70 protein-coding genes and 13 pseudogenes (2 of these 83 cut by a window edge) are annotated in these 115,343 nt (G+C 60.6%); 38 read left to right on the forward strand and 45 right to left on the reverse strand.

Annotation, left to right across the window (positions count from 1 at the left end):
• A protein-coding gene (locus ACXPVS_RS14370) for a shikimate 5-dehydrogenase (protein ID WP_458510529.1) crosses the window boundary here: on the reverse strand, positions 1–239 show its 5' end (the start). Its footprint begins 640 nt before the window's first position; the window shows 239 of its 879 coding nt (coding positions 1–239); the start codon lies at positions 237–239; the stop codon falls past the left edge of the window.
• 245 nt (positions 240–484) lie between these two features.
• Here ACXPVS_RS14370 and ACXPVS_RS14375 point away from each other — a divergent pair, with 245 nt between their 5' ends.
• The 3 genes from ACXPVS_RS14375 (at position 485) to ACXPVS_RS14385 (ending at position 1,547) form a co-directional block, all read left to right on the forward strand.
• Positions 485–835: a hypothetical protein gene (locus ACXPVS_RS14375; protein ID WP_458510530.1), complete on the forward strand. Its 351-nt coding sequence runs from the start codon at positions 485–487 to the stop codon at positions 833–835.
• 234 nt (positions 836–1,069) lie between these two features.
• Positions 1,070–1,264, forward strand: a complete 195-nt coding sequence (locus ACXPVS_RS14380) for a hypothetical protein (protein WP_458510531.1) — start codon at positions 1,070–1,072, stop codon at positions 1,262–1,264.
• Positions 1,265–1,364: 100 nt separating this feature from the next.
• The gene (locus ACXPVS_RS14385) at positions 1,365–1,547 is read left to right on the forward strand and encodes a hypothetical protein (RefSeq protein WP_458510532.1); all 183 of its coding nucleotides are present in this window, start codon (positions 1,365–1,367) and stop codon (positions 1,545–1,547) included.
• Here ACXPVS_RS14385 and ACXPVS_RS14390 read toward each other — a convergent pair.
• Positions 1,544–2,606: pseudogene (locus tag ACXPVS_RS14390) on the reverse strand (AI-2E family transporter). The gene ACXPVS_RS14385 and the pseudogene ACXPVS_RS14390 sit on opposite strands and share 4 nt — an antisense overlap.
• Before the next feature lie 163 nt (positions 2,607–2,769).
• Here ACXPVS_RS14390 and trhP point away from each other — a divergent pair.
• Positions 2,770–4,095 (forward strand): prephenate-dependent tRNA uridine(34) hydroxylase TrhP, encoded by a 1,326-nt coding sequence (trhP, locus tag ACXPVS_RS14395; protein WP_458510533.1) that lies wholly within the window; start codon positions 2,770–2,772, stop codon positions 4,093–4,095.
• A gap of 87 nt (positions 4,096–4,182) precedes the next feature.
• On the opposite strand, the pseudogene ACXPVS_RS14400 reads toward trhP, so the two are convergent.
• Together ACXPVS_RS14400 and ACXPVS_RS14405 are read right to left on the reverse strand one after the other, a co-directional pair.
• Positions 4,183–4,385: pseudogene (locus ACXPVS_RS14400) on the reverse strand (GntR family transcriptional regulator); the annotation flags it as partial.
• A 253-nt stretch (positions 4,386–4,638) separates the two neighbouring features.
• A pseudogene (locus tag ACXPVS_RS14405) lies at positions 4,639–5,505 on the reverse strand (LysR family transcriptional regulator); the annotation flags it as partial.
• A gap of 142 nt (positions 5,506–5,647) precedes the next feature.
• Between ACXPVS_RS14405 and ampC the strand changes: the two are divergent.
• On the forward strand, positions 5,648–6,808 hold the full coding sequence (gene ampC, locus ACXPVS_RS14410; protein WP_458510534.1) for a class C beta-lactamase: 1,161 nt from the start codon (positions 5,648–5,650) through the stop codon (positions 6,806–6,808).
• Between the two features lie 61 nt (positions 6,809–6,869).
• Here the strand turns inward: ampC and ACXPVS_RS14415 are convergent, their stop codons facing one another.
• The 6 genes and pseudogenes from ACXPVS_RS14415 to ACXPVS_RS14440 all read right to left on the reverse strand — a co-directional run bounded on the left by ACXPVS_RS14415 (position 6,870) and on the right by ACXPVS_RS14440 (position 12,265).
• Positions 6,870–7,418: a DUF4174 domain-containing protein gene (locus tag ACXPVS_RS14415; protein ID WP_458510535.1), complete on the reverse strand. Its 549-nt coding sequence runs from the start codon at positions 7,416–7,418 to the stop codon at positions 6,870–6,872.
• 221 nt (positions 7,419–7,639) lie between these two features.
• Positions 7,640–8,335: pseudogene (locus ACXPVS_RS14420) on the reverse strand (sensor histidine kinase); the annotation flags it as partial.
• A gap of 33 nt (positions 8,336–8,368) precedes the next feature.
• Positions 8,369–9,850: pseudogene (locus ACXPVS_RS14425) on the reverse strand (GAF domain-containing protein); the annotation flags it as partial.
• On the reverse strand, positions 9,847–10,446 hold the full coding sequence (locus tag ACXPVS_RS14430) for a biliverdin-producing heme oxygenase (protein WP_458510536.1): 600 nt from the start codon (positions 10,444–10,446) through the stop codon (positions 9,847–9,849). The pseudogene ACXPVS_RS14425 and the gene ACXPVS_RS14430, both read right to left, overlap by 4 nt.
• A 181-nt stretch (positions 10,447–10,627) precedes the next feature.
• Entirely contained in the window at positions 10,628–11,413 is a 786-nt protein-coding gene (locus ACXPVS_RS14435; RefSeq protein WP_458510537.1) for a sulfite exporter TauE/SafE family protein, read from the reverse strand.
• Between the two features lie 102 nt (positions 11,414–11,515).
• Positions 11,516–12,265 (reverse strand): hypothetical protein, encoded by a 750-nt coding sequence (locus ACXPVS_RS14440; RefSeq protein WP_458510538.1) that lies wholly within the window; start codon positions 12,263–12,265, stop codon positions 11,516–11,518.
• 269 nt (positions 12,266–12,534) lie between these two features.
• Between ACXPVS_RS14440 and ACXPVS_RS14445 the strand changes: the two genes are divergently transcribed.
• On the forward strand, positions 12,535–13,356 hold the full coding sequence (locus ACXPVS_RS14445) for an aldo/keto reductase (RefSeq protein ID WP_458510539.1): 822 nt from the start codon (positions 12,535–12,537) through the stop codon (positions 13,354–13,356).
• 29 nt (positions 13,357–13,385) lie between these two features.
• Positions 13,386–13,856 (forward strand): DUF1810 domain-containing protein, encoded by a 471-nt coding sequence (locus ACXPVS_RS14450; RefSeq protein ID WP_458510540.1) that lies wholly within the window; start codon positions 13,386–13,388, stop codon positions 13,854–13,856.
• Here ACXPVS_RS14450 and ACXPVS_RS14455 read toward each other — a convergent pair.
• Positions 13,821–16,181: a DNA polymerase II gene (locus ACXPVS_RS14455; RefSeq protein WP_458510611.1), complete on the reverse strand. Its 2,361-nt coding sequence runs from the start codon at positions 16,179–16,181 to the stop codon at positions 13,821–13,823. The two genes, ACXPVS_RS14450 and ACXPVS_RS14455, sit on opposite strands and share 36 nt — an antisense overlap.
• Positions 16,182–16,433: 252 nt before the next feature.
• Here ACXPVS_RS14455 and ACXPVS_RS14460 point away from each other — a divergent pair, with 252 nt between their 5' ends.
• Entirely contained in the window at positions 16,434–16,874 is a 441-nt protein-coding gene (locus tag ACXPVS_RS14460; RefSeq protein WP_458510541.1) for a CBS domain-containing protein, read from the forward strand.
• Between the two features lies 1 nt (position 16,875).
• Here ACXPVS_RS14460 and ACXPVS_RS14465 read toward each other — a convergent pair whose 3' ends face one another.
• On the reverse strand, positions 16,876–17,499 hold the full coding sequence (locus ACXPVS_RS14465) for a glutathione S-transferase (RefSeq protein ID WP_458510542.1): 624 nt from the start codon (positions 17,497–17,499) through the stop codon (positions 16,876–16,878).
• Positions 17,500–17,662: 163 nt separating this feature from the next.
• Between ACXPVS_RS14465 and ACXPVS_RS14470 the strand changes: the two genes are divergently transcribed.
• Positions 17,663–17,815: a hypothetical protein gene (locus ACXPVS_RS14470; RefSeq protein WP_458510543.1), complete on the forward strand. Its 153-nt coding sequence runs from the start codon at positions 17,663–17,665 to the stop codon at positions 17,813–17,815.
• 362 nt (positions 17,816–18,177) lie between these two features.
• Here ACXPVS_RS14470 and ACXPVS_RS14475 read toward each other — a convergent pair whose 3' ends face one another.
• Positions 18,178–19,278, reverse strand: a complete 1,101-nt coding sequence (locus tag ACXPVS_RS14475) for a DUF1615 domain-containing protein (RefSeq protein WP_458510544.1) — start codon at positions 19,276–19,278, stop codon at positions 18,178–18,180.
• Between the two features lie 174 nt (positions 19,279–19,452).
• Between ACXPVS_RS14475 and ACXPVS_RS14480 the strand changes: the two are divergent.
• Positions 19,453–20,406 (forward strand): annotated as a pseudogene (locus tag ACXPVS_RS14480) (FAD-dependent monooxygenase); the annotation flags it as partial.
• A 47-nt stretch (positions 20,407–20,453) separates the two neighbouring features.
• Here the strand turns inward: ACXPVS_RS14480 and hemB are convergent.
• On the reverse strand, positions 20,454–21,428 hold the full coding sequence (gene hemB, locus ACXPVS_RS14485) for a porphobilinogen synthase (protein ID WP_458510545.1): 975 nt from the start codon (positions 21,426–21,428) through the stop codon (positions 20,454–20,456).
• 138 nt (positions 21,429–21,566) lie between these two features.
• On the reverse strand, positions 21,567–22,409 hold the full coding sequence (locus ACXPVS_RS14490; RefSeq protein WP_458510546.1) for a PhzF family phenazine biosynthesis protein: 843 nt from the start codon (positions 22,407–22,409) through the stop codon (positions 21,567–21,569).
• A 449-nt stretch (positions 22,410–22,858) separates the two neighbouring features.
• Here ACXPVS_RS14490 and ACXPVS_RS14495 point away from each other — a divergent pair, with 449 nt between their 5' ends.
• Positions 22,859–23,533, forward strand: a complete 675-nt coding sequence (locus tag ACXPVS_RS14495) for a histidine phosphatase family protein (RefSeq protein WP_458510547.1) — start codon at positions 22,859–22,861, stop codon at positions 23,531–23,533.
• A gap of 62 nt (positions 23,534–23,595) precedes the next feature.
• Here the strand turns inward: ACXPVS_RS14495 and mnmH are convergent, their stop codons facing one another.
• From mnmH to ACXPVS_RS14520, 5 genes and pseudogenes are all read right to left on the reverse strand, one after another.
• On the reverse strand, positions 23,596–24,699 hold the full coding sequence (mnmH, locus tag ACXPVS_RS14500) for a tRNA 2-selenouridine(34) synthase MnmH (RefSeq protein ID WP_458510548.1): 1,104 nt from the start codon (positions 24,697–24,699) through the stop codon (positions 23,596–23,598).
• Positions 24,699–25,733 (reverse strand): selenide, water dikinase SelD, encoded by a 1,035-nt coding sequence (selD, locus tag ACXPVS_RS14505; RefSeq protein WP_458510549.1) that lies wholly within the window; start codon positions 25,731–25,733, stop codon positions 24,699–24,701. The genes mnmH and selD overlap by 1 nt, the downstream gene beginning before the upstream one ends.
• A gap of 108 nt (positions 25,734–25,841) precedes the next feature.
• A complete protein-coding gene (locus ACXPVS_RS14510; protein WP_458510550.1) occupies positions 25,842–36,362 on the reverse strand; it encodes an autotransporter-associated beta strand repeat-containing protein in 10,521 nt (3,506 codons plus the stop codon).
• Positions 36,363–36,665: 303 nt separating this feature from the next.
• Positions 36,666–37,000: pseudogene (locus ACXPVS_RS14515) on the reverse strand (quinone oxidoreductase family protein); the annotation flags it as partial.
• Positions 36,990–37,284: pseudogene (locus ACXPVS_RS14520) on the reverse strand (AraC family transcriptional regulator); the annotation flags it as partial. The pseudogenes ACXPVS_RS14515 and ACXPVS_RS14520, both read right to left, overlap by 11 nt.
• Positions 37,285–37,358: 74 nt before the next feature.
• Between ACXPVS_RS14520 and ACXPVS_RS14525 the strand changes: the two are divergent.
• Positions 37,359–37,586 (forward strand): DUF6555 family protein, encoded by a 228-nt coding sequence (locus ACXPVS_RS14525; protein WP_458510551.1) that lies wholly within the window; start codon positions 37,359–37,361, stop codon positions 37,584–37,586.
• 52 nt (positions 37,587–37,638) lie between these two features.
• On the opposite strand, the gene ACXPVS_RS14530 is transcribed toward ACXPVS_RS14525, so the two are convergent.
• From ACXPVS_RS14530 to ACXPVS_RS14545, 4 genes and pseudogenes are all read right to left on the reverse strand, one after another.
• Positions 37,639–37,803, reverse strand: a complete 165-nt coding sequence (locus ACXPVS_RS14530; protein ID WP_458510552.1) for a metallothionein — start codon at positions 37,801–37,803, stop codon at positions 37,639–37,641.
• 200 nt (positions 37,804–38,003) lie between these two features.
• On the reverse strand, positions 38,004–38,825 hold the full coding sequence (locus ACXPVS_RS14535; RefSeq protein ID WP_371922184.1) for a methyl-accepting chemotaxis protein: 822 nt from the start codon (positions 38,823–38,825) through the stop codon (positions 38,004–38,006).
• Between the two features lie 84 nt (positions 38,826–38,909).
• A pseudogene (locus ACXPVS_RS14540) lies at positions 38,910–39,686 on the reverse strand (cache domain-containing protein); the annotation flags it as partial.
• A 93-nt stretch (positions 39,687–39,779) separates the two neighbouring features.
• Positions 39,780–41,096, reverse strand: coding sequence for a Na+/H+ antiporter family protein (locus tag ACXPVS_RS14545; protein ID WP_458510612.1), 1,317 nt, complete (start codon positions 41,094–41,096; stop codon positions 39,780–39,782).
• Between the two features lie 1,375 nt (positions 41,097–42,471).
• On the opposite strand from ACXPVS_RS14545, the pseudogene ACXPVS_RS14550 reads away from it, so the two are divergent.
• Positions 42,472–42,618, forward strand: a pseudogene (locus tag ACXPVS_RS14550) (HAMP domain-containing protein); the annotation flags it as partial.
• Between the two features lie 102 nt (positions 42,619–42,720).
• Positions 42,721–43,476, forward strand: coding sequence for a methyl-accepting chemotaxis protein (locus ACXPVS_RS14555; RefSeq protein WP_371918049.1), 756 nt, complete (start codon positions 42,721–42,723; stop codon positions 43,474–43,476).
• A gap of 41 nt (positions 43,477–43,517) precedes the next feature.
• Here ACXPVS_RS14555 and ACXPVS_RS14560 read toward each other — a convergent pair whose 3' ends face one another.
• The 4 genes and pseudogenes from ACXPVS_RS14560 to ACXPVS_RS14575 form a co-directional block, all read right to left on the reverse strand.
• The gene (locus ACXPVS_RS14560; protein WP_458510553.1) at positions 43,518–44,831 is read right to left on the reverse strand and encodes a sensor histidine kinase; all 1,314 of its coding nucleotides are present in this window, start codon (positions 44,829–44,831) and stop codon (positions 43,518–43,520) included.
• Positions 44,828–45,496: a response regulator transcription factor gene (locus tag ACXPVS_RS14565; protein ID WP_458510554.1), complete on the reverse strand. Its 669-nt coding sequence runs from the start codon at positions 45,494–45,496 to the stop codon at positions 44,828–44,830. The genes ACXPVS_RS14560 and ACXPVS_RS14565 overlap by 4 nt, the downstream gene beginning before the upstream one ends.
• A 3-nt stretch (positions 45,497–45,499) precedes the next feature.
• Positions 45,500–45,811, reverse strand: coding sequence for a PepSY domain-containing protein (locus tag ACXPVS_RS14570; RefSeq protein WP_458510555.1), 312 nt, complete (start codon positions 45,809–45,811; stop codon positions 45,500–45,502).
• 9 nt (positions 45,812–45,820) lie between these two features.
• Positions 45,821–45,915, reverse strand: a pseudogene (locus tag ACXPVS_RS14575) (PepSY domain-containing protein); the annotation flags it as partial.
• 168 nt (positions 45,916–46,083) lie between these two features.
• Between ACXPVS_RS14575 and ACXPVS_RS14580 the strand changes: the two are divergent.
• The 5 genes and pseudogenes from ACXPVS_RS14580 to codA all read left to right on the forward strand — a co-directional run bounded on the left by ACXPVS_RS14580 (position 46,084) and on the right by codA (position 50,579).
• Entirely contained in the window at positions 46,084–47,163 is a 1,080-nt protein-coding gene (locus ACXPVS_RS14580) for a patatin-like phospholipase family protein (protein WP_458510556.1), read from the forward strand.
• Positions 47,164–47,257: 94 nt separating this feature from the next.
• Positions 47,258–47,614 (forward strand): 6-carboxytetrahydropterin synthase QueD, encoded by a 357-nt coding sequence (queD, locus tag ACXPVS_RS14585; protein ID WP_059405420.1) that lies wholly within the window; start codon positions 47,258–47,260, stop codon positions 47,612–47,614.
• Positions 47,615–47,770: 156 nt separating this feature from the next.
• Positions 47,771–47,863: pseudogene (locus tag ACXPVS_RS14590) on the forward strand (alpha/beta fold hydrolase); the annotation flags it as partial.
• A gap of 183 nt (positions 47,864–48,046) precedes the next feature.
• Complete coding sequence (gene codB, locus ACXPVS_RS14595) at positions 48,047–49,318, forward strand: cytosine permease (RefSeq protein ID WP_458510557.1); 1,272 nt, start codon at positions 48,047–48,049, stop codon at positions 49,316–49,318.
• Between the two features lie 13 nt (positions 49,319–49,331).
• Positions 49,332–50,579 carry a cytosine deaminase gene (codA, locus tag ACXPVS_RS14600; protein ID WP_458510558.1) on the forward strand — a complete coding sequence of 416 codons (1,248 nt, stop codon included), beginning with the start codon at positions 49,332–49,334 and terminating at the stop codon, positions 50,577–50,579.
• Positions 50,580–50,620: 41 nt separating this feature from the next.
• Here codA and ACXPVS_RS14605 read toward each other — a convergent pair whose 3' ends face one another.
• The gene (locus ACXPVS_RS14605) at positions 50,621–51,613 is read right to left on the reverse strand and encodes a diaminopimelate epimerase (RefSeq protein WP_458510559.1); all 993 of its coding nucleotides are present in this window, start codon (positions 51,611–51,613) and stop codon (positions 50,621–50,623) included.
• Between the two features lie 289 nt (positions 51,614–51,902).
• Here ACXPVS_RS14605 and tssI point away from each other — a divergent pair, with 289 nt between their 5' ends.
• From tssI to ACXPVS_RS14625, 4 genes are all read left to right on the forward strand, one after another.
• A complete protein-coding gene (tssI, locus tag ACXPVS_RS14610) occupies positions 51,903–54,326 on the forward strand; it encodes a type VI secretion system tip protein TssI/VgrG (RefSeq protein ID WP_458510613.1) in 2,424 nt (807 codons plus the stop codon).
• Positions 54,327–54,328: 2 nt separating this feature from the next.
• Entirely contained in the window at positions 54,329–57,526 is a 3,198-nt protein-coding gene (locus tag ACXPVS_RS14615; RefSeq protein WP_458510560.1) for a phospholipase D-like domain-containing protein, read from the forward strand.
• On the forward strand, positions 57,523–58,632 hold the full coding sequence (locus ACXPVS_RS14620; protein ID WP_458510561.1) for a T6SS immunity protein Tli4 family protein: 1,110 nt from the start codon (positions 57,523–57,525) through the stop codon (positions 58,630–58,632). The genes ACXPVS_RS14615 and ACXPVS_RS14620 overlap by 4 nt, the downstream gene beginning before the upstream one ends.
• A gap of 245 nt (positions 58,633–58,877) precedes the next feature.
• Positions 58,878–60,029 carry an MFS transporter gene (locus tag ACXPVS_RS14625; RefSeq protein ID WP_458510562.1) on the forward strand — a complete coding sequence of 384 codons (1,152 nt, stop codon included), beginning with the start codon at positions 58,878–58,880 and terminating at the stop codon, positions 60,027–60,029.
• Between the two features lie 127 nt (positions 60,030–60,156).
• Here ACXPVS_RS14625 and ACXPVS_RS14630 read toward each other — a convergent pair whose 3' ends face one another.
• Together ACXPVS_RS14630 and ACXPVS_RS14635 are read right to left on the reverse strand one after the other, a co-directional pair.
• Positions 60,157–60,825, reverse strand: coding sequence for a GntR family transcriptional regulator (locus ACXPVS_RS14630; protein WP_458510563.1), 669 nt, complete (start codon positions 60,823–60,825; stop codon positions 60,157–60,159).
• Positions 60,826–60,995: 170 nt separating this feature from the next.
• Complete coding sequence (locus ACXPVS_RS14635) at positions 60,996–61,118, reverse strand: hypothetical protein (protein ID WP_458510564.1); 123 nt, start codon at positions 61,116–61,118, stop codon at positions 60,996–60,998.
• A 13-nt stretch (positions 61,119–61,131) separates the two neighbouring features.
• Between ACXPVS_RS14635 and ACXPVS_RS14640 the strand changes: the two genes are divergently transcribed.
• Together ACXPVS_RS14640 and ACXPVS_RS14645 are read left to right on the forward strand one after the other, a co-directional pair.
• Positions 61,132–61,761 carry an ABC transporter permease gene (locus ACXPVS_RS14640; protein ID WP_458510565.1) on the forward strand — a complete coding sequence of 210 codons (630 nt, stop codon included), beginning with the start codon at positions 61,132–61,134 and terminating at the stop codon, positions 61,759–61,761.
• Between the two features lie 3 nt (positions 61,762–61,764).
• Entirely contained in the window at positions 61,765–62,526 is a 762-nt protein-coding gene (locus ACXPVS_RS14645) for an SDR family NAD(P)-dependent oxidoreductase (protein WP_458510566.1), read from the forward strand.
• Positions 62,527–62,688: 162 nt separating this feature from the next.
• Here ACXPVS_RS14645 and ACXPVS_RS14650 read toward each other — a convergent pair whose 3' ends face one another.
• From ACXPVS_RS14650 to ACXPVS_RS14665, 4 genes and pseudogenes are all read right to left on the reverse strand, one after another.
• Positions 62,689–63,129, reverse strand: a complete 441-nt coding sequence (locus tag ACXPVS_RS14650) for a carboxymuconolactone decarboxylase family protein (protein WP_458510567.1) — start codon at positions 63,127–63,129, stop codon at positions 62,689–62,691.
• A 156-nt stretch (positions 63,130–63,285) separates the two neighbouring features.
• Positions 63,286–63,700, reverse strand: a pseudogene (locus ACXPVS_RS14655) (cyclic nucleotide-binding domain-containing protein); the annotation flags it as partial.
• Between the two features lie 89 nt (positions 63,701–63,789).
• Complete coding sequence (ycaC, locus tag ACXPVS_RS14660; protein ID WP_458510568.1) at positions 63,790–64,416, reverse strand: isochorismate family cysteine hydrolase YcaC; 627 nt, start codon at positions 64,414–64,416, stop codon at positions 63,790–63,792.
• Positions 64,417–64,545: 129 nt separating this feature from the next.
• Positions 64,546–65,412, reverse strand: coding sequence for a pirin family protein (locus tag ACXPVS_RS14665; RefSeq protein ID WP_458510569.1), 867 nt, complete (start codon positions 65,410–65,412; stop codon positions 64,546–64,548).
• 104 nt (positions 65,413–65,516) lie between these two features.
• Here ACXPVS_RS14665 and ACXPVS_RS14670 point away from each other — a divergent pair, with 104 nt between their 5' ends.
• Positions 65,517–66,425: a LysR substrate-binding domain-containing protein gene (locus ACXPVS_RS14670; RefSeq protein ID WP_458510570.1), complete on the forward strand. Its 909-nt coding sequence runs from the start codon at positions 65,517–65,519 to the stop codon at positions 66,423–66,425.
• A 129-nt stretch (positions 66,426–66,554) separates the two neighbouring features.
• Here the strand turns inward: ACXPVS_RS14670 and ACXPVS_RS14675 are convergent, their stop codons facing one another.
• From ACXPVS_RS14675 to ACXPVS_RS14695, 5 genes are all read right to left on the reverse strand, one after another.
• Complete coding sequence (locus ACXPVS_RS14675; protein ID WP_458510571.1) at positions 66,555–69,773, reverse strand: transporter substrate-binding domain-containing protein; 3,219 nt, start codon at positions 69,771–69,773, stop codon at positions 66,555–66,557.
• A gap of 12 nt (positions 69,774–69,785) precedes the next feature.
• Complete coding sequence (locus tag ACXPVS_RS14680; RefSeq protein WP_458510572.1) at positions 69,786–70,412, reverse strand: response regulator; 627 nt, start codon at positions 70,410–70,412, stop codon at positions 69,786–69,788.
• Between the two features lie 110 nt (positions 70,413–70,522).
• Positions 70,523–70,936 (reverse strand): response regulator, encoded by a 414-nt coding sequence (locus tag ACXPVS_RS14685; RefSeq protein WP_458510573.1) that lies wholly within the window; start codon positions 70,934–70,936, stop codon positions 70,523–70,525.
• Positions 70,937–71,139: 203 nt separating this feature from the next.
• Positions 71,140–72,477, reverse strand: coding sequence for a lysine N(6)-hydroxylase/L-ornithine N(5)-oxygenase family protein (locus ACXPVS_RS14690; RefSeq protein WP_458510574.1), 1,338 nt, complete (start codon positions 72,475–72,477; stop codon positions 71,140–71,142).
• A gap of 146 nt (positions 72,478–72,623) precedes the next feature.
• Positions 72,624–73,106, reverse strand: coding sequence for a sigma-70 family RNA polymerase sigma factor (locus ACXPVS_RS14695; protein WP_458510575.1), 483 nt, complete (start codon positions 73,104–73,106; stop codon positions 72,624–72,626).
• Positions 73,107–73,363: 257 nt separating this feature from the next.
• Here ACXPVS_RS14695 and ACXPVS_RS14700 point away from each other — a divergent pair, with 257 nt between their 5' ends.
• Genes ACXPVS_RS14700 through ACXPVS_RS14710 form a run of 3 tightly spaced genes read left to right on the forward strand, consistent with a single transcriptional unit; the run spans position 73,364 to position 77,912 of the window.
• A complete protein-coding gene (locus tag ACXPVS_RS14700) occupies positions 73,364–74,536 on the forward strand; it encodes an efflux RND transporter periplasmic adaptor subunit (RefSeq protein WP_458510576.1) in 1,173 nt (390 codons plus the stop codon).
• The gene (locus tag ACXPVS_RS14705; protein WP_458510577.1) at positions 74,537–76,510 is read left to right on the forward strand and encodes a MacB family efflux pump subunit; all 1,974 of its coding nucleotides are present in this window, start codon (positions 74,537–74,539) and stop codon (positions 76,508–76,510) included.
• Positions 76,511–76,517: 7 nt separating this feature from the next.
• Complete coding sequence (locus ACXPVS_RS14710; RefSeq protein WP_458510578.1) at positions 76,518–77,912, forward strand: efflux transporter outer membrane subunit; 1,395 nt, start codon at positions 76,518–76,520, stop codon at positions 77,910–77,912.
• Between the two features lie 37 nt (positions 77,913–77,949).
• Here ACXPVS_RS14710 and pvdP read toward each other — a convergent pair whose 3' ends face one another.
• The gene (pvdP, locus tag ACXPVS_RS14715; protein WP_458510579.1) at positions 77,950–79,560 is read right to left on the reverse strand and encodes a pyoverdine maturation tyrosinase PvdP; all 1,611 of its coding nucleotides are present in this window, start codon (positions 79,558–79,560) and stop codon (positions 77,950–77,952) included.
• Positions 79,561–79,756: 196 nt separating this feature from the next.
• Between pvdP and pvdM the strand changes: the two genes are divergently transcribed.
• From pvdM to ACXPVS_RS14740, 5 genes are all read left to right on the forward strand, one after another.
• The gene (gene pvdM / locus ACXPVS_RS14720) at positions 79,757–81,106 is read left to right on the forward strand and encodes a pyoverdine-tailoring dipeptidase-like protein PvdM (protein ID WP_458510580.1); all 1,350 of its coding nucleotides are present in this window, start codon (positions 79,757–79,759) and stop codon (positions 81,104–81,106) included.
• A gap of 31 nt (positions 81,107–81,137) precedes the next feature.
• Positions 81,138–82,418: a pyoverdine-tailoring periplasmic protein PvdN gene (gene pvdN, locus ACXPVS_RS14725; protein ID WP_458510581.1), complete on the forward strand. Its 1,281-nt coding sequence runs from the start codon at positions 81,138–81,140 to the stop codon at positions 82,416–82,418.
• A 22-nt stretch (positions 82,419–82,440) separates the two neighbouring features.
• Positions 82,441–83,319: a dihydropyoverdine dehydrogenase gene (gene pvdO / locus ACXPVS_RS14730; RefSeq protein WP_458510582.1), complete on the forward strand. Its 879-nt coding sequence runs from the start codon at positions 82,441–82,443 to the stop codon at positions 83,317–83,319.
• Between the two features lie 144 nt (positions 83,320–83,463).
• On the forward strand, positions 83,464–85,113 hold the full coding sequence (locus ACXPVS_RS14735; RefSeq protein ID WP_458510583.1) for a cyclic peptide export ABC transporter: 1,650 nt from the start codon (positions 83,464–83,466) through the stop codon (positions 85,111–85,113).
• 129 nt (positions 85,114–85,242) lie between these two features.
• Positions 85,243–87,717: a TonB-dependent siderophore receptor gene (locus ACXPVS_RS14740; protein ID WP_458510584.1), complete on the forward strand. Its 2,475-nt coding sequence runs from the start codon at positions 85,243–85,245 to the stop codon at positions 87,715–87,717.
• Positions 87,718–87,789: 72 nt separating this feature from the next.
• On the opposite strand, the gene ACXPVS_RS14745 is transcribed toward ACXPVS_RS14740, so the two are convergent.
• The 4 genes from ACXPVS_RS14745 to ACXPVS_RS14760 form a co-directional block, all read right to left on the reverse strand.
• Positions 87,790–88,746 (reverse strand): alpha/beta hydrolase, encoded by a 957-nt coding sequence (locus ACXPVS_RS14745; RefSeq protein WP_458510585.1) that lies wholly within the window; start codon positions 88,744–88,746, stop codon positions 87,790–87,792.
• A 61-nt stretch (positions 88,747–88,807) separates the two neighbouring features.
• Positions 88,808–100,570, reverse strand: coding sequence for a non-ribosomal peptide synthase/polyketide synthase (locus ACXPVS_RS14750; protein ID WP_458510586.1), 11,763 nt, complete (start codon positions 100,568–100,570; stop codon positions 88,808–88,810).
• Positions 100,570–111,543 carry an amino acid adenylation domain-containing protein gene (locus ACXPVS_RS14755; RefSeq protein WP_458510587.1) on the reverse strand — a complete coding sequence of 3,658 codons (10,974 nt, stop codon included), beginning with the start codon at positions 111,541–111,543 and terminating at the stop codon, positions 100,570–100,572. The genes ACXPVS_RS14750 and ACXPVS_RS14755 overlap by 1 nt, the downstream gene beginning before the upstream one ends.
• Positions 111,544–111,637: 94 nt before the next feature.
• Positions 111,638–112,357: a thioesterase II family protein gene (locus tag ACXPVS_RS14760; protein WP_458510588.1), complete on the reverse strand. Its 720-nt coding sequence runs from the start codon at positions 112,355–112,357 to the stop codon at positions 111,638–111,640.
• A gap of 286 nt (positions 112,358–112,643) precedes the next feature.
• Here ACXPVS_RS14760 and ACXPVS_RS14765 point away from each other — a divergent pair, with 286 nt between their 5' ends.
• The 4 genes from ACXPVS_RS14765 to ACXPVS_RS14780 form a co-directional block, all read left to right on the forward strand.
• Complete coding sequence (locus tag ACXPVS_RS14765) at positions 112,644–112,856, forward strand: hypothetical protein (protein WP_458510589.1); 213 nt, start codon at positions 112,644–112,646, stop codon at positions 112,854–112,856.
• On the forward strand, positions 112,853–113,779 hold the full coding sequence (gene ispH, locus ACXPVS_RS14770; RefSeq protein WP_458510590.1) for a 4-hydroxy-3-methylbut-2-enyl diphosphate reductase: 927 nt from the start codon (positions 112,853–112,855) through the stop codon (positions 113,777–113,779). Before ACXPVS_RS14765 ends, ispH begins: the two co-directional genes overlap by 4 nt.
• 22 nt (positions 113,780–113,801) lie before the next feature.
• Positions 113,802–114,809, forward strand: coding sequence for a terpene synthase family protein (locus ACXPVS_RS14775; RefSeq protein ID WP_458510591.1), 1,008 nt, complete (start codon positions 113,802–113,804; stop codon positions 114,807–114,809).
• A gap of 96 nt (positions 114,810–114,905) precedes the next feature.
• A protein-coding gene (locus ACXPVS_RS14780; protein ID WP_458510592.1) for a glucose 1-dehydrogenase crosses the window boundary here: on the forward strand, positions 114,906–115,343 show its 5' portion. The gene runs 363 nt beyond the window's last position; 438 of the gene's 801 nt are visible here — the first part of the coding sequence; its start codon is at positions 114,906–114,908; its stop codon lies beyond the right edge, outside the window.

Raw genomic sequence — 115,343 nt, forward strand, 5'->3', positions numbered from 1 at the left:
AGCTCGTCGACCAGGGCAATACAGGCCTCCTTGAACGGCATCGACACACCGCAACCGCGAATCCCCAAGGCACGAATGCCAACAACGGCGCCTGACAGATCCAGACTGCTGAAGGCCTTGTAGTAAAAATTCAGGTCCAGTTGCTCATACAGATGATTGTGAAACCTCAGGCCAAAATTCCCGGGGCGTGCCGAAAGCGACATGCACAGCTGGGTGTCTCTGTTGGGGTTCATCTGCATGAAAAATCTCCTTGAATAGCACTTTCAGATGGACTGAATTAGCCGACCCATCGGGTCTGATCGATCATAACGGCGTGTCTGCACGCGGCCTCACTGGACCATAAAGACGCTAATACAGACCTTACACAAAATTTACCCAACGGCTGTGCTGATTTTGAAAAAAACGCGGTCTTAGAAGTATCCCCGCGACAATCCTTGGGTCTATTGCAGACACAAGCGCCGGGGCGAAGAACCGAGGAACTATCATGATCCGTAAAATCTCCACAGCAGCCTTGCTGATCGGTGCTCTTGCTATCGCAGGGCAGGCAGAGGCTCGCGGCGGTCACGGCGGTCACGGTTGGGAAGGGCCGGCGGTATTTGGCGCGATCGTTGGCACGGCCATCGTCGGTTCGGCCATCATCAACAGCAACCGGCCCGTCTATGTACAACAACCGGTTTACGTGCAACCGCCACCGGTTTATTACCAGCCGGCACCGGTCTATGTGCAACAACCGGTCTATTACGGCCCGCCACCGGTTTACTACGGCCCGCCACGTGTTTACTACGGGCCTTCGCGCGGTGACTACCGCCCTCACCACGGTTATGGCCGCTGGTAACGCAATCATCAGGCCCCGCCTCAACAGCGGGGTCTTTTTTGTGACCATCCGTCGGCAGAGGTCTGGATAAATCTTGCCAAGGTCGCTGTCGGGACAGTCTTTGCGGTGCAAGTTGGCAAGATTGACTCGCCATCCTTACCCCGCGCCGGGAAAACGGTCATATTTATGTCATGTCAGGTCCGCAATCTTGGATCTGTCCGTTAACAACAGGTTGATAAAAACAAGGACGACCTCATGCCCACGCAAAACCCGCACCGCATTGTCGGCTTGTGCACTTCCAGCAAGGTGTACAACGCACTGACCGAACTCAAACACCTGGAAGGCCATCGCAGTGCTAAGTTTCTTTCGCTGCTGGCAGAAAACCTGGTGCGAAAAGGCCTGATCAACGAGCAGGAAGTGGTTCACATGCTGGATCTGGTGGTCGACTGAAGCGAAGCCTCATTGGTATCAATGACGACTATCGAAAGCGTTGATTGTTCGTTCAAGCGTCCGGTCCGTAAGGTGGCTCCACAGATTGATGGAGGTACTTATGTCCCAGGTTCAGATCATGTCCGTTATCGGCAGTGCCGTTCCCGCACCGCTCAGAGAGCTAGGATTGCTCGCCTGTTGGTACCTGGTGCAAGACGGCGAACCGATCAGTGGTCCACTCACCTCGCTGCCAGTCGCCCAGGCACTGTCGCGACGTATTGGCCAAAGCCAAATCAGCGCTTAAGGCAGCTGCGCCCGTGGCTTGGTTTCGATGAAGATGGCCCAGCTTGACATAAACAGCGCGGCGATCAGCGGCCCGATCACAAAGCCATTGAGGCCGAAGATCGCCAGACCGCCCAGGGTCGAGATCAGGATCAGATAGTCCGGCATATTGGTATCCTTGCCCACCAGGATCGGGCGCAGCACGTTATCCACCAGGCCGATCACAAAAACCCCGAACAGCCCCAGCACCACGCCCTGCCAGATCGCCCCCGGTAAACAGGAAAAACGCCGCCACCGGCGCCCAGACGATCCCCGCCCCCACCGCGGGCAACAGCGACAGAAATGCCATCAGCACCGCCCAGAGCAACGCGCTCGGAATATCCAGAAACCAGAAAATCAAACCGCCCAATGCGCCCTGTGTGATGGCCACCAGCAGGTTGCCCTTCACTGTCGCCCGTAGCACGCGATTGAACTTGAGTTGCAAACGACGTTTCTGGTGTTCCTGCAGCGGCACCGCAGCGCGAACTTTGCGAGCCAGTTCGGCGCCGTCCCGCAGAAAGAAGAACAGCAGGTAGAGCATGATGAAAAAGCTCACCAAAACATCGAACGTGCCCTGACCGAAACTGAAAACCTGCGTGGCGATAAACTCATTGCCTGTCACCGCACTCTTGATGATTTTCTCTCGCAGCCCGTCCAGCTCGCCGACCCCGAACCGGTTGAGCAAGTGTTGGAAGTACGGCGGCAGGCTGTGTTTGAACTGCGTCACATACCCGGCGATGTCCAATTCACCGCTTTCAATGCTCTTGTACAGCGCCGCCCCTTCCTGGACCAGCAAGATACCGAGGACGATCACCGGCAGAATCGCGATCACCAGGCAGATGCTCAGAGTGAGCAGCGAGGTCAGGTTGCGCTCCCAACTGAACTTCAGTTGCAGTCGTCGCTGCAGGGGTGCGAAGAGGCTGCTGAGGATCACCGCCCAGAACACCGCGCCATAAAACGGCAGCAAAATCCAGATGAACGCGGCGGTAACCAGCCCCAGCAAGATCACCAGTGATTTGTTTTGAATTGTCTCTTCGTTCATGTCCGATCCATGTCAGTCCGCTAGGACACAATGTCGCGTCCTGATGCTTAGTCCGCCACAGCTCGCGCGAGTGCCATCCGTTTGCTCATCAAGCATAGATCCAGATCAATGCACCCTTGGGGCAAGCCACTTACTCTCGGCGGCTTTTGTGACCGACTCTGCCATGACTCTCTTGCCTCCAGAACTGCTCGCCCCTGCCGGCACCCTGAAAAACATGCGATATGCCTTCGCCTACGGCGCCGACGCGGTGTACGCCGGTCAACCGCGCTACAGCCTGCGGGTGCGCAATAACGAATTCGATCACGCCAATCTGGCCCTCGGCATTCACGAGGCCCAGGCTCAGGGCAAGCGCTTCTATGTGGTGGTAAACATCGCCCCGCACAACGCCAAACTGAAAACCTTCCTCAAAGACCTGGCGCCGGTAATTGCCATGGCGCCGGACGCACTGATCATGTCCGATCCGGGCTTGATCATGCTGGTCCGCCGGCATTATCCGCAGATGCCGATTCACCTTTCGGTACAGGCCAACACGGTGAACTGGGCCAGTGTCGAGTTCTGGCAACAACAAGGCTTGAGCCGGATCATCCTGTCGCGGGAACTGTCCCTGGAAGAAATCGCCGAAATCCGCGAGCAGGTCCCGGCGATGGAGCTGGAGGTGTTCGTCCACGGCGCCTTGTGCATGGCCTACTCCGGTCGCTGCCTGCTGTCCGGGTACATGAACAAGCGCGACGCCAATCAGGGCAGTTGCACCAACGCCTGTCGCTGGAAGTACTCGGCGCAGCCAGCCACGGAGAACCAGCTTGGCGACATCGTACACACGTTCCAGCCCGAACCAACCTTGGGCATTGGCGCCCCGACCGATCAGGTGTTCCTGTTGCAGGAAGCCAATCGGCCCGACGAACTGATGCCGGCTTTCGAAGACGAACACGGCACTTACATCATGAACGCCAAGGACCTGCGCGCAGTCCAGCATGTCGAACGCCTGACGCAGATGGGCGTGCACTCATTGAAAATCGAGGGCCGGACCAAATCCCACTTTTACTGCGCGCGGACCACTCAAGTTTATCGCCGGGCGATCGACGACGCGGTGGCCGGTCGCGAGTTCGACCGCAGGCTGATGACGGATCTGGAATCCCTCGCTCAGCGCGGCTACACCGAAGGTTTCCTGCGCCGACATGTGCATGATGAATACCAGAACTACCAGCACGGCAGTTCGGTGTCGGAGCGGCAGCAGTTTGTCGGTGAGCTGACCGGCGAGCGGCGTGACCGGATGGCGGAAATCAAGGTGAAGAATCGATTTGGCCTGGGCGACCACTTGGAACTGATGACGCCCAAGGGCAACTTGCAGTTCGACTTGCAGCAACTGCAAAACGCCAAAGGCGAACCGATCGAGGTGGCGCCGGGGGATGGGCACACCGTGTACCTGCCGATTTCAGATGCGGTGGATTTGCGGTTTGGGTTATTGATGCGGGATGTGGGGGTATGTTGAATCCAGCCTGAAGGCCTGATCCGGGCCTGTCGTACACAAAAAACCGGCGCAATGGCCGGGTTCTGTTTATCGCCGGTCATCGGACAGCGGTGTTGGGCGCTCGATAACACAGGTGGCGGCGCCGTGGCGGGCTTCCACGAGACCGGACGCCTGCAATGTCGAGATCGCCTCGCGCACCACCGTGCGCCTGAGCAATCGTGTTCTCGGACGGCATGGGTCAGCTTGGCGACCCGGTCATGGGCCAGGTTGTGGGTGTGCTTGCGAGCAGGCGCGTCGAGGTCTTCTTGCATGGCGATTATCCGAAAGCAGGGCTACCGGAATCGTAGCGCTCATCAACATCGCAGCGCCCAAGCACACCCCGCAAAAAAATCAGAGGGAGATAACCCAGTGAATACATCCATACCCGTGATGAATTCCTGCTGGCCGATCCCTCAGGCCGAGGTTGCTCAACTTGAGTGGCGCTCAAGGGCGTTTTTCACCCGCACCCTCGTGATCCTCAAAGGCAACGCCGGTCACACCGGCGTCGGCGAAGTACCGGCTGCATGCGGCTTCTAGCAGCCAACCTTTGAATACCGTCATCGCCGACGTTTCGGGACGAGACTGCAATCGGGTCAACCAGTAACTGCCGGTGGTGATCCCGATAGCGAACGGTTGCTCGATTGCACCCGCCGTCAGTTGCCGGCCAAACATCAGCGCCGGCGCCAATGCAACGCCCGCCCCTTGCAGCGCCGCCTCCATCATCGCCAGCGACGAATCGAAGACGATGCTTCGAGGCGGTGCTGTGTGGGTCGACAGGCCGGTAGCCTGAAACCATTCGGGCCACTCGTCCGCGCGATAAGAACGCAACAGCGTCTGTTGCAACAAGTCTGTCGGTGTTTTCAGTTGCCGGGCAATCTCGGGAACACACAACACCGACAGCGGCGCCTCGATCAACCGCACGGCTTCAATGCCATGCCACGCCCCGGCCCCAAATCGTATGGCGTAATCCAGCCCTTCGGCGGCCACGTCCACGCGGTTGTTGTTGGTCGACAGGCGCAAATCTATGAACGGATGTTTCGCCTGGAAGTCCGTCAACCGTGGCAACAACCAGCCTACCGCGAACGTCCCCACCGCGCCGACCGTCAATACCTCGCGAAAATGTCCGCCCTCGAATCGCTCAAGGGTGTGCGCAATTCGGTCGAAGGACTCGCGCAACACCGGCAGCAGGGTTTCGCCCTCGTTGGTCAGCATAAGCCCGCGGGGCAAGCGCTTGAACAGGGTCACGCCAAGTTGAGACTCAAGGCTCTTGACCTGATGGCTCACCGCCGCCTGAGTGACACACAACTCAACGGCCGCCCGGGTGAAACTCAAGTGCCGGGCAGAGGCCTCGAAGGCGCGCAATGCATTGAGCGGTAATTGAGGCCTGATCATGCCCACTCCCAAATTTTTCTAATGGCTCGTCCGAAATATCATCGGTTGTCGAACCTCGGCAGACTGCATAGATTTTGCTCGCCCATCAGCCATCCGGACTGAAAAACCGCTCGGAGTGTAGCGGCTAATACCCTTGAACCTCATGGAAAGTAACTCAATCATGCATAACAAACTCGCGTCCTATAGCGCTTTCGCACTGTTGCTCAGCGCCGGTCATTGCGTTGCTGATGATCGCATCGAAGCCATCGTGAAGGCCGCCGTCGAACCGGTGATGCAGCAACAGCAGATACCCGGTGTTGCGGTCGCCATCACCGTCAACGGCCAACCACATAACTTTTACTACGGCGTGGCCTCCAAGGAAACCGGCAAAGCCGTCACCGAAGACACCCTGTTCGAGATCGGTTCGGTGAGCAAAACCTTCACCGCCACCCTCGCTGCCTACGCTCAGGCCACCGGCAAACTGTCCCTGTCGGACAAGGCCAGCAGCGTGCTGCCGGGTCTGCGTGGCAGCGCGTTCGATAACATCAGCGTGCTGCAACTGGGCACCTACAGCGCCGGTGGCCTGCCCCTGCAATTCCCCGACGATGCCGATGCACCGGACAAGATGCTCGGCTATTTCCAGCAGTGGAAACCGACCTATGCCGCCGGCACCCATCGGCAGTATTCGAACCCGAGCCTTGGGTTGTTCGGGTATCTGGCAGCCAAAAGCATGGGCCAGCCGTTTGATGAATTGATGGAAAAGACCCTGCTGCCGAAACTCGGACTCAAGCACACCTACCTCAACGTGCCGCAGGCTCAGATGGGACGTTATGCTCAGGGTTACAACAAGGATGACAAGCCTGTACGGGCGGGGCCGGGGGCACTGGATTCGGAGGCATATGGCGTGAAAACCAGCGCTGCGGACCTGCTTCGCTATGTTGAAGCGAACATGAAGCCGGCGACACTGGAAAAACCATTGCAACAGGCAATGGCCACCACTCATATCGGCTATTACAAGGTAGGAGAGATGACGCAGGGATTGGGTTGGGAGTCCTACAACTATCCGGTCAGCCTCGACACATTGCTGGCCGGTAACTCGACGCAAATGGCAATGGCGGCTCACGAAGTCCAGTGGCTGACCCCGCCGCGACCTCAACCGGAAAACGTGCTGTTCAACAAAACCGGCTCAACGAGCGGCTTCGGTGCTTACGTGGCCTACGTTCCGTCGAAAGACATCGGCATTGTGATCCTGGCCAACAAAAACTATCCGATCCCTGAGCGGGTCAAAGTGGCTCATACGATATTGACCGCACTGGCTCAGTAGCCGAGAAACGCGACTGCTCGTAGCCGCTGCCGAGCCTGAGAGGCGGCTAAAAAGTGTGGGTTTAATCATCTGGCATTTCAGGCGGTTTGGCAGGCTTCGCCGGTTTGCCAGGTTTTGCTCCCTTGGCACCTTTGGCTGGTGCAACGTCAGTGACCGGCGGCGGTGTCGGCACCGTGACTTCTTGCTCTGTCGCTGGCAATTGGTCGACGGTGGCGAAAATTTCCTTCAGCTCAATCGGACCCGATTGTTCAAGTTTCTTTTCCCCATCCTTGCCCACCAGGATGACTTTGCTTTTCGCGCCGGCACCCAACTTGAGCGAGCGGATCAGTGCCGCCGTGTCTTGCGGCCCCAAGTCTTTGCCCTCGCGCTGCCCCATCAAATTGAGCACGGTATACAGCACCATGTTCCGCTCGGTGAAACCCTTGCGATTGGCCGGATCATCCAGCGACTTTTTCAGGCTGACCCACGTGGGATCGACCGTACTTGGAGCAATAACAATCAGGGGCCGGGACCTGCCTTTGTCTATGTCCAGCGGTGAGCCGTCATCGGCAGCGAACAAGGGGCCGGCAAACGCCAGCAGAGTAGTCAGGGTCAATGACCTGATGAGCATGCGCATCTCCTTTTGATATCCACGCTCTAATGATTGCGCATCGCGGCGTTCGTTCCGGGTGTTGCACCGCAATTGTGCCTCGCCTTGCCCCAAGCTTAGGTCAGGGCGGTCATTGCGCAACAGGCTGAGCTAATCTCATCGCTCAATAACAACGCGCTGATCCGCCGTGAGGACCTCTGTACCCTTGGGCCTTCGCCCGCCTACAAGCCCGCCCCCAACGCCGGAATGGAAAAGGTGAACACGCTGCCAATCCCCGGCGCGCTCTCGGCCCAAAGCTCTCCGCCATGGGCCTGCACGATTCTGCGGCAGATGTACAAACCCAGTCCGCTGCCGTTGGGATTTCCGTCACGGACCGACCAGTAGCGCTCGAAAATGTGCGGCAAATGCACGGCGTGGATACCGCCGCCATTGTCGCGTACCGAGATCAGCACCTTGCCGTCTACCTGGCGGGCGCTGAGGTCGATACGTCCGCCCGAGGGGGTAAATTTAATCGCGTTGCCCAACAGGTTCGACAGCACCTGGAACAACCGCTGGGGATCAGCGTCGATGCTCAACCCTTCAGAACTGCTGCAGTTTAGTTCGATGTTTTTGTGGGACGTGAGGGTCACCAGTAACCCACAGGCCTCTTGAAGCAAGTTGACCACATCCAGCGGCTTGCACGTGAGTGAGCACTTGCCTGCATCAAGTTTTGACTTGTCCAGCAAATCGGCAATCAGGGTGTTCATCCTTGCGGTGGCTTCCTCCACGGTGCCCAGGGCCGCGCTCAGGCGCACGGTATGCTTGCCTTCGTCCTTGGCGACCAGGCGCTGCATCATTCCGCATTGCATGATGATAATGGTCATGGGATTGCGCAGGTCATGGGACACCACTGCCACCAACTCATCACGCTCCCGGACCGCTTCATGTTCGCGGAACACCTGACGGGCGAGGTCGTTTTCGATGGCACTGCGGCGCAGTTCTCTGACCGCATAAGCATCCGCCGTGCTCCATTCACGCGCCCGGCCCTCCACTTGCTGTTCCCACAGATCAAAAGAGGTACGCGGTTGCAAACGGTTGTCGGTCCCGGCACTGAAATGCTCATCGGGGTTGCCGCTCCACTTCATGCTGGAGCGCAGTTGCGGGCGGAACCACAGAACGCCGTTGTCCACCGGTTTGGGCAGTACGAAAGCCAGCAGACCACTGGCCACGTCACTGTAGAGCGCGCTGGCACCGTGCAAGCCTTGCAGGTGGTCGGTCAACAGTGGCTCGCCGCTTTCCAGGCATTGCTCGCGCACCCACAGGTAAAGGGCGCGTACCTGCTCATCCGTCGGACACTCACCGACCAGTTGCAACTGGTCTTCGATCAATACGGCGACGCCACTGGCTCCGGTCAGGTCCTGCAATTGCGCCGGGTGGTTGAGCAGCCCCTCCAGCACATCGCTGTCAGCCAGGCGCATCGCGGCGGTCAGTTCAGTGATCAGTCGGGATTTCTGTTCACGCTGACGCTGTTCGTCCCGGGTTTGCAGGGCCGTGATCTGCACACTGAGCAACTGGGCGATTGCGGCACACATCGTGCGCACCGAGTGACTGACCCGCAACGGTTCAGGATGGGCGCACGTGATCAGCCCCCAAAGCTGTTCGTTCTCCAGCAGTGACAGGCTCATTGAGGCTCGCACGCCCATGTTTTCCAGGTACTGGCAATGCACTGGCGACACGCTGCGCAGGACCGAAAACCCCAGATCCAGAGGCTGCCCGGTGTCAGGGCGCAACACCGGAAGAATCGGCACCGGCACATAACGGGCATCCGGGATCACCCGGATCCAGTTCAGGCGATACAGCTCACGCGCCTGCACCGGAATGTCCGAGGCGGGGAAACATTGTCCAAGGTAACCAGGCAGAACACCGCCCAGCGCCTCGCTGATGACTTGCCCATGCCCCGCCGGCTGGAAACGATAAATCATCACCCGGTCGAAGCCGGTCAAGCGGCGGATCTCATCGACACTGACGGTGTACAAGTCCTCCAGCGTACTGGCTGCCTGCATCCGTCGCAGGGCCCGAAGCAGGATGCCGGTGTTGTCCGGCGCAGGGTCATGCACCGGCTCCAGCTCAAGAATAATCACACCGTCACGTCGGTTGAGCGATCCGTTGAACCGCTGCCCCCCTATCTCCAGCAACAGCGGATTGGCGTCCTCCAGATCATTCAACAACAGCGCCTGACGAACCTGCTCTGTCGCCGTAGCACCCGACAGCATCGTCAACGGTTGCTGCAATAAAGCCGCCGCCGTCTGACCGAGCCACTCAGCACAATTGCGGCTGATCTGCTGAATGATCAACTCAGGCTCACTCAGGGTCAGCAGAACGCCATGGGGCTGGATCGAACCCGGAATCCGGATCGCTTCGCTGGCGCATTCGGCGAGCGCGGCGTCGAGTTGCTCATCATTGAGGCGGTTCATACCAATACCTCGCAGTGCTCGAGCCAACCTTCGAAGGCCTCGAAAGTCGCTTGGGCCGCAACCACCGACTCCGCTCGCTCAACGGGATCACACACCTCATACAGGCACGCCAGGAAACCGTGCCACATCAGCAAAGTCGACGTGCCGTACACCGCAAAAAACCGGCCACCCTTGTGTTCATCGACACCGAGGCGCGAGTACAGGCCGTTGGACAGCGATTGCCCACCCAGCGTCGCGCCTTCCAGGACGTACAACACACCCAGCACATTGGCAATGGAGCGGAGCTGAAGGGGGAACGGGCAGAGAGGGATGGCATCGATCGCGGCAGCGTCCAGACCCAAGGCATACAGATCGGCTTCAAGCGACGGGGTTTTGCTACGCATCAGCCAGTCCAGACCGGGAATGGTCATCGCCACCTGAAACAGCAGGTTTTCCAGCGGCCGATAAAAACCGTAGTAAGCCTCGATCAGGCGGGTGTAGAGCAATAAATCGGTGGTGAAAAACGGAATGCGTTTTTCCAGCACCCGATGCTGCCGGGTCGTGGCGGTGCGCAGCTCACTGAGAATCAGCGGCAAGCTTTTGGGCGGAGCGGTCACGACAGTGTGTCGAAGCAGTACCCGGCTTCACGGCTTTGATATTCGGAGATTAACGTGGACACCTGCCACCTCTTGTCGATCACGGGGAATGCCGACAGGTCATTCAAGGTGAATGAACGCAGGCTTTGCACCGTAGCACCTATGCGGTGCAGGAGGTGGTTTGTTTCTGGGACAGGCGGAATCAGAACGCCAGTTTGTACCCGATCAGCACCAGCATCGTGGCCAGGCAAGGTCGCAGCACCTCATCGGAGATGCGGCCCGTCAGGTGACTGCCCAGGTAAATCCCCGGCAGCGAACCTATCAGCAAAAAACCCAGCACGTGCCAATCCATGTTGCCCATGCTCGCATGGCCGAGACCGGCTACCAGGGTCAGCGGGACCGCGTGCGCGATTTCCGTGCCCACCAGGCGGCGAGTAGGCAGCAGCGGATAGAGAATGAACAACGCGACGGTGCCCAGGGCACCAGCGCCGATGGAGGTCAGGGCAACCATGGTGCCGAGAACCAGACCAGTGATCACGGTCAGTGCATTCAAGCGGTTGCCGCTGGGGTTGTAATGACCGCCCGCGCGTTTGTGAGCGAAATCGAGCAGGCGTTTTTTGAAGAAAATCGCCAGCGCCGTGGCAAACAGGACAAAGCCCAAGGCCTGTTTGATGACCGCGTTCATCGCCTCGGGCGATGTTTGCAAGGTGCTCAGGAACCACAGCGTCAGCACCACCGCCGGCACACTGCCGAGAGTCAACCAACCGGTAATTGCCCAGTCGATGTTCTTGTTCTTTCTATGAACCAGCACGCCACTGGACTTGGTAATCGCCGCGTACAGCAAATCCGTCCCCACTGCGGTGGCCGGGTTGACACCGAACCACAACAGAATGGGGGTCATCAAGGAGCCGCCACCTACCCCAGTCATCCCGACAATAAAGCCGACTACCAGACCTGCAACGACTAAACCGAAATTACCGAATTCCATTAACACGCCCACAAAAAACGCATGAAAAATCTGCCCCGCAGCATAGCGATTTTTCTTATAACCAGTTATATCGATGCGATCTATCTTTATGCACTTCCTTGCTTACTGAACCGGCAAGAAATTCAAAAACAGCAAACTCTGCGCGTAGTTCAAACCAATCCGTCGGTAGCGCTCGTCCAGCATCTGCGTCAGCAGGTCTAGCCGCGCGACGATCTTGCCGAACTCCACGGCAAAACTCAGGTTGCTGCCCTCCTCCGAGATTTCGTTGGAGAACAGTAAAGGCTCGCCGTTCTTGTTTTGCCGCTGGCTGAGTATCCAGGTGGCTTTCTCGATATTGCGGGCAGCGTTGCTGACGAACGTCGGATTGATCGCATCCGTCATGTAGAACTCAAGCCGATTGCCGTGGGCGGTGACGAGCATGCTGCCGATGGCATAGATGAAGGCACCGACGCGGTCGCCGAGAAATTCCGGGCTCATCGCATACCTCAGCGCGGCCAGGTCTTTTTTGCCACCCAGGGTCGGCAGCGGCTGTTGCTGTTCGATGGCCATGCGTACTTGCTTGCCAGCGATACGTGCATCGAGGAAGCCGGATTTTTTCAGCTCATCGGGGTTGCGCAGGTAAAGCTTGTGCATCAGCAGGTAGAGGCTGTCGAGGTTGCCACGCATCGCCAGGGTCGCCATGCGGTCGACACTGGTCTGGAGAAATTCCTGGGGTCTGCCTTCGCGGAACTGGCTGACGATGTCGCGGCCCTGTTGCTGACTGCACCCAGAGGCGGCGAGCATCGACAAGCAGGCCAACAGCAGGCAATGGCGGCGGATTGGCGGGGGGATGAAGGGTAAAACTCGAGCCATGGGTTATTGAACTTGTGCATGGGCCGACGGAGGGGATTCGCCGCAGGCTGGCCAAGGATAGAGCAGTGATTCCTGAAAAAGTGCAGTGCCGACGGTCCGTAAGCATCAGCAGCCGTTAAGAGGTCCCTCACATTAATGCGATTGTCGAAGCGTTCGATGGTCACACCGAAGTACACCGTGCCGCGTTGATAGACCTGCACATCGACGGAACCACCGGGCTATTCTGCTGCCCACTGAAGTATCGATCGAAACTCAGAAAGGAGGTTTGAATGCGTACCCTCGAACTGGCCGGCGTCAATGTACCGGTCATCGGCCAAGGCACCTGGCGCATGGGCGAGGACCCTTCCCGCCACACCCAGGAAGTGGCGGCATTGCGCCAGGGCATCGAATTGGGCATGACCCTCATCGACACCGCTGAAATGTACGGCGAGGGCGGCGCCGAGGAAGTGGTCGGTGAAGCCATCATCGGCAGACGTGACGAAGTGTTTCTGGTCAGCAAGGTTTACCCGCACAACGCCAGCCGCAAAGGCATCCCCCAAGCGTGCGAACGCAGTCTGCGGAGGCTGAATACCGATTACATCGATCTCTACCTGCTGCATTGGCGCGGCCAGCACCCCCTCGAAGAAACAGTCGAAGCCTTCGAGCGCCTGCGCGAAGACGGCAGGATAGGTCGCTGGGGCGTGTCCAATTTTGATGTCGACGACCTCCAGGAACTGGCCTCACCCGCCTGTGCCACCAATCAAGTGCTCTACAACCTGGATGAACGCGGCATCGAGTTTGATCTGTTGCCCTGGAGCCACCAGCATCAAATGCCGGTCATGGCCTACTGTCCGATCGGCCAGGGTGGGCCTATGCTGAACCATACAACGCTCAAGCAAATAGCCGCTCGTCACCGTGTGACGCCGGCCCAGGTAGCGCTGGCATGGATGCTGCGCAAGGAAGGCGTGATCGCCATCCCCAAAGCGGTCCGACCCGAGCACGTGCAGCTCAACGCGCAAGCGGCACAATTGCAACTGGACGCTGAGGATCTTGAGGCGCTGGACCAGGCGTTTCGCGCGCCACAACGCAAACAGCGGTTGGCCATGGTCTGAGCCATCGCAGTCTGTCAGAGGGCTTCGGCATGAGAAGCACTGATCAGGACGATTCCTTTAATCTGCAACGCTTTATCCTGGCACAGGACCCGGTGTTCAAACGGGTCCAGACCGAGCTGAATGCCGGGCACAAGCGCAGTCACTGGATGTGGTTCATCTTTCCGCAGTTCGCAGGGTTGGGCGGCAGCGAGATGTCCCGCCACTTTTCCATTCGTTCCAAAGACGAAGCTGCGGCGTACTTCAATCATCCATTGCTGGGCTCACGGTTGCGCACCTGCACACAAATGGTGCTGAACATCGAAAAAAGCTCGATTGCCGGTATATTCGGCCATCCCGACGATCTCAAATTTCACTCTTCCATGACGCTGTTCGCCCAGGTTGCCGGCGCTGACAGCGACTTTCATCAAGCACTTGACCAGTATTTCCACGGCATCCTGGATGACTGGACGTTGTTGCTGCTCGATTCAAAACAGGCCCAACTGCCCACCAATCAAGGTTGAAAAGTCGTCGTCCACGAAGGGCAGAATGGCGTCCGCCACCGGTTGCAGTTGGCGGGTGACGTAGTGGTCGTAGTCGATGGGCGCGCTGCGGATTTCCAACGGTTCGGGCCCGGCAACGGTCATCACGTAACTGATCCAGCCACCGTTCTGGTATTGCCGCGGACGGCCCTGCCGGTCGTTGTACTCATCGGCAATCCGCGCGGCCCGCACGTGGGGCGGCACGTTGCGCTGATAGTCATCAAGGGTGCGACGCAGGCGCTTGCGGTAGATCAGGCGATCATCGAACTCCCCCGCCAACGTCGTGCGCACGTAGTCGCGCACATAATCCTGATAGGGTTTGCGTTTGAAGATGCGCACGTACAGCTCCTGCTGGAATTGCCGGGCCAGCGGCGACCAGTCGGTGCGCACGGTTTCCAGACCTTTGTAGACCATTTCATCAGTGCCATCGGCGCGGGTCACAAGCCCGGCATAGCGCTTCTTGCTGCCCTCCTCCGCGCCACGAATGGTCGGCATCAGAAAGCGTTTGTAGTGGGTTTCGAACTGCAATTCCAACGCACTTTCCAGACCGTATTCCTGCTGCACATGCTCGCGCCACCACTGGTTGACGTGATCCACCAGCGCGCCGCCGATCTGTGCGGCTTCTTGTTGACCATGAGCACGGCGCAGCCAGACGAAGGTCGAGTCGGTGTCGCCATAAATCACCGTGTGGCCCTGGGCTTCGATCAACTGTCGCGTACGCTGCATGATCTCGTGACCGCGCAGCGTGATGGACGACGCCAGGCGTGTGTCGAAGAAACGGCAACCGCTGGAGCCGAGCACACCGTAAAAGGCGTTCATGATGATTTTCAAGGCCTGGGACAGCGGCGCATTGTGTTCGCGCTTGGCGGTTTCGCGACCTTCGGCGACCCGAGCGACAATGGCCGGCAAACAATGCCGGGTTCTGGAAAAACGTGCACCGCGAAAGCCTGGCACCGACTCGCTGTCATCGGGATGTTTAAGCCCCTCGATCAAGCCCACCGGGTCGATGAGAAAGGTACGGATAATCGATGGGTAGAGGCTTTTGTAGTCGAGCACCAGCACCGACTCGTACAGGCCCGGTTGCGAGTCCATGACAAAACCGCCGGGGCTGGCCTGCGCAGGCTTGTTCCCAAGGTTCGGCGCAACGAAACCCTGGCGGTGCATCAGCGGCATGTAAAGGTGCGTGAACGCCGCCACCGAGCCGCCGCTGCGATCCGCCGGCAAACCGGTGACGCTGGCCCGTTCCAGCAGAAAGGTCAGCAGCTCGGTCTTGGCGAAGATCCGCGTCACCAGCTCGCAGTCCTTGAGGTTGTACTTGGCCAGGGCCGGTTTGTCCTCGGCGAACATGCGGTTGATTTCGTCCATGCGCTGGTACGGATTGTCGATCGACTTGCCCTCGCCAAGCAGGGTTTGCGCGACGTTTTCCAGGCTGAACGAGGGGAAACTCCAGGTCGCCGAGCGCAGGGATTCGATGCCGTCGATGATCAGCCGGCCGGCAGCCGAGGCGAAGTAATGGTTGCGGCTACCGTGTTCACGCCATTGCATTTCTTCGCCGCCACGCCCCAGTTTCAGCGGCACCGCCAGGCGGCGGGCGTGTTCGTGGAGCACCCGCAGGTCGAATTGCACCACGTTCCAGCCGATGATCGCGTCGGGGTCATGACGGGCGAACCATTCGTTGAGTTTTTTCAGCAGCAGGGTTCGGGAATCGCAGTATTCGAGCTGGAAATCCACCTCGCTGTCGTCGCCATTGGGCGGGCCGAGCATGTAGACCTGGCGCTCGCCGCAGCCTTGCAGGGCGATGGAGTACAGCTCGCCCTGAGCCGTGGTTTCGATGTCCAGGGAGACCAGCCTGAGGCTCGGACGATAGTCGGGGTCCGGTTTCATCTGCGCATCGACCAGCAGGCCCTCGGTGTTCGGCGTGCCACTGAACCGGACCGGCGCGGTGATGAAACGCTCCATCATGTAGCGTTCCGGGGGGCGCACATCGGCTTCGAACATGTCGACGCCGGCCTTGCGCAGCGTGGTTTCCAGGCGCATCAACTGACCGTGCTGCTGGCAATACAGACCAAGTACCGGGCGGTGCTCGAAATCCAGCAACGCCAACGGCCGCAGCTCGACGTTCTTTTCGCCGCGCAGCAGCGCTTCAGCCTGCTCACGCTGGGCTGCGGGGATGAACGCCACCGACGGTTGGTAAGGCAGGCGGATCCGCTGGGGACCGGTGTCGGTCGCCAGCCAGAACTCGACTTCCGTACCGGCCGGGGTATCGCGCCAATGCCGGGTCAGGACGAAGCCCCGCTGTAAATCCACCACTGCACCCTCAAGATCTGATTCAAGGCGCAAGTCTACGCGTCATCGATGAGGCACAGCGCAGATTGATCTGACGACCCGTAACCTGTGGGTTGTATCGAGTTGCGGGCGTTTATTGACCGGGTGCATGAGGTTTTCCGAAGAAAAACCCCTGAATGACGTTTTTTGCGTGTTATCTGCCGCTTTCTGCCTTGCCCTCAGCGCCTGTGTCTACGATTCTTCAAGGACAACGAAAACACCTGAGAAACTGCCATGAAAACCGTCGCCCAACTGCTCAAGTTAAAGGCTGAACAGAATCATGAAGTCCACACCATTGCACCGCATCAAATGGTGCTGGAAGCGCTGATGGTCATGGCCGCCAAAAACGTCGGCGCATTGCCGGTCGTAAAGAATGGCGAGGTCGTCGGCATCATCAGCGAGCGTGACTATGCGCGCAAACTCGTGCTCAAGGGCCGTTCCTCCGTCGGGACACCGGTCGAAGACATCATGGTGTCGTCGGTGATCACCGTGGACACTCATCAAACCGTCGAAACCTGCATGGGCATCATGTCCGACAAACGCCTGCGCCACTTGCCGGTGGTGGAAAACGGAACATTGATCGGCTTGCTGTCGATCGGCGACCTGGTCAAGGAGGCCATCGCCGAACAGGCTGAGCTGATTCGCCAGTTGGAGCAGTACATCCGCGGCGAATAGATCAATCCGGCCAATGCCGCGCGAAGACCGGTGCCAATGTCGGGTGCCGATCGATGCGCGTAAGCCACGCGAAAAATCCGGGTCGGGCACTGCGTAAATGCTCCCGGCTACCCGCCCATCTGGAGACCACCGCCGCCAGCACATCCAGTGCCCCCGGCGTCTCATCGCCCAGATACAAATCGCCCGAAAACTGATCGGCAAACACCTCCCAACTCGTGTGCATTCGCGCACGTGCGCCGGCCACGAGGTTTTGCCTGGACGACTCATCCGCCTCGGCCAACCAGCGCTCGGGGTAATCGATGACGCCAATCGCCGAATAGCAATTGCTGACGATGTACACCAGGCCGCGAATGGCCTGATCCCGCGCCGCGGTGTTTTTCGGCAACAGGTTTGATTTGGGGAACGTGAGCCCCAGGTGAATCAGAATCGCCGCGCTCTCGGTGAGAACGCTGCCATCGGGCAATTGCAGTGTCGGGATTTGCTTGAGCGGATTAAGTTTCTCCAGCGCGTGGGTCGCCTCGGGAGAGGATTCAACGTCGATGAAGCGGTAAGGAATTTCACAAAGTTCCAGTGCCGCTTCTATCGCGGCAGCGCCGGAGTTCTGGTGTCCGTAGAGCTGGTACATATCGCGCGCTCCTGGCGAAACGAAAATAGAGTCAGCAGACGATTGGGCACGAAACACGTTCCCTGCCATTGGGCCGGGCGACACAGGTAAGATACGCCTCCCGGCGCGCACTCATGACTACCCGTCGCGGTTCAATCCCGACTGCACACTTCAAGGAAAGAACATGCGCCAACAGGATGGCGGTCTTGTCCCATTTCTTCGTCTCTACGGGTTTCTTCTGGCAGGCCAAGCCTTGAGTGGCTACTCGCCAAGTGAACACTCGTCACCGGCCAGTCTAGCCGGTGAACAGGGCCGCGGTAGCGCCATGCTCGCCTAAACGTTGATCTGAACTATCACCCTCGCGTGGGGTGCGTCACCCTTCTTATCATTGCCGTCGATGTTCACCATCACGGCAATAAAGTACTCATAAAAAAACCGCGGCGTAACATCCGCTCCATACCCAACAACTACACCCCCGGAGCTCACCATCGTGAAACGCCAAACTATCCTCAGCATCGTTTTCTCGGTTTTTGCAGTTAACGCTTTCGCCGCTACCTCTGCTCACCCGGTTGTCGCTGAAGGCGGCTCGGATCGCCTGATCGAAAGTCGCGTTGCATAAATGAATGGTTTTACCGCGCAAATCAGTGAAAAACCCGGCTTTATCCGCCGGGTTTTTTTACGCTTGTTTTTTGCGGTTGGTCACTTGCCGGCCCGCGTCATGCAACGCTGATAACGTTCATCGACCCGCTTGGCAAACCACGCCGTGGTGAGTTTGCGGGTGATTTTAGGGCTTTGCAGCACAATCCCCGGCAACACCGCACGCGGTAATGACCGACCTTCCGCTTTTTCGGCCAGGGCGAACACCCGTGCATAGAGCTGGGTATCTTCGAATTCGAAGTTTTTGCCCTCCTCCAATTGGTCCCGAAGGGTCGGATTGCGCAGGCCCAGTTGCTTGCCAAGGGTGCGCACCGCCAATTCCGTGGTGCCTGGCATGATCGAGTCGTAGCGGATCAGGTCACCGTCCAGCGCCAGCGGTATGCCCGAAGCGCGACTCACCGCGCTCTGAAACGCGGCATTACGACTGGCGTACCAACCGGCATTGAAATCGGCAAAGCGATACAGCGGTTGTGTGTAGCTCACCGGATAACCGAGCAAGTGGGCGATACCGAAGTACAGGCCACCGCGACGACTGAACACTTCATGACGGATCGAGCCGTCCACCGGGTACGGGTACGGAGACGTCTTCGCCTGTTGTTCGGCGAAATCGATGCTGACCTGCATCGGCCCACCGGTGTGCACCGGATTGAAGCCATCGAACAGCGTCCGGCCCATGGGCACCATGCCGATGAAGTCATCGAAGATCGCGCTGAGCTCTTTTTCGCTGCGTGCCGCATTGATGCGGTCACTGTAGCTTTTGCCGTTGGATGAACTCATCCGCAGCGCACCGCTCACCAGCAGGCCGGGAATGTGGACTTTGTCGGCACGGCGGTCGATCTCCTCGCGGGCGATCTTGCCCAGACCCGGTACGGGCGGGTCCACCTGAAAGGTCGATTCCTGCTCGGTGACCGCCAGTACCGAGCACAGGTTTTGGGTGGATGGATAAATGTTCTGGGCCGCAAATGCTGCGTAAATATCGGTAGCCCAGCCCTGGCGATCGGCGGTTTTGGCCGGCAGCAGGCGCACGATCTCAGCCTTGACCTCGGCAGGTTTGCGCACAGGGGGTTCTTGCGTGCGCTGAGTGCCGCAACCGGCCAGCACCAGCAGTGCGGCGACGCTCATCATCAATCGATTGGCTTGCATGTTGCTCCATCAAATCCGTTGAGCCGGGTTAACCATACGACCAATGGCATGGCGCCGGCTATGAATCTTGCCGCCTGTCGCGGCTGAACCATACTTGAGCCACACACCGAAGAAGACAGCTCATGAACCGTAGCGACGTACTGATCATCGGCGCCGGCCCGACCGGGCTGGTAGGACGAACACGAACGGCTGCTGATAGACCGCCTCGAAACCTTTGGCATCAAGGTGGAGCGCAACACGGCGCTGGAGAGTTTCCTGGAAACCGGTGACGGCATCACCGCCCATCTGCGCTTGGCCGATGGTCAGGAGGAAACCTGCCAGGCCTGCTATCTGGCGGGTTGCGACGGCGCCCGGTCGATCGTGCGCAAGACCCCGGACACCGGATTTCCCGGCGGCACCTACCAGCAGATGTTCTACGTCGCCGACGTGCAGGCCAGCGGGCCGACGTTCAACGGCGAGCTGCACGTGGATCTCGACGAAGCGGATTTTCTCGCGGTGTTTCCCTTGGCCGGTGAAGGCCGCGCCCGCCTGATCGGGACCGTACGCGACGAGCGTGCCGAGCCAGCCGAAACCCTGCAATTTGAAGACGTCAGCAGCCGGGCCATCGAGCATTCGAAAGTAAAAATCGAGCAACTGAACGGGTTCTCGACCTACCGCGTGCATCATCGGGTGGCCGATCATTTTCGTACCAGGCGCGCGTTTCTGTTGGGTGACGCCGCCCACGTCCACAGCCCCGCCGGTGGCCAGGGCATGAACACCGGCATTGGCGATGCCATCAACCTCGCCTGGAAACTCGCGGCGGTGTTGAGCGGCGGCGCGCAGGCCAAACTCCTCGACAGCTATGAAATAGAGCGCATTGCGTTTGCCCGCAAACTGGTCGCCACCACCGATCGGGTGTTCAGTTTCGTCACGGCTGAAGGGCGCATGGCCGATTTGCTGCGCACGCGTCTGGCGCCGTTCGTGATTCCGAAAATGGCATCGTTTGAGGCGTCCCGAGAATTCCTGGGGGACAATGTCGAACCGCTGAAATGTCCGACCTGGCAGGTGCATGTGTATGGCGACACCCGTAACGAAATGATCGCCTGGTGCCACGAACATCATTTGCCGTTGCATATTTTCGACCCGCGCTGATGATCGTTCCCACTTGGGAACGATCAACGGTCCGGCTTAGACCGTCAGATCCCGGCCAGCGCCAGGTCCATCGCGAAGTAAGTGAAGATCAGATCCGCCCCCGCCCGCTTGATCGCGCCAAGGCTCTCACGCACCACGCGAGCCTCATCGATCGCCCCGGCCTGCGCGGCGAATTTGATCATCGCGTACTCGCCGCTCACCTGATACGCCGACAGCGGCAAACGCGAGGCTTCACGGATGTCGCGGATAATGTCCAGGTACGCGCCAGCCGGTTTGACCATCAGCGCATCGGCGCCTTCCTGCTCGTCCATCAGTGATTCGCGCACGGCTTCGCGGCGGTTCATCGGGTTCATCTGATAGCTTTTGCGGTCGCCCTTGAGCGCGCTGCCGCCGGCTTCACGGAAGGGACCGTAGAGCGCCGAGGCAAACTTGGTCGAATAGGCCATGATTGCGGTCTGGTTGAAACCCGCATCATCGAGCGCCCGGCGAATGGCCTGAACCTGCCCGTCCATGGCGGCCGACGGGGCGATCACATCGGCACCGGCACGGGCCGCGGCCACCGCTTGTTTGCCGAGATTGATCAGGGTCTGGTCGTTGTCGACTTCATGGTTGTGCAGCACACCACAATGGCCGTGGTCGGTGTACTCGCAGAAGCAGGTGTCGGACATCACAATCATGTCCGGCACCGCGTCCTTGGCAATGCGCGACATGCGCGACACCAGACCGTTGTCGCTCCAGGTGTCGCTGCCGTTGCCGTCCAAATGGTGCGACACGCCGAACGTCATCACCGACTTGATCCCGGCCCGGGCATAACGCTCGATTTCGCCTGCCAGTTTCGACTCCGGAATACGCATCACGCCGGGCATGCTTTTGATCGGTACGAAGTCGTCGATCTCTTCTTCGACGAAAATCGGCAGCACCAGGTCGTTCAAGCTGAACTCGGTTTCCTGGAACAGGCTGCGCAGGCTCGCATTGCGGCGCAGACGGCGTGGACGTGCTTCGGGGAACTGACTGGACATGAGGGTTTCCTGAAAAACGGAGGACGAGACGAAAGTCGTAGGGGGCGAAGCTTATGCCCTGCAAGGCGCGGGGCACAAACCTCAGACGCGGAATAAGCCCTTACCGGTCCGGCAATAATCACCCGTATCCAGCACAGTTCACAGGGTCAAGGTTCCGCTGATGCAGGTCACCACCGCGCCGCCGATCCAGATCTCGTCGCCCACTTGCTCGACCTGAATGCGTCCGGCGCGGCCCATGGCCAGGCCCTGGCTGACCACATAGGACGCCGGCGCCAGTCCTTCGCCGAGCAACCATTGGGCAATCCCGGCGTTCAGGCTTCCCGTGGCGGGGTCTTCCGGCATGCCGTCACCGGAGATGAACGCTCGCACTTCGAACTGTGCGTCATCACCATCGCGCTCGGGGTGCCATGGCGCGATGACACCGACGGCCAGGCCGAGCATTTGCGAATGATCCGGTTGCAGGTCCAGCACCTGCTGGCGATCGTCGACCATCACGACCAGCCATCCGGCACCGTTGTCGACCCACTGAGTGCGCACAATCGCCCCCGATTCCAGCCCGAGCCCCCGCCGCACCCGCGCCACCACATCCGCCTCCACCGGGCCGGTTCTGAGCAATGGCGGTGCGAGAAAAGCCAGCTCTGCCCCTTGTTGACGCACCCGCACCAGCCCCACCCCGCACTCCTGAATGATCTCTTCGCCCTTGGGCACGCCACCGGCCTCCAGCCACGCATGGCAGGTGCCCAGTGTCGGATGACCGGCGAACGGCAATTCGTTCAGGGTGGTGAAGATCCGCACGCGATAATCGGCCCGAGGATCGCGCGGTTCGAGTATGAATGTGGTTTCGCTGAGGTTGGTCCATCTGGCGAACGACGCCATGCGCTCATCACTGAGTTCATCGGCGCCGAACACCACTGCCAACGGATTGCCCTTGAGCGCTACACGGCTGAAGACATCTACTTGCTTGAAATCGAATGAGTGCATGGCCTGCCTTGGTCTTGATCAAATCGAAGCGTTTGACTTGGGAATGTCCAGCCCGGGCCAGAAAGCGCTCCAGCACACGCGTGACGTTCGTGAAGTCCTCGATGCCCACTGATCATAATGTAGGGGCTGGCAAAGGCTGAGGTTTTTTGGCGTATCAATGTTGCTGATGCGCAAGATCAAAAGATCGCAGCCTGTCAGTGGCGCCGACACGTGTACCGTGTCCATAAATCCGCAACATTCTGTCGATAACCTCTGCTCCAACCCATCTCAGGTTGCCGCTACAGTGCTGCGCACTCGCTCGGATCGAACCAAATGGGCTTCAGGGGACTCTGAGCATTGCCCTTTCGGAAACGAACCGGCCCAACGACATGGAAAACACCCGAAGCTGGGAGCTCGCGGTGTAAAGGTTTGTCAGCCTTAACCGAATGCGCTGAGATTCACCTATTCAAATGATGAACCTTTTGAAATTCGCCAAACGCTTCAAGCATCGCACGTATGTTGCCCTGCCTTCCCTATTGGCGATCAGCGCGCTGTTCCTGTCCCTTGAGTCCAGCGAAAGCCGAGCCCAACCGGCGGACGGCACCCAGACGCTGGTGTTCCTGCGTCACGCGGAAAAACCCGAAGGCGGCCTCGGCCAGCTCAACTGCCAGGGCCTGAACCGCGCCATCGACCTGGCCACCTTGCTGCCGGAAAAATTCGGCAAGGCCAACTATGTGTTTGCCGCCAACCCGACACGCAATGTCGAGGAAGGCGAACTGGACAATTCCTACAGTTACATCCGCCCCCTGATGACCATCAGCCCCAGCGCGATCAAGCTTGGTTTGCCGGTGAACATCGACTTCTCGGCCAACGACACCAGCGACCTGGCCGATGAATTGCTCCACGACAAGTATCACAACTCGATCGTCTACACCGCCTGGTCCCACGGCTACCTGCCGGAGCTGATCAACAAAGTCGCTGAAGAAGCCGTCGGCAAGAAACAGAACATCACCGATGACTGGGAGTCCAGCGACTACGACTCGCTGTACGTGCTCACCCTGACCTGGCACAACGGCAAGGCCAGGGTGCAGAGCCACGCCTACAAGCAAGGTCTGGATAATGGGCGCCAGACTTGTCCGACGTAAGGGACGGCAATGCTTTAAGTTTTATAGCGTCTGCAAGGGCCTCATCGTCGGAAAAAACACCATCAACCTCGTTGACTAATCCGCTCGCGCAGGTATTCGAGCACCGTGGCCTGCTCCCCCGCGAACTCAATGCGAGCCCCTTTCTGCTCGCGCTGAAACGCATACATCGGGTCGTAATACTCGCGGAGCAGTCCTTCGATCCAGCCTCTGTGCAAGTCCACTGATCCGCTGTTCGCCTGCTCCACCAGGGCGTCTTCCATCAAAATCAGCATCCGCCGATGGCGCTCACCGCCCAGACGTTTCTGCACATTGTTCAGGCTCTCCAGCAAGCGCTCGGAAAACAGCGCGAAGCCTTCATCGCCATGCACGGCGATGAACTCGGCACACAAGTCCACCACGTAATCGCGCAGGATCCGTTCAACTCGCCCTTCCTGGCTGTCTTCCAGCCAGACCATCGGAAACTGCTGCATGCCTTGATACAGCGGCAACGGCAGCGCACAACAGCCGATCGCGCGGCTCTCGTCTTCCAGTACAAACTGTTCGATGCCGTGGGCGCGCTTCTTCAGCATGTCCACGGCCAGACGGTTTTCAAAATCGATGTTGGAGGGCTGGCCTGTGGCGCGTTTACCGAAACTGGAGCCACGGTGGTGGGCGTGGCCTTCAAGGTCCAGCCCGTTGCGCAACTGCGTGAGCACTTCGGTTTTGCCGGTGCCGGTCATGCCACCCAGCAAGACGAAATCACACTGCGCAACCGCCTGATCGATCGTGTCGAGCAAGAAGGTGCGCATGGCCTTGTAGCCGCCACCCACTCGCGGATAGTCGATGCCCGCCTCGTCCTTGAGCCATTGCTGAACGATCTGCGAACGCAAACCGCCGCGAAAACAATATAAATACCCATCAGGATGAGCCCGGGCAAAATCGGCCCAGGCCTGGATACGCTCGGCTTTTATTTCGCCGGACACCAACTGGTGCCCCAGCGTAATGGCCGCTTGCTGGCTGTGTTGTTTGTAACAAGTGCCAACCCGTTGCCGCTCTTGGTCATTCATCAGCGGCAGGTTGATCACGCCGGGGAATGAACCTTTGAGAAACTCGACCGGCGCGCGGGCATCCATCATCGGTCGGTCGTTGTGGAAAATGTCGCGGTAATCGGTGAATTCGACTGACATCAAAACACCTCAACCGCGTTCGTCTGTCGCTCGACCAGTTCACCGATCGGCTCAAGGGTCAGGCCCAGTTCGGCGGCTACTTTGAGGAAGTGTTCGTTGCCTTCGGGGGTGACCGCAACCAGCAGCCCACCACTGGTCTGCGGATCGCAGAGCACACGCTTGTGCAGTTCCTGAAGACGCCCAAGCTTGCTAGCGTAGCTGTCGAAGTTGCGCAGTGTCCCGCCCGGCACGCAGCCTTGGTCGAGGTAGTACTCGACACCCGGCAGACGCGGTACCCGGTCGTACTCGATGCGAGCGGTCACGTTGCTGCCGTCGGCCATTTCCACCAAATGCCCCAGCAGGCCGAAACCGGTGACGTCGGTCATCGCGGTGACGCACTCGAGTTTGCCGAAGCGGCTGCCCGGTTTGTTCAGGGTGCACATCCAGTCGCGGGCCAGGCCGATGTCGGCATGGCGCAACTTGCCCTTTTTCTCGGCGGTGGTGAGGATGCCGATGCCCAGCGGTTTGGTGAGGTAAAGCAGGCAACCGGCGGTGGCGGTGTCGTTGCGCTTCATATGGCGCTTTTCCACCAGACCGGTCACGGCGAGGCCGAAGATCGGTTCCGGCGCGTCGATGGAATGCCCGCCGGCCAACGCAATCCCCGCGTCATCGCAGACCGAACGCCCGCCGCGAATCACTTCCCGGGCAATCTCCGGTGCCAGTACGTTGACCGGCCAGCCGAGGATCGCAATCGCCATCAACGGATCGCCGCCCATGGCGTAGATGTCGCTGATGGCATTGGTGGCGGCGATGCGACCGAAATCGAACGGGTCGTCGACGATCGGCATGAAGAAGTCGGTGGTCGACACCACACCGCGTTCTTCATCGATGGCGTATACCGCCGCGTCATCGCGCGAGGCGTTGCCGACCCAGAGTTTCGGGTCAAGGTTCTGCGCCCCGCTGCCGGCCAGGATCACCTCCAATACCTGGGGAGAGATTTTGCAACCGCATCCTGCGCCGTGGCTGTATTGGGTCAGACGAATCGGCTCGCTCATGGGGTGCACCTAGTGGGGTAAATGGGCCGATTCTAGCAGAGCATTGGTTGCGTAAGACGCACGTGAAAAAAACCGCCCTTACGGGCGGCTACAGCACTTCGACCATAATCAGAAACCGAGGCTAAAGCTGATCGTCATCGCATGGTCTTCATTTTTACTCGACACCTGCCCCGAATAGCCGAGACCGAGTTTACCGGTCGGGCTGATCTGGAAGTCGACGCCCGCTTCCAGCAGTGCGCTGTCCTTGGCAATCGGCACCCCCAGGATGCTGAACGAGGCGCCGCCATCGACGAAGCTCAGGTTGGCGTCCGGTTCGGTATCACCGAACGCATGGCGCCAGCCGATGGCCGCACGCGGGGTGAATTGCCCGCCGTTGGCCAGGGTGATGACTTTACCGGCGCGTAGCCCGAGGGTGGAGAAGGTGATGTCCTGATCAGCGTCGGCCTTCAGGCGTCCCACTCCGCCTTTTTCATGGGCGGTCTCGCTGTTGTAGTTGACGTAGGACAGACCGGCAAACGGTTCCAGTGCAATGCCGGCGGCTTCGACGGCGTAACCCACCTCACCGAACACCTGTGCACTGCGTGCGTCGTAATGGGCCTCCAACCGATCGTTATAGGTGCCGACGCTGACGTCTCGCTTGGTTTCGATGTCATGCCAGCTATACGCGGCGCCCAGGCGCACGGCCAAAGCGTCGAACTGCGAGTTGAGGTACGCCGCCAGGTGGTAACTATCGACCGTGGCGTCAGAACGACGGTCTTGGGCATCCAGGTCGCTGCGGGTGTAACCGGCCGCCATCCCGGCACGCCATTGATCGTCGATCTGTTTGTCGGTGCCGAGCATGAAGCCGCTGAGGTTGCGATCCAGCCTGGCGCTGTTGCTGTCGCCATCCATCTGGCCCCAGGCGCCGAGGGCACGCATCCAGCCGACCATTTCGCCGTGGCAACCGCCGCTGCTCAGGCGATTTTCGCTCGGTGCCAGGGCCCGGCGTGGATCTTGCGGCCCACTGCAGGACGGTTGACGCATGCGGTCGTTGACGGCGTCACGGAGGTAACGCGAGTCTTCAAGTATGGCGCTGGCGGTGCTGGCGTGAATTTCCCCGGACAAGCTGTCGAACGCTGCACGGGCACCGGCGCTGCTGAGGTTGACGATTTCGTTCTGCAGCGCCGCGCCGGCAACGCCATTGCGGGTCAGCGCCGAGGCTGTGCGGCGCTGGTTGCCAGTGGCCGCGACATCGACGAAGGATGTCTGGTTGCGGCTGACGGCCAGATCGACTTCATTGGCGCGGTACACCAGCGAGGTGTCGAGGAAGGCGGTGTCCGGCAGATCGGTGCTGCTGAACGTGCCGTTGACGCCCCCGTCCGCCGTGATCAGCGCGTAGGTGGCGTTGCCGGTGAATGGCACAAGGTTGTTCACCACCAGGCTGCCATCGAGGGTCGCGGTGCCACCCACCACCAACGGCGTAAGGGTCGGCGAGGTGAGCGTCAGCACCAGCCCACCATCCGATGCGTTGGTCATGTTGCCCGCCACCCTCAGCATTTTTCCGTTCGTGCCGGTCGTAAATACCCCATGGTTGACCACTGAACCGACGCTGCCGTTACCGGCCAGGGCGGCGCCATTGAACACCGTGACTTGCCCGCCCAATGTTGCCAGTCGATCACCGACCACCAACAGGCCCTGCTCGACTTCTACGGTGCCACTGAACGGATGATCGCCCTCTAGCAACAGCGTTCCCGCGCCTTGTTTGACCAGATCACCGGTACCACTCAGTACGCCGTTGAAAAAACCGTTGCGGGCCTGGGCAAACAGTGCCCGTGCATTGTTCAGAATGCGGCCCTGCAGGCTACTGGTGTTACCGACCAGCGTACCGCCGCTGACGGTGGTACCGCCGCTGTAGGTGTTGGCGCCGCTCAGTACCAAGGTGCCGGAATCCAGTTTCTCGATCCCGCCAGTGCCCACCAGGGGCCCCGCGATTTCTGCGGTAACGCCCGCGTTGACACGCACATCGGCCAGGCTGCCATCGGCCGCGTTGATCGGGGTCAGGCTGCCGGCGGTGCCTTGAACCAGGCGGTACCCGTTGTCGAGGAACTGTAGCCCGGTGAAGCCTTGATTACCGACGACGGTCACGGTGCCGCCCTGCCTGCCGAACACCGCGAATCGACGGTTCGTACCCAGGCTCGTGTTGCCGCTTGCGTCAGTCCAGTTGGTACTCGGGCCCCATATGCCGCTGCCGCCAACGATGCGGCCATCGGCATTGGTTTTGCCACCGTTCCAGAACTGCACTTCACCCGCGGCACTTTGCACCAGCAGGTTGACCTGATTGGCCAGCGCGGTTTGCAGGGTCAGGCTTGCTGGAGACACCCCGCTCGGCAACGAGCCATAGTCCAGGCCGTTGTCTGCCAGGCTGCCGCCGTAGCGGAACAGTTGATAAACACCCGTGCTGAAGCTGCCGGCATTGCTGATGTTCAGCGTACCGTCGAGGGTCAGGTTGCCGGCGACGTCGACTACATTTGCCGAACGGCTCGCCGAGCCTAGGCTGAAGTCCAGGTTAGTCCCCGCAGACAGGGCCAGGGAACCGACCGACAGCGGCGTGGCGTTGCCGCCACCGATTAGAGTCGCGCCGCTGGCCAGTTGCACCGCACCGCCGAGTTGACCACTGCCACCCACTTTTGCACCGCTCGCCACATTCACGTTGGCACTGTCGAGCGTGCCGTTGACCAGCAACGAACCGGCCTGGACGTTGGTGTTGCCGGTGAAGCCGTTGGTGCCCGTCAATAACAGGTCGCCCGTGCCGATTTTACTCAGCGTACCGCTGCCGGTGAGGTTGCCGGTGTAGCTGCCGTTGCTGGTTTGGTCGAAGGTCAGTGCGGCGTTGTTGAGGATGGTGCCTTGCAGGCCGCTACTGTTGCCACGCGTGGTGCCGCCATTGAGGGTGGTCCCGCCGCTGTAGGTATTGGCGCCGTTGAGTAACAACGCCCCATTACCGTTTTTCACCAGACTGCCGGTGCCCGCGATCACGCCACTGAGGGTGGTGTTCTGAGTGCCGGCCAGGCTCAACTGCCCGTCAAGATGAATGGCATTCGCCAATTGCAGGGCTGCCGCACTGTCCAGTTGTGCGCTACCACCAACGCCCAGTGCGCCGGTGCCGATGGCGCTGTTGTTGCCGAGCAGCAATGAGCCGGCATTCAACTGCGTGCCGCCCGAGTAGGTGTTACTGCCATTGAGGGTCAGGCTTGAAGCTCCGTTTTTGGTCAGACTGCCGGCGCCGCTGATGACACCGCCAAGGGTCATCGCGTTGGAACCCACGACATTCATCCCGCCGTTCAGCACCACCGCGTTAGCGAGGCTGACGGCGGTGTTGCTGTCCAGTGCCGTGCCGTTGGCGGCGGTCAATACACCGCTGCCCAAGGCGCCGTTGTTGCCCACGACCAGTTTGCCGCCGTTCAGCGCTGTGCCGCCGGTGTAGCTGTTGGCCGCATTGAGCACCAGGGTGCCGGTGTCGTATTTGCCCAGGGTGCCGGTGCCGTCGATGGCTACACCGACAGTAGCGGTGGCGTTCGGATCGACCCGAACGGTCGCATTGCCCAAAGCGCCATTGGCCAGCGTCAATTGCCCCGCCGTACCCTTCAGCAGGCTGTAGCCGTCGGTGACAAACTGCATGCCGGTGATGACTTGCGCGCCGTCGACGGTGACGTTGCCCGCGGGGCCCTGGAACACTGCGAAGCTGTTGGCCCACGCCTGATTGGTGGTGCCGTCAACATTGGTCCAGTTCGTGGTGCCGCTGCCCCAGGTGCCGTTGCCGCCATTGATCGCGCCGTTACCGACCAGTTGCGCGCCGTCCCAGAACTGCACCGTGGTGTTCGGCGCGGTGACCAGCAGGTTGACCTGGCTGCCCACGGCGGTCTGCACTTGCAAATTCCCCGGCGTTACGCTGCCCGGCACACTGCCGACCAGCAGACCGTTATCGATCAAGGCACCGGTGTAGTTGATGATGCGATACACGCCGCTACCGAAGCCGCCGATGTCGCTGACATTCAGGGTGCCGTCGAGGGTCAGGTTGCCGCCGACATTGATCAGCGCATTGCCACCACCCGACACCGGCACACCGAGCCCGACATCAAGAGTGGAGTTGCCACTCAAGGCCAGTGAACCCACCGACAAGGTGCTGCCGGTGGCCAGTGCGACGTGACCACCATCCGCGACATTGACTGCGCCCGTGAGGCTACCGCTGCCGGTGAGTGTGCCGCCGCTGTTGACCGCGACGCTGGCACTGTCCAGCGAACCGCTGACATTCAGCGTGCCGCCGTTGATGCGGGTGTCGCCGGTCAGGCTGCTGATGCCGGTGAGGTTGAAGGTGCCGCTGCCGAGTTTGTCGAGCAGACCGCTGCCGCTGAGCACACCGTCAAAGGTGCTGCTCGCATTGTTGCCGCCGATGCTCAGCGTATTGCCGGCGCCGACCAGTGCGTTACCACTGCCGGTCAGGCTGGCGAGGTTGCCGGAAGCGCCGAGATTGAGGCGGGTGCCCGCCTCCAGATTGACCCCCGCATTGTTGCCCAGGGCTGTGGCAGTGGTGGTGCTCAAGCTGCCGTCGAGGACATCGAAGGTGCCGCTGAAGGTGTTGCTGGCGCTGAGGGTCAGGTCTGCCGCGCCATTTTTGCTCAGGGTACCGGCGCCGCCGACGATACCCGCCAACGTCAAGTTATTGGTGCCAGCCACGTTCAGGGTTGCGTTGACATTGACGTCGTTGGCCAGGCTGAGCGCCAAACTGTTATCCAGTGTGGAGGCTCCGGCGACGGTCAAGGCGCCAGTGCCCAGCGCCGCGGCGTTGCCGAGGGTCAGGGTGCCGGCGTTCAGGGTGGTATCGCCTTGCAGGGTATTAACGCCGTTGAGGATCAGTTTAGCCGCCCCATTCTTGATCAGGCCTGCGGCGCCACTGACCGCGTTGCCGAGGGTCAGGTCATTGCTGCCGCCGACCGTCAGCGTGGCGTTCAGGACGACATTGTTGGCCAGGTTCAGCGCCGTGTTGTTATCCAGCGCCGAGGCTCCGGCGACCGTAAGATTACCCAGGCCCAGACCCGAAGCACTGCCGACCGTCAGGGTCCCGGCGTTCAGGGTGACGCCGCCGAGGAAGCCGTTGAAGCCGTTCAGGATCAGATTGGCCGCGCCGTTTTTGCTCAGGCTGCCCGCGCCGTTGACCGCGCCATTAAGGGTCAGGTCTGCGCTGCCAGCGATACCAAGGTTGCCGGCCAGGTTGAGCATGTTGCTGACGGTGACCGCAGAAGCAGCGTCCAGGGTGGTGGCGTTGGCAGCATTCAGCGCACCGGCACCGAGTGCCGAATTGGAAGCCAGAATCAGGCCACCGGCACTCAGTGCGACCGGACCGAGGAAACTGTTATTGCCACCCAGGGTCAGGTTGCCCCCACCCGCCTTGACCAAACCACCCGCACCACTGATCGCGCCGTTGAGGGTCAGCGCATTCGAGCCCGCGAGACTCAGGTTACCGCCCAGGTCGACGGCATTGCCCAGCGTGACGGCGGCGTTGCTGTCCAGGGTGACGCCCGCCGCGGTGGTCAGTAAACCGCTGCCCAGTGCCGTGTTGCTGCCTACGACAAGTGTGCCGCCATTCAGCAACGTACCGCCGGTGTAGCTGTTGGCGCCGTTGAGCACCAAGGTACCGCTGTCGAGTTTGGCCAGGGTGGCCGCGCCGTTGATGCCGACGCCGATGGTTGCCGTGGAGCCCGGATCAACCCGGATCGCCGCCGTACCGCCTGTGCCGTTCACCGCAGTCAGTTGCCCTGCCGCACCGGTCAACACGTTGTAGCCGTCAGTGACGAACTGCATACCGTTAAAGGTCTGTGTCCCGAGCACCGTCACGTTGCCGGCCGTGCCCTGGAAGATTGCGAAGTCGCTGGCCCAGGTCTGATTCGTCAAGCCATCGACCGAGGTCCAGTTGGTGCTGCCGGCATTCCAGGTGCCGGTGCCGCCGTCCACCGTGCCGTTTGGCAAGGTCTGGCTGCCGTCCCAGAACCGCAGGTTCACGTTAGGCGCCGTCACCAGCAAGTTGACCTGGTTGCCGACCGCCGTTTGCACCGCCAGGTCCGCCAGCGTGAAGCCAACCGGGATGGCGCCCAGGTTCATGCCCAGATTCAGCAGGCTGCCGGTGTAGTTGATCAGGCGATAAACGCCGATGCCGAAACCACCGGCGTCGGAGACGTTCAGGTTGCCGTCCAGGGTAACGTTGCCGCCGATGTTCAGCAGCGAGAGGGTGGACGGTGCACCGAGGGCGACGTCCATATTGGAGGTGCTGTTCAGGGTCAGCGAACCGACCGACAAGGTGTTGCCACTGCTCAAGCCCAGGTGACCGCCGTTGGCCACGTTCAACGCGCCCAGCAACGAACCGGTACCGGTCAGGGTCGCGCCATTGCTGACGCCGACGTTGGCACTGCCCAGTGAACCGCTGAGGTCCAGGGTGCCGCCGTTGACCTGGGTGTTGCCGGTGAGGCCATTGATACCGGTGAGGTTGAGGGTGCCGGTGCCGATTTTGGTCAAGCCGCCAGGTCCGGTCAGCCCCCCGTCGAAGGTGCTGGTGGTACTGACGCCGCCCACCGACAAGGTGTTGCCCGAGCCAATCCGCACATCACCGCTGCCGTTGAGGCCGGCAAGGCTGGCGTTAGTGCCCAGGTTGAGGCTGGCGCCGGCGCTGATGTTCGCGCCGGAGGTGTTTCCCAATGCGCCGGTGCTGGCGGCGGTGACGCTGCCGGAAAAAATGTTCAGGGCCCCGGTGAAGGTGTTGTTGCCACTGAGGGCGACGTCGGCCAGGCCGTTTTTGTTCATGCCCCCTGCGCCATCAATGACGCCTACGAGGTTCAGGTTGTGGTTACCCGCCATGTTCAGATCGGCATTCAGGGTCAAGGCATTGGCCACGGTCAAGGCTGTGCTGTTGTCCAGCGTTGAAGTGCCGCCCACGATCAACGCGCCGGAGCCCAGTGCCGCGCCGTTGCCCAAGGTCAGGGTGCCGGCGTTCAGGGTGGTGTCGCCCTGATAGGTGTTGACACCATTAAGGGTCAGGTTGGCCGCGCCATTTTTGATCAGCTGATTAGTGCCGCTGATCACCCCGCCCAACGTCAGGCCTTGGGTACCACCGACCGTCAGGTCGGCATTCAGTGCCACGTTGTTGCCCAGGCTGACCGGGGCATTACTGTCCAGAGTTGCTGCGCCGTCAACGGTCAGGTTGCCCAGACCCAGTGCCGAGCCGTTGCCGACCGTCAGGGTGCCGGCGTTGAGGGTGGTGCCGCCGAGGAAGCCATTAGCACCGCTGAGGACAAGATTGGCCGTTCCGTTTTTCACCAGGCTGCCGGCGCTGTTGACCTGCCCGGTCAGGGTCAGGTCGGCCGTGCCGCCGATGGTCAAGGCACCGGCCAGGTTCACTTGGTTGCTCAGGCTGACGGCGGTGTTGCTGTCGAGGATGGTGTTGGCCGCCGCATCCAACGCACCGCCGGCCAAGGCACCGTTGGCGCCGACGATCAGTTTGCCACTGTTCAGCGCGGTGGCGCCGAGGTAGTTGTTGGCGTGGTTGAGGGTCAGGTCGGCGGCACCGTTTTTGATCAGGCCGCCACTACCGCCGATGGCGCCATTGAGGATCAGCGCATTAGTGCCCGCGAGGGTCAGGGTGCCGCCCAGGTTGACCGCGTTGGCCAAGGTGGTTGCGGTGCTCGCATCCAGCGTCGTGCCACTGGCCGCGTTCAACGTACCGGTGCCCAGTGCGCTATTGGAACCGACAATCAGCGAACCGGCAGTCAGCGCAGTGGTGCCTGTGTAGATGTTGGCACCCGTGAGGGTCAGGCTGGAAGCGCCGGTTTTGATCAGCCCGCCAGCGCCGGCGATAAGGCCGTCGAGGGTCAGCGCATTGGCGCCGCCGGTGGTCAGGTTGGCATTGAGGGTGATTGCATTGTTGAGGGTCAGGGCCGAGCTGGCGGTTAGCGTGCTCGCCCCGCCCACGGACAGGGTGCCGGTGCCCAGTGCGGCGGTGTTGCCGACGGAGATGCTGCCGGCATTGAGCGTAGTGCCGCCCAGGAAAGTGTTGATGCCATTCAGCGCCAGGTTGGCCGCGCCGCTCTTGATCAACTGGTTGGTGCCGCTGATCACGCCGTCGAGGGTCAGCGGGTTGCTGCCGCCAACCGTCAGGTCGGCGTTCAGCGCAATGTCATTGGCGATGGCGACACCCGTGCGGCTGTCCAGCGTAGCGGCACCGGCCACGGTCAGCACACCGCTGCTCAAGGCATTGGCATTGCCGACGGTCAGGGTGCCCGCATTCAGGGTGGTGGCGCCAAGGAAAGTATTGGCGCCGTTGAGCGTCAGGTTGGCGGTGCCGTTCTTGATCAGGCTGCCAGTGCCACCGACCACGCCTGCGAGGGTCAGGTTGGCGGTGCCGCCGATGTTCAGGTTACCGGTGGTGTTCACCGCGTTGGTCACCGCAATACTGGAACTGGCCTCCAGTGTGGTGCCCGCCGCGGTGTTCAAGTTGCCCAGGCCCAGTGCCGAGTTGGAGCCGAGAATCAGCGTGCCGGCGTTCAATGTGGTGTCGCCGGCGTAGCCGTTACTGCCGCTGAGGCTCAGTGCGGCGCTGCCGTTTTTGATCAGTCCGCCCGCGCCGTTGATGGCGCCGGTCAGGCCCAACGCCTGGGTGCCACCGAAGGTCAAGTCGCCACCGAGATTGACCGCGTTGGCCAAAGTAACCGCGACGCTGGTGTCGAGGGACGTGCCGGCCGAGGTGTTCAGCGCACCGCTCCCCAACGCGGTGTTGGACGCCAGGAGCAGCGCACCGGCGTTCAGCTCGGTAGGGCCCAGATAGGTGTTGTTACCGCCCAGGGCCAGGGTCGACAAGCCATTCTTGATCAAACTGCTGGAGCCGGAAATCAGGCCATTGAGGGTCAGCGCGTTGCTGCCCACGACAGTCAGGTTGCCGTTCAGCGCAACCGAATTGTTCAGCATGACGCCGGTGGTGGTGTTGAGGCTCGCAGCCGCGTTGACGTTCAGCGCGCCGCTGCCGATGGCATTATTGTTGCCCAGGCTCAGGGTGCCAGCGTTCAGGTTGGTGTTGCCGGTATAGCCAGCGTTATTGCCGGTCAGCGCCAGGGTGGCGCTGCCGTTTATTGAGATACCGCCCGCGCCACTGATCAGCCCCGCCAGTGTCAGGTTGCCGGCGCCGGAGGTGCCGACGGCGCTGTTGAGCACAATGACATTGTTCAGCGTCACGGTGCCCGGCGCCTGCAAGACAGTCGAACCGCTCACGGTCACCGTGCCGGTACTGAACGCCAGGTTGTTGCCCAGTTCCACCGAGCCGCCGTTGAGGGTGGTGCCGCCCACATAAGTGTTGGCGCCGTTGAGAGTCAGTTGGCCGGTGCCGTTTTTGGTGATACCGCCGCTACCGCTCACCACGTTGCCGAGGGTGATGGCGTTGGTGCCCAGCAGTTGCAGGCCGCTGGCGCCGAGGTTGATCAGGTTACTCAACGACAAGCCACCACTGCTGGCCTGTAACCCGCCGCCATTGGAAGTCAGCACGCCGCTACCGAAGGTCGCGCTGTTGTTGAACTGGGCGATACCGCCATTGAGCGTGGTGCTACCGGTAATCAGCGGACCTTGCAGGGTCCAGGTGCCACTGTTGACTGTCAGGTTGTTGAAGTTGACGTAGTTGGCGCTCGAAACAACGCCAACCCCAGAGGTACCGCCGCCGCTGCCGATCGGGTTTTGCAGGATCAACGAGTTGATGCCCCCTGCACCGCCATCGATCAGGCCGGTCGGTGCGAAGGTCAGGTTGACGCCGATCAATCCGCCCAGTGCCAGGCCAATGCCGCCCCCGGCGGAAATAGTCGAACCGGTAATCGCGGTGAAGGTGTTGGTGCTGCCCTCGCCCATCGATACGCCACCGGAGAGGGAGCCGGCGTTGATGAACGTATTGCCGCTGGCCGACGCTTCAAAGGCCATCCGGCCGTTGATGGTGCCGGCGTTGGTCATGTTGACCTGGGCGCCGCCACGCGCCGCCACGATCGGGGTGTCGGCGGAGGACAGCGTCAAATTCAGAAAAGCGGTCGAGCCGAGGGTGCCGTTGTTGACGATGTTGGTGCTGCCGCCGGCGCTGTTGTTGATGTTCAACGCCATGCCGCTCAGGCTGGCCAGGTTGAGGCCGAGCAAGTCGCCGGTACCGCGGATGATGCCAGTGGTGGCGTTGGTGATGTTCACCACCGACGCGCCCGCGTTGCCGATCACCGCGCCCGCGCTCAACACGGTCACCGCGCCCAGCAAGGCGGGGTCAATCAGCCCGGCGTTGTTCAGCGTGATGTTGTTACCCGTGAGGTTCAGCACCTGCCCGCCCAGGGTGGCGTTCAGTTGCGCGGCGGACCCGACGTTGACGGTCAGGTCATTCACCGCACTGGAAAAGGTGTTGAGAAACAACGGCAACGACGGCATGCCGGTACAGGTCACCGTCCCGCCCGCCGCCGGGCTGCCCGGTAAACAGGAAGCCGCCACCTGAGTGCTGGCAAGGCTGACAGCCACTCCGATGATACCGAGGCGAATAACAAGAAAAAGAGAGGTAACGCGTGAAATCGGGGCGATGACGGATATCAAGTCCACGGGCAAGTCCTTTACGTGGTTGAACCTTTCTTCCTTGAAGGGCGTGTCACTGAGACCATCATGGCCTCGTCTTGAACCTTCACGCGAATCAAGACTGCAACGGTTTACAAAACCGTGTCACTCCCGATACACGTTAGTAGACTCCCGCAAATCCGGCGGCTTAATTACATTAAAACTTTAATACTTCGGTACACGAGGCTCTGGCCCGGGCTTGAAACAATTCAATGCAGTAAATTGGTGCTTGACCAAAAAGACAGCTTTGCAGGCCCTGGGCACATGTTCCCGGGGTTTGACCTGACAGTACAAAATCACCTTGTCACCACTGCCTTGACTCACCTTGGCATACCGCGCTGGCCCTTCCTCCAACGGCGATTCAAACAAGCCCTGATCGAAGATCGTGCCGAACTGATCAAGCATCGCCGCACACGCCTGGACGCCGTAAAGCAACGAGTTAATCCCCACCACCGAGCCGCGCTTGCGATACAGCGCCAGGGCCGGCCGCTTGACGAATTGTGCGTGCGCGCCGTCGGCGAAAAGCCCAGTTCACGGCCAGCGCCCCAGACGTCCTGACCGATCAACGCCTGCGGACCGTCAACCACTACACCGGCGAAATCACGACCAGAAATCCGCGCCATCGTCGCTCTGCGCCACCAGCCCGACGTTCAGCTCACGCAGTAGTACGCCGACTTCGATCACCTGTACCGTGTCGTCCAGCGTCGCCGCCAATGAGGGCCGCAAGTAGATGTTGCGCATCTGTTGCGTGGGGCGCACCCGGCGGCACCGCCAGCGTTTCATAGAGCGTCTCGACCCACATCACCCCACTCATTGCATACAGCAACTGACCCCAGGCATGCTCATGCGGCTCGATGTACAAGCCACGCGGATAGGTGCGCGTCACCGGCCTTATCGCCACTGGCGGCATCCATCTGACAATCCGACTGAATTTTCTGTAACGCCAGCGATCCTTGTATTACCACAGGGAGGAATACGGGCTATATGAACAACGCAAAACTTTTCGTCATTGAATACACCCTTCATGGCGCGCCCAAGTCTTTCATCATCCGCCTGGACAAGATGGATAACGCAGAGGCTTGGCACTGGGCAAGTTGCGACGCGGGGGTCGGACGAATCCCTCGCTTTGGCCGAGAGAAGGTGCAAAAAACCAGTAAGCCGATGGCGGAGAAATTCGGGGTCGAGAATGTGAAGTGGCGGCCGACGAATTGAAATGAAATGAAAGTGGAGCCCGATCAGGCTCCACTTTTTTTGCGATGAGTGGTCAGCGTTGGGCGCACTTGCAGCCCTTGCTGGTACATTCCTCGCCATGTTCGTGGTGCTTGGCGCAGGCTTCACAGCAATAGTGCTTGCCGTGGCGCGCGATCGGATGTTCGCCCAGTTTGCAGGCGCATTTAGGGCAGTCGCAGATACCTTCACTGTCGATCATGAGTCTGACTCCATTGATTGGTTGTGGTCGTCCGGGTTTCGCACATGCGACCCGTACCATCAGTGTAGGAGCTTGCGTCAGCCCTGCCGGGTACTGCTGCGATACATGAACAGCCACGCCAACGCGAGACACTCATCGTCAGTCTCCCGCTCGGCGTGGCGACAACATCAGCGTCAGCGGTTACAAGGAATGCGTCGCCACTAGATGCGGAACTGACCCACCAGTTTGCCCAGGCGCTGGCCAAGATCGGCCAGGCTGCGGGAGGTCTGGGCGCCAAGTTGGGTTTCGTCGGCAACGCTGTCCACGGCCACGGCGATCTGATGCACGCTGCGGTTGATCTCTTCAGCCACGGCGGTCTGCTCTTCGGCGGCGCTGGCGATCTGCGCGTTCATCGAATTGATGGTGCCGATCAACTGGGCCATGGTGTCCAGCGATGCGCCCGCTTCGTTGGCCTGAGCCGAAGTGCCGTCACCGGCCTCGCTGGAGCGACGCATCGCTTCTACCGCCGACTGAGTGCCGGCCTGCAAGCGATCGATCATGCCCTGGATTTCCTGGGTACTGATTTGCGTGCGACTGGCCAGCGCCCGAACCTCGTCGGCCACCACGGCAAAACCACGACCGGCTTCACCGGCACGGGCGGCTTCAATTGCCGCGTTGAGTGCCAGCAGGTTGGTCTGCTCGGCGATCGAACGGATCACGCCGAGTACGCTGACAATCGACGACACGTCTTTTTGCAGACTGTCCAGAGACACGCCGCTGCTGCGAATATCGTCCACCAACGCATGAATCTTCACGATGCTGCCAGCCACCACGCGCTTGGCAGCCTGGCCTTCTTCGTCAGTCTGCTGGGCAGCCACCGCGGCGTTTTGCGCGCTTTTCGCCACTTCCTGAGCAGCGGCGGACATTTGGTTGATCGCTGTGGCGACCTGATCGGTCTCGTGACGCTGACGCTCCATGGCCTGATCCGAGCGCTGCGCCTGGTCGGAGACCTGATTCACCAGCCCGGTCAGTTGCGAGGTCATTTCGGTGATCTGGCGCACCAGGCCGTGGATTTTGTCGACGAAGCGGTTGAACGAGCCGGCCAGTTCACCGAGTTCATCCTCGCTGGTGACGGTCAGGCGACGCGTCAGGTCGCCCTCGCCCGCCGCGATGTCATCGAGGTTGGCTTTCATCAGGTTCAGCGGACGCAGTATGGTGTTGGCCAGCAGCATCCCGGCAGCAGCGATCACCAACAACACCACCACCGCCACCCCGACGATGCTCAGCACCACGCCTTCCATGCGCTCCTGAACCTTGGCCTGAACCAGCGCAACTTGCGCTTCGATGCCGTCGAGGTTCACCGACGTACCGACCGCCATGTCCCACTTCGGCAGGTATTCGGTGTAACCGAGTTTCGGTACCAGCACTTGGGTATTGCCCGGCAGCGGTGAGCTGTATTGCAGGTAATGCGTGCCGTCCTTGGCGACTTTCACCAAGTCGCGGTTGACGTAGACGCCGTTCGGATCGCGGTTGTCCTTAAAGCTTTGACCCACGCCTTCAGGGCTGTTGGCCTTGAACAGGCGCACGGTGTTGGAGTCGTAGCCGAAGAAGTAGCCTTCCTTGCCATAGGTGATGCTCGACAGCAGCTTGACCACTTGGGCCCGCGCCGCGTCATCACCGGGGGCGGCCGCATCGTAGAGCGGTTTGATCGTGGTCATGGCCACGGCGACGTAGCTTTGCAGCGTCGCCTTGGCATCGCTGAGCAGGCGCTGACGAGTTTCCTCGACTTCCTTGCGGGCCTGTTCCTGCAGAATAAACAACGTGGTCAGGCTGATGACCAGCGCAAAGAGCAACACCGGGAGGACGGCAAGGGACAGGACTTTAGCCTTCAGGCTCATGCGCATGACGGTGCACTCTTTTGATTTTATTGGCGTGGTTAAAAGCTTTAACGGCACGCCAGGCCAAAAGTTGAATGCGGTCAATGTGGGCGTGTGTGGTTACAACACCATCGCGGCCACCCAGCCGAACGCCAGCAGCGGCAGGTTGTAGTGCAGGAAGGTCGGGACCACCGTGTCCCAGATGTGGTGATGCTGGCCGTCGATGTTCAGGCCCGAGGTCGGGCCGAGGGTCGAGTCAGAGGCTGGCGAACCGGCATCGCCCAGCGCACCGGCAGTACCGACAATGCACACGATCGCAATCGGGCTGAAACCCAACTGTACGCACAACGGCACAAAAATCGCCGCGAGTATCGGCACGGTGGAAAACGACGAACCGATGCCCATGGTCACCAACAATCCGACCAACAACATCAGCAACGCGCCAATGCCTTTGCTGTGGCCGATCCACGAGGCCGAGGTTTCGACCAGTGTCTGCACCTGACCGGTGGCTTTCATCACCTCGGCAAAGCCGGACGCGGCGATCATGATAAAACCGATCATCGCCATCATCTTCATGCCTTCGGTGAACAGGTCGTCGGTTTCACGCCATTTCACGACCCCCGACACCGAAAAAATCAGAAAGCCAGCCAACGCACCGATGATCATCGAGTCCAGCAATAGCTGAATGATGAACGCCGCCGCAATGGCCAGACCGGCGACCAACAGACTCAGCGGGTTGTACTGCACCGCGACCTGTTCGACTTGCTCGATCTTGCCCAGGTCGTAGACGCGCTTCTTGCGGTAGCTGACAAACGCCACCGCGAGCCCGACGACCATGCCCAATGCCGGAATCCCCATGGCATGGGTGACGTTGATGCCGCTGATGTCCACACCACTGCGGGCAACGTTGGCCAGCAGGACTTCGTTAAGGAAGATGTTGCCAAAACCCACGGGCAGGAACATGTACGGCGTAATCAGGCCGAAGGTCATGACACAGGCAATCAGTCGGCGGTCCAGTTGCAGCTTGGTCAGCACATATAAAAGCGGCGGCACTAACAGCGGAATGAAGGCGATATGTATCGGCAAGATGTTCTGGGACGCGATGGCCACCACCCACAACAAACCGATCAACAGCCATTTGACCTGGCGGCCACCGCTGGCGTGCTGACGGTCGACCGTCAGCAAGGCTTTGTCTGCCAGGGCGTGTGCCAGGCCGGACTTGGCAATGGCTACTGCGAAAGCGCCGAGCAATGCGTAGGACAACGCAACCGTCGCGCCGCCACCGAGGCCACTGTTAAAGGCTTTGAGTGTCGCATCGATGCCCAGGCCACCGGTCAAACCACCCACCAAGGCACCCACGATCAGCGCGATGACTACGTGCACACGGGACAGGCTGAGGATCAGCATGACGCCGACCGCAGCAATTACAGCATTAATCATCGTTACCTCAAGGCCAACGGAAAGAGTCCGGGCAGCCGTCTGCAAAGAGCCGCCGGCGGATTAAATGAAAGGGGTTTATTAGAGGGCGCGCACTGTGCCGCAGAGTCGGCCCGGTGTCAAAGTCGGCGACCGATCCTGTGTTCGATATTCGTCGATAGGCATAAAGAAAGCCGAATCGTGGCCGTTACAGTGCCGAGTCTCAGATATTTATCGAATAAAGGACGCCTCCATGTCGCTCAGACAACTTTCCATTCAATGGAAAATCACCCTGCTGGCCGGGCTGTGCCTGGCCGGCATCGTGACCCTGCTAGTGGGTCTTTCGCTGTATCGCATGGAGCACAGCTCCGAGATGGTGAAAGCATCCAGCATGGAGATGCTCACCGAAGCGGCCCAGGCCCGGATCGAATCCCAGGGTGAAAACCAGGCGCTGGGGATTCGCCAGCAGTTCATGGATGCCTATCAATATGGCCACGGCTTTTCGCGTCAGGTGCTGTTCCTGCGTGACCAGGCCGAAAAGCGCTTCCTCGATGCCTTTGACCTGCGTGAAGACCTGACGCGCCAGGTCAAGTCAGCCCTGCAAGCCAACCCGGAACTGCTCGGCCTCTCGCTGGTGTTCGAAGCCAACGCGCTGGACGGCAAGGACGATCTGTTCGCCGGCCAGGCCGAGCTGGGTAGCAACGAAAAAGGCCGTTTTGCCCTGTACTGGTCGCAACCTGTGCCTGGCAAGGTGACGTCGATGGCGCTACCGGAAAGCGACATGGCCGACACCAGCACCGGCCCTAGCGGCGAACCGGCCAACGCCTGGTTCACCTGCCCGCGCACGACCCTCAAGCCCTGCGTGATCGAACCCTACTTCTACGTGATCGATGGCCAGAACGTGCTGATGACCAGCATCGTTTTCCCGCTGACGGTCAACGGCAAGGTCATCGCTTCGCTGTCGGTGGACATCAACCTCAACAGCCTGCAAGCCGTCAGCCAAGGGGCGAGCAAGAAGCTCTATGATGGCCAAACCAACGTCAGCATCATCAGCCCGGTCGGTTTGCTGGCCGGTTACAGCCCGGACGCCAGCAAGCTCAGCCAGCGCCTGGACACGGTGGACAAAACCAACGGTGCCGAGCTGATCCGCATGCTCGCCGCCAGCAGCAAGACCGAAAGCCTGCACAACAATCAACAACTCAAAGTGCTGTCGCCGTTCCAGCCCATTCCCGGTGGAAAGTCCTGGGGCGTGCTGCTCGATGTGCCGGAGAAAGTTCTGGTCGGCCCCGCCGAAGCGTTGAAAAAGCAACTCGATGAAAGCAACACCGCCGGCACCCTGATCGAACTCGGCCTGGGTGTGCTGGCCGCGTTGATTGGCCTGTTGCTGGTGTGGCTGATGGCCCGTAGCGTGACCAAGCCGATCCTGGGTGTGGCGCACATGCTCGAAGACATTGCCAGCGGCGAAGGCGATCTGACCCGCCGCCTGGCCTACGACAAAAAGGACGAACTCGGCCAATTGGCCGGCTGGTTCAACCGCTTCCTCGACAAGCTGCAACCGATCATTGCCGAGGTCAAACACTCGGTGCAGGACGCACGCAGCACGGCGGACCAGTCGTCCGCCATCGCCACGCAGACCAGCGCTGGCATGGAGCAGCAATACCGTCAGGTAGATCAGGTCGCTACCGCGTCCCACGAAATGAGCGCCACCGCCCAGGACGTCGCTCGCAGTGCAGCGCAAGCGGCACAGGCCGCGCGGGATGCGGATCAGGCCACCCGTCGCGGTCTGACCGTGATCGACCGCACCACCACCAGCATCGACAACCTCGCCGCTGATATGAGCGCGGCGATGGTCCAAGTCGAAGGCCTGGCGGCCAATAGCGAGAAGATCGGCTCCGTGCTGGAAGTGATCCGGGCCATCGCCGAACAGACCAACCTGCTGGCGCTTAACGCCGCCATCGAGGCCGCTCGCGCCGGTGAAGCCGGACGCGGTTTTGCCGTCGTGGCCGATGAAGTGCGCAACCTGGCACGCCGGACTCAGGAGTCGGTTGAAGAAACCCGCCTTGTGATCGAGCAATTGCAGAGTGGCACTCAGGACGTGGTCGGCTCGATGAACAACAGCCATCGTCAGGCTCAGGGCAGTGTCGAACAAGTCGGTCAGGCGGTGACGGCGTTGCGCCAGATTGGTGAAGCGGTGACGGTGATCAGCGACATGAACTTGCAGATCGCCAGTGCCGCGGAAGAGCAAAGCGCCGTGGCCGAGGAGATCAACAACAACGTGGCGACGATTCGAGATGTGACGGAGTCGTTGTCAGGGCAGGCCAATGAATCGGCGCGGGTGAGTCAGTCACTCAATAGCCTGGCGAATCAGCAGCAGAGCTTGATGGATCAATTCCGCGTTTGAGCCCCCCTGGCATGATCGTTCCCACGCCCGCGTGGGAACGATCATCGACGAGGTAATTCGATGTCAACCTTCAACCCGCCCCACTCACTCTCCTCCAACCGCAACACCCCGCCCCACGTATCGACGATGTCCCGCACAATCCCCAATCCCAACCCATGCCCATCGGTTTGTTCATCAAGCCGAGTACCCCGGCTGAACACCTGATCGCGCTGGTCTTCGGGAATCCCCGGCCCATCGTCTTCTACGCTTAACCCAAACCCTTCGGCCGTCTCGGCCACGCTCAACCGAATTTCGGCGTCCGCCCACTTGCAGGCGTTGTCCAGCAAGTTACCGAGCAGTTCGAGCAAGTCCTCGCGATCCCAAGGCAGTTGTAAACCGGCCGGTGCACGGTAGCTGAGGTCCAGGTGCTCACCATGAATCATGTTCAACGTCGCCAGTAACCCAGGCAATTCAGCATCGCAATCAAACAACGCCCCCGGCAACGCATCGCCGGATAAGCGGGCGCGATTGAGTTCACGATTGAGTCGCAGCTGGACCTGCTCCAGCTGCGCCTTAATGACCTTGCGCAGTTCCGGCTGCGCATCGAGTTTCTCGCTTGAGGCCAGGCTCATCAACACCGCCAGCGGGGTTTTCAAGGCGTGGCCGAGGTTGCCCAGCGCATTGCGCGAACGCTTGAGGCTGTCTTCGGTGTGCGCCAGCAAGTGGTTGATCTGCGCCACCAGCGGTTCAAGCTCTACCGGTACCTGATCATCGAGTTGCGAGCGCTGGCCCTGCTGCAATTGGGCGATCTGCTCACGCGCCTTTTCCAGCGGGCGCAAGGCGCGGCGCACGGTAATGCGTTGCAGCAGCAGAATCAGCAACAGTCCCGCCAGCCCAAGGCCCAATCCGACTTGACGCATGCGCTGAAAACTCTCGCGCACCGGCGTGTAATCCTGAGCCACGCTGATGGAGATCGATTGTCCGAGCCGTCGATAGTCGGAACGCAGCACCAGTAATTTTTGCCCTTCCGGCCCCAATTCCAGGTTGCTGTGCAGGCCGGCATGGTCGAGGCGCGGCAGTTCCTGATCCCACAGCGAACGGGAGCGCCAATGGTTGTCGGCAAAATCGATGCGGAAGTAATGCCCGGAAAACGGTCGCTGATAGGCGGGCGACAGGAGCCGTTCATCCAGCTGCAAGCCCTGCGGCCCACGCACCAGCGCCACCAGCAGGTTTTCGCTGTCGTTGCGCAGCCCGGCTTCGAGGTAACGCTGCAAACCCATTTCGAACAGCCACAGGCTGGTCTGCGCCAGCACCAGGCCGACGATCACCATCACGCTGATCAAACCCAGGCTCAAGCGGCGCTGGATCGACCTCACCGGGCTTGCCCGCCGAACAGGTAACCCTGGCCGCGACGGGTTTCGATGACGCTACGCCCGAGTTTGCGCCGCAGGTGGTTGACGTGGACTTCGAGCACGTTGGAGTCGCGCTCGGTTTCACCGTCGTAGAGATGTTCAGCGAGGTGGCTTTTGGAAAGAATCTGCTCGGGGTGCAGCATGAAATAACGCAGCAGGCGGAATTCAGCGGCGGTGAGCGGGATGTCGGCGCCGTCGCGGGCCACGCATTGTCGGCCTTCGTCCAGGTGCAATCCGGCAGCCTTGAGCGTCGGCTGGTTGGCATGGCCATGGGAACGGCGCAACAGCGCCTGGACTCGCAAGTGTAATTCTTCGGGGTGGAAGGGTTTGGTCAGGTAATCGTCGGCGCCGGCCTTGAGACCTTCGATCCGTTCGGCCCAGGAATCACGGGCAGTGAGAATCAGCACGGGCGTGGCCAGGCCTCCGGCCCGCCATTGAGTCAACACCTCGAGCCCTGGCAAACCCGGCAGGCCGAGGTCGAGGATGATCAGGTCATAAGGCTCGCTGCTGCCCTGATGCACCGCGTCGCGACCGTCGGCCAGCCAGTCCACGGCGTACCCCTGACGGTTGAGTCCGGCCATCAGTTCGTCGGCCAGCGGCACATGGTCTTCCACCAGAAGCAAGCGCATCGATCAATCTTCCTTGTCTTTCAGTAACTGGCCGGTGGTGGCGTCGAGGTCCAGTTCGCGGACCACACCTTCGGTGGTCAGCAACTCGACTTCATAAATGTAGACGTTGTGTTTCTCTTCAAGCTCGGCTTCCAGCAATTTGGCTCCGGGATAGCGGTCCAGCGCTTGCTGCAACAGCTGCTCCAGCGGCAGGATCACGCCCAGCTGACGCAGGCGCAGGGCTTCGTCCTGGTCCAGGTCGCGGGCCATGACCACCGAGCAAAAAGCCAGAAGCGCCAGCGCCATTCGACCTCTGGTGCATAGATTTACCTTCATTACGTATCCTGATGATCCTTGAGCGTCTCGAAAGACACGATGGTACCAGCGTCGCGCAGTCTCAGGGCTTCGTCGGGACCGAGGTCGCAAGCGTGGGCGGTGCTTTTTTATGTGTGACCTACGGGAGCCACTTTAGCGATCCGAACTTAACTGAAACTGAATTGCCATCACCAGGAGTGGCACCTCAATATCGCAGCGCTGCGAGACCCAGTGGGCTGGCGGCGCTGCCTGACCTGTTTATAATCCTCCGCTTGCCCGCATTTGAGACCGGTATGACCGCTATCCACATCAAGTTTCCCTCGCTGATACTCAAGGCCGGCCCTCGCGCCTTGGCACGGATTCGTGAAAACGGTTTGAGCGCCGCCGATGTCGGCACACTGCCGGGCGCGGCCGGTGGTCCCAAGGCGCTGGGGATTCAAGGTCTGGATCTGGCGTTGTTCGGTGAATGGCTGCCGGCGGCACCGCGCGAGCGCTCGTTGATCGGTGCATCGGTGGGTTCCTGGCGCTTCGCCAGCGCGTGCCTGCCGGATGCCGCCGAAGGTATCCGCCGCCTCGGTCACCTCTACACCGAGCAGAACTTCGCCAAGGGCGTGACCATGGCGCAGATCAGCCAGAGCTCCCGGCGCATGCTCGATGACCTGCTCGACGGCCGCGATGCCTCGATTCTGGACAACGCTCATTACCGACTGAACATCATGGTGGTCAAAAGCCACGGCCTGCTGGCGGACGATCATCGCGGCCGACTGGGGCTGGGCCTGTCCTCGGTGATCGCCGACAACCTGCGCGGCCGGGCGCGGCTGTCGCGGCATTTCGAGCGACTGATCATTCACGATCCGCGTCTGGCACCACCGGTCAATGCACTCAACGATTTCCCCTCGCGCTTTGTTGCGCTCAATGCCGGCAACCTGCGCCAGGCGTTGCTCGCGTCAGGCTCGATCCCGATGGTGATGGAAGGTGTGCGCGACCTGCCGGGCGCCGGTGCTGGCACTTTTCGCGATGGCGGTCTGCTGGACTATCACCTCGACCTGCCCTACAGCGGCAACGACATCGTGCTCTATCCGCATTTCACCGACCGGGTCATTCCCGGCTGGTTCGACAAGACCCTGCCGTGGCGCCGCGCTTGTCCTGCACGTTTGCAGGATGTCCTGTTGCTGGCGCCGTCGAAGGACTACCTGGCGCGTCTGCCCTACGGCAAACTCCCGGACCGCAACGACTTCAAGCGTTTCATGGGCGATGCCCCGAGCCGGCAGAAATACTGGCGCACGACGATGGATGAAAGCCGTCGTCTGGGCGATGAGTTCCTCGAACTGGCTGTCAGCGGTCGCCTCGGCGAGCGCTTGCTGACCCTTTAGTCAGTGTTTTCCCGCAACGCCAAACGCAAACTGTTAAACTCGCCGCCTGCCCACATCGCCGCGGCGATCGCCACCTGACAGAGCTGAAACTACTGTGGAAATTTTCAAAGAGTTCACCTTCGAATCCGCCCACCGCCTGCCCCACGTACCGGACGGCCACAAGTGCGGCCGCCTGCACGGTCACTCGTTCAAAGTGGCGATCCACCTGAGCGGCGACCTCGATCCGCACACCGGCTGGATCCGCGATTTCTCGGAAATCAAGGCGATCTTCAAGCCGCTCTATGAGCGCCTGGATCATAACTACCTGAACGACATTCCCGGCCTGGAAAACCCCACCAGTGAAGTCCTGGCCAAATTCATCTGGAAGGAATTGAAGCCTCTGCTGCCGGAACTCAGCGCGATCCGCATCCATGAGACGTGCACCAGCGGCTGCATCTATCACGGCGAGTAAACCGACAGATCAAAAAAACCACCGAGACCGGTGGTTTTTTTATGCCTATGCTTTTTGGCTCGAACACGCCCTTCGCTTCTTACGTGTGGCACCGGATTGCACCGCACTTCATCACCAGCCATCCGGTGCACTACTTTGATCTGTTGGGTGATGGGCTATCGGCAGATCGCGCAGATGGGCGACCGTTATACCCGTGAGGCCAAAAGGCTGTACCCGACGATTCGTTGTCCAGTGCAGATTCTGTGGGGGGGATTCGGCTTCAACGTGGGCAGGCTTGCTCCCACATGGGTTCTGTGTTCCTTCAGGTGCACCTCTTTCGCGCCCTTCCTCAAGCCAAATCCCCGCGCTCGGCTATAAATAACTACACCGCCCCACGCTTGGCACGACCACTGCAACACGCCCCCGCGTCTCTCATTCAGATAGGAACGCCCCATGACGCAGAACGATACCGGCAACGATTACCCCCTCAGCGAAGTCCCGATGCATGCCCGCAAAGGACTGGCCTCCACGGTCATGGTGCTGCTGGGTTTCACCTTTTTTACCGCCACCATGTTTGCCGGCGGCAAGCTTGGTGTGACGTTCAGCTTCGGCGAGATGATGGCGGTGATTGTCGTCGGCAATCTGCTGCTGGGAATCTACGCCGCCGGCCTGGGTTACATCGCCTTCAAGAGCGGTCTTAACTCGGTGCTGATGGGACGCTTTTGCTTCGGTGAAGTGGGCAGCAAGCTCAGCGACCTGATCCTCGGTTTTACCCAGATCGGCTGGTACGCCTGGGGCACAGCCACTGCCGCCGTGGTGATGGGCAAGTATTTCGAATTGAGCGAGGGCACCGTTCTGGGGCTGATGGTGCTGTTCGGCCTGGTGTTTTGCGCAACCGCGTATGTCGGATATCGCGGCCTGGAGATTCTGTCGTACATCGCCGTACCGGCGATGATGTTGCTGCTGATGCTGTCGATGTGGGTGGCCACGGTGAAGGTCGGCGGGCTCGATGGTTTGCTCGCCGTGGTTCCGACGGGGACACTGGACTGGTCGACCGCGATTACTCTGGTCTTCGGCACCTTCGTCAGTGGTGCGACCCAGGCGACCAACTGGACGCGTTTCTCCCGGTCAGCACGCGTCGCGGTGCTGGCGAGCCTGATCGGTTTCTTCATCGGCAACGGCCTGATGGTGTTGATCGGTGCCTATGGCGCAATCGTCTACCAGCAACCGGACGTGGTCGAAGTGTTGCTGTTGCAAGGCTTCGCCATGGCGGCGATGGCCATGTTGCTGCTCAATATCTGGAGCACCCAGGACAACACCATCTACAACTTCGCCGTCGCCGGTTGCAACCTGCTACGCACCCGCCGTCGCAAGACCGTGACCCTGGTGGGCGCGGTGATCGGCACGTTGCTGGCACTGCTGGGCATGTACGACATGCTGGTGCCCTACCTGATTCTGCTGGGCACCGTGATTCCACCAATTGGCGGCGTGATCATGGCGGACTTTTTCTACCGCTATCGTGGTCAATATCCACGTCTGGCCGATGCCCGGTTGCCGGCGTTTAACGGGTCTGGTTTGGCCGCTTACGCAGTCGGCACCGTTGCTGCGTTCAGTTCACCGTGGGTCGCGCCACTGGTAGGGATTGCCGCTGCCGCGTTAACGTATGTGTTACTGACCGGCGTGCTAGGTGCCCGTACTACCAACGCACCATTACAAGATCTATAAAAGGATTCGCCTGATGCACATCATCAATGCCCGCCTGCGCAACCAAGATGGCCTGCATGAGTTGCACCTGAAAAACGGCCTGATCAGCAACATCGCCCGACAGATCGAAGCGCCAACCCTGGGCCCCGATGATCTGGATGCCGGTGGCAACCTGGTAGTGCCACCCTTCGTCGAGCCACACATCCACCTCGACGCCACGCTTACCGTCGGCGAGCCGCGCTGGAACATGAGCGGCACGCTGTTCGAAGGCATCGAGTGCTGGGGCGAGCGCAAGGCGACCATCACCGAGGAGGACACCAAAACCCGCGCCAGAAAAACCATCCAGACCCTCGCCGCCCACGGCATCCAGCACGTGCGCACGCACGTCGATGTCACCGACCCGCAGCTCACCGCGCTCAAGGCGATGCTCGAAGTACGCGAGGAAAGCCGTCACCTGGTCGACATGCAGATCGTTGCATTCCCGCAGGAAGGCATCGAGTCGTACCGCAACGGTCGGGAGCTGATGGAGGAAGCGATCCGCATGGGCGCCGATGTCGTCGGCGGTATCCCGCATTTCGAGTACACCCGCGATCAAGGCGTGAGTTCCGTGAAATTCCTGATGGACCTCGCCGAGCGCACCGGTTGCCTGGTGGATGTGCATTGCGATGAAACCGACGACCCGCACTCACGTTTTCTGGAGGTGCTGGCCGAAGAAGCCCGCAGCCGCGACATGGGCTCGCGAGTCACCGCCAGCCACACTACGGCAATGGGCTCCTACGACAACGCTTACTGCGCCAAATTGTTCCGCCTGCTTGGGCATTCGGGGATCAGTTTTGTCTCCTGCCCCACCGAAAGCATTCACCTGCAAGGGCGCTTCGACAACTTCCCGAAACGTCGTGGCGTGACCCGTGTCAACGAACTGCTCGAAGCCGGGATGAACGTGTGTTTCGGCCAGGATTCGATCGTCGATCCGTGGTATCCGCTGGGCAACGGCAATATCTTGCGGGTGCTCGAAGCCGGCCTGCACATCTGCCACATGCTCGGTTACCGCAACCTGCAAAGCGCACTGGACCTGGTCACCGACAACAGCGCCAAGGCCATGAACCTGGGTGATCGTTATGGCCTGGAGCGCGGGCGGCCAGCGAATTTGCTGATTCTGTCGGCGGACAGCGATTACGAGGTGATCCGCAGCCAGGGCCTGCCGCTGTATTCGGTGCGCGATGGCAAGGTGTTGATGAAGCGGCAGATGCCAGTGGTGGAGTTCTTCGGCGATCAGAGCTGAGTTTTGCGTGGGCTGGGTTGCTCGCGAAGGCAATCGAATGATCATCCCATCACCCGCGCCGTACCGAACAACCTGACCCGACTCAACTCACCCTGCTCTTCCTCCAGAAGAATCGGCGCTGTGCCGCCGGGCATAACCACGCTCACCTCCCCGGCACTGACCCAACCCACCCGCCACGCCGCGCAAGCCACCGCACTGGCGCTGGTGCCCGACGAGGCCGTCGGCCCTTCTCCGCGCTCGAATACCCGCGCGACGACTCGCCCTTCTGACTCAAGCATCGCCCATTGCAGATTCACGCCAGCAGCACACGGCTCTCCCGCCCCGGTCGGCATGGCGTAAGCGATACGCGCCAGCCTTTCGGACAACTCCGGTTCGCGCATCTGCTCATTGTTCGGCAATGCATCGGCGCATTCTAAAAGCGTCACACAATGTGGATTGCCGATGCGCACGAATTGGCTTCGAGACCAGGCGGGGTCGAGCGCCGACAACGGCTGCACATGACTGACATCGCGACCGTTCAACAGCACGTCATCAACCCCTTTTGCCCCCACCGCGTCAGCCCCGAACGAGGGTTTGCCCAAATCCAGCCAGAAGCCTTTCACTCCCTCGACCTCGGCCGGTTTCACCGAAGTGTCCACAGGCGAAACCGCATCAGGCTTGTCGTGATGAACCTTGAGAAAACAAAGCTCGTCCCTCGGCAGCAAACCTTGCTCACTCAGGGCCTGGGAGAAAATCGTCAGCCCATTACCACTGCGCTCGGCGAGCGTGCCGTCGGTGTTGACGATCAACAAGTCAAACGGTGGCGAGGTTTGAAACGGCCCGATCAGTAAGCCATCGCAGCGATGCGATTTGGCATTGGCCGGTCGCGAATGCGACGGCCATTCGCAGAATGCATCCACCGCTTGCCGGCTCCAGACCGCCCGGGACGACGCGGCGTGGCCAGCCGTTGTCGGTAAGTCGACACCGGCGCGGCGCACCGCTGCGGGAGTTACCACACCATAAATATTGCCGCGTGCATCGTAGAACTGCGCCATGTGCCGGTCCTTTTTATCGCTTGGGGGCGGTGCCCACTCTAATGCTTCAGCAGGCCTGCAATCACGCTTCAAGCCTGAAAAAGCATCCTTTTCAGGCTGAAAGTGATAGCACTTCGCCAAGAAATATCTTGTATCAAAACCACTATGAACAGACAGGCCGGTCCTCTCAGGGCATGTGCGCAACTTTTTGCGCAACTTATAACCTTTATGATCCCGCACTCTTCTGATTCACGCCTTCGCGTGGACGCAGAACTTCATGGAACGTCAGCAACACCTCAAGGAGTCCGAGATGTTCAGCCCTGCTAACCAGACCCACTTCAGCCTGACCGTGGATGACTACGTCGGCGACCTGCAAGTCCTGTCGTTCACCGGCACCGAAGGCATCAGCCAGCCGTATCGCTTCGACCTGGAACTGGTCAGCGAAAACCCGGATCTGGACCTGGAAAAGCTCCTGCACAAGCAGGCGTTTTTGGCGCTTGATCCGCAGGGTAGCGGCATCCACGGCCAGATCTACCGCGTCGCCCAAGGCGATGCCGGCAAACGCCTGACCCGCTACAAAATCTCCCTGGTGCCGCAACTGCAATACCTGCACCACCGCACCAATCAGCGCATCTACCAGCAGATGTCCGCACCGAACATCATCGCGCTGATCCTCGACGAGCATGGCATCAAGGGCAACGCTTACAACTTCCAGCTCAGCCAACCCTGCCCGGACCGCGACTACTGCGTGCAGTACGACGAAACCGACCTGCATTTCGTGCAGCGCCTGTGTGAAGAAGAAGGCATTCACTACCACTTCCAGCACAGCGCCAAAGGTCATCTGTTGGTCTTCGGCGACGACCAAACCGTATTCCCGAAACTCGGTCAGCCGACCGCGTACGTGCAAGGCAGCGGCATGGTCGCCGACGAACCGGTGATCAAAGGCTTCAAACTGCGCCTGGAAACCCGCACCGGCCGCGTCACCCGCCGCGACTACGACTTCGAAAAACCACGCCTGCAACTCGAGTCCGCCTACAAACCCGAGGCGCAAAGCGAGGCCCCGGACCTCGAAGACTACGACTACCCCGGCCGCTTCATCGACCGCGCACGCGGCAAATTCCTCAGCCAGCGCGCCCTCGAACGCCACCGCGCCGACTACCGCCAAGCCGAAGGCAAAAGCGATCAGACCACCCTGGTCAGCGGCCACTTCCTGGACATGTCCGACCACCCGCGCAGCGAGTGGAACGACCTCTGGCTGCTCACCGAAATCGTCCACGAAGGCAAGCAGCCGCAAGTCCTCGAAGAGTCCGTGACCAGCGACACCACCGACAAAAAGGACGACTTCCACCAGGGCTACCGCAACCGCTTCCAAGCCACCCCGTGGGACGTGTTCTACCGACCCGCCCTGCAACACCCGAAACCGCGCGTGCTCGGCAGCCAGACCGCCATGGTCACCGGCCCCAAAGGCGAAGAAATCCACTGCGACCAGTACGGCCGCATCAAGGTGCAATTTCACTGGGACCGCGAAGGCCAGGCCGACGACAAAACCAGCTGCTGGATGCGCGTCTCTTCGAGTTGGGCCGGTGACCGCTACGGTGCCATCGCCATCCCGCGTATCGGCATGGAAGTCCTCGTCACCTTCCTCGAGGGCGATCCTGATCAGCCGCTGGTGACCGGTTGCCTGTACCACAAGGAAAACCAGGTTCCGTACGAACTACCGGCCAATAAAACCCGCACCGTGTTCAAAACCCTCAGCTCACCGGGGGGCGGTGGGTTTAATGAACTGCGGATTGAAGACAAGAAAGGGGCGGAGCAGATCTTCATTCATGCTCAGCGGGATTGGGATGAAAACGTTGAGCACGACCAGAAGATTCGTGTGGGGAATGAACGCCACGACACCGTCGAGAAGAACGCCTACACCGAGTTGAAGGCCGAAGAGCATCGGACCACGATTGCGGATCGCAAGGTAGAAGTGAAAGCCAACGACCACCTCACCGTCGGCCAGAATCAGCACATCAAACTGGGTACCGCGCAATTGATGAGCGCTGGGAAAGAGATTCACCTGAAAGCGGGTGACAAGATGGTGGTCGAGGCTGGCATGGAACTCACGGTCAAGGCTGGCGGGAGTTTTATCAAGCTGGATGCGGGTGGGATTACGGTTGTTGGGCCGGTGGTGAAAATCAATGCTGGCGGTGCTGCCGGGAATGGCTCCGGGATTGCGATTTTGATGCCGGTGTTGCCAATACCCGCCCCGTCAGCGGCGGCTGGCAATCTGCTGGGAACGGCCCAACCCGGTGTTATGCCGCCTAAATTGGAATCCAAGCCGAGGGAGTACTTTTTCGACATCAAGTTGACTGACGTTCCTGGCGACGAAGGATTCCCATTGGCTCACACCTCCTGGAAGATCGTTCAGGACGGCGAAGATAAACCGCTGCTCGAAGGTAAGACCGGCGAAGACGGACGGGTCAATATCGATGAGCCGCAACGCCTCAAGCTATCCGAAGCCTATTCACAGAAAGGCCCGTTGTGGCTGTGTTATCCGGGCCAACGCGTGCCGGTAGCACTTCACCAAGAGCCCTCGGCGGCTGACAAGGAGCGCTTCGCCCTCGCCGCGCTGGACTTTCATGACAGCACAAAACACCGCACTATCAGCACCGCGAACAACGAACGCAGCAAACAGGATTTGCTCGGTGAAGGCGATCTGTACAGCCAACTGCAAGCCAGGGATGAATGACCATGACGAATTCCGCAACGCCTTACAACGGCATTCGCCACAAAGAAATCAGCCAGATCAACACCGCCGAGGGCAAAGCCCTGCCAGCGGTCAACGCGCCGGATTTCTTTATTCAGGACGAATCTGCATTCGCCCCCAAACGCAGCGGCAACCAGGTACGTTTTTTCACCACCGGCGAGGAGTACTACAAGGATCTCGCCGGCGCGATTGCCGGAGCAACAAAATCCATCTTCATCACCGGTTGGCAGATCAACTACGACGTGACGCTGGATGGAAAACAAAGCCTTTGGGAATGCCTTCACAACGCACTCAAGGCCAATCCGACGCTAAACGTCTTCGTCATGCCCTGGCTGAGTCCGGCGGCGAGTGTCGGCACCCATGATTTCGAAACCATGCTGGCGATCTTTCAGCTCAATGCTGGCCTGAAAGGTGCTCGGGCGTTCTGTACCCCGGCGATCCAGCAGAGCGACATGAAAGGCCTGGGCTCGACCTTTTCCCATCACCAGAAGTGCGTGGTGATCGACAACAAGATCGGCTACGTCGGCGGCATCGACCTGGCCTACGGTCGACGCGACGACAACAACTTCAGCCTCGATGCTCGCTCGCGCCAGGGCAACGACGCCTACAACCCCGGAATTCCGCACCTGGGCTGGATGGACATGCACAAGCACGTCAGCCGCACGGGCCTGCTGATGGCCACGCTGTTCGACTTGTCCAGACCGGCCGGTCACGTCCCTGTCCTGCCGGGTATCGTCAAACTACCGTTGCCTGCCACCGATGGCGTCATCAACGCCGGCGCGACCATTCAGAACTTCTTCGCCAGCCCGGCGGCACCCGCTATCGAATGGATGTCCAAGGCCGGCAACAGCTTCAAGGAACAGATCGGTGCTATCGACCCGCTGGCCTCAACCAGAAAATACCTGACCGACGCCGTGATTCGACAGATATCGGCGCTGATCAAACGCAACTGGGAAAACCTGCCCATCGCTGAACCGTTGAAAGGCCAGGTGAACGTCTGGATCAGAGAAGTCGAAGGCACCGTTGGCAACCTGCAAGCGGCCCTGCGCTTGAAAAGCTATGAGCTGATCAACAAATGGATGAGCGCCACCGATCTGGGCCGGATGATCGCGATGTTCTGCGATAAAGGCTACGACGCGCTGCCGGCAGAGAAAATGGGTTGGTTGAACGACATCAACGAAGTCGGCACATCCCTGCTCGGACACTTCTATGCGCTGCTGCAGAGCCGCCTGGAAAACCGCGAGGAACCGTTCTACTACCTCGAGCACAAGCCACAGCCGCTGGCCTCTTCAGACTACAGTCGACTGGCCGACGATCAGCCGCGCATGCCGTGGCAGGATGTGCACAGTCGCATCGAAGGTCCGTCCGTCTATGACTTGTCACGCAACTTCATCGACCGCTGGAATGGCCAGCAGGCGTACATTGCCGACATCAAGAAACTGGAGAAAACCAACGTCATCGTGGCGGTCATGGAATGGCTGAACATGCTCGCCAAAGACGCCGGACTCACCAATCATCTGGACCTGAACAACCGTATCCAGTTGAACCTGCCCACGCCAAAACCGGTGTGGATCAACCAACCGCAATCCCTCCCGACACCACCGGAAATGCTCCGCGGTGGCGTCAGCGTGCAAGTGTTACGCAGCGCCTCAGCCAACATGACCGCCCAAGAGGCCAAAGGCCGAAGCAAATCCAACGTCCACTTGCCAGTCCCTCCCGGCATAAATACCGGCGGCGTCCAAGCCAACTGCCACAGCGCCATGTTGCAGGCCATCTCGAGTTCGCAGCATTTCATCTACATCGAGAACCAGTTCTTTCAGACCGATTTTGGGGATGAGGGGGAGCTACCTGCTGGCAAACCATTGTCCGGCCCGATGGCCAGTCTGCGCGACCCGTCCAGTTTGCGGCAGGACTATGTATCGCGAATCAACCTGCGAAAAGCGTTGGAAAAGGAAGACTTTGCCGAAATCAACTGGCAGGAAGTCAACGCCATCGGCAAACAGCGCAATGAAGAAGCTCGAAAGTTTCTCGATGGGTTCTTCGCTATCTGGCAAACCAACGCGCAGGGCTGGCTCACTAAAAAGCTCGGCAAGGAAGAAAAACTCTCCAACAGCATCGGCAAAGCCCTGGCTGATAGGATTGGACGAGCCATCACGGAGGAACGTCCATTCCACGTGTACATGATTTTACCGGTGCACCCGGAAGGGGCGCTGAACGTGCTGAACCTCATGCACCAGGTTCACCTGACCATGCAGAGTCTGGTGTTTGGTGAACAGAGTCTGGTGAAGCGGATTCAGCGGCATATGGCGATCAAGGCCATGATGGATCGCAAGTGCACGAGGGAAGAGGCGGAGAAGATTATTGAGCGCAAGGACAGCAACAACGTGCCTGTTTACGCTCAGCAAGACTGGACGAAGTATCTGACCTTACTCAATTTGCGCACTTGGGATAGTCTTGGTGGCCGGGTAGTTACTGAACAGATTTATGTGCACAGCAAGCTACTAATTGCTGATGATCGAGTAGCAATTTTGGGAAGCGCGAACATTAACGATCGCAGTTTGTGGGGCAGGCGCGACTCAGAACTCGCGGTCATTATTCGCGACAGCAGCCCTACAACTGCCAAGCTTGATGGAAAGGAAAGTCACCAGGTTGGGCAAACAATTAACAAGCTGCGAAAGGACCTCTGGAAAAAACATTTTGGCTTAAGCATTACTAAGAGCTCTTCCGTTGTAGCAGCGATTCACTTGGAAAAGTATCTTGACCAGCCGGCGTCAGAGGAAACCTGGAGAGCCATCCAGATACAGGCCAAACAAAACACTGACGCATACGAAGAGAGTTTTAGCTTTATCCCTCAAAACAATAAATTCAAACACCCTACTTCTATCTGGCCCACGTGGCAATACAGAGATCCCGACAACATAGGTGCTGGAGGAAAGTTGATTAACCCTATGCCCTATGAAAAAAGGTTCTGGGAAAGTGAAAGCTTGAGTGATGTAAAAGCTTACCCGTCGCCGACCGGAGTCAAAGGATTCATCACCTACCTTCCAGTAAAATGGACTTGGAAAGAAAATAATGACTCGGGATTAAATCTTACAATCATCGCAAATATCCTGGACGAGAACGGTGATCGCGCGCTTGCTAGTTCCGACATTGACGATCGCAACGAGATTAAAAACTCATGAAGTTTCAATTTCATTTAATACCAGCGTTTTTCATCATCACAATGGGAGCTGCTCACGCCGACGCCCCCAAACAAGAGTGTTTTGGACGATATACTTTCGACGCGCCAGAACCGATAGAGTGGGCAACACACTCTACCAAGAACAACTCAATCAGTGAAGGTGGCGGTCATACTTTCAGCAAAAACATAAGCTCCGAGAACGAGTATTTAACCTACAACTACAGCGGCCTTACCGTTCGAGTAAGCGACATCACCACACCTCACGAATTCGAGATACAACGCAACGCAATACTTCACACCAATGAGATATCAAAAACAGAAACACTCGAAAAGATAGACATCAAGAAAGGCCGACTACAAAGCATTCAGGACATGAACTATAGCGCCGACATTATCGAGGGTTTAAAGAAAGATATAAAAAACCTCGAAGACTCAACTAAAGATGCGACTGTGTTCGAGTACAAATTTAATATCCCCGACTCTTACGTCTTTGGCAGCAAAAACACCCCCTCTAAAGCTTTGCTTTGGCGCAATAATCGCATTTATTATTTTAGCTTCAACACTCCAAGTAAAAAATCGACAGAAGACATAAAAGGGTTAATCGCCCGCTTCGAACCTCGTGAGCTCTACCATGTGCCAAAAAGCCCCGGTGTTTGCATACCCTATGGCTTTATCCATGACGATGGCAAAACCGCTTTTAGCATTAAAAACAGCCTGCGGTTCACCAGTACGCCAAACGTAATCATGACAATGATCAACGCTTCGCAAGACACGCCAACCAAAGCCACCACCGGCACCTACAACACCGATCACCACCCAGGCTACGACGCGGAAAAATGGAAAAAATCGAAGATCATGGAGAAGTTTTATTTTGGCGAGCGGATGACCACCCTCGAAGGTTGGCGTCTGGACCCTCGCCCCGAGTCCGGCGAGCAGGAACGTGCCTGGTTTGCCATTGCGCATGTCGGTGGTCTTGCCAGTCCATTGATGGCCGTGCAGATGTTCACGTTCAAGCAAGGCACCGATGGACTGAAAGACCTGACGCCGCCACCCGAAGCGGTGATTCCGCGGTTCTTGAAATTGACTGAGAGCATCAAGCCTCAGTAATTACACTTTGCGATTTCGAGGCTTTGCCGGCATTACGGGCACTGGAACTGTTCGAGACTCTGCAAGTGCGTGACGAATACCTGCGCGGATTGTGCGAAGGGCACTGACGCCCGCGCTCGCGATGGAGGGCCCGGCTGTGCAAGGATGTCACCCTGCCTGACCGCGAACCTGGGTGGACGCTGATCGAGCCCTCACCGGTCAATCACTGTCCCTGGGGTACGCGACGTTTTTCGCCAAGGATTGATATGACCAGCCTCAACACTCAAACCGCATTTGTTCCCGGGCGTCTGGAGCAGATGTCCACGCGCATCGCCTTTTTCATTGCCGGTTTCGGCATCGCTGCCTGGGCGCCGCTGGTGCCGTATGCCAAGGCGCGGGCCGGGCTGGATGAAGGGACGCTCGGTTTGCTGCTGTTGTGCCTGGGGGTCGGGTCGATTCTGGCGATGCCGATGGCAGGGCTTCTGGCCACGCGTTTCGGCTGTCGCCGAGTGGTAAGCGCCGGGGTGTTGCTGATCTGTGCGGCCCTGCCGCTGTTGGCGACGGTGTCGTCGATTCCAGCGTTGATTGCTGCGTTGTTCATGTTCGGCGCGGGCCTGGGCACGGTGGATTCGACGGTGAACCTGCAAGCGGTGATCGTCGAACGGGCCAGCGGCAAGACCATGATGTCGGGGTTTCACGGGATGTTCAGCCTCGGCGGGATTGTTGGCGCGGCAGGTGTCAGCGCCCTGCTCGGCTTGGGCCTTTCACCGCTGGGGGCGATGGCGGTGGTGATTGTCGTGTTGGTGCTGGCCTTGCTGAAAGCTGCGCCGCACCTGTTGCCTTACGGCAGCGAAAGTTCGGGACCGGCGTTTGCCGTGCCCCATGGCATCGTGCTGTTCATCGGCGGGATGTGTTTCATCGTGTTCCTCGCCGAAGGCGCGGCGCTCGACTGGAGTGCGGTGTTCCTGGCGCAGGAACGCGGGATCGACACCGCTTATGCGGGACTGGGTTACGCAGCGTTTGCGTTGACCATGACCGTCGGACGTTTGACCGGTGATTCGATCGTGCGTCGTCTCGGCGCTACTCGGGTGATTGTATTCGGTGGGTTGACGGCCGCAGCGGGCCTGTTTGTCGCGACCTTCGCCCCGAGTTGGGAAGCGGCGCTAGTGGGCTATGCATTGTTGGGGGCGGGTTGTTCGAACATTGTGCCGGTGCTGTACACCGCGGTGGGTAAACAGACCGTGATGCCCGAAAGCGTCGCTGTGCCGGCGATTACCACGCTGGGTTATGCCGGGATTCTTGCGGGGCCTGCGTTGATCGGGTTTATCGCCCATGGCAGCAGTTTGAGTTTTGCCTTTGGGTTGATGGCGGTATTGCTGGTGGCGGTGGCCATTGGCGGGAAGGTGTTGAAGGTCTGAATGGTGTCGAGGGGGTGAGCAGTCGGAATGGGCAGGATGGGTTCGCGATGGTCAGTGGTCAGTTGGTCCTGAAGGGAATGGCTTGGGTCCCGCCGCAAACACGGCGGGCACCGCTTGATGGAAAAGACTACTTGCCTTCGCTTTCGGTAATGAAGCCGATGATGCTGACGCCTCCTCGCATAATGTCTTCGGCGATAGCCTTGCGCGCCTTGGCCGGTTTTTTCTCGCGCAGGGCTTCGATCAGCACCAGATGCTCGTCGGCACCGATGTAGGTGTTATGCCCTTTGGTGTAGAAAAGATTGAGGATCGGCCCCATGGACACCCACAACCCTTCGATTTGCGCAGTCAGCATGTCCATTGCTGCCAACCGGTAGACCGTAAAGTGGAATTCGCGGTTGAAGTGCATCGCTTGTGGGCCATCATTGGCCTGGTCCGCTTGTTGGAAACTGGCATGCAGTGCTTCCAGCCGGGTCAGGTCCTCGGGCGCCACGTTGCGTGTGGCGAGTTCCGCAGCCAGGCCTTCCAGTGCGATACGGATGGTGCGCACTTCCAGGTAACGGCTCATGGTCAGCTCCGGGACCATGGCAAAACGGCCTGAACGCAACTCAAGGCCACGTTCGCTGACCAGTCTCAGGCAGGCTTCTCGGACCGGTGTGACGCTGGTGCCCAGCTTGTCGGCCAGGTCTTGCATGACCAGCCGCTCGCCGGGCTTAAAGTTGCCGGCAATCAGCCCTTCGCGGATGGCGTAATAGGCGCGGGCGGACAGGTTGCCTTGTTCGAGCGGTTGAATCTGCACGGTCGAACTTCTGGATGATGCTTTTTTATTGCGCAGCCTGTCGAGGCTGCGCCAAAATCTGAAATACATTGTCTTATATCCTATAAGTAACACTCAACCTTGCATTACAGCGGTTCGGGAGTCTGTTGCAGAAAGAGCGGCACTGCGCGTGCCGCTCTCCGTTGCTCGGCCTAGCGAATCAATGCTTTGAGGGTGTGTTCGATGACGTCGAGGCTTTCATCGAGAATCTTCGTGGTATGCGAGGTCGACAGGTACAGGCGTTTAAAGGGGCAATGGTATGACCGGGTACTCACCAGCGGCCCCTGGATGCAGGCGCTGAGCAACAGCCTGTGGGTCGGCATCGCTTCGACTCTGTTGGCGACACTGCTGGGCACCCTGGCCGCGCTGGCCTTTGCACGACGTAACCTGCCGGCCGCCAGCGGAATGCTCGGCCTGCTGATTTCACCGATGATTTTCCCGCCGGTGATCTCCGGGCTGGGCATGTATTTCCTCTTCGGCAAACTGGGCCTGACCGGAACCCTGATCGGTCTGATTCTGGCCCACACGGTACTGGCGACGCCTTTCGTCCTGATCAGCGTAGCCGCCAGCCTTCAGGGTTTCGACATGACCCTGCTCAAGGCCGCCGCCATGTCCGGCGCCTCGCCGGTGCGGGCCTTCACAAGCATCGCTTTGCCAATCATCGCGCCCGGCGTGATATCGGGTGCACTCTTCGCCTTCATGACATCCTTCGATGAAATCGTCGTGGTGCTGTTCATCGCAGGCCCCAGCCAAAGAACCTTGCCTCGTCAAATGTTCGATGGCATCCGCGACACCATCGACCCTTCAATTCTCGCCATGTCGACATTGTTGTTACTGGTGGGCATCGTCGGGCTTATGACCACTACCTGGCTGACCTTGCGTGCACAACGCACCGCTCGCCAACTCAAGGAGCAATAACGGATGAGCCTGTATATCGTGACCGGAGGTACCCAGGGCATCGGCGCCGCCACCGTGGAGCAGTTGATCGGCCAAGGCGTGTCGGTTGTGTTCACTGGACGAGATGCCGAGGCGGGGGAACGGCTCGTCCAACGCCTGCCGGGCAGCACGTTCGTGGCGGGTGATGTGCGGCAAGAGGCCGATTGTCAGCGAGTGGTCGATCGTGCACTGGAACTGGGCAACGGCTCATTGCAAGGTCTGGTCAACAACGCAGGCATGGCCGCACGCAAGGCGCTCACACAGACCTCGCAGCTGGAATGGGACACCCTGTTCGAGGTCAACACCCGCTCGGCATTTTTCTTTATCAAGCATGCCTTACCCGGCTTGCAAGCCGGTAATGGCGCGGTGGTGAATGTGTCGTCAATCGCCGGCAAGGCCGGCGAAGAGGGACTGGCCACTTACTGCGCCAGCAAGGCCGCGTTGATCGGCCTGACTCAGGCACTGGCGCTCGAATTTGGCGCAAGCGTGCGTTTTAACGCGGTTTGTCCCGGCCAGATTGCCACCCGCATGATGGGAGCGATTATGCAGGACGCACCTCGTCTTGCCGCCCTGACTGCACGGATCCCCGCCGGTCGTCTGGCCGCGCCCGAAGAGGTGGCCCAGGCGATTTGCTGGTTACTGTCGTCGGCGTCCAGCTATGTCAACGGTACAGTGTTGACGGTGGACGGTGGCGAGACAGCGGGGCTGAGAACCCCGCCGAGTCACACCGCGCAAGCTTCGCGCTAATACACGTCGTCATTCTTCGCGAACGACGCGGGAGCGAAACTGCCCATGACTGAGGGCTAAGGAATTGAGGCTGCCGCACGCGCTGCGCAGGATTGTTCAACTTGATGCGCAAGGTGCAACCATCGGCCGCACAGGGTGCGGATGCTCATTGAGTGTTGAGTGTTATTCCTGAGGCATTTTGCGAAAGCCTACCGCCAAGCGGTTCCAGCTGTTGATGGTGGAAATCGCCACGCTCAGGTCAACCATTTCCTTGGGGGTAAACCGGGCGGTGGCCAGTTCGTAGTCTTCGTCCGGGGCATGGGTCTGGCTTAGCAGCGTCAGGGACTCGGTCCAGGCCAGCGCCGCACGTTCGCGGAGTGTGAAGAACGGCGTTTCACGCCAGACCGACACCGCATACAGCCGACGTTCGGTTTCACCACCCTTTCGGGCATCGGCGGTGTGCATGTCGACGCAGAAGGCGCAGCCATTAATCTGGGAGGCGCGCAGCTTGACCAGTTCAATCAACGATTTTTCCAGAGGCAGCTTCGACACAGCGGTTTCCAGCGCGATCATGGCTTTGAGTGCCTCTGGGGACGCGGTGTAGAAATCGGTACGCGGTTGCATGGTGGGCTCCAGTCACAAGGGGTGTGGGACTACGTTAATCGCGCACTGACCTGCAACAAATAGCCAATTATTGGGAAGAAGAGGAGGCCAATGGGCGGGGTTGAAAATAACCGGCTTGATTGCGCCCGGGCCCATGACCTTCAAGCCCCTACGCTCGATTGCGCAGCCACTGCAAAAATCCCCCTCGCCGATCACTTCACCCGGGCCCATGCGCCCGGTCTCGAACTTGACCCCGCTGCGGCTCAGCTCCACCGACACAACGCCGGATTCGATGATGAACAAATGATCGCTGGCCTCTCCTGCCGCCAGGATCATCTCCCCGCCGCGACAGGTTGGCAGGCACATGGGGGTCGAAGTTCGACCACACGCTGACACCGCTGGCCCGCTGGTGCCGGAATGCCAGGTCGAACAGCAGATGACAGACCATGCGTTTCTGATCCATCGAGACCACGAAACCACTGTTTTCGTATTCCACTCCGGTGGTGCTGGAGCCTTTCAACAGGACACACGCCGCCGGTTTATTCAACAGATAGCGGCATTGCAGGCTGATGGATACGCCGAAAATGTCACTGACCGATCAGCAGCGTCAGGGTACGCGCACCGGCCCTTAAAACAAAAAAAGGGCCTCGAACGAGGCCCTTTTTTATCATCAACCCAACACTACTTGCCGTTAGTCAGCGCGTTGTAACTGGTAAACAGGTTGCGGTAGTCCGGGATGTGGTTGGAGAACAAGGTGCCCAAGCCTTCCACGTCGTTGCGCCAGTCGCGATGCAGCTCACAGGCCAGGCCGAACCAGGTCATCAACTGTGCGCCGGAGGCCGACATGCGGTCCCAGGCCGATTGACGGGTCAGTTCGTTGAAGGTGCCGGAAGCGTCTGTCACCACGAACACGTCAAAGCCTTCAGCCAGTGCCGACAGTGCCGGGAACGCCACGCATACTTCGGTGACCACGCCGGCGATGATCAGTTGTTTCTTGCCGGTGGCCTTGATCGCCTTGACGAAGTCTTCGTTGTCCCAGGCATTGATCTGGCCTGGGCGGGCGATGTACGGCGCGTCCGGGAACAGCGCTTTGAGCTCGGGCACCAGCGGGCCATTGGGGCCGGTTTCGAAACTGGTGGTGAGAATGGTCGGCAACTTGAAGTACTTGGCCAGGTCAGCCAGGGCCAACACGTTGTTCTTGAAACGGTCCGGGTCAATGTCGCGCACCAGAGAAAGCAGACCCGCCTGGTGATCAACCAACAGAACAGCGGCGTTATCCTTGTCGAGACGTTTGTAAGAGGTAGTCATGGGAGTAGTCCTCGCCTTTTTATCGATGCCGAACGGGCCGGCGTGAGAGAAACCTGATAGTTCGTTAAAGCCCGGCCAAGCAAGGGTAGTTGCCCTCGCCCGGCACGTCACAGCGTTACAACAATGAGTTCAACCGCTCATCCGGCCGAACCGACCTGACTGGAAGTCAGCAAAGGCCTGATGAATTTCCTCCTCGCTGTTCATCACGAACGGGCCATGGCCGACGATTGGCTCATCGATTGGCTCGCCACTGAGCAGCAGCACCACTGCGTCGTTATTGGCTTCCAGGCTGAGCTGCTGGCCATTGCGTTCGAACAACGCCAACTGCCCTTCGCGCACCAGTTCCACACCGTTGACCTGAACCGTGCCACGCAACACCACCAGTGCCGTGTTACGACCTTCGTGCAGGTCCAGGGTCAGCAACTTGCCGCCGATGAGGCGCAGGTCCCAGACGTCAATCGGGGTGAACGTGCGCGCCGGGCCGGTGTGGCCATCGAACTCACCGGCAATCAAGCGCAGGCTGCCAGCCTGGTCCCTGAGCGCGATGCTCGGGATGTCGCCATCGAGAATCGTCTGGTAACCGGCGTCGGCCATCTTGTCCTTGGCCGGCAGGTTGACCCACAGCTGAACCATTTCCAGGGTGCCGCCGGACTTGGCGAAATCTTCGGAGTGGAATTCTTCGTGGAGAATTCCTGATGCTGCGGTCATCCATTGCACGTCGCCTGGGCCGATCTTGCCGCCGCTGCCGGTGGAGTCGCGGTGTTCCAGCTCGCCCTTATAAACGATCGTCACGGTCTCGAAACCGCGGTGTGGATGCTGACCAACGCCACGACGCTCGTTGGTCGGGGTGAATTCAGCGGGACCGGCGTGATCGAGCAGCAAAAACGGGCTGATGTGCTTGCCCAGGTTGTCGTAGGAAAACAGCGTGCGAACCGGAAAACCGTCGCCGACCCAATGGGTCCGTGGGCTGGTGTAGATACCGATGATGTTTTTCATTTCGCCTCCGAATCGGGTGAGTGACACGATGGATAAAGCTTAAAACTGAACCCTTTGATGCACTAGACTGCAAAAACCAGCCTTAGCGTTCTATAGGGAGAACGATGGTGGAAGACCTCAACACCCTCTACTACTTCACCCAAGTGGTCGAACACCACGGTTTCGCCCCGGCCGGCCGGGCGCTGGACATGCCCAAATCGAAGCTCAGCCGACGCATTGCCGAGCTCGAAGAGCGCCTCGGCGTACGCCTGCTGCACCGCACCAGCCGGCATTGTTCACTGACGGAAATTGGCCAGGCCTATTACCAGCGTTGCCTGGCGATGCGCGTGGAAGCGGAAAGCGCTGCCGAACTGATCGAACGCAACCGCTCCGAACCCCAGGGCCTGGTGCGCATCAGTTGCCCGACCGCGCTGCTCAACTCCTGGGTCGGACCGATGCTGACCCGCTACATGCTCAAGTACCCACGGGTGGAGGTGTTCATCGAGAGCACCAACCGCCGGGTTGACTTGATCCACGAGGGGTTCGACATCGCCCTGCGGGTGCGCTTTCCGCCACTGGAAAATACCGACATGGTGATGAAGGTACTGGGCAACAGCACCCAGTGCCTGGTAGGCAGTCCGGCCTTCGTGCCGCGCCTGTCATCACCGGCCTCCCCGGCGGACCTCAGCGGGTTGCCGAGCCTGCACTGGGGCGCCGCGCAGCGTGAATATCAGTGGGAATTGTTTGGACCGGACGGCGCCAGCGCAATGATCCGGCATGCACCACGAATGGTCACCGATGACCTGTTGGCGTTGCGTCACGCCGTGGTGGCCGGGATCGGCATCGCTCACCTGCCCCGCGTGGTGGTGCGCGATGACATTGCCGCGGGTCGACTGGTGGAACTGGTGCAGGGCTGGGCACCCAAATGCGGGATCGTGCATGCCATCTTCCCGTCACGCCGTGGGCTGCTGCCGTCGGTGCGCGCATTGATCGACTTTCTGGGCGAGGAGTTCAGCCACAGCGATATTGCTTGAGGGACACGACATGCGGGGCTGACGGAGTTTTTATTTCGGACACCTAGGGCGCTTGGGTTTTGGCTCGGTCATTGGATATCCTTGGGATAAGCAGTCGCCTGCAGGCGACGCCCCCACCGGGACTAAACGTCAGTCTGCCTTGAGGCTCTGATCCAGGCGTGCCATGGCGTGTTGCAGTTGATCGACGGCCTCGTCGATCAACGTCGCGCGCCCTTCGGCGCAGGCACGTTCCAGATGATCGCAGCACTCAATCAAACGTTGTGCACGAACCATCCGCGCACCACCTTTGATACGGTGCGCCAGGTCCTGCAGCCGGTGACGATTGCCACTGATGTGCGCTGCAAGCAGGTCATCGCGATCGTAGCGATTGGTCTCGGCCAGTTCGCGCAACAACTGATTGATCAGCGTCCGGTCTTCCCCGACGTAGAGTTCCAGGCCGGCCAAGTCAATCCAGGACGTTGCTTGCTCTTCAACCGGCGCTGGCGGCTCATTCGCAAATCGAGACGCCAGCCAGGCACTCAGATCTGCCAGTCGGATCGGTTTGAACAGACAGTCATCCATGCCTGCTTCAAGGCAACGGATCTTCTCCTCCGGCTGCGCATTGGCGCTAAACCCAAGAATCAGCGTGGGTGGTAAGCCATTAGCGCGCTCTTCATCGCGTATCGCACCCGCTAACTCATAACCATTGACCACCGGCATGTTGCAATCGGTGATGACCAAATCGAACTGATGCTCGCGCCACTTCACAAGACCACGCTCGCCATCCTCAACCTCCAGCACCTGATGCCCCAGGTAGCTCAGTTGCCGTGAGAGCAACAATCGATTGGCCGGGTAGTCGTCGACCACCAGAATCGTCAGCAGCCGAGTGGCCATCTGCAATCCGCTATCCGCCCACTCGCCGCCGCTCAACGGTTGCAACGCAATCAGATCAACGCTGATGTCGACCTGAGTACCCCGTCCGAGGACGCTGTTGAGCTGCAATCGGCCGCCCATCATTTCGCACAGAGTGCGGCTGATCACCAGTCCCAGGCCGGAGCCATTGTGGCCTGACTGCTGGCTGTTACCGGCCTGCACGAACGGGCTGAACAGCCGTTGCTGATCGACCACACTGACACCCATGCCGCTGTCCTCAATACGCATACTGACGGCCAGATGCCCCGCCACGCCGGGCTCTACTCGCAGCGTCAGGCTCACCTCACCTTCATGGGTGAACTTGATCGCGTTGCTCAGCAGATTGGACAGCACCTGCTTGAAACGCGTGGGGTCGACTAACACGTCACGATCGCTGTGTTCGGCCAATTCGACCCGCCACTGCAAGTTCTTCTGCCGTGCCAGGCCTTCGAAAACCCGGCACACCGACTTCACCAGCGTGCGTAGATTGGCCCGTTCAGGGGTCAGCGACAAATGGCCGGACTCGATGCGGGCGATGTCCAGGATGTCGCCGATCAACGCCAGCAATTGCTGCGCGGCATTGGATGCCACCTCGATGGCGGAGCGATCAGCGAAGCCCTCTTGCGCTCCCTTCTGCGCCAGTTCGAGCATGCCGATCAGGGCATTCATCGGTGTGCGGATTTCATGACTCATGGTCGCCAGAAAGGTGGTTTTGGCGCGATTGGCATCGTCGGCGGCGTTCTTGGCATCCTGCAATTGCCCGAGCAGTTGCTGGCGTTGAGTTATCTGCCGGCGCTGCCAGGCAATCCAGGCCAGTGCGAGCAACAGCAAAGCGCCCGCAGCGGCAAACGCCTGCAGAATGCCTTGGCGATGACGCAGCCAATAGCTGCCATCGACCACTACATCATTGCTCCAGCGGGCTAACAGCTCATCCATTTCCCGGGGCGAAATGCTCAGCAGTGCCTTGTTCAGAATAGAGTACAACTCCAGCGCACCACGGCTGGTGGCCAGAGCGATACGCGCCGGTTCATCACCCACGGTGCCGCTGATCCGCAGACGCTCGCGGTATTGCCGGGTGATCAGATACCGAGCCACGATCAATGAGCTGACTGCCCCGTCGGCCTGGCCGTTGATCACCCATTCCATACCCTGCGCCGGGCTCTGCACTTCGACCAGACGTACATGTGGCGCCCGAGCGCGGATGAACCCGAGCAACGGATGACCGCGATAAATCGCCAAGCGTTTACCGGCCATATCATCCAGGTTCCTGGGGCTACCCGGGGAGGTCGAACTGACCAGTACAAACGGATTGTTCAAGTAGGCCCGAGTGAAGCGCAGTTCGACTTCGCGTTCGATACCGGGCGTGACCACAGGTAACACGTCAATCTTGCCGTCCTTGAGTTGCTGGATCTGCTGATCAAGGGAATTACCCCGCTGCACCTTGAAGGTCAAGCCGCTGCGCTGGCTGATCAGCGTCAGCAATTGCGCGGTCAATCCGCTGAGTTGTCCCTGTGCATCGTAAAAAGTCAGCGGTGCAAAGCTCTCGACGGCACCCACTTGCACCGTCGGATGTTGATCCAGCCAACGTTGTTCACTGGCGCTCAAACGTACTCGCTCTTGACCCGCCATGTTGGCTCTTCCGGCACTCCAGCGCTGCTCGATGGCCGTGCGCTGATCCATGGAAATCACCGCCAGTGTCTTATCGACAATGCGCTTCAGACGAGGGTTGCCCCGGCTGAAGGCAAAGCCGAACGGATTGGCGTCCAGGCCGGAAGGCCCTACCAGGCGTACATTACTGAGGTAGTTGTTATTGATGAGGTAATTGGCGCTGATGAAGTCCCCGAGGTACACATCATCCTGCCCGAACGCCACTGCCCCGATCGCATCGAGTGCCGAGGGGTAGCGTTGCAAGCTCGCATCGGGATAGTAGGCCTCGACAGTCTGCGCCTGCATATAGTCATCGACCATGGCGATGCGTTTGCCCGCAAGGTCGACGGGCATCCAGTCGTCCAGGCGGGTCACCAGCATCGGCTGATCTTCGGCATAAGCACTGGATCGGGTCAGCTTGGGGTCTGCCGCCTCGAAGTTGTTGGACGTGCCGAGCAGGTCCAGCTCATCGCGTTTGAGCGCATCCATGGCCGCCTCGCGGGTGCGATAACGAAGCACGTCGATTTTTACGTGCAGCAGTTGCCCCAACAGGGCCGCATAGTCTGCGGTGATGCCTTCCAGCTCATCAACGTTACGCGTGATCTCGAACGGCGGGTAGTCCGGCCCCGACACCCCCAGGCGCAAGACTCGCTTACCACGCAACCACTGCCAGTCTGTTTCATCCAGCTGGACCCGATACCCTTCCACCGTGGAACGCCCCAGCACATGCAAAAGCTTTGGCTCATCGGCCGCCATCACCGGTGTTCCCAGTCCACAGAACAGCAACAGAGCCCACAAACAATCGCGCATGATCGGGCTCACTCAGATCAGATGATTACGCTTGGCAAAATCCCTCAGGTACACCGCTGATTCCACGTTGAGTTTTCCAATCAAACGGGTCTTGTAGGTGCTGACGGTCTTGTGACTCAAGTGCATGATTTCAGCGATCTCTTTGTTACTGATGCCCAGGGCCAGATGCTGAAAAATCGTCAGTTCCCGGTCGGAGAGTTTATCGATCATCTGTTTTTCGCTCAGTTGTATCGAGCTTAGCGACACCGATGCCGACGTTAGCTGGGCGAAAAAGGTGTAACCGGCCATCACGGCGTGCACGGCTCTGTGCAAGTGCTGCAAGTCATTGGACTTGGCGATATAGCCTGCGGCGCCGGCGTTCATGCAACGATCCTGATAATACATGGGCTCCTGGGACGTAAAGACCAGTACTCGACAGGGCACCCCACTGGTCTTGATCCGCGCCAGTACATCCAACCCGTCGAGCGAGGGCATCACCAGATCCAGTACCACCAGATCAGGTTTGTGTTCGCGAATCTTCGGCAAGACCTCATTACCACTCGCCGCTTCGTATATCTGCTTGAACCCCTCCTGCACCAGTACGATTTTGACTGCGGCGCGAACCACCGGATGATCGTCCACAATCAGCACTGACTTCATGGCAACTCCCTGTGCAACAAAAACGACGATTGAACAATCAATGCCCATAAGCCCGGCCCGGTTGAACTTACTGGCGGCGCAAAGACTTTTGCATGGAAAACCGGGCGTAACTACCTGACAGAAATGACAGTACCGACGAACGGCAGACGAGGGTCGATGATCGCCATCAGCCGCTGAATGGACGCCAGATCAGGCAGCATTGCATGGCTCACTTCAACCGTCTGTTGAACGCCGACAGGAATGGGCGGCCGTTGCGTCTGCTGACCGTCATAGATCAAGGCGTGATGAACCTGTTGGTTATCAAGGAAAAAATCGAACAGGTTCAACGCCCCGCCCGCCAGCGAGGCGTTGATGACCACCAGATCGAATGGCTCGCCCCCGTATTCGACCAGGGTCAACAGTTCTTCAAGGCTCTGCACCGGTGCTATCCGGTAGTAGTCGAGTTGATTGAATAGTCGCTCGACCTTCATGCGGTGAAAATGCAACTCGTCAGCGATCAGGATACGTAAGGCTTTGTTCGACAACGTGGGCCCCCAGGAGGATGTCAGATTCGTGAGGGCGCAAGGCTACGGAAGACTTGTCGAGCTTTCTGTAGGACTTTTCCTAAAAAGAAGGACGCTTCCTCCGGTGGCAGAAGAAAAAACGAAAAAACAGCTAGCAGAACGCTGGCAGGGTTCAGGATCGAGGCCTGATCGTTCCCACGCCGCGCGGGAACGATCAGACAGGGTCAACTGGCGGTGGCTAGCAACAAATCCGACACCGAACGGCCATGCCCCCATGCCTTGCCATGTTCATACAACGAACCGGCAATTTCATCGGCGCGAATCGGCAGGATCGACAGCAAGGTGTCGCTCAAGCCGTGGCTGCCCTGGCAGAAGCCCTGCATATAGATGCCAGCCTTGCAGCGCTCGTCTGTGATCAGTTTGTAGTTACGATCGACTTCGAAATCGCCCAGGTACTGCTCCAGCGGCGCCAGCAGTTTGCGGTGCATCTGGCGCTCGTAACCGGTGGCCAACACCACGGCGTCGTAATGACGGACCGTGAGTTCACCCGTGGCGTTGTTGCGTACCGCCAACTCAATACCGCGCGCGGTGGCGGTGACTTTTTCGACAGTGGTCAGGGTACGGAACGCATGGCGGGCGATGCCCGACACTTTCTGGCGATAGAAGATGCCGTAGATGCGTTCGATCAGGTCGATGTCCACCACCGAATAGTTGGTGTTGTGGTACTCGTTGACCAGACGCTCGCGCTCGCTGCTCGCCTGCTGGAACACCAGATCAGTGAACTGCGGCGAGAACACTTCGTTGACGAACGGGCTATCGTCCGCCGGCTTCAGGGCCGAGCCACGCAGGATCATGTCCACCTGCACCGACGGGAAACTGTCGTTCAAATCGATGAACGCTTCCGCTGCGCTCTGCCCGCCGCCGATGATCGCGATGCTCATCGGCAGGTTGTTCACGCACGGCTGCTTGGCCATCTGCGCCAGGTACTGGGAGTGGTGGAACACCCGGCTGTCACCCTTGAGCGCCTTGAACGCTTCGGGAATGCGCGGTGTTCCGCCGGCACTGACCACCACCGAACGGGCGGTGCGAACGTGCTGCTGACCTTGGGTATCGCGCGAAACTACCCGCAGCGCTTCGACCTGCTGGTTGTGCAGCACCGGCTCGATGGTCAGCACTTCTTCACCGTAGCGGCTCTGCTCGGCAAATTGCCCGGCGACCCAGCGCAGGTAATCGTTGTACTCCATGCGGCACGGGTAAAAGGTACCCAGGTTGATGAAATCCACCAGGCGGCCGTGGTGCTTGAGGTAGTTGACGAAGGAGTACGGGCTGGTCGGGTTGCGCAGGGTCACCAGGTCCTTGAGGAAGGAAATTTGCAACTCACTCTGGGTCACCAGGGTGTTGCCGTGCCAGCGGTAGTCGGCCTGCTTGTCGAGAAACAGAACATCCAGCTCGCCCTGACTCGGCCCGCGCTCTTGCAGAGCGATGGCCAGCGCCAGGTTCGAAGGGCCAAAACCGACGCCGATCAGGTCGTGAACGATGGGCGATGCAATTGCCTGTGTCATTTCCAGTGTCCTCTGGATGAACCCCCGAAGCCGCGGGGAGTGAGCCTAAGTGACCTGACCAGCCTTGAGCAGGACAGCAGATCGTCTGTTGAAGGGAACGAGGACAATGAAAAAAAATTTAATGCCGCTTGATTGATCGGGTCGGATCAATGGGCATCCCATTGCAGCATCCGCACCCGGCAATGCTTCATCGCATTGACGATGTGCTTCTCCACCATCGCGCGGGAAATGCCCAGGTGTTCGGCGATCTCCGGGTGCGACAGACCTTCGATCTTGCGCAGCAGGAAACTCTCGCGGCACACCCGTGGCAATTGCGCCAATGCACGCTGGAGCATCTCCAGGCGTTGGCCATGATCGAGGCTGTGATGAGGGGATGGGGTGAAGTAGCGCTCTTCGTTGTCGAGCACTTCCAGGGATTCGACCTGACGCAGGGCATTGCGCCGATGGTCGTCGATCACCAGATTGAGCGCGGTGCGGTACAGGAACGCCCGAGGTTGTTCGATCGGCGTGTCGCTGGACCGCTCCAGAACCCGCAGATAAGCGTCATGCACCACATCTTCAGCCACCTGACGGTTGCCCAGCTTGGCGTTCAAAAAACACACCAGCTCGCGATAGTAGTTTTCCAACATGACTCCCGACCGCAGGGGTGCGGTTTCTGTCCTTGAGCCAGACCGTCGACTGCCGAAATGGGCAGTGGCACGATAGTGGCAGTTCGAGGCGCGTAATTTATAGTAATTCTCATATAGATTTAAAGTATTGCTTCACCTAGCCCGACAAATAGTCATAAACCTAAATTTCCTGCCACTTTCCTCGTTTACAGGACAGCTCCCCGTCCCGATTCAACGGTTTTGAACGACGGGCCGATATTCATTGGCCGGAACCCTGCATGAAACGTCCCCGACAGACCCGACGCGCCCTGCTTGTAGCACTTTGTCTGATCCCCGTTATCGCCGTCGCCGCCTGGCAGATCATCCCGCCCGGTCGAGACCCGTTCGCCACCGTGCAGGTCACCCGTGCAGACATCGAAAGCAGCGTTACCGCGCTGGGCACGTTGCAACCTCGACGCTATGTCGACGTCGGTGCCCAGGCGTCCGGGCAGATCCACAAGATCCACGTGGAAGTCGGCGATGTGGTCGAGGAAGGCCAGTTACTGGTGGAAATCGATCCGTCCACGCAACAGGCCAAACTCGACGCTGGGCGCTTCTCCATAGAAAACCTCAAGGCACAGCTGCAGGAACAACGGGCTCAACACGACCTCTCCCGGCAGAAATTCCAGCGCCAGCAGCACCTCAAGGCCGGTGGCGCCACCCGCGAAGAAGATGTGCAGACCGCCCAGGCCGAACTGCGCGCCGCCCAGGCCCGTGTCGATATGTTCCAGGCGCAGATCCGCCAGGCCCAGGCCAGTCTGCGCAGCGATCAGGCGGAACTGGGTTACACCCGCATCTATGCGCCAATGAGCGGAACCGTCGTTGCACTCGATGCCCGGGTCGGCCAGACCCTCAACGCCCAGCAACAAACGCCACTGATTCTGCGCATCGCCAAGTTGTCGCCGATGACCGTCTGGGCCGAAGTGTCGGAAGCCGACATCGGTCATGTCAAACCCGGCATGACCGCCTGGTTCACCACCCTCAGCGGCGGCAACCGTCGCTGGAACAGCACCGTGCGGCAGATTCTACCGGTGCCGCCCAAGCCGCTGGACCAGACCAGCCAGGGCGGCGGCAACCCGGCCAGCGCGAGCAAAAGTGGTAGCGCTCGCGTGGTGCTGTACACCGTACTGCTGGACATTGATAACGCCGACAACGCCCTGATGGCGGAAATGACCACGCAAGTCTTCTTCGTCGCCGAGCAGGCGAAAAACGTCCTCACCGCACCTATCGCAGCCCTGCAAGCTGGCGCTGGGGTGGACAATCAGACCGCCCAGGTCGTCGCCAAAAATGGCCGCATCGAGCAGCGCGAGGTGCGCACCGGCATCAGCGATCGTCTGCGGGTGCAGGTTCTCGATGGCTTGCAGGAAGGTGATCACCTGTTGATCGGTCCAGCCGATGGGAGTGGCGGCTGAATGCTGACGCCTCTGATCGACTTGCAGGACATCCGCAAAGCCTACGGCGGCGGCGATTCACCGCAAGTTCACGTACTGCGTGGCATCGACCTGTCGATCCATGCCGGGGAATTCGTGGCGATCGTCGGTGCCTCCGGCTCCGGCAAGTCGACGCTGATGAACATTCTCGGCTGCCTTGACCGCCCCACGTCGGGCGAATACCGCTTCGCCGGGGAAAACGTCGCCGCACTCGACAGCGACGAACTGGCCTGGCTGCGCCGCGAAGCCTTTGGCTTTGTGTTCCAGGGTTATCACCTGATCCCGTCCGGCTCGGCCCAGGAAAACGTCGAGATGCCGGCCATTTACGCAGGCTTACCGGCCGCCGAACGCCACGCCCGCGCTGCCGCCCTGCTCGACCGCCTCGGCCTGGCCTCGCGCACCGGCAACCGACCGCACCAGCTCTCCGGCGGCCAGCAACAACGGGTGTCCATCGCCCGCGCCTTGATGAACGGCGGCCACATCATCCTCGCCGACGAGCCCACCGGTGCCCTCGACAGCCACAGCGGTGCCGAGGTCATGACCCTGCTCGACGAACTGGCGAGTCAGGGCCACGTGGTGATCCTCATTACCCACGACCGAGACGTTGCGGCTCGGGCCAAACGCATCATCGAAATTCGCGACGGGCTGATCATCAGCGACAGCGCCCGCGACAACCCAGAGGTACACACTTCAGCCAACCCTGGCGCACTGCAAGCAGTGGACTTACGCAAGCGCCTGACCGAAGGCGCCGAAGCCACGGGCGCCTGGAAAGGCGAGCTGGTCGATGCGGTGCAGGCTGCGTGGCGGGTCATGTGGATCAACCGCTTTCGCACCGCACTGACGTTGCTGGGGATCATCATCGGCGTGGCGTCGGTGGTGGTCATGCTGGCCGTCGGCGAAGGCAGCAAGCGCCAGGTGATGGCGCAAATGGGCGCGTTCGGCTCCAACATCATTTACCTCGGTGGCTCCTCACCAAACCCGCGAACGCCGCGGGGCATCGTCACCCTGGATGACGTCGCAGCGGTGGGGAGCCTGCCGCAAGTGACGCGCATCATGCCGGTCAATGGCCAGGAGGCTGGGGTGCGTTTCGGCAACCTTGACCACCTGAGTTATGTCGGCGGCAACGACACGAATTTCCCGGCGATTTTCAACTGGCCGGTGGTACAAGGCAGCTATTTCACCCAGGACGATGAACGCAATGCGGCGGCGGTCGCGGTGATCGGCCACAAAGTGCGAACCCGGTTGCTCAAGGACGTCGTTAACCCGATCGGCCAATACATCCTGATCGAGAACGTGCCGTTCCAGGTGGTCGGCGTGCTTGGGGAAAAAGGCGCCAGCTCGGGCGATTCCGACAGCGACGACCGCATCGCAATCCCCTACTCCGCTGCCAGCGTGCGGCTATTCGGCACCTACAACCCCGAATACGTCGCCATCGCTGCCGCCGACGCACGCAACGTCAAAGAGACCGAAAAAGCCATCGAGCAGTTGATGCTGCGCCTGCACAACGGCAAGAAGGATTTCGAACTGACCAACAACGCGGCGATGATTCAGGCCGAGGCACGCACACAAAATACCCTGTCGCTGATGCTCGGCTCGATTGCCGCGATTTCGTTGCTGGTCGGCGGGATCGGCGTGATGAACATCATGCTCATGACCGTGCGCGAACGCACCCGCGAAATCGGTATCCGCATGGCCACCGGCGCCCGTCAACGCGACATTCTGCGCCAGTTCCTCACCGAAGCGGTGATGCTTTCGGTGGTCGGAGGGCTGGCCGGGATCGCCCTGGCGATGATCGTCGGCGGCGTGCTGATCCTCTGCGAAGTCGCCGTCGCGTTCTCCTTGATAGCGGTGCTCGGCGCCTTCGGCTGCGCGCTTGTCACCGGTGTTGTCTTCGGCTTCATGCCGGCCCGCAAAGCTGCCCGACTCGACCCGGTCACAGCCCTTACCAGTGAATGATCGATCTATGAAGCCGCAACTCAGCCTGCTAACCCTCTGCCTGTTGCTCGGCGCCTGCGGCAGTCCCGTCCAGCGTCCGGACAGTGGGCTCCAGCCGCCCGCCGCCTGGCAATCGCCACATACTCACCGTGCTACTCGCAGCAATCTGCAATGGTGGACGCAGTTCGGCAGCCCGCAGCTTGATCGCCTGATCGAACAGGCCCAGGTCGGCAGTTTCGATCTGGCCGCCGCCATCGCCCGGGTGCGTCAAGCGCAAGCCGACACCGTGATTGCCGGCGGCTCTCTGCTGCCGGAGGTCAAGACCGGCCTGAACGCCAATCGGCAGAAACTATTACGCGGCAACGGCTACAGCCAGCTCGATGCCGACAGTGATAACAAGGCTGTCGATTACTTTAACGCCAACCTCAGCGCCACTTACGAAGTCGACTTCTGGGGCGGCCAACGCGCCTCCCGCGACAGTGCGCAATTCGGTTTGCAAGCCAGCGAAGCCGATCAAGCGACGGTGGAGCTGACGCTGCTCAGCGGCGTGGCCAACCGCTACGCGCAGAGCTTGTCGCTGCGCGAGCAAAGTCGCATCGCCGAACTGAACCTGGCGAACGCGCAGCATGTTTTGAAACTGGTGCAGACGCGTTTTGACGCAGGCTCGGCAACCGCGCTGGAGGTGGCGCAGCAAAAGAGCCTGGTCGCCGCGCAACAACGACAATGGCCGCTGGTGCAGCAACAGGCTCAGGACGCACAGATCAGCCTTGCCGCCCTGCTCGGCCGGCCGGTGCAGGCGTTGTCTTTGGGTCAGGAACGCTTTGATCAACTGTCATGGCCAACCATTGGCGCGGGGCTGCCCAGTGAGCTGATCAGCCGTCGCCCGGACATCGCCCGCGCCGAAGCGCAATTGGCCGCCGCACAAGCCGACGTCACCGTCGCCCGCGCCGCCATGTTGCCGACCGTAACCCTCAGCGCAGACATAGGCTCCGGTGCCGACCGCGCCGTCGATGTCCTGCGCAGCCCCTTCTACAACCTCACCGCCGGACTGCTCGCACCGGTCTTCAACAATGGTCGCCTTAGCGCCGAGCGCGACAAGGCCACAGCCCGTCAGGAGGAACTGCTGGAGACGTATCGCGGGGCGATCATCGATGGGTTCGCCGATGTGGAACACGCGTTGAACAGCATTCGCGGTCTGGACGAACAGCGGCAGTGGCAAAGTGAAGAACTGAACCAGGCGCAGACGGCGTTCAACATTGCACAACGCCGATACCAGGCCGGTGCCGAGGATTGGCTGACGGTGTTGGAGACACAGCGCACGCTGTATGCGGCGCAGGATTTGAATGTGCAGCTGCGGTTGTCGCGGTTGCAGGCGAGTATTGCGTTGTACAAGGCGCTGGGTGGCGGGTGGCAGACACTCTAAAAATCAAAAGATCGTCCGAACGCGGCGATCTTTCGATCTAGGCTTTGGCCTTCAAATGCCGCGCATACCAAGGCCGCTGCGGCACCTTGCGCAAAAGATCCGCCAGTTTCTTCTCGTCATCACCAAAGGTAATCCGCAACGCCAGCTTCATGGTTTCCGGGTCCATCTCCACCGACTTGCCAGCCTGTAACCCCGGAGTGGTGCTGCAACCATGGGTGCTCGGGCCGAGCCACGGGTCGTCGATCTCGACCCAACGGCCGGGCGTAAACCAAGGCACGCCATTTACGTGCAGCCGCCTGACCTCCCCCGGATGAAAGCGCTCGTGCGCACGGAACCAGTCTTCCAGACGATCGTCGATCCAGCCGTGAAAATGCCAGAACACCGGGTTCACGTGGGACGAAAACGGATCGCCGAGAAAATCGTTTTCCGGCGCATACCAGCGCGCGGAAAAGTCCGCCGGATCCCGGGCATACGGCACGGGTTGGCCGTTGGACGGATCACGCGGCACCGAGGCCCAGCGCATGTGCAGCCAGTCGTGCAGGCCCAATTCGACCTCTGAACCGAACTGCCCCAGCGTCAATTTCGACAGATAACGCAGATCCCGGTACTGCGATTCCCACACCTGGAAATTGCTGTGGTAGGTCTCGGCGGTCTTGATGTCGCTGACCCATTGCGAGTATTCGGCATCGTCGTCCGCCAGCCAGGTCGGCGGCAGCGCCGTGCCGTCGTGGTTATCGAAATAGCGGGCGAACCCAACGCGATCACGCGCCAGTTCCGGCTGCGGCAACGGGAAGTGTTGCCAGGACGGAAGGTCCTGCAGGGAGCGCGCCTTGCCGAGCATGTGCCGGTGCATGAAGAAGAAATCCACTCCCGAGCCGTTACGATCCTTGCGCGCGCCACGCGCATCACGCTCCTTGTCCCGCGGGCCAGGCTGCCAGCCAATGCCGCGCAGGGCGCCGCGCTTGTCTTCGGACAGGGTGTGCCATTTGTCCCGGGAGGCATGCCAGAGCTGGTGAAACAGTCGATGCTCGGGCGAAACCAGCCAGGCCAGCAGTGTCGGATTGAGGCCGGTGCGCTCGCGGGCTTCGGGGAACACGCGCTTGACGGCAATGAAGCGATTGTCCTGGGCCGTCAATATTAACGGACGATCCAGATTCAACACCCGACCACTGAGCGTGCCGCTGCCCGCGTTGCCGAAACCGGCCCAGACTTCGTCCAGCGTCATGCTGAATTCGTAATCCGCTGTGCCACTGGCACTGAGCAGTCGCCAGCTCAATTGCGCCGGTTTGGCGCCGGCCAGATCGCCGAGCACCTGGTAACGCGGCATTTCGTTCGAGCGCAAACGCTCGGCGGTGTCGAGGAACCCGCTCAAGCCACGACCTTTGTGGCCAATGTCGAGAAACACCTCCAGCCCGTCCCGTGGCAGGCCTTCGATGCCCGCGTCAGGCCCCTCGAAACGGATCTGCCAGACACCGCGCAAGGTGTTCGCCAGGTGCTGGCCAACCCCATCCGCGACATCGAAAGACGCTTCACCGGGGGTGATCGTCGGATCCGGTTTCGTCCATTCACGATGCCCATAAAAAGCCGCGGGAACGGCGGCACCGGTCAGCGCCAGGCCTGCCATGAACCATCGTCGAGAAATCGTCATTGCCCTACCTGTGTCAGCCATGAAGCAGGCTTTATCCAAGCTAGAACGTTTGTTGTGCCCGAAAATTTAAGAGCCGTGCGGGAACGATCACTCGCGCCGGTAAAACCGCCTAAATTTTCCGCCCAGCCACTCGTTCTTCCCAGATAGCAAAGGCCCCTGTGCCTGCACCCCGACGGCGAACCTGACTGAGACGGCAATGACAAAACCACGTTCGAAAAAGGCTCTTTACATCGGCCTGCCGCTGGCCCTGGCGATCAGCGCCGGTGCAGGCTTTGCGGCTTGGGTTTACGGGTTCAAGGACAACCCAGGGTACCCGGTCAAGGTGATGAAACAGGCTGATGAGCTGCACGAACGAATCCTCTCCTTCGACAGCCACATCACCGTCCCGCTGGACTTCGGCACCGCCGGCAATGAAGCGGACAAGGACGGCACCGGGCAGTTCGACCTGGTCAAGACCGGGCGCGGACGTTTGTCCGGCGCGGCGCTGACGATCTTTGGCTGGCCGGAAATATGGAACGGCGCCAACGCCCCGCACCGCCCCACCGCCGGTTTCGTTGACGAAGCACGGTTCGAGCAGGAAACCCGCTACAAAATCATCAGCACACTGGTTCGCGACTTCCCCCATCAGGTCGCCATCGCCTACACCCCCGACGACTTCCGCCGCCTGCACGGCGAAGGCAAGTTCGCGATTTTCATGAGCATGCTCAACGCCTATCCGCTGGGCAACGACCTGAACGCCCTGGACAAGTGGGCGGCGCGCGGCATGCGCATGTTCGGCTTCAGCTATGTGGGCAACAACGCCTGGGCCGATTCGTCCCGGCCGTTGCCGTTTTTCAACGATTCCCGCGACGCCCTTGGCGGCCTCTCGGAGCTCGGCAAGCAGGCCGTGCAACGCCTCAACGACCTCGGCGTGATCATCGACGTTTCGCAGATGTCGACCAAGGCGCTGGAGCAAGTTGCCCAGCTGAGCCGTGCGCCGATGGTCGCGTCCCATTCGGCACCACGCGGGTTGGTAGACATCCCGCGCAACCTCAGCGATCAGGAAATGCAGCTGATCAAGAACAGTGGTGGCGTGGTGCAGATTGTCGCTTTCCCGACCTACATCCGCCCGCTCAGCCAGGCCACTCAGGACAAACTCAACGCCCTGCGCGCACGCTTCGACCTGCAACCGCTGCAAGGCCTGGAGATGGCGCTGATGCCGGGCGACCCGGTGATCACCGTCTGGTCCGAGCACCGTTTCGGCGAATACGCCGGTCAGCTCTATGCCATCGTCGACGAGGAGCCCAAGGCCACGCTCAAGGACTACGGCGACGCGATTGACTACGCGGTGAAGAAAATCGGCATCGACCACGTCGGCATCAGTTCCGACTTCAACGATGGCGGCGGTCTGGACGGTTGGAAGGATGTCAGCGAGACCCGCAACGTAACAGCCGAGCTGATCAGTCGCGGCTACGGCGAAGCCGATATCGCCAAGCTCTGGGGCGGCAACTTCCTGCGGGTCTGGGACCAGGTGCAGAAGTCTTCCAGGCCTGTGGCGAAAAACTGACCCCCCTCTTTTGCAAAAGCGAACCGAGCACATGACCAACCGTCGTTCATTCCTCAAGCACGCCAGTATTCTCGCGGCCGGCCTGCCCCTGGGTGCTGCCGTAAACCTGCCGGCGCTGGCCGCCACTCCAGCGGCTCTGCCGAAGGATAAATGGGCGCAACTACGCCAGATGTTCAATCAGGACCCGGATTACCTGCACTTCGCCAACTTTCTGGTGACTTCGCACCCCAAACCTGTGCGTGACGCCATCGACCTGCACCGCGCCAACCTCGACCGCAACCCCGGCCGGGCCATGGACTGGGACCTGGGGGAAACCGAAAAACGCGAGCAGCAAGTGCGCGTCTGGGCCGGCCGTTACCTCAAGGCCAAGCCCGAGCAGATCGCCCTCACCGGCAGCACCACCGAAGGACTTTCGCTGATCTATGGCGGCATTCATGTGCGCCCGGATCAGGAAATCCTCACCAGCGAACACGAACATTACGCGACGAACTATGCGCTGAAGTACCGCCAGCAAAAGGACGGGGTCAAGGTTCGCAAGCTCAAGCTGTTCGAGAACAGTCAAAGCATTTCCGTGGATGAAGTGCTGGGCTCGATCGCCAAAGGCATTCGCCGCGAAACCCGAGTGCTCGGCATGACGTGGGTGCACTCGGGCAGCGGCGTGAAACTGCCGATCAGCGAGATCGGCAAACTGGTGGACGAGCAGAACCGTAACCGCGCAGAAAAGGACCGCATTCTGTATGTGGTCGACGGCGTCCATGGCGTCGGCGTCGAGGGCCTGGACTTCCCCGACATGCACTGCGATTTCTTCATTGCCGGCACGCACAAATGGATGTTCGGCCCGCGCGGTACCGGGATCATCTGCGCCCGTTCGACCGAGCTCAAAGACGTGACGCCGACCATCCCGACGTTCTCCGAAGCCACCACCTTCTCGACCATCATGACCCCCGGCGGCTATCACAGCTTTGAGCATCGCTGGGCCCTGAACGAAGCCTTCAAGCTGCACCTGGACCTGGGCAAGGCCGAGGTGCAGGCGCGCATCCACGCGCTCAATACCTATGCGAAAAACCGTTTGCTGGAGCACCCGCAGATCGAACTGGTGACACCAAAAAGCACGGACCTGTCGGCCGGTTTCACCTTCTTCCGGGTCAAGGATCGGGACTGTGAAAAAGTCGCCGCCCAACTGATGGAAAACCGCGTGGTCTGCGACTCGGTAGACCGCGACGTCGGCCCGGTTATCCGCATCGCCCCCGGCCTGCTCAACACTGAAAACGATATCGACCGTTTCATGGCCGCGTTGAGCCATGGCCTGTGATTTCCTTTAATCGAGATGACTCATGAACCGTGATCTGCTGACCCTGGCGCTCAAGGCGCTCACACTGACAGGCCTCATGGCCGGCCTGCTGCCTGCAACCGCGCAAGCCGCGGCAACCGCGCAACCGGGCAACGTGTTCAAGGACTGCCGGGACTGCCCGGAAATGGTCGTGCTGCCAGCCGGCACCTTCACCATGGGCACACCGGACGATGAAGTCGGTCGCGAACCCGATGAAGGTCCAATGCATGAGGTGACCTTCGCCAAGCCGTTCGCCATGAGCCGCTTCCAGGTCACGGCCGGTGAATGGGACAGCTACGTGCGCCAAAGTGGCGTGACCATTGCCAATGGCGACACCCGGCCAGGTCGCGAATGCGTCGCCAGCAAGCCACGCTATCCGCAAAGTCCGCGCCAGCCGGCGGTGTGCATGAACTTCGACGACGCGAAAAACTACGTCGCCTGGCTGTCGAAAAAAACCGGGCACAAGTACCACATGGTCAGTGAAGCCCAACGCGAATATGCCGCGCGCGGCGGCAGCAAAGGGCCGTTCCCCTTCCCGTTCGATGAAGGCAAGGAATACAGCATCGCCAAGCACGCCAACACCTATGGCCCAGCGGATGGTTACAGCTTCAGCTCGCCAGTGGGCAGCTACCCGCCGAACGCCTTTGGCCTGTACGACATGCATGGCAATGTCTATGAATGGGTGGAAGACTGCGAACACCCTGATTACGTCGGCGCCCCCACCGATGGCAGCGCCTGGGTCGAGCCCAAATGCGAAGCCGTGCGGATTCGCGGCAACGATTGGGGTGAAGCACCGGTGTTCTCGCGCTCCGGCAACCGCAACAGCCAGTACCCGCAAGAGCGTGGCGACTGGATCGGACTGCGCATCATGCGTGACCTCTAAGCCGTCACGCCCGTAATCGATCGTTCCCACGCGAGGGAACGATCAACGGGCACGGATCACCACCCGTCCGCCCTGCGCTAAATTAAGCCTTCCACCAGACGTTCTACTGGGTATCTGCCTTCACGACCCAAGGAACTGTCTTCCATGACCCAGCCTGCCCGTGGCGCCATTGGCGAATTGTTCGCCCTGTTGAAACCCTTTCGGCTCATTGTCGCCGCGTCCATTTTCCTGGGTATGGTCGGCGGCCTGAGCGTCACGTTGTTGCTGGCGACCATCAACAACGCCCTGCATTCGGACACCGGCCTGACCCAAGGCGTTGTCGCCCTGTTCGCCGGCCTGTGCCTGCTGGCACTGGTCAGCTCCATCTGCTCGGACATCGGCACCAACTATGTCGGCCAGCACATCATTGCCAAGCTGCGTAAACAATTGGGTGAAAAGGTACTGTCGGCCCCCATCGAACACATCGAGCGCTATCGCAGCCACCGCCTGATCCCGGTGCTGACCCACGATGTCGACACCATCAGTGACTTCGCCTTCGCCTTCGCGCCGCTGGCCATTTCCGTCACCGTGATCCTGGGTTGCATGGGCTACCTGGCCATTCTGTCGTGGCCGATGTTCCTGATCATGGTCGCCGCCATCCTGATCGGCACCGCCATTCAGGCCTACGCCCAGAGCAAAGGGGTGCAGGGCTTCATGGCCGCCCGAGAGGCCGAAGATGAACTGCAAAAGCACTACAACGCGATTGCCGAAGGTGCCAAGGAACTGCGCATTCATCGCCCACGTCGCCAGCGCATGTTCGTCTCGGGCATCAAGGCGACGGCCGAATTCATCTGCAACACCCAGGTGCGTTCGATCAACACCTTCGTGATCGCCAAAACGTTTGGCTCGATGCTGTTCTTCGTGGTCATCGGCCTGGCCCTGGCCCTGCAAACCTTTTGGCCGAGTGCCGACAAAACCGTGATGAGCGGCTTCGTGCTGGTGCTGCTTTATATGAAAGGCCCGCTGGAGCATTTGATCAGCACTTTGCCCATCGTCAGCCGCGCGCAGATTGCTTTTCGCCGCATCGCCGAACTGTCGGAGCAGTTTTCCACTCCCGAACCTCATCTGCTGCTGAGCGATAAAGGCAACGTCAAACAATCGGTGCACGAACTGAAACTGGCCGATGTGCGTTTCAGCTTCCCGGCTGCCGAAGGCGCTGCACCGTTCCAGCTCGGGCCGGTGAACCTGACGATCAAGCAAGGCGACATCACCTTTATTGTCGGCGAGAACGGTTGCGGCAAGACCACGCTGATCAAACTGCTACTGGGTCTGTACACACCGCATCAGGGTGCCATCCGCGTCAATGGCGAAGTGATCGACGCCACCAACCGCGATGACTATCGCCAATTGTTCACCACGATTTTTGCTGACTATTACCTGTTCGATGATGTGGTCCAGGGCGATACGCACATCCCCGAAGACGCCAACAAATACCTGCAACGGCTGGAGATCGCGCACAAGGTCAGCGTCAAGGACGGCAACTTCACCACCACCGACCTCTCCACCGGCCAGCGCAAACGCCTGGCCTTGGTCAATGCCTGGCTGGAGGAACGTCCGGTGCTGGTGTTCGATGAATGGGCCGCCGACCAGGACCCGACCTTCCGCCGGATCTTCTATACCGAGCTGCTGCCGGACCTCAAGCGTCTGGGCAAGACCATCATCGTGATTTCCCACGATGACCGTTATTTCGACGTGGCGGACCAACTGGTGCGCATGGAAAGCGGGCGAGTCGTCACCGATCTGGCTCCTGCCTGAACCAGAAAACCACGGCCTTCATTCATTTATTTTTTCGGTTTCTTTCCGGTTTTACGTTCGCGCTGCGTCTAATAATCATTCCTATTAACAAAACGCTGCACAACACTTTTTCAGGAGCTCAGGTAAGTAATGCGACCTCAAACACGCCCCACACCTCTCGCGCTGGCCGTACAGCGCCCGACTTTGCATCGCACCCTGTTCACTAGCGTACTGCTGACCGCCACCTTGCTGGGGAGCTCGATGGCCAATGCTGCACCTGTGAAAGTGAACATTGCAGGTCAATCGCTTTCGAACGCGCTGACCGAGCTGGGCATGCAGACCAACCTGCAAATCCTCTACAGTCCGGATCAGGTTGCAGGGGTCAAGTCTCGCGCGGTGTCCGGCTCACTGGAACCCTCCGACGCCCTCGCCGCCCTGCTGAAAGGCACTGGCATTTCGTTCCAGATCAGTGGCAATACCGTCACGCTGGTGTCCGGCGGCTCGAGCCTGCAACTGGGCGCAACCACCATTTCCGGCCAGGCCCTGGGCCTGACCACTGAAGACACCGGTTCGTACACCACCGGCGCGTCCACCACCGCGACCAAGCTGCCGCTGACCCTTCGCGAAACCCCGCAATCGGTCACCGTGGTCACCCGTCAGCAGATGGACGATCGCGGCGTACAAAGCGTTGGCGACGCGTTGCGCAATACCCCTGGCGTCACATCGCAGAAGTACGACAGTGACCGTACCGAGTTTTCCGCCCGTGGCTTTGCCATCACCAACTTCCAGTACGATGGCGTCAACATCCCCTACGACGGCGTGTACGGTGAGAACCCCAACAACAGCGACGATGCCGCCAGCCTCGATCACATCGAAGTCATCAAAGGCGCTACCGGCCTGATGACTGGCGCGGGTGACCCGTCCGCCACGGTCAACCTGATCCGCAAGAAACCCACCAAGGATTTCAAGGCGTCGGTCAGCGCTACCGCAGGTTCCTGGGATAACTACCGCACCGAAGGCGACATCTCCGGTTCGCTGAACGATTCCGGCAGCGTGCGCGGCCGCTTCGTCGGCGCCTATCAGGACAAAGGTTCGTACATCGACCACTACAGCCAGAAAAAAGATATCTACTACGGCATCCTTGAAGCTGACGTGACCGACGACACCCTGCTGACCTTTGGTGTCGACAAGTCCAGTGCAACGCCGCGCGGCAGTTCGTGGACCGGTAACGCGCCGTACTTCACCGATGGTAGCCGAACCGATTTCTCGCGCAGTTTCAACCCGGGTGCCGACTGGAGCCGTCGTGATTTCGACAGCGTCACCTACTTCTCGTCGCTGGAACAAGCGCTGGCCAATGATTGGAAATTCAAGGCCAGCTTTGACCAGAAAACCACCGATCACGATACCCGATTGGCCTCGGCCAGCGGTGGCTCCGCTGACCCCGTTACTGGCGAAGGCAACTTCCTGTACTGGGGTCGCTGGGAAGGTCATCGCGTGCAGAACTCCGCTGACGTAAACGTCTCCGGTCCGTTCTCCCTGGGCGGTCGCGAGCATGAACTGGTGGCTGGCTTCATGGCTTCCCACTCGCGCCAGACCGGTGCGACCTACGACACCAGCGCTTTCGAACTGGTACCGGGCAGCATCTTTGACTGGAACGGTCACCTGCCGAAACAGGAATTCCCGAAAAACGGCAAATACGAACGCACCCAGAGCCAGAACGGTCTTTATCTGGCCACGCGCCTGCGTCCGACCGACGACCTGTCGTTCATCCTCGGCAGCCGTCTGAGCACCTTCAAGTACAACGAAGATTACTCTTACACTCCGGGCGGCACCCTGAGCGACACCCACGCCAGTTACAAGGAACACGGCGTTGTCACGCCTTACGCCGGGGTGGTCTATGACCTGAACGATACCTACTCGGTCTACGGCAGCTACACCAAGATCTACCAGCCACAAATCTACCAGGACGCCAGCGGCAAGACCCTGGAGCCGGTTGAAGGCGACAGCTACGAGACAGGCCTGAAGGCGGCCTACTTCGAAGGCAAACTGAACGCCAGCCTGGCCTTCTTCCGCATCGAGCAGGACAACGTCGCCCAATACGTCACGACCAATACGGACACCGGCCGGGACGTCTACAAAGCACTCTCCGGCGCCACCACCAACGGCGTGGAACTGGAACTGGCCGGCGAACTGGCTCGGGACTGGAACGTGTCTGCCGGCTACACCTACGCCCGCACCCGTGACAAGGACGAACAGCGCATCTTCGGTTTCCCGCTGGCCTCCAGCAAACCCGAACACGTGATTCGTACGTTCACCACCTACCGTCTGCCCGGCGCGCTGGACCAGTTCACCGTCGGTGGCGGTGTCAGCTGGCAGAGCGCGTTTTACGGCCAGAGCTACAGCCCCAACGTGGGCGGTGGCGAGGGCGGCAGCACCTCTCTCAAACAAGGTGGCTACACCCTCGTGGACCTGATGACCCGTTATCAGTACGACGAGCACCTGAGCTTCACCGCCAATGCCTATAACATCTTCGACAAGAAGTACCAGACGGGCCTGGGTAACTTCGGCACCACGTTCTACGGTGAGCCACGTAACATGCAGATCACCGCGAAGTATGATTTCTGAGTGGCTGAGCTGAGCTGAGCTGAAATGAAAAATGCCCGTATCGCGAGATACGGGCATTTTTTATGGCGACATTCAAAACCGCGAACGCAGCCACTCCGCTACTTCCGAGTGAATCCCTTCCACCTCCGCCAACAACCCTGCCATGCGCAAAAAATCATGGGTCATCCCAGGCTGTTCCAGCAACGTCACCTCATTCCCGGCAGCACGCAGCCGCTCGGCATACGCCAACCCTTCGTCATGCAACGGATCATGCCCGGCCAGGTACACCAACGCCGGCGCCACGCCTGACAGATCCTCCGCCAGTAACGGCGAGCAGCGCCAATCTGCCAGATCCTCTGGCGTTCGCCCGTAATGCCCATAGAACCAATCCAGCGTCGACGTCTCCAGCAAATAACCCTCGGCGAAATCCCGATGCGACGCGCGCTTGGTCGTGGCATCCGTCACCGGGTACACCAGCAACTGCGCTTTGGGTTGCAACGCCAGTGCCTCAGGTTCACGCACGGCCATGATCGACAACACTGTCGCCAGCGTCGCACCCACGCTGTCACCGGCCACGGCCACTCGTGTTGCGTCCAGGCCATGTGCCGCGCCCTCACGCACCAGCCAGTTCCCCGCATCGCAGGCATCTTGCACCGGCGTCGGGAATCGCCATTGCGGCGCCAGGCGATAATCCACCGTCAACAAGGCAAAACCGCCCTGGGAGGCCAACCGCCGGCACAGCGCATCATGGGAATCGAGACTGCCGACCACGTAGCCACCACCATGGAAATACAGCACCACCGGTTGCAGCCCTTCAACCGATTGCCCGTCATGGTACAGCCGCGCCGACAGGCTATGGCCGTCTCGCGCAGCAATCGTGAAGTCCTCGCAGGCAACACGGTCCAGCGGCACATCGAGAAACCCGGAGGATGCTTCAAAATCGATCCGCGCCTGCTGCGGCGACTGTTCATGCATCGCACGACTTTTACCGGTCATCCGACCGAACTCGGCGAGTTCGAGAAAAGCTTCAAGTTCTGGCAACACAGCCATGGGACAAATCCTTCTAAACACTCATGTCGAAGGCCGGGCGCGGTGCCACGCCCGGCCAATTTCAAGCGATTGCCAAACGGCGTTCCAGCAGGTCTTCAAGCTCGTCGAGCAACGCTTCACCGCGCAGCAACTCGTAGTGCCCGCCCGCCAACAAGCGATCAACGCCGTGGCTGCCAACCTGGGCCTCAAACACTCGACGTTCGTCGTCGCGTTCGGCCACCCACCAGCGATGCGCCGTGACCTGGATCGCTGGCAGTTGCCGATGCGCCAGCGCCAGTTGCTTGAGGCGTGAGCCGGTGGCGAAGATCTGCGTGAGTTCCGCCGCGCCCAGCGCAGCTTGCTCATTGGAGCCGTGCATGGCCGCCTCGATCACTGCCGTGGAACCCTCGCGCTCATTCAAATCAGCCGCTTTCAGCGCAATCAACGCCTGAGCCTCATCGGCCAGCAGACCGAGCACAAACGTCAGGAAGTCGCCCAGGTCCTCGCGCCAGTCCCCCGCTGCTGCGGTGCCCGTCACGTAGCTGTCGACCAGCCCGGCAAACGCGACCGTCTCACCCTGGGTTTCCAGTTCGTGAGCAACCAGTTGCGTCAACGCCCCGCCCAACGACCAACCCAGCAAGTAATACGGGCCCTTGGCCTGCTGACTGCGAATTCGTTGCGCATAGGCTTGAGCCATGGACAGCAGCGACTCGTCGTGCCAGTGCGGGTCGAGCAGCATGCGGCATTGCAGGCCGTACACCGTGCGCCGTCCTTCCAGTCGACGGGCCAGCGGTTCGTAGTCGAACACCGTGCCAAAACCGGCGTGCAGGCAGAACAGCGCCGGCACGTTCGGGATTCGCGCATTCAGCGCCAGCAACGGGTCTGGCGCAGATGCTGGTTCGGCCGCCTGATAGCCGCTGAGTTCGGCGATGCAGGGTTTCTGCATCAAATCGCGCAGTTTCAATTCAAAGCCCAGTTGTGGCTGACTGCGCACCCGCGAAATGACTTTGAGCACCTGCAACGAGTCGCCGCCGAGTTCGAAGAAGTTATCGTCGATACCCACTTGCGGCACGCCGAGTACCTCTTGCCAGATCGCGGTCAGCGCCGTTTCCAGTGCGTTGCGCGGCGCGCGATAACCGCCGAGCGCCCATTCAGGGGCGGGCAGTGCGCGACGGTCGAGCTTGCCGTTGGCCGACAGCGGGAAGTGCTCCAGCACCAGGATTCGCGCCGGCACCATGTAGTCCGGCAGTTGCGCTTGCAGTTCAGACTTCAAGCGACGATCAAGCCCAACAGCGCCGGCAGCCACCACATAACCGACCAATTGCTTGCCCGTCGGTGTGTCATGCACCAACACGGCGGCATCCCGCACCCCGGCGCAGTCGCGCAGACGGGCTTCGATTTCGCCCGGTTCGATGCGGAAACCACGGATCTTCACTTGTTGGTCGAGACGACCGAGGTAGTCGATCAACCCGCACTCACGCTGGCGCACCAAATCGCCGGTGCGGTACATGCGGCCACCGGCCTCGAACGGATCGGGGATGAAGCGTTCGGCGCTCATACCCGGACGTTGGTGATAACCACGCGCCAGGCATTCGCCACCCAGGTACAACTCGCCGCTGACACCGACCGGTAACGGATTGAGGTCGGCATCCAGCACGTACAACCCACGCCCGGCCACACCCAGACCAATCGGCGCATAGGCCGCGTCGCAGGTTTCGCTAACCTCGGCACGCCACAGCAGCGGCGTGACCACGGTTTCGGTCGGACCATATCCGTTGACCAGACGCTGCGGACGCAGAGCCCGTTTGACCTGTTCGAAACTGGCCTGCGGCACCGCATCACCGCCAAAGCAATACACCTCCACCGCCGGTGGATTGCCCAAACGTTCAGCCACCTCGGCCATCTGTTGCAAGTACGCCGGCGGGAAGCAGGCCACGGTGACCGCGTGACGATGCAGCACTTCCAGGGTTTGCTCCGGGGTCCACAAACTGTCATCGCGGATCACCAGACTGCCGCCGGCCAACAGCACGCTCAGCCAGCGCTCCTGAGCACCGTCGAAAGCGAACGACATGAAGTGCAACTCACGGCTGCGCGGTGCCAGTTCGTAGAGCCCGATGATGCCGCGGCAATGCCGGGCAATCGGACCACGCGCCACGGCCACGCCCTTCGGTTGGCCGGTGGAACCGGAGGTGTAAATCAAGTACGCCAGGTGCCCCGACAGCGGACTGGCAACCGGGCACTCGGTGTTGCCAGCAACGGCCAACTGATCGAGCAACAGACGTGGCGGGCTGTCGGCCAGGGTCAGTCGTTCGTCCAGATCACTGTCGCAAAGCAACAGGCTGGCGGCCGAATCGCTGAGCATGTAGGCCAGTCGCTCGGCGGGGTACGCCAGGTCCAAAGGCAAATAAGCCGCCCCTGCTTTCAGCACCGCGAGGAACGCGACGAGGGTGCGTTCGGAACGCGGCAACGCTATCGCCACCAGTGATTCCGGGCCGATGCCGCGACCGATCATTTGCTGCGCGAGCCCATTGGCCCGCGCCTCAAGCTGTGCATAACTGACTTCCCGATCTTCACAGATCAAGGCGATTTTCTGCGGCTGCGCTTTTACGTGTTGATTGAACGCGTGCAGCAAATCGGCGTTGTCGTCGGACACCTGCGGCAGACTCAAACGCGCCTCAGGCAAGCCGATGTTGCCGAGCAAACGCGTGGCATCCTCAGGCAACGCACGCAACAAACCTTCGAGCTGCGCACGAATCCGCTCAACGTCCACCTCACTGAAGCGATCACGCAGGAACAGGTACTCAACCTCCAGGCCTTCTTCGTTGGCGCTGACCATCAAGTCCATCGGGAAGTTGGTCACCCCGCCACTGCCGACGTCGGCAAAGCGCAGCTCACCTTCCTCACCTCCTTTCAAGGCGCGGTCCACCGGATGGTTTTCAAACACGATGATGCTGTCGAACAAGCCTTGGCCACCCTGCCCGGCCCAGCGCTGAATGTCCGACAACGGCGTGTGCTCGTAGTCTCGGACCATCAGGTTGTAATCCTGCAAGGCGCGCAACCACTCGCCCAACGGTTGTTGCGGGTCGAGGGTCTGGATCACCGGCAAGGTGTTGATGAACAGACCGAGCATGTCCTGCGCCCCGGCCAACCCGCTCGGACGGCCCGCCACCGTAGCGCCGAACGCGACACTGCGCTGACCGCTGTGGCGTTGCAGCAGCAACAGCCATGCACCTTGCACCAGGGTGTTGAGGGTCACGCGCTGACGCTTGGCGAAGCTGTGCAGTTTTCCCGTCGCCTCGGCGTCGAGGTTGCTGTACATCACGCCGTGACCGGAACCGGCAGCCCCCGAAGCCTTGGCCAGAATGGTCGGCTCTTCGAGCAATGCCAGCCGCTCACGCCAGAACACTTGCGCCTGCGCACCGTCCTGACGTTGCAGCCAGGCGATGTAGTCGGCGTAGCGACCGGTCAGGGTCGCCAGCGTGTCGTTGTGGTACAGGCGCAACATATCGCCCAAGAGGCGCGAGGCACTCCAGCCGTCCAGCAACAGGTGATGGTAGATCCAGATCATCTGGTAACGCTCATCACCCAGACGCACCAGGACGAAACGCATCAACGGCGGGCAGCTCAGGTCGAAGCCCTTGGCCTGTTCCGCCGTCGCCAGTTCGCTCAGCGCCTGCTCGGTGTCGGTACGGTCGCGCCAATCTATTTCTTCGATCGGCAACGCGACGTCGGCAAACACCGCTTGCAGCGGGTCGGCCAAACCATCGCGCCAACGGAACGCCGCGCGCAGCACTTCATGACGTTCCACCAGGGTTTGCCAGGCTGCGCGAAAACGCGGCACCTGCAATCCGTCGACCGCTACGCTCAACTGGTTGACGTAGGGGTTCAGCTCCGGCGAATCAAGGCAATGGAACAACATGCCTTGCTGCATCGGTGACAGCGGATACACGTCTTGCAGCCCTTCGCGAGCGGCCATGTCGATGTGCGGAACCAGCGAAAAAGCCTCGACTTTCGGCGCTTCAATCAACGCGGCTTCACGGCTGGTCGCTACCACAGCGAGTGCACGAATGGTTTGCTGTTCGAACAGTTGCTTCGGACTGAACACCAGCCCGCGTTGCCCGGCGCGACTCACCGCTTGCAGGGAGATGATCGAATCACCGCCCAGCTCGAAGAAATTCTCGGTGACACCCACCGACTCCAGCCCCAGCAGTTGCTGCCAGATCTGCACCAGCAGTGCTTCGGCCGGCGACGCGGCGGCGACTTGATCGGGGTTCTGCCGGGTGGTTTCAGGGGCTGGAAGGCCTTGGCGATCAAGCTTGCCGTTCGGCGTCAGCGGCAACGCGGCCAGGCACATCAAGTGCGCCGGCAGCATGTGCGCCGGCAGACGGCTGCGCAGGTGAGCCGTCAGCGCTTCACGCAAATCGTGCTCGTCGGCGAGCCGATCGTGGGGCACCACGTAGCCAACCAACTGGCGACTGACCGGGCCTTCGCGATCGATCACCAACGCTTCACGCACGCCTTCGTGTTCCAGCAGGCAGGCTTCGATTTCACCGAGTTCGATACGGAACCCGCGAATCTTCACTTGCTGGTCGATACGCCCGAGGTACTCAACGACGCCGTCGGCACGGAACCGCGCGAGGTCGCCACTGCGATACAAGCGGCCACCCGGTACGAACGGATCCGGCACGAAGCGTTCAGCGGTCAGGTCCGGACGTTGATGATAACCCCGCGCGACACCCTCGCCACCCAAGTACAACTCGCCCGCCACGCCGACCGGCAACGGCTGCAACCCGCCGTCCAGAATGTAGGCGCTGCGGTTGCCCACCGGCCGGCCAATCGGCATGAATGCCGAGTCGAATTCGGTATCCGGATACGCCAGCCAGATCAGCGGCGTGATCACCGTTTCGGTCGGGCCATAGCCGTTGATCAGGCGCTGGGGTTGCAGCACCTGCTGGACCTCGTCGAACGCATGTTTGGCCATGCCTTCGCCGCACGGGGTGTAGGAACGGATCGGCAGATCACGCCCCGCTTCGCCCATGAAATCGGCGATCTGCAACAGATAGCTCGGGGTGAAGCAGGCGATGGTGATGCCGTGCTTTTCAATCTCGGCACAGGTGCGCTCCACGCTCCACAACTCGTCGTCACGTGGCATCACCGCCGAACCAAACACCAGCGGCGTCAGCCAGCGTTCGTGGGCGCCGTCGAAGCTGATCGAGGCAAATTGCAGTTCGCGGTCGTCCGGGGTCATGCCGTACAACTCGCCGATCGCCAGGCAATGCATGGCCAGCGGACCGTGGGCCACGCTGACGCCTTTTGGTCGCCCGGTGGAGCCCGAGGTGTAAATCAGGTACGCGAGGTTTTCGCCGCAGGTCAGGTTGACCGGGTTGGTTTCAGCCATCGAGTCCAGCGGCTCGCGGTCGATTTCCAGCACCGGCAGGCCTTGCGGCAACGGCAGTTTCTCCCGCAGCCACGATTGGCTGATCAGCAGCGTAATCGCGCTGTCTTCCATCAGGTAACGCAGGCGTTCGGCCGGGTACGCCGGGTCCAACGGCACGTATGCGCCGCCGGCCTTGAGGATCGCCAGCAGGCCAATGATCATCGCAGGCGTTCGCTGCATGGCCAGGCCGACCCGCACTTCCGGGCCGATGCCCAGTGCGCGCAGTCGGTGGGCTAATTGGTTGGCGCGGCGGTTGAGTTGGTCGAAGCTCAACTCCAGATCGTTGAAGATCAGAGCCGTGGCGTCCGGGCGGGCAACGGCCTGGGCCTCGATCAACTGATGCACGCAGAGCGGGTGTTCTGTCGCGGTGAACGCAGGGTTCCACTCCACCAACAGTTGCGCGCGCTCCGGCGCGGTCAGCAGGTCCAGTTCACTCAATGCGGCGTGTGGTGCGGCGACCATCGCCGTCAGCAGCGCAGCCAAATGCTCGCTCATGCGGGCAATCGCGGCGCTGCTGAAATGCGCGCACTGGTAGCTCCAGTTCAGGCTGAGCTGGCTTTCGGCAGTGGCCGCCAGCGTCAGCGGGAAGTTGGTGCGTTCATGGTTCTGCGGGACCTGGAAGCTCAAACCGGCTGGCGCGCCGTGTTGCAAGGCTTCGGCCACCGGGAAGTTTTCGAACACCAGCAGGCTGTCGAACAGCGGCTCACCGGCACGCCCGGCCCAGCGCTGAATGTCACCCAAGGCGGTGAATTCATGCTCACGCAATTCCAGGTTCTGCGCCTGCAAACGGCTCAGCCACTGGCCGACGCTTTCAACCGCGTCCGGGCTGCTGATCACCGGCAAGGTGTTGATGAACAGGCCGAGTTGGCTTTCAGCACCCGGCAAGTCCACCGGACGCCCCGCCACAGTCGCGCCGAACGCCACGCTGCGTTGACCGCTGTAGCGTTGCAACAAGAGTGCCCAGGCACCTTGGACCAAGGTGTTGAGCGTTACTTTCTGCTGACGGGCAAATTCGCTGAAGTGTTTGCTGGTGGCGACATCGAAGGTCTGACGATGGTCGGCAAATTCCGTCGTCGACAGATTTTTACTGTCGCCATGGGCCAGGCTCTGCGCCAACAGGGTCGGGTTGTCGAGGGTCGCCAGTTGCTCGCGCCAAAACAGCTCGTCGGCTTGCGCATCCTGACGCTGCAACCAGCCAATGTAATCGGCAAAACGCCCCATCGGCGCCTGCACGTCTTGCCCGGCATAACGCTGCAAGACTTCGCTCAACAACAGCGAGTTACTCCAGCCATCGAGCAACAAGTGATGGTGGGTGTAGATCAGTTGCTGACGCTCATCGTCGAGTCGTACCAGGGTCAAACGCATCAACGGCGCCCGGGTCGAGTCGAGCTGCAAGCGTTCGCTGTCGATCAGTTGAACCAACGCTTCGGCCTGATCGCTGCGGCCGCGCCAGTCGAGGCAGGTCATCGGCAATTGCAGGTGGCGATGCACCAACTGCACTGGCGCTGCGAAGCCGTCGGGGAAGTGGAAGCTGCTGCGCAGGATCGGATGGGTGTCGAGCACCGCTTGCCACGCGCGGCCGAGCCGTTCGGTATCGAGCCCACGGGCTTCGACACTGAGCTGGTTCACGTAGGCGCCGGACTCTGACTCGTACACGCTGTGGAACAACAAACCGGCCTGCATCGGCGACAGCGGATAAAGGTCCTCGATCTGCCCCGCAGACACCGGCAAACCGTCGAGTTGCGCCTGAGTCAGGCGCGCCAACGGGAAGTCCGCCGGGGTCACGCCGCCCGCGCCATCGCTCAGGCAATGGACGATCAGCGCCAGCAACTCACTGCGAAAATCTGCCGCCAGCGCTTCGATTTCGCGCAGCTCGAAGCATTCGCGGCTGAAGGTCCAGTCGAGTTTCAGTTCGCCGCCATACACCTGGCCGTCCACCGACAGCCAGTTCGGCAACGGTGCGTCAGCCGATTGCGCGGCGCCGCTGGATTCGCCAGCCGGGGTGAACAGTGCGTCTTCGGCAAAGCTCTGGTCGAACTGGCCGAGGTAGTTGAAGGTGACCCGCGCTTGCGGCAACGCAGCCAGCGCCGCTTGGGTCGCGGCATCGCCCATGTAGCGCAACAGGCCGTAGCCCAGGCCTTTGCCGGGGATTTCGCGCAGTTGCTGCTTGATCGCCTTGATCGAACCCGAGAGGTCGGCGGTCGGCGTCAGGCGCACCGGGAACAGGCTGGAGAACCAGCCGACGGTGCGGGTCAGGTCAATGTCGTCGAACAGCTCTTCGCGGCCATGGCCTTCGAGCTGAATCAGCGCCGATTCGTGGCCGGTCCAGCGGCTGAGGGTACGAGCCAGTGCGGTCAGCAGCAGGTCGTTGACTTGCGTGCGGTAGATCGCTGGCGCCTGTTGCAGCAACTGGCGGGTCTGCTCGCGGTTCAGGCCGATGCTGACGCCCTGGCGCAGATGCCCGGCCTGACTGGCTTGAGCGTTGGCCGCTGGCAGCGAATCATTGGCGACGCTCAGTTGCGCCTGCCACCAGTTCAGTTCGCCGACAGCGGTTTCGGAACGGGCATAGGCGTCAAGCTTGTCGGCCCAAGCCTGGAAAGCGCTGGTCTTCGGTGGCAGGTCTTGCCCTTGGTAAGCCGCCTGCAAATCTTCCATCAACACCCGCCAGGACACACCGTCCACCGCCAGGTGATGGATCACTAACAGCAACCGCTGCGAGCCATCGGCCTGGGCGATCAACGCTACGCGCAGCAGCGGACCGTCTTGCAGACTGAGGCTGCGCTGGGCGTCGTCGCACACCGATTCCAGCGAGGCATCGCTGGCCACGCGAGCGGTCCAGAGCATGTCGATGACATCGCAGCTGTCGGCCCCGACATAACGCGCCGACCATTGGCCATCGACCTGACTGAAGCGCAAACGCAGGGCATCGTGCTGCTTGAGCAGACGTTGCAGCGCGACGTGCAGGCGCGGCAATTCGAGGGTTTCGCGCGGCGTCAGCAGCACGGCCTGGTTCCAGTGCGCGCGTTGCGCAATCGGCTCGTCGAAGAACCAGCGCTGGATCGGCGTGAGCGTTTGCACACCGTCCACCGGCCCTTGTTGCGCCACCGGTGCGGGCTGTTCTTTGACCACGGCGGCCAGGGCTTGCAAGGTTTGCTGCTGGAACAGGTCTCGGGGTTGCAGGCTCAGGCCTGCACGACGGGCACGGCTGACCACTTGAATCGAAATGATCGAGTCGCCACCCAGCTCAAAGAAGTTGTCCTGCCGCCCGACCTGCTCCACGCCCAACACGTCCTGCCAGATCTGCGCCAGCACCTGTTCGTGTTCGCTGCGTGGCGCTTCGAAGGCGCGTTGACTGACCTGTGCGGTCGGCGCGGGCAGGCGTTTGCGGTCGAGTTTGCCGTTCGGACTCAGCGGCATGTGTTCGATCAGCACGGTCTGCGCCGGCACCATGTAATCCGGCAGGCTCGCCAGCAAATGGCTTTTCAGGGTTTCGCGCCACGCGCCTTGTTGCTCGGCATCGGCGTCCAGCAGTGCGCGATTCTGTGGCACGAGGTACGCGACCAATTGCTTGCCGCTCGGACCATCGAGGGCCAGCACCACGGCTTCTTGCACGTCCGCATGTTCTTGCAGACGCGCTTCGATTTCGCCCAGTTCGATGCGCAAACCGCGAATCTTCACTTGGTGGTCGATACGGCCGCAGTAGTCGATGGCACCGTCAGCGCGATAGCGCGCCAGGTCACCGGTGCGGTACAGGCGCTCGCCGCTGCCGAACGGGTCGACCACGAAACGTTCCGCAGTCAGCGCGCCACGGCGGTGATAACCGCGCGCCAGACCGACACCGCCCAGGTACAACTCGCCCACCGCGCCCAGTGGCAACGGTTGCAGTTCGCTGTCGAGGATGCAGGTGCGCAGGTTGGCGATCGGCCGACCGATCGGCACGCTGTCGCGGCCCTCTTCCACGCAGCTCCAGTGGGTCACGTCGATGGCCGCTTCGGTCGGGCCATACAGGTTGTAGAGATTGGCTTGCGGCAGGCTGCGCAGAGTTTGGCGTTGCAGTTCCATCGGCAGCGCTTCGCCACTGCAAATGACCCGTTGCAACGACGTGCATGCCAGCGCCTCGTCGGCACCGATAAACGCCGAGAGCATCGACGGCACAAAGTGCAGCGTGGTGATCGCCTGCTCGACGATCAGCGCAGCGAGGCGTTGTGGATCGCGATGCTCGCCGGGGGCGGCGATGACCAACGTGGCGCCCTTCATCAGCGGCCAGAAAAACTCCCACACCGACACGTCGAAACTGAACGGCGTTTTTTGCAGCACGCGGTCGCTCGGCAGCAAGTTGTAAGCTTCCTGCATCCACTCCAGACGGTTATGCAGCGCCACATGACGGTTGCCCGCACCCTTGGGTTTGCCGGTAGAACCGGAGGTGTAAATCACGTAGGCGAGGTTTTCTGCGACAGCGAGGTTAGCCAAGTCGGTGCCCGGCAGATCGCTCAGCCAGCCAGCCTCGGCATGCAGGCACAAAGTGCGCACGTTGTCCGGGGTCGGGAGTTGCGCCAGCAGATGCTCCTGAGTCAGCAATAACGAAATGCCGCTGTCTTCGATCATGTAGCTCAGGCGATCGATCGGGTACTCCGGGTCCAGCGGCACATAGGCGCCACCGGCCTTGAGAATCGCCAACAGGCCGACAACCATTTCAAACGAGCGGTCGCAGGCAATCCCCACCAGCACTTCCGGGCCAACGCCCTGGGCGCGCAAGTGATGGGCCAGACGGTTGGCTCGCAAATTCAGCTCGGCGTAACTCAGGCTCTGACCCTGAAATACCAGCGCCGTCGCCTCCCCGTTTTCAGCCACGCAGGCTTCGAAATGCCGCTGCACGCAGACCTCACCCGGATAAGCCTGAGCGGTGTCGTTGAGGTCATCGAGGATGCGCAGACGTTCGTCGGCCCCCAGCAATGGCAACTCGGCGAGCGGGCATTGCGGGTTCGCCAGCACGCCGGCCAACAGATTGCGCCAGTGACGCGCTAAATGCTCGATGCGCTCGGCGTCGAACAAATCGGTGGCGTACGTCAGGCTGGCGAACAGCTTGTCGCCCTCCTCCTGCGTGTCCAGTTGCAAATCGAATTGCGTGGTGTGCGCCGTGGCGCTCAGCGCTTCGACGCGCAGGCCCGCGAGCAAACCGCTGACCGCCGCCGGTTTGGCCTGCTGGTGGTTGAACATCACTTGGAACAACGGACTGTGGCTCAGGCTGCGTTCGCCTTGCAGCGCCTGCACCAAGCGTTCGAACGGCAAGTCTTGATAATCCTGGGCATCCAGCGAAGCAGCGCGGGTCTGGTCGAGCAATTGGCTGAACGGCAGACGTCCATCCAGTTCAGCACGCATCACCTGGGTATTGACGAAGAAGCCGATCAGGCCACGGGTTTGCGCACGATTACGGTTGGCAATCGGCACGCCAACGCGCAGGTCGGACTGGCCGCTGTAGCGATAGAGCAAGGCCTGGAAGCTCGCCAGCAACAGCATGAACGGTGTGACGCCACACTGTTTGGCCAGGCTCATCAGACTGCTGGCCAAGGTCGCATCAAGGGCGAAATCCAGACGCGCACCGCGCTGGCTCGGTTGTGCCGGACGTGGACGATCAGTGGGCAATTCCAGCAGCGGTTGTTCGCTGCCCAGGGTCTCGCGCCACCAGTTCAGTTGACGCTCCAGCTCGCCCGCTTCCATCCAGCGGCGTTGCCACATCGCGTAGTCGGAATATTGAATCGGCAAGGCTTCCAGCGAGGCGCTTTGCCCTTGGCAATGGCCGGCGTAGAGCCGGGAAAACTCCTCCACCAATACCGCCATCGACCAACCATCGGTGACGATATGGTGCAGGGTCAGCAACAGCACATGGTCTTCGGTATCGAGTTGCAACAGGCTGACCCGCAGCAGCGGACCGTGCTGCAGATCGAACGGCCGGGCGATGTCCTGCTCGACCGCGTTCATGGCCAGATCCAGACGCTGCTCCTGAGGTGCCTCGCGCAGATCGATCTGTTCGATCGGCAGCGAAGTGAACACGGCCAGTGCCTGCACTACCTGACCGTCGTCTTCGACGAAACGGCTGCGCAGGCTCTGATGCCGCTCCAGCAGCACGTCAAAACTCTGCTGCAACACTGCGATATTCAGCGGCCCGTGCAGACGCAGCACGGCGGGAATGTTGTAAGCGCAACTTTGCGGATCAAGCTGCCAGAGGAACCATTGGCGCTGCTGCGCATACGACAGTTCGAACGTCGCAGGCGGCTCGGCGGCGGGCGGAATCGGCAGTTGGCCGAAGCTCACGCCCTGCTCTTGCATGCGTTGCACAAACTCGCGGCGCTTGTCAGCCGGCAGGCCGGCGAAGCGAGCGGCGATACGCTGGGCAGTGGTGTGTTCCATCAGTTGATCTCCATCTCGTCGAGAAGCGACTCAAGCGCATCAAGGCGTGCATCGTTGTCAGCCGGGGCGTGTTGCCCGGCCATGGCGGCATAAGCCTGAAGGTCGGTGGATTCGAACAGCGCGCGCAGCGGCAGCCCGATGCCCAGTTCCAGTTCCACACGGGCACTGGCCTGGGCGGCGAGCAGCGAGTGCCCGCCCAATTCAAAGAAGTTGTCGCGTCGGCCGATCTGCGCCACGCCCAGCACGCTGGCCCAGATGGCTGCCAGTTGCTGCTCAAGCTCGCCTTCTGGGGCTTCGAACGGTCGTTGCCATTCCTGCGCATCGGGCACCGGCAAGGCCTTGCGGTCGAGTTTGCCGTTGCCGGTCAACGGCAAGGCATCCAGCAGCAGCCAGTGGCTCGGCACCATGTAATCCGGCAGATCCACCTTGAGCGCGGCGCGCAGGTTGTCGCGCCAGGCGATCGGGTCGTGCGGGGTTTGCTCGGCGACTACGTAGGCGCACAGCTGCGGCCCGCCATCGCCGACATGCACACTCAACACCGCGTGGCGCACGCCCGGTTGGGCCAGCAGCGCGGCTTCGATTTCGCCCAGTTCGATGCGCAAACCGCGAATTTTTACTTGCTGGTCGATCCGGCCCAGGTAATCGATGCTGCCGTCGGCACGCTGGCGCGCCAGGTCGCCACTGCGATAAAGGCGCTGCGACGCATCGAATGGGCTCGGCACGAAACGTTCGGCAGTCAGCCCGAAACGACCGTGATAACCGCGCGCCAGACCAGCGCCGGCGATGTACAACTCCCCCGCCACACCCACCGGCACCGGTTGCAACTGGCTGTCGAGCAGGTACCAATGCAGGTCGCGGATCGGCAGGCCAATCGGGCTTTGAGCCTTGCCGTCGAGGTCGGCCCGGCGGATCGCACGGTAGGTCACGTGCACCGTGGTTTCAGTGATGCCGTACATGTTGACCAGGGTTGGCTGTTGGTCACCGAAACGCTCAAACCATGGGCGCAGGCTGGCGACGTCCAACGCTTCGCCGCCGAAAACCACCTGCCGTAGCACCAGGTTTCGCTCGCTGGCGCAGGCAATCGGTAACAGTTGACGGAACGCAGTCGGCGTCTGGTTCAACACCGTCACGCCTTCATCGCAGAGCAAGCGATGGAACGCTTGCGGCTCGCGGCTGATGTAATACGGCACGATCACCAGACGCCCGCCGGTGCACAGCGAGCCAAACAGCTCCCACACCGAGAAATCGAAGGCGTAGGAATGGAACAGCGTCCAGACATCGTCCGGGCCGAAGTTGAACTCGTCAGCGGTGGCCGTGAGCAAACGCCCGACGTTGCCATGGCTGAGCAACGCCCCTTTCGGGCGGCCGGTAGAGCCGGAGGTGTAGATCACGTAGGCGAGGTTGTCCGGGGTTGCCAGCGCTGGCAGGTTGTCGGCGCTGAAAGCTGCAAGCTGCAACGACTCCAGGCTCAACACCGGCACGCCGTCGCGGGCCGGCAAGCCGTCGATCAAGTGTTGCTGGGTCAGCAGCAGCCTGATGCCGCTGTCTTCGATCATGTAGCTCAGGCGCTCGGTCGGGTATTGCGGGTCGAGCGGCACATAGGCGCCACCGGCCTTGAGAATCGCCAGCAAGCCGATCACCAGCGGCATCGCGCGCTCGGTGGCGATGCCGACGCGCACCTCGGGGCCGACGCCTTGCTCGCGCAATTTGCGCGCCAGTCGATTGGCCTGAGCGTTGAGCGCGGCGTAGGTCAGATGCTCGCCTTCATAGACCAGCGCGACGGCGTCTGGACGCTGGGCAGCTTGAGCTTCGAACAAGTGGTGCAAGGTGGGCGACGGCGGTTGCGCCTGGAATGTCGGGTTCCAGTGCTGGATCAACGCATCGCGTTGCGGTGCTTGCAGCAACGGCAGTTCGGCGACGCGCTGCTGCGGATCTTCGACTACCGCTCGCAGCAGGTTCAGCCACTGCCCGGCGAGACGCTTCATCGACGCCTCGTCGTACAGGTCAGTCGCGTAGGTCAGGCTGGCATCCAGTGTTTCACCCTGCTCCTGAGTGTCGAGCACCAGATCGAATTGCGTGGTGTGTTGCTGCCAGTGCAGACGCTCGACCTGCAAGTCGCCGACGCTACGCTCAACGCTCGCACCCCATTGCTGCTGATGGTTGTAGAGCACCTGGAACAATGGACTGTGATTGAGGCTGCGGTCCGGCTGCCAGGCGTCGACTAGTTGCTCGAACGGCAGGTCCTGGTTCGACTGCGCGCCCAATGCAACCTGTTTAACCTGTTGCAGCAAAGTGCTGAAGGACTGCTGCCCATCGATCTCGGCACGCAGCACTTGAGTGTTGATAAAGAAGCCGATCAGGCCTTCGGTTTCCAGGCGCGAACGTCCGGCACTCGGCACGCCGACGCTGATGCTCGACTGCCCGCTCTGGCGATGCAGCAAGGTCTGGAAACTTGCCAGCAACAGCATGAACAAGGTCACCTGTTGTTCCTGGGCACGTTGACGCAAACCGGCGAGCAATTGGCGGTCAACGTTCAACACCAGATTGGCGCCGCGTTCGGTGCGACGGGCCGGACGGGTCAGTTCGCTCGGCAATTCAAGCGGTGCCTGGTTGCCATCCAGTTGCTCGCGCCACCACGCCAGTTGGCGTGCGCCCTCCCCGGCCTCCAGCCAGTCACGCTGCCAACGGGCGTAGTCGCTGTAGTTCACCGGCAGACTCGGCAGGTTCGCAGCCTTGCCTTCGTCGGCCGCCTGATACAGCGCGCTGAATTCATCGACCATGACCTGCATCGACCAGCCATCGGCAGCGATGTGGTGCACGGTGAGCACCAGCAGGTGTTCGTCGGTGTTCACTTGCAGCAGCAACACGCGCCACAGCGGACCAGTGCGCAAGTCAAAAGGACGGGCGATTTCCTCGGCTACCGCATTGTCGATCGACGACTGATCGAGCGTGCGTTCATCCAGTTGCAGCGCCAAATTGTCATGCAGCACCGGACGCGCCGGCTGACCGTCCTGCTCAAAGGTTGTGCGCAGGGTCTGGTGACGCGCCTGCAACTGAGTGAAGGCGTCGCGCAGGGCTTCGCGGTTCAGTGAGCCCTTGAGGCGCAGCGCGGCGGGAATGTTGTAGGCCGAACTTTGCGGGTCCAGCTGCCAGAGAATCCATTGGCGCTGTTGGGCGTACGACAGAATGTGTGGCTGATCGGCCGCTACACGTTGCAGAACCAGTTGGCCGCCGCCGCTCGCCAGTGCGGCACGCTCGGCAAACTCCACCAGATTGGCGGCGCCGAACAGGCTGCTCACCGACAGTTCGAGCTGCAACTGCTGACGCACCCGAGAGATCACCTGAAGCACCAGCAACGAGTGCCCGCCCAGCTCGAAAAAGTTGTCGTCACGGCCCACGCGTTCGACCTGCAACACTTGCTGCCAGATCAGCGCGAGTTGCGTTTCCAGCCCTTCGGTGGGAGCCACGAAGGCTCGTTGTGCATCGCCAGCTTCAGCGCGCGGCAAGGCTCTGCGATCGAGTTTGCCGTTGTGGTTGAGCGGCAGTTTGGCCAGCAGGACCAGGTGATTCGGCACCATGTATTCCGGCAGCGACTGACGCAAGACGGCGGTGAGGCCTTGCAGATATTCCGTCTCTGAAACCACCGCGCCGTTGGCCACGACATACCCCACCAGTTGCGTACCGTCCTGAGCGATGACCGCTGCTTCGCGCACCTCGTCCCGAGATTGCAGGCAGGCTTCTACCTCGCCCATTTCAATGCGAAAACCGCGAATCTTCACTTGATGGTCGATGCGCCCGACGTATTCCAGATTTCCGTCAGCGTTGTAGCGCGCCAGGTCGCCGCTGCGATACAGCCGCGCGCCCGGCTCACGGGCGAACGGGTCTGGCAGGAAACGTTCAGCGGTCAGCGTCGGGCGGTCGAAGTAGCTTTGCGCCAGGCTGGCCGGCGCGCCGATGCACAACTCGCCAACGCCACCGTTTGGCAGCAGTTGACCGGCAGCGTCCAGCACGTACAGCGCCCGCCCCGCGATAGCTCGACCAATCGGGACGCCGAACGCGTCGCTGGCATCTTCGAGATGGCATTCATGAACACTGGACACCACGGTCGCCTCGGTCGGGCCGTAGGTATTGAGCAAACGCACATGACTCAAACCTGCTTGGTGCCACAAGCGCAGACCTTCAACCGACATCGCTTCGCCGCCGACGTGAACCTGGCGCAAATCACCGAGATTGCGCACCACACCGCTCACACATTCCCGGGCCAGCAAATACCAATAAGCCGCCGGCAAGTCCGCCACGGTCACGCCCTGCTGGACGATTTCGGTGGCGAGGCGGCCGGCATCCCACACATCCTCGCCGCGCATGATCAACGCCGCGCCGACGCATAACGACGGGAAACACTGCTCGACGAATCCATCGAAACTGAACGTCGCGAATTGCAATACGCGATCCGACGCCGACAGCCGCGAATAATCGGCGGCGGTCTGGCAGAACTCGCGCAGCGCGGCATGGGCGATGGCCACGCCTTTGGGTTGGCCGGTGGAACCGGAGGTGTAGACGATGTAGGCCAGGTCGTCGGCGAGCGCAGGGTTTTGCGGATTGCTGTCGGGGTAGTCGAAGCTCTCTTCAAGGCAGAGACGTCGCACACCCGGCACATCGTCCAGCAGGCCGGATTCGCACAGCAGCACGTCGAGACGGCTGTCGTCGATCAAGTACGCCAGGCGTTCAGCCGGGTATTTCGGGTCCAGCGGCACATAGGCCGCGCCGCTTTTGAGCACCGCCAGCAGGCTGACGATCAGTTGCGGACCACGACGCAGCGCCAGACCGACACGCTTGCCTGGGCCCGCGCCATTGTCGATCAGGCGATGGGCCAGTCGGTTGGCTTGACTGTTCAACTGGGCGTAGCTCAAGGAGTGACCGTCGACCTGCAACGCCAGCGCGTCTGGCGTGGCGGCAGCCTGAACGGCGATTTGTTCGTGTACCAAAAGCGTTGTGGATAATTGAACCCCGGCCGGTTGGCTGACTGCGAGCGCAGCGGCTTTGCCTGCGACATCGAGCAGTTCCAGCGTGCCCAATGCCGCGTCCGGCAGCGCCACCAATTGCGTCAGCAGGTGCTGCACATTCGCCGATAACTCAGCGACCTGCGCCGCACTGAACCGCGCCGCGTCGTAGCTGAAGTCCAGGCGCAGGCCTTCGCCCAGTTCGACGCCCAAGGTCAGCGGATAGTGCGTGCGTTCGTGGTTGTGCAGGTTGCCGAACGACAGCCCGGCCGGCGCGCCCTGTTTCAGCGCTTCGGCCACCGGGAAGTTTTCAAACACCAGCAAGCTGTCGAACAGCGCCGAACCCTGCTGCCCCGCCCAGCCCTGAATGTCGTAAAGCGGCACATGCTCGAACTCGCGCATGGCCAGGTTCAGCCCTTGCAGCTCGCCCAGCCATTGGCTGACGGTTTGATCCGGTTTCATCGCGCACACCCGCGCCAGCGTGTTGATGAACAGCCCGAGCTGCTCTTCGATCCCCGGCAGCGGCGCCGAACGCCCGGCCACGGTGGCGCCGAACACCACGCAATCCTGTCCGGTGTAGCGCTGCAACAACAGGCTCCACGCTGCTTGCAGCACGGTGTTGAGGGTGACTTTTTGCTGACGGGCAAACTCAGCCAGACGCTGGGTCGCACGGCTGTCGAGGGCGACGCGGTATTCCTCGCGACCTTCGGCACCCACCGGCGGCCGCAAGGCTTCGGCCAACAACGTCGGCGCTTCGAGCGGTGCCAATGCCGCTTTCCAGAACTGCTCGCCCACGGCGGCCGATTGCTGCTGCAACCAGCCCAGATAATCGCGGTATTGCCCGGTCGGTGCCGACAGCGATGGCCCGGCGGCGTAATGCTGGATCACTTCGGCCAGCAACTGTGCGTTGCTCCAGCCGTCCATCAAAATATGGTGGCTGGTGTAGATCAGGTGCCAGGCATTGGCGTCCGTGCGGACCAGCTTCAAGCGAAACAGCGGCGCGCTGCCCAGTTCGAAACCCTGGGCGCGTTCGGCGTCGGCCAGCGCATCGGTGTCGGTCGCCTCAAGGACTTCAAGCGGCAACGCGACATGGCGGACAATCGCCTGGTGCGCGGTATCGAGGCCTTGCCAGTGGAAGCTGCTGCGCAGAATGTCATGACGCTCCAGCGCGGTTTGCCAGGCCTGAGCGAATCGCACTGGATCAAGGCCCTGGATGTCCAGACGCAACTGACTGATGTAGGCGCCGATTTCGGGTTCATAGAGGGTGTGGAACAGCATGCCCTGCTGCATCGGCGACAGTGGATAAAGGTCTTCGAGGGTCGAAACAGCTACCGGCAGGGCATCGAGTTGCACCTGACTGATGCGCGCCAAAGGAAAGTCCGACGGTGTGGCTTGCGACACTTCAACGGCGCAGCAATGATCGATCAACGCGTTGAGTTCCAGCGCGTAATCGTCCACCAGACGCTGGAGGGTCGCGGTGTCGAACATCTCGCGGCTGAAGCCCCAACTCAGCGACAACTCGCCGCCATAGACCTGGCCTTCAACCGTCAGCCAGTTGCCCAGCGGTGCCGATGGAGCTTGTGCGATGCCGTTGCCTTCGGTGGACGGGACAAACATTGCGGCATCGTCGAACTGACGGTCGAACTGCCCCAGATAGTTGAAGGTGATGCGCGGTTGCGGCAACGCCGCCAGTTCGGCGCGAATCGCCGGGGTGCCGAGGTAGCGCAGCGCGCCATAGCCGAGGCCTTTGTCCGGCACGGCGCGCAGTTGCTCTTTAATCGATTTGATCGACGCGCCGAGATCGGCGCACGGCATCAGATTGACCGGGAACAGGCTGGTGAACCAACCGACGGTGCGGGTCAGGTCGATGTCGTCGAACAGGTCTTCGCGGCCATGGCCTTCAAGCTGAATCAACGTGCTGCCCTGCCCGGTCCAGCGGCAAACCGCCCGCGCCAGCGCGGTCAGCAGCAGGTCGTTGACCTGGGTGCGATAGGCCGCCGGGGCCTGTTGCAGCAGTTTGCGGGTTTGATCGGTGCCGAGTTTGAGTTCGAGTTTTTGTTCGAAGCGGTTTTCCAGCGCGCCGGTTGGGCGGTCGCACGGCAGATCGCTCGGCGCGTTCTTCAGTTGGGTCTGCCAGTGTCCGAGGCTGTTTTCAAAGACTGGCAGATGATCCTGCACGCGAGCGACCCAGCGCTGATAGGTGCTGGTTTTCACCAGAATTACCTTACCGCCGCTGTAGAACTGTTGAAGATCGTCCAGCAGCACGCGCCACGAAACACCGTCCACCGCCAGGTGATGAATGACCAGCAACAAACGTTGAGAGCCGTCGGCCATCGCCACCAGCAGCGCCCGCATCAATGGGCCCTTGTGCAAGTCGAGACTGCGTTGGGCTTCGTCGCACAGGGCGTTGAGTTCTTCGACCGATTGCGCCTGACGTTGCCACAACACCGACTCCGTAGTCCGGGCGGCGTAGGCTTGCAGCCAACCTTCGGCGGTCTGTTCATAACGCAGGCGCAAACTGTCGTGGTGGGTCAGCAGTTGCTCAAATGCACGATTTAGCGCCTCAACGTTCAACGCCTCGCGCGGCACCAGCAGCAGCGACTGGTTCCAGTGCTGACGCTCTGGGATCGCTTGCTCGAAGAAGCCCTGTTGCACCGGCGCCAACGCCACCGCGCCAACCGCCGGGCCTTGATCGATCAACGGTTGCTCGCCGTTGCGGGCGACCTGGGCCAGGCTGCGGACAGTCTGGTGCTGGAACACGTCTTTGGGGCTCAACACGATCCCGGCCTGACGCGCACGGCTGACCACTTGCATCGAAACGATGGAGTCGCCCCCCAGTTCGAAGAAGTTGTCTTCCAGCCCTACATTTTCGATGGCCAACACATCCTGCCAAATCGCCGCGAGGGATTTTTCCATCGCAGTGCGCGGCGCGACGTGTTCGCGTTGTTGCTGCGCGCCGTCAATCGCTGGCAAGGCCTTGCGGTCGAGTTTACCGTTGGGGGTCAGAGGCAGCTGTTCGAGGAACAGCTGAAATGCCGGGACCATGTAGTCCGGCAAATGCTGGCGCAGAGCGGCCTTGAGAGTTTCACGCAGGGTCGCTTGAGCATCGACATCGCTCAGCAGTGCCCGATCGACCGGCACGATGTACGCGACCAGTTGCTGGCCGTTGACGCCGTCCTGCGCCAGCACCGCCAGGTCGCGCACAGTGTCCTGCTGCAACAGCCGCGCTTCGATTTCACCCAGCTCGATACGGAAGCCGCGGACCTTGACCTGATGGTCGATTCGACCGACGTATTGCAACGTGCCGTCGGCCTGATAACGGGTCAGGTCGCCGGTGCGGTACAGGCGTTCACCGGTGCTGGCGAACGGGTTCGGCACATATTTTTCGGCGGTCATGCCCGGTCGCGCCAGGTAACCGCGGGTGATGCCGGCGCCGGCCAGGTACAGCTCGGCGGACACCCCTTGCGGCACTGGTTGCAGGTCAGCATCGAGCAAATAGCTGCAGGTGTGCGTGAGTGGCCGGCCGATGTTCGCGCGACCTGCGGCCTCGCGGCGGGTCCAGGTTGAGTAAGTGGTGTCTTCGGACGGACCGTACAAATCATAGACGTGCTCGACGCTCGACTGCTGATACAACGCGTCCACCAGGCTCTGCTTCAACGGCTCGCCGGCGAGGTTGATGATGCGCACGCTCGGCGGGATCTGCCCATCGCGCTGCAACGCATTGATCGCCGACGGCACGGTGTTGATCAGGCGTACCTGATCCCGGGCTGGCAGATTCGGCAATTGCAGGGCATTGCGGGCGATGATCACCGAGCCACCGTTGGCCAGCGTGACAAACAGCTCCCATACCGACAGGTCGAAGCAGACCGACGTCGAGGCCAGCACCCCTTGAATGTCTTCGCGACTGTAGACCGACTTCGACCAGTCAATCAGCGCGAGCACGTTGCGATGGGCGATGGCCACGCCTTTGGGTTTGCCGGTGGAACCGGAGGTGTAGATCACGTAGGCGAGGTTGTCCGGCGTGACGCGGCTGACCGGCGCGCTACTTGGGTAAGCGGCCCAGGCCTTATCGTCCATCAGCAACACTTGCGTAGCCGCTGGCACGTTCAATGTTGCAGCAACCGCTTGCTCGGTCAGCAGCACCAAAGCGCGGCTGTCTTCGAGCATGTAGGCAACGCGTTCGGCCGGGTAATCCGGGTCCAATGGCACATAAGCACCGCCCGCCTTGAGCACCGCCAGCAACGCGACCAACAAGCTGTCGGAACGCTGCATCGCCACGCCGACCCGGATTTCCGGGCCCACGCCCAGTTCGATCAGCTTGTTAGCCAGACGATTGGCCTGATTGTCGAGCTCGGCGTAAGTCAGCTGCTTCGTGGCAAAAGTCACCGCCAACGCAGTTGGATTCCCGGCGACTTGCTGGCTGATCAGCTCATGAATGCACAGGTCTTGCGGCAAGCTTTCGTCAGCACGGTTCCAGTCATGCACGATGCGCTGGTATTCGGCGCTCTCCAGCAATGGCAAATCACTGATGCGCTGCCGCGAATCACCGACCATGCCTTGCAGCAGGTGCGTCCAGTGCTGGGCCATGCGCGCGATGGTCGCGGCGTCGAACAGGTCGTTGGCATAGGTCAGCGCGGCGTGCAACTTGCCGCGCTTCTCATAGGTGTCGAGGGTCAGGTCGAACTGGGTGGTGCGCCCTTGCCACTCGATCACACCCAGCGCCAGGCCGGACGCGGTGCTGACCGTGGACATGTCCGCGACCTGCGGCTGGTGGTTGTACATCACCTGGAACAGCGGCGTGTGGCTGAGGCTGCGCTCCAGTTTCAGCGCCTCGACCAGGCGCTCGAACGGCAAGTCCTGATGGGCTTGGGCACCGAGGGCGGTGTCCTTGATGGCGCGCAGCAAGTCGTCGACGCGGGTCTGGCCGTCGAGTTGGGTGCGCAGCACTTGGGTGTTGACGAAGAAGCCGATCAGGCCTTCGATCTCGGCGCGGTTGCGGTTAGCAATCGGCACGCCGACGCGAATGTCAGTCTGCCCGGTGTAACGGTGCAGCAGCGCGTTGAAGGCGCCGAGCAACAGCATGAACAGGGTGATGTTGTGTTTCTGCGCCGTGGCCCGCAGCTGCTCGGCCAACTGACCGTCGACGGCGAACTCGTAGCGGGTGCCGCGATAGCTCGGCATCGCCGGGCGCGGATGATCGGTGGGCAGTTCCAGCACCGGGTGCTCGTCGCCCAGTTGCGCCTGCCAGTAGTCGAGTTGGCGCGCCTGCTCGCCAGCCTCCAGCCAGCGGCGTTGCCACAACGCATAGTCGCTGTACTGGATCGGCAACGGCGCGAGTTGCGGTTGTGCGCCCGCCTCAAAGGCGTCGTAGCAGCGGATGAACTCGTCGATCAGCACGTTCATCGACCAGCCGTCGGAAACGATGTGGTGCAGGGTCAGCAGCAGGACGTGTTCCTGCTCGGCGAGCTTGAGCAAGGTGACGCGCAACAGCGGGCCGACAGATAGAACAAAGGGCAGCACCGATTGTTGCTCGGCCGCGCGGGCGACTGCTTGCTCGCGTTCAATTGCCGGTAACGCGCTGAAATCCACCTGTTCAATGACCAGCGGCGCACTGGCCGGCACTTGCAGCAGGGTGTCGTCGGCCTGGCGCTGGAACACCGTGCGCAGGGTTTCGTGGCGCGCTACGAGGCTGGCGAAGGCTTGCTCCAGGGCAGAGACGTTCAAACGCCCGGTCAGACGCACCGCCCCGGGCAAGTTGTACGCGCCGCTTTGTGGGTCCAACTGCCAGAGAAACCACATGCGTTGCTGGGCGTACGACAACACCTGGCGATCGTCGGCTTCGACGCCGGCAGGAATGGGGAACCGGGCGAAATCAACGCCTTCCTTTTGCAAGGCCGCAAGGAACATCTGGCGCTTTTCCAGGGGCAACCCGATAAACCGGCGAGCAAGTTTCAAGGAGTCTTCAGCATTCATTTCTAAGCATCCGGATCAGTGGCGGGAAGCACAAAGGCACGTCGTCCCTATAAAACGAATGCAGACCGGAAAAATTAGCGAATGAGAACAACTATCAGAAAGGGCGAAGATGATGAACTTTCAGCTGATCCTTGATCACCCGCAACACCTTGGCTTCGTGTTCGTGGATAAAGAAGTGGCCGCCAGCGAGCATGTCCACCGAAAAGCTACCGTGGGTTTCCTTGCTCCAGCCGATCAACTGCTCGATGGTGGCGCGATCAGCCTTGCCGCCGAGCACGTGAACCGGGCACTTGAGCAAGGGACGCTGCTGCACCTCGAAGCGCCCGCATAGGAGAAAGTCCGCACGCAGGACCGGCAGCATCAGGCTCATCAGTTCGTCGTTGGCCAGCGCCTCTTCACTGGTGCCGTTGAGGGTGCGTAATTGGTCGATCAATTCGGCATCGGTCTGGGGCTCGGCGAACCCCCGGTCGTAGTCGGCACGCAGGGTCGGTGCGGCGGTGCCCGAAGCGAACAGCGCCACCGGTTCCGGGCAGCCCAGCGAGCGAAACGCATGGGCCATCTCACAGGCGAGCAACGCGCCAAGGCTATGACCAAACAGCGCATACGGCGCCTTGAGTGTGGCTTTTTGTTCCTGCGCGAGTTGCAGCGCCAGTTGCCGCATGTCGGTGTGCAAGGGTTCACCAAACCGGGCGCCACGCCCCGGCAACTCCACGGGTTGCAGCGTCAGCCACTCCGGCAGTTTGCGCCGCCAGCGGCTGTAGACCATGGCGCTCGCGCCCGAATAGGGCAGGCAGAGCAATGTCAGCTGGGTCACCGGGTTTACCTCAAAAAGTTGTCTGTTAAAAGAACGGATGAGGTGGAGTCTGAATTAGTCGAAGATCACCTGTGGAAGCGCTTGTCCAACGTGCCGACTTGTACAAAATACTTAGGTCCGCACAACCGGTCGCGCTCGCGGGTGACAAATAAAACGGTCTAATAAAAGTTGGCAGTCCCAATGGCATCAACTAGATTTCAACTTCACACAAGTACCCGTCTGAATTTCCCTACGTAGTCCGGTCAGAAGTAAACGTCCAGTAGCGAAGACACCCTGGAGTCTGGTTATGGACGATTTACTCATGCTCGTTGACCGGCACGGTCGCAAAAAAGGCATCGCTACCAGGAAGTTGCAAGCCCACCAACAGGGCCTCTTGCACGGTGCACTTTCTGTCTTCATTTTCGATCCCTACGGGCGTCTGCTGCTGCCACAGCGCGCGCGCGACGTGAACATCAAGCACAACCGCCCCCCACCACCTCTGTGTGAGGGTTCAATATGAAAATCATCCTGGCCCAGCCTCGAGGTTTCTGCGCGGGTGTCATTCGCGCAGTGGATACAGTCGAACTCGCACTCGAGCAATTTGGCGCACCGGTCTATGTCCGACACGAGATCGTCCACAACCAGCATGTGGTGGAGCGCTTACGGCGCAAGGGCGCAAAATTTGTCGATGAGCTCGATGAAGTACCCACCGGCGCCGTTACGGTTTTCAGCGCGCACGGCGTGGCCCGAACGGTGGAAGACGAGGCTCGCCAGCGCCACCTTCAGGTGCTGGATGCCACCTGCCCGTTAGTGGAAAAAGTGCATAGACAGGGTCGGTATTATGCCGCCAAAGGCTTTCAGGTAATTTTGATTGGCGAACCGAGCCATCCCGAGGTGATTGGCACCATCGGGCAGATCCCGGCGCCGGTCATCGTCTTGCAGACCCTGGCACAGGTTGATGCGCTTGAGTTCGTGCAAGGCACCCCCCTGGCCTACATCACGCAAACCACCTTGAGTACGGACGACACCCGTGGGTTGGTGGAAGCACTCAAGCGGCGCTATCCAGCCATCGTAGGTCCGGACACCCGGGACATTTGCTATGCCGTGCAAAATCGCCAGATCGCGGTGCGCGCACTGAGCCGCTGTGTTGATGTCGTGCTGGTCGTTGGCAGCAGCAAAAGTGCCAACGCCGGGATATTGCGCGACATTGCCGGTGAAGCGGCGCCCAGCTATCTGGTAGCCGACGGCAGTGCCATCCACCACGAGTGGTTCGACGGCAAAACGACCGTCGGTATCACCGCCGGTGCATCGACGCCTGAGGTGCTGGTGGACGACGTACTGATCGCCCTGGAAAAGATCGCGCCGCTTGAAATCTCGAACCTCGCGGGACGAGAGGAGCACGTACATTTCCGACTGCCTGAAGGGCTGATTGCCCGTCAGTGACCCCCCCTCTGGAGTGACCACCATGGACGAAAGGACAACGGCGTTTGTCATGACCAAACCCAAACCGTCAGTGCTGGTAATACCTCAGCTGTATTGCCCGGAGCCGGTACGTACAGACGATGCGCTGGGTGACCTGCTCGACGACATGCTGCTGCCATGGATAGAACAGGCAGGTATCTACGCAGGACAATCAGAGACTTTTCGCACGGGGCATTACGGTAGATTCGCCATGCTATGCCATGCCGACACCGATGATCCCGCCAGGCTATTTCTATCGGCCCAATGCATGGCCGCGCTGTTTGCGGTGGATGATTATTACTGCGACGACGCCAGCAATGGCTCGATACCCTCACTGGTTGGGCCTCGGCTGTCGTTGGCGCTGGCGGCGGTAGAACCGGCGCACTTGCCCGGCGGATATGCTGCCGAACTGGCGCACGCCCTGCAGCGCGAGCCAGTGCTCCGTGCACTGGGCATGTACATGGCAAGCGTGGTGAAAGCGTCCACGGCGTCCCAAGCCGCCCGGGTACGGCATGAAATAGTTGCCATGTTTGTCACCATGACGGCAGAAGCGGCATGGCGAATCAATGGGACCACGCCAGAAGTGTGGGAGTACCTGGCCCACCGACAGGTCAACAGTTTTCTTCCGTGCATGTCACTGATTGATATTGTTGGCGGCTACGAATTGCCCGCCAATATCTACTGCGCTCCCGCTGTTCGCCGCGTCACGACCCTGGCCGCCAGCGCGACGATCATTGCCAATGACATTTACTCAGCCGCCAAGGAGGAACTGAGTGAAGTCGGCGATTTCAAACTTGCCCAACTGCTGGCGTCCCGACATAACTGCACGCTTCAGGAAGGCGTCAATCTCGCCGCGGGCATCCATGACGACACTGTTCACCGCTACGAAGCCGCAGAGCACGAACTGTTGCGCGAAGCGGCGCCAATACTCAAGCGTTACCTGAGCGGCATAAAAGCCTGGCTGGGAGGCAATCGCCAGTGGCACCTGGACAGTGGTCGTTATCGCGTGTAACTGTGCAAGATAAAGAACTTTTCATGGACCGATCTGAACTCTCGCCACCGCATGCCAGTCAGCTAGTTAAGCCCTCTATTCAAGGCTTTATTCTTCATGCAGATTTCTCTCGACCAACAAGTGGCACTGGTCACCGGTGCCAGTTCCGGCATCGGCGCCGGCGCGGCCAAGGCGCTGGCCGCCGCCGGTGCCGCCGTGGTGATCAACTACAATTCCCACGCCGCTCCCGCTGAGGAACTGGCCCGGCAGATCAATGCTGCAGGCGGTCGGGCCATCGCCATCGGTGCCGACGTTTCGAAAGAAGCAGACGTTCAGCGGTTATTTGCGCAAACCCTCGAAGCCTTCGGTTTCCTGGACATTCTGGTCGCCAATTCCGGTCTGCAAAAAGACTCGCCAGCCGCCGACATGAGCCTCGCCGACTGGAACCAGGTGATTGGCGTCAACCTCACCGGGCAGTTTCTCTGTGCCCGCGAGGCACTGCGGATTTTCAACCAGCAAGGTGTTCGCGAAGGCGTGTCCCGGGCCGCCGGCAAA

The sequence above is a fragment of the Pseudomonas sp. Ma2-10 genome (assembly GCF_054330215.1).

Bases quoted from the DNA above. Each gene is read 5' to 3' on its own strand.
- ACXPVS_RS14605 (WP_458510559.1), bottom strand. From the start codon at position 51,613: ATGGCGCAGTTCTACGATGCACGCGGCAATATTTATGGTGTGGTAACT.
- ACXPVS_RS14640 (WP_458510565.1), top strand. From the start codon at position 61,132: ATGCAGGCGCTGAGCAACAGCCTGTGGGTCGGCATCGCTTCGACTCTG.
- codA (WP_458510558.1), top strand. From the start codon at position 49,332: ATGCACATCATCAATGCCCGCCTGCGCAACCAAGATGGCCTGCATGAG.
- ACXPVS_RS14470 (WP_458510543.1), top strand. From the start codon at position 17,663: ATGCGCCAACAGGATGGCGGTCTTGTCCCATTTCTTCGTCTCTACGGG.
- ACXPVS_RS14700 (WP_458510576.1), top strand. From the start codon at position 73,364: ATGAAACGTCCCCGACAGACCCGACGCGCCCTGCTTGTAGCACTTTGT.
- pvdM (WP_458510580.1), top strand. From the start codon at position 79,757: ATGACAAAACCACGTTCGAAAAAGGCTCTTTACATCGGCCTGCCGCTG.
- ACXPVS_RS14735 (WP_458510583.1), top strand. From the start codon at position 83,464: ATGACCCAGCCTGCCCGTGGCGCCATTGGCGAATTGTTCGCCCTGTTG.
- ACXPVS_RS14615 (WP_458510560.1), top strand. From the start codon at position 54,329: ATGACGAATTCCGCAACGCCTTACAACGGCATTCGCCACAAAGAAATC.
- ACXPVS_RS14460 (WP_458510541.1), top strand. From the start codon at position 16,434: ATGAAAACCGTCGCCCAACTGCTCAAGTTAAAGGCTGAACAGAATCAT.
- ACXPVS_RS14570 (WP_458510555.1), bottom strand. From the start codon at position 45,811: ATGAAGGTAAATCTATGCACCAGAGGTCGAATGGCGCTGGCGCTTCTG.
- ACXPVS_RS14380 (WP_458510531.1), top strand. From the start codon at position 1,070: ATGCCCACGCAAAACCCGCACCGCATTGTCGGCTTGTGCACTTCCAGC.
- ACXPVS_RS14490 (WP_458510546.1), bottom strand. From the start codon at position 22,409: ATGCACTCATTCGATTTCAAGCAAGTAGATGTCTTCAGCCGTGTAGCG.
- mnmH (WP_458510548.1), bottom strand. From the start codon at position 24,699: ATGTCAGTCGAATTCACCGATTACCGCGACATTTTCCACAACGACCGA.
- ampC (WP_458510534.1), top strand. From the start codon at position 5,648: ATGGAAAGTAACTCAATCATGCATAACAAACTCGCGTCCTATAGCGCT.
- ACXPVS_RS14775 (WP_458510591.1), top strand. From the start codon at position 113,802: ATGGACGAAAGGACAACGGCGTTTGTCATGACCAAACCCAAACCGTCA.
- tssI (WP_458510613.1), top strand. From the start codon at position 51,903: ATGTTCAGCCCTGCTAACCAGACCCACTTCAGCCTGACCGTGGATGAC.
- pvdO (WP_458510582.1), top strand. From the start codon at position 82,441: ATGAACCGTGATCTGCTGACCCTGGCGCTCAAGGCGCTCACACTGACA.
- codB (WP_458510557.1), top strand. From the start codon at position 48,047: ATGACGCAGAACGATACCGGCAACGATTACCCCCTCAGCGAAGTCCCG.
- ACXPVS_RS14525 (WP_458510551.1), top strand. From the start codon at position 37,359: ATGAACAACGCAAAACTTTTCGTCATTGAATACACCCTTCATGGCGCG.
- ACXPVS_RS14740 (WP_458510584.1), top strand. From the start codon at position 85,243: ATGCGACCTCAAACACGCCCCACACCTCTCGCGCTGGCCGTACAGCGC.
- ACXPVS_RS14620 (WP_458510561.1), top strand. From the start codon at position 57,523: ATGAAGTTTCAATTTCATTTAATACCAGCGTTTTTCATCATCACAATG.
- ACXPVS_RS14495 (WP_458510547.1), top strand. From the start codon at position 22,859: ATGATGAACCTTTTGAAATTCGCCAAACGCTTCAAGCATCGCACGTAT.
- ACXPVS_RS14675 (WP_458510571.1), bottom strand. From the start codon at position 69,773: ATGCGCGATTGTTTGTGGGCTCTGTTGCTGTTCTGTGGACTGGGAACA.
- ACXPVS_RS14435 (WP_458510537.1), bottom strand. From the start codon at position 11,413: ATGGAATTCGGTAATTTCGGTTTAGTCGTTGCAGGTCTGGTAGTCGGC.
- ACXPVS_RS14680 (WP_458510572.1), bottom strand. From the start codon at position 70,412: ATGAAGTCAGTGCTGATTGTGGACGATCATCCGGTGGTTCGCGCCGCA.
- ACXPVS_RS14745 (WP_458510585.1), bottom strand. From the start codon at position 88,746: ATGGCTGTGTTGCCAGAACTTGAAGCTTTTCTCGAACTCGCCGAGTTC.
- ACXPVS_RS14415 (WP_458510535.1), bottom strand. From the start codon at position 7,418: ATGCTCATCAGGTCATTGACCCTGACTACTCTGCTGGCGTTTGCCGGC.
- ACXPVS_RS14695 (WP_458510575.1), bottom strand. From the start codon at position 73,106: ATGTTGGAAAACTACTATCGCGAGCTGGTGTGTTTTTTGAACGCCAAG.
- ACXPVS_RS14670 (WP_458510570.1), top strand. From the start codon at position 65,517: ATGGTGGAAGACCTCAACACCCTCTACTACTTCACCCAAGTGGTCGAA.
- ispH (WP_458510590.1), top strand. From the start codon at position 112,853: ATGAAAATCATCCTGGCCCAGCCTCGAGGTTTCTGCGCGGGTGTCATT.
- ACXPVS_RS14385 (WP_458510532.1), top strand. From the start codon at position 1,365: ATGTCCCAGGTTCAGATCATGTCCGTTATCGGCAGTGCCGTTCCCGCA.
- ACXPVS_RS14580 (WP_458510556.1), top strand. From the start codon at position 46,084: ATGACCGCTATCCACATCAAGTTTCCCTCGCTGATACTCAAGGCCGGC.
- ACXPVS_RS14765 (WP_458510589.1), top strand. From the start codon at position 112,644: ATGGACGATTTACTCATGCTCGTTGACCGGCACGGTCGCAAAAAAGGC.
- selD (WP_458510549.1), bottom strand. From the start codon at position 25,733: ATGAGCGAGCCGATTCGTCTGACCCAATACAGCCACGGCGCAGGATGC.
- hemB (WP_458510545.1), bottom strand. From the start codon at position 21,428: ATGTCCAGTCAGTTCCCCGAAGCACGTCCACGCCGTCTGCGCCGCAAT.
- ycaC (WP_458510568.1), bottom strand. From the start codon at position 64,416: ATGACTACCTCTTACAAACGTCTCGACAAGGATAACGCCGCTGTTCTG.
- ACXPVS_RS14650 (WP_458510567.1), bottom strand. From the start codon at position 63,129: ATGCAACCGCGTACCGATTTCTACACCGCGTCCCCAGAGGCACTCAAA.
- ACXPVS_RS14705 (WP_458510577.1), top strand. From the start codon at position 74,537: ATGCTGACGCCTCTGATCGACTTGCAGGACATCCGCAAAGCCTACGGC.
- ACXPVS_RS14665 (WP_458510569.1), bottom strand. From the start codon at position 65,412: ATGAAAAACATCATCGGTATCTACACCAGCCCACGGACCCATTGGGTC.
- ACXPVS_RS14555 (WP_371918049.1), top strand. From the start codon at position 42,721: ATGGAGCAGCAATACCGTCAGGTAGATCAGGTCGCTACCGCGTCCCAC.
- ACXPVS_RS14710 (WP_458510578.1), top strand. From the start codon at position 76,518: ATGAAGCCGCAACTCAGCCTGCTAACCCTCTGCCTGTTGCTCGGCGCC.
- pvdN (WP_458510581.1), top strand. From the start codon at position 81,138: ATGACCAACCGTCGTTCATTCCTCAAGCACGCCAGTATTCTCGCGGCC.
- ACXPVS_RS14565 (WP_458510554.1), bottom strand. From the start codon at position 45,496: ATGCGCTTGCTTCTGGTGGAAGACCATGTGCCGCTGGCCGACGAACTG.
- ACXPVS_RS14475 (WP_458510544.1), bottom strand. From the start codon at position 19,278: ATGCAAGCCAATCGATTGATGATGAGCGTCGCCGCACTGCTGGTGCTG.
- ACXPVS_RS14445 (WP_458510539.1), top strand. From the start codon at position 12,535: ATGCGTACCCTCGAACTGGCCGGCGTCAATGTACCGGTCATCGGCCAA.
- ACXPVS_RS14440 (WP_458510538.1), bottom strand. From the start codon at position 12,265: ATGGCTCGAGTTTTACCCTTCATCCCCCCGCCAATCCGCCGCCATTGC.
- ACXPVS_RS14530 (WP_458510552.1), bottom strand. From the start codon at position 37,803: ATGATCGACAGTGAAGGTATCTGCGACTGCCCTAAATGCGCCTGCAAA.
- pvdP (WP_458510579.1), bottom strand. From the start codon at position 79,560: ATGACGATTTCTCGACGATGGTTCATGGCAGGCCTGGCGCTGACCGGT.
- ACXPVS_RS14645 (WP_458510566.1), top strand. From the start codon at position 61,765: ATGAGCCTGTATATCGTGACCGGAGGTACCCAGGGCATCGGCGCCGCC.
- ACXPVS_RS14690 (WP_458510574.1), bottom strand. From the start codon at position 72,477: ATGACACAGGCAATTGCATCGCCCATCGTTCACGACCTGATCGGCGTC.
- trhP (WP_458510533.1), top strand. From the start codon at position 2,770: ATGACTCTCTTGCCTCCAGAACTGCTCGCCCCTGCCGGCACCCTGAAA.
- ACXPVS_RS14375 (WP_458510530.1), top strand. From the start codon at position 485: ATGATCCGTAAAATCTCCACAGCAGCCTTGCTGATCGGTGCTCTTGCT.
- ACXPVS_RS14755 (WP_458510587.1), bottom strand. From the start codon at position 111,543: ATGAATGCTGAAGACTCCTTGAAACTTGCTCGCCGGTTTATCGGGTTG.
- ACXPVS_RS14450 (WP_458510540.1), top strand. From the start codon at position 13,386: ATGAGAAGCACTGATCAGGACGATTCCTTTAATCTGCAACGCTTTATC.
- ACXPVS_RS14750 (WP_458510586.1), bottom strand. From the start codon at position 100,570: ATGGAACACACCACTGCCCAGCGTATCGCCGCTCGCTTCGCCGGCCTG.
- ACXPVS_RS14535 (WP_371922184.1), bottom strand. From the start codon at position 38,825: ATGACCTCGCAACTGACCGGGCTGGTGAATCAGGTCTCCGACCAGGCG.
- ACXPVS_RS14625 (WP_458510562.1), top strand. From the start codon at position 58,878: ATGACCAGCCTCAACACTCAAACCGCATTTGTTCCCGGGCGTCTGGAG.
- ACXPVS_RS14465 (WP_458510542.1), bottom strand. From the start codon at position 17,499: ATGTACCAGCTCTACGGACACCAGAACTCCGGCGCTGCCGCGATAGAA.